Here is a 115,343-nt window from a genome sequence, read left to right on the forward strand (position 1 = left end):
CTGATCGGCATTAGCGCCTTGGTGGGCGCTCTTTTCGTTGGTTTATAGGGCTCTTAACCTAATTGGTATCTAGTTGCCTAATTAGTCGCTAGTAACTGGCCGTATCGCTCAAGGTTATTCAGTCGAATCTCTGAGTTGGCAATAAAGGTTGCTTTTGCTTTACCGGTTAACGACTTAGATTGCGGTAATTTCACGGTTCGCGCATTTTTATGTACGCCATTGACCAAGAATTCATAGTGTAAGTGCGGGCCAGTCACACGGCCTGTACCGCCCAAAGTACCAATGGTTTGGCCTTGTTTTACGCGCTGACCTGTTTTCACCATACGTCGCTTCATATGCAAGTATTTAGTGATATAGGTGTTGCTGTGGCGAATGAACACGTAGTTACCATTGAATTGGTTGTAACCCGATTTCTGAACAATACCGTCACCGGCTGCCCAGATAGGTGTGCCAACAGGGGCTGCGTAGTCGGTGCCTCGGTGAGCTCGAACCTTACCGGTTACTGGGTGTTTTCTACGAGGGTTAAAGTTCGATGTTACACGGCGAAAATCAATCGGTGAGCGCAAGAAGGCTTTCTTCATGGCACGACCATTTTCATCGAAGTAGTTGCCGCTTCTATCATCTAATACCGCGGTAAATGAATCACCTTGGTTTTTGAATACTGCCGCCATGATCTTGCCGCGACCAATCACTTCGCCTTCAACGACTTTCTCTTGGTACAAAATCTTAAAGCTGTCGTTGTTGCGAATATCCAACGCAAAGTCGATATCCCAACCGAAGATGCCCGCCAGTTCCATAATTTGGTTTGCAGTTAGGCCTGCATTGACGCCGGCGTTCCAGAAGTTAGACGTGATGTTGGCTTCGGCATAGTTGTATTGGTAGGCCACTTCCTTTTTGTCGAAGCTAGAGGAGAATGAATCGCCAGACTTAGTGATCTTGAAGCTTTCAAACGCACTAAGTTGTCGCTTCAACTGAATAAGGTCGTTGTTTTCATCAAAGCCGAATTGTAATACGTCGCCAGGTCTTAGATTGGACAGCTGCTTCTTAATATCATTATTGGTATTGAGTAGAGTGATCAGTAAACGGTATGAAAGGCCAATACGTTCAAATAAAACAGAGGTGCTTTCGCCAGAGCGAACGGTGTATTTCTCCCATTTGAGTACTGTCGTCGGTGGTGCGTCACTTGAGCTAACAAGTGCTGATGCACTGATCGTCAGTGGGTAGTGTTTTCCAACGACTAAAGCTCCCGTATCGTCACGTAAGCTGTTGACGTCGGGGAGTAAGAAAATAGCGATAAAAATTACGGCACTAAAAAATGCGATAAATGCCCGGTGCAAAATGGGAAGGCGTGCAAAAATAGACAACATGTTCCGGTTCGTTCTGTAAATATTATGAAAATAGACGACGGAATAGTGTAACTGGTTTCAAAATACATCGCTATTCAAGTAAGATGTCTAATTATTATATTTTTGCCAAATCTGTGGGAGTGAACAAGAATGGCGAGTATTGAAGCTGCACTAGCCGAGATCAAACGTGGCGTAGAAGAACTGATTCCAGAAGACGAACTGATTGCGAAACTAAAAGAAGGTCGTCCTTTACGCATTAAACTGGGTGCCGATCCAACCGCTCCAGATATCCACCTAGGCCATACGGTTATCTTTAACAAGCTTCGTGCTTTCCAAGAGCTTGGTCATGAAGTGACGTTCCTTATCGGTGATTTCACAGCAATGGTTGGTGATCCATCAGGTAAGAACTCAACACGTCCACCGCTAAGCCGTGAAGACGTATTGAAGAATGCTGAAACTTACAAAGAGCAAGTATTCAAGATTCTAGATCCTGCGAAAACGCAAATTCGTTTCAACTCTGAGTGGTTATCTGAGCTTGGTGCAGAAGGCATGATTCGTCTTGCTTCTAACCAAACTGTTGCTCGTATGCTTGAGCGTGATGACTTTAAAAAGCGTTACGCTGGTGGTCAACCGATCGCAATCCACGAATTCATGTACCCACTTCTTCAAGGTCACGACTCTGTTGCACTAGAGAGCGATGTTGAGCTTGGCGGTACTGACCAGAAGTTTAACCTTCTTATGGGTCGTGAGCTGCAAAAAGCAGCAGGTCAAAAACCACAAGCGGTACTGATGATGCCACTACTTGTTGGTCTAGACGGCGTTAAGAAGATGTCTAAGTCTGCGCACAACTACATCGGTATCAGCGAAGCACCAAGCGAGATGTTTGGTAAGATCATGTCTATCTCTGACGATCTAATGTGGAGCTACTACGAGCTACTGTCTTTCCGTCCTCTTGAAGAAGTTGCGGAACTGAAAGCTGGCGTTGAGGCGGGCAAAAACCCTCGTGACGTGAAAGTACTTCTTGCTAAAGAGATCATTGCTCGTTTCCACAGCGAAGCAGATGCTGAAGCGGCTGAGCAAGAGTTCGTTAACCGTTTTGCTAAGAACCAAGTTCCTGATGAAATGCCTGAATTTGAATTCGAAGCCGGCCTACCGATTGCGAACGTTCTAAAAGAAGCGGGTCTTGTAAACTCGACTTCTGATGCGATGCGTATGATCAAGCAAGGCGCTGCTAAGCTTGAAGGCGAGAAGATTGAAGACAGCAAGTTTGTACCTGAAGCAGGTACTGCAGTTTACCAAGTAGGTAAGCGTAAGTTTGCTCGTATTACTATTAAGTAATAACACACATCAATAATTGAACAAAAGGCATCCACGGATGCCTTTTTTATTGACACAAAGTTGACGAAGTTTTTGAACGTGCATTGCTACACTATGCGCGCTGTCATATTGACAGTAATTCTGGAGATTTTTATGAACAATACCGACCATCCTCCTAGTTTGAATGGAGAAGAATAACCCGTCTCGGTATTGATCTATTGTCCTGCCGTTCGGGTAGGGTATCTTTGTTTTTCCCCCTCATTCTTTTCCACACACTAGATTCTAACAAGTAGACACATCAGTGCTTTAAGCTCTTGGTGCGCTTAGTTGTATATTCTTGATGTATATAGCTATACGCTCCTGGTGTACACCGCTTTATACTCTCGCGGTACTCTCTATAGGCTACTTGTTTTGATGGTCGTTACCTTTGCCAATCGGGAGATTCGCCATGACGGTAATGAACAACACTTTTTTATCTATTGAAGCTCTGTACTCAGAGCAAGACATCCAAGCTGTATCGAATGCCTTTCAACAGTATGGGCGTGAGCAACAAATTAACCTTTTAAACCGAATGCCACTTGAAGATGCGGTGTTAGTGCTTGGGCAATGCTCTCTTAGTACGATTCAGACTTTACTTAGTGAGCTAGAAGAGCAGGGCTTTGAGAAGCGCTCTCGACATCTAGCTCACCAACTAGGGCTGATCTACTCAGAGGTTGAACCTCAACAAGGTTACCTTTCAACTGGAGTGCTTAGCCATGTTAGGCAGCGTATCGGTTGGATTATTGCCTTAGCACTGCTAGGCATTGTCTCTGGGCTTATCATTGCTCAGTATGAAGACATTCTTAGCCAGCTAGTACTTCTAGCGATCTATATGCCGGTAATCGCTGCCGCGGGTGGCAACACAGGAACACAAGCTGCGACTTTGGTCATTAGAGCCTTAGCCACAGGGGAATTAAAGAAACGCCAGTGGGCCAACGTTCTATGGAAAGAGCTTAGAGTCGCAATTTGCTTAGCTCTTGCGATCGCCTTAGTGATGATTGGCCGAATCTTATTATTCAGTGACAACCAGTCAACGGGTGGTTACGACATTAATATGATTGCTTACGCGATTGCTGTTGCTCTGTTTATTCAAGTGACCATATCAACTGTACTCGGCGGCGGGTTACCGATAGTCGCTCGATTCTTCAAACTTGATCCTGCTGTGTTAGTGAGCTCTGTACTGGCTTCGATAGTGGATATCTCTGGAATGTGGATCTACTTCACTGTGGTTAATTCATTCTTAGGGATCGCTTAGCATTTATAAAAATAGCTAAAAGCACCTTATGAGACAAAAATGGCGCTGAAGATTCAAGATCTTCAGCGCCATTTTTATTGCTTAAGTAGAAGCTTAAACAGAGTTGAACATTACTTAGGTTTGCTCTGTGTTTGACTGAATTCAACTACATCTGTGTAGAAAGCTCGTTCAAACTGGGTGATGGGTGCTTCTACTGGTTTTTCTGGATCTGGTGTGTCAGGAAAGTAATCACGGACAAACTGTACAAATAGAGAGTTTGGTTTTCCCGCTTTATCTAAACCAAAGCCTGCCATGTTGTAGCTCCCATACAAAGAACCACTTTTGGCAATAATGTTGCCTTGGATTGGTGCTTTTCGCATGCTTTGACGGTATTTGAGCGTGCCATCAGTGCCAGATGTAGGCATAGCCTCAATCAGGTTGAGCTGTTTATCGTTCTCCCAGATATAACGAAGCACCTGAGCCATGGTTTGCGAGGTCATGCGATTATTTCTGGATAGCCCTGAACCATCGACCAACTGTGTTTTGCTTAGGTCAATATTGGCTTTGGTCAGTAATATCTGCTTTATCGCTTCAGTGCCGTTATTAAAACTGCCCGGTTGAACATAAAATGTCGCACCCAGCGTTTTAGTTAGATTGTCAGCGATCAGGTTGTCTGATTTCTTGAGCATGATATTGAGCAGTTCGGGAAGTTTCTCTGAGCTGTGACTTGCGATTAACGTGCTTTTGCCTGATTTATCTTTTTTACCAACGACCACATTGCCTTTTACTTCAATTCTCAGTTCTTTAAGAATCGATGTAACGACTTGATAGGTGTAAAGCTCTGGATTTTGAATCGCGAACTTGAGCGGCAGTGGTTTCTTACGCTCAACTAAGCAACCAGAGAGCTTGTAAGTGTTGTCTGGTGTCGTTATGAGCTCCAAGTCGCATTGTGTTGCCTTCTGCCCAGAGCGCGTTACCGTGGCGGCAGTAGTTGTCACGTCTATTGGGTAATGAGCTGGGATATATACGCGTGTTGTACCGTTATCTTTTGTATAAATAGAGGCTTGTGCGCAGTTACTGTCTAAGGTCATTGCACTAGAGGGAGCGCTGTAACAAACGCCTAAAATGTCCCAAGGCCAACCAACCGCTCGTTGATAGCCAGTAAAACCTGAGTTATCGAGGTATAAGTTGCCCTTGATTGTTTTAGATTGCGACTTAGCATATTGATATAAAAGGTTTTTTAGATGCTCTCTTTGTAGTGTTGGGTCACCACTGAATGCGATCACGACATCTTTATTAGAACGCGCAATGCTGGTCGTGTAGTTAAAATTATCTCCTAACTCCAATTTGGCTGCCAAAGCGGTGACTAGCTTTAACGTACTGGCGGGTGGGTAAAAGCCATCGCTATTGGTGTTCAACTCACTCGAATCATCACTCAATGACTTCAGTATCAAGCTTGTGCTACTGCCATCGGGCAGTTTATCTAGAGGGAGGTATTCGAAAGCACTAATTGAATAACTACACAGTGACAAACCACATAGGAGTAAACTGGATAGAAGGCGCATAGAAGATTTTCTTGGATGACTGATGTTTTCAGTATACAGATATAAAAAACGCCCGCTATAGAGCGGGCGTTTTGATTCTCAATTAACTAATTAATCAATTAGATAATCAGAATTAGAAGTCGTAACGTAGACCTAGAGCTAGCTCGTCTTCAGCTTGTGCTGAAGTTGCAGGTAGGTTAGTACCTTCTGTACCGAACTGGTCACCCGCTGAGATTAGGTTGAAGTTGTACGATACGTAGCCACGGAAGTTAGGCTTGAAGTAGTACGTCGCGTCGATTGCGATATTGTCTGCAGACGTTTCGCCATTAGTTTCAGCGTTGTTGTATGTAGATGAGAATACTGTTTGACCTAGAGTGTAAGCCGCTGCTACTTCGTAACCAGTGTAATCACCGTCGTTCTTAGCAACTTGACCATCTGTGAATACACCAGCGAAGTATAGGTCGCCCATAGTGTAAGAACCCGAAAGCATGTATTCGTCTTGAGCTTCATCACCAGAGTATTGGCTTGCGTAACCAGCACCTAGTTTAACGCCTGTTTCACCGATTGCGTAGATACCAGATAGAGAGTAACCATCAGCGCTGTTGTCACTGTATGATGCTACTTTAGCATTCGCGTTACCATTAGCTTCACTAATAACTTTACCTGATGCATCTAGTTCAGTACGGTCAGCAAAACGGTAGCTTGCTTTAACGCTTAGGTCTTGGAATTGACCTTTGTAAGAAAGCATGTTGTCAGCACGGTCAGCAGCATTGATTTTCATTGCTGCAGAGTTACCGTGGTAAGCCATGATATCGGTAAAGTCAGTGATTACGCCTAGAGCGCCGTCGTTTTTACCGTAAGTTACTTCACCGAATGTACCGCCAAGTCCAGCGTAAGCGTAACGGTTAGTTAGGCTGTCGCTGTTTTTGTCAGTGCCTTCGCCGTTTTCAGCAGTTGTGAATTCGCCTTCGTAGAAACCAACACCGTATAGGCCATCTTGGATTTCAACTTGACCTAGAAAGTTAAGACGGATTCGAGAATTGTCTTGAGCGTTACCATCTTTCATAGATAGACGAGCTTCCGCACGGCCACCCATTTCTAGAGAAGTACCGTCTTGGTTGTATAGTTCTGAAGCGTTAGCACCAGTAGCAAGAGCTGCAGCAGATACAGCAAGCGCGATCATAGTCTTGTTCATGTTATTAATTCCTAATTACTGTCCATAAAGGTATTTATCAAGGATTTGAATCCTTTTTGTGTATTGCTCGTATTAATCAAGCTTCATAATCATGCTTAGAACAAAAGCGTGAAACTTGCCAGAACAATCCGTGGGGTACTTTTTAACCCTAAAGTTCCACCATCAGGTAGTAAAATGATATCAATAAAAATTATGCACACTGTTTTATTGAGTTTATTGCTATCTAAGTCGTTGATTTTGTGTGGTTTTTATAAAAGTGTGATCTGTGTTTATTTGGTTTATTTTTGTTTTTTTTAGATATTTCATCGCCAACTTATTGATGGTGAGGTTATTATTCATTTTTGTGATGTCTGTAATTTAGACCTAGATAAAGCTTTTATAACGCAAAGTGGAATAAAGGTGATTTAGCCATAAAGTTTGTTTACACTAAGCCAAATCGTTTTGTTTCTATCACCCAATAAGTATGTTGGGTGGATTTATGTTGGCCAAAGAAAGCTTTGGCATAGAGGTAAAAAATGGAAAAGGTTCCAATGACAGTACGTGGCGCTCAGCAGCTACGTGACGAATTAGATCGCCTACTTAAGCTACGTCCTATTATTTCAGCAGCTATTGGTGAAGCTCGTGAACTCGGTGACTTGAAAGAGAACGCTGAATACCACGCAGCTCGTGAGGAGCAGGGTATCTGTGAAGCTCAAATTCGAGATATTGAATATAAGCTATCACTGGCTCAGATCATCGATGTAACGCAGATGGATAACACAGGTAAGATTATCTTTGGCACGACAGTGACTTTGATTGACGTAGATACGGATGAAGAATTCCGCTACCAAATCGTTTCTGAAGATGAAGCCGATATCAAAACGGGTCGCATTTCTGTGAAATCCCCAATTGCACGTGGTCTTATCGGTAAGATGGAAGGCGATGAAGTACTGATCTCTACCCCAGGTGGTGATAAAGACTTCGAAATCGACAAAGTAGAATACATCTAATTGAATTTTCTTTGTTTTTGATAAGTAAAAAGGTCGCTAATGCGACCTTTTTCGTTTCTCACGCTACACTAAAAGCTAAGCGCAGTGGCTTCCTTTTAATGAAGTTAGCTTATATTAAGCTCGCTTACTTGCGTGGAATCTCGATTTTACGTGCTTCTGACTGACGGAACAGTACTAGAACTTTACCGATAGTCTGTACTTTCTCAGCTTTAGATTCACGTACAATTGCATCGATAATCAGTTGCTTAGTCTCACGGTCTTCTGATGCAACTTTAATCTTGATCAGTTCGTGGTGGTCTAGAGCTAATTCGATTTCCGCTAGAACAGCTTCAGTAAGTCCATTTGCGCCCATTAGCACAACAGGTTTTAAACTGTGAGCTAGGCCCTTTAGATGCTGCTTTTGTTTGGTACTTAGGTTCATTACGCGGCCAATTTTATTTAGTATTAGGGTTGAAAAAACCTATTTTAACGCCATCTAAAGCTGAAGACTATAATTTATTCAGCAATTAGTACTTTCCTCCAATTTAGGTATCCAATGAGCAAACAGAAACACTCGGCCAGTTCAGGCCGTTGGTTGAAGGAACACTTCGACGACAAGTACGCAAATGAAGCCAGGAAAAAAGGCTATCGTTCGCGTGCTTATTTCAAAATGGAAGAGATTCAAACGAAAGATAAATTGCTGACTCCAGGGATGACCATTGTGGATTTGGGTGCAGCGCCTGGCGGTTGGTCTCAATATGCTGCTAAGATTATCGGAGACAACGGTCAAATCATTGCGTGTGACTTGTTACCAATGGATCCGATTGCTGGAGTGAGCTTTTTACAAGGCGATTTCCGCGAAGAAGCTGTGCTAGATGCGTTGCTGGAACGTATACAACCAAACATGGTTGATGTCGTGATGTCTGATATGGCACCTAATATAGCAGGCAACAATTCTGTGGATCAGCCAAGAGCTATGTATTTAGTTGAATTAGCTTTGGATATGTGTCGACAAGTTCTAGCTACCAATGGTAGTTTTGTTGTAAAAGTATTCCAAGGCGAAGGGTTTGACCAATATGTTAAGGACGTCCGTGAGATGTTTAAAACAGTCAAAGTTAGAAAACCCGACTCTTCTCGAGCTCGCTCTCGTGAAGTGTTTATCGTAGCAACTGGTTACAAAGGTTAACGATTCTCTTCCAAGAGTGAGAGTTAACAACATGGCTACAGGTTACAAACTGTAGTACCCTACCTTTAATTACAATTAGTTATCGAGAGGCTTACACCTTGAGTGACATGGCAAAAAATTTAATTCTGTGGCTTGTTATCGCGGTAGTGTTGATGTCGGTATTCCAGAGCTTCGGCCCTGGGGAAAGTAACGGCAGAGCAGTAGATTACACCACGTTTGTACAGGAAGTTGGCCAAGGCCAGATTCAAGACGCACAGTTCAATAACAGCGAAATCACTTTCACACGTCGTGGTGGTGGCTCTAAGTATGTAACTTACATGCCTGTTTATGATCAAAAGCTACTTGATGACTTAATTAATCAAAACGTAAAAGTTCAGGGTACACCACCTGAAGAGCAGAGCCTGCTTGGCACTATCTTCATTTCATGGTTCCCAATGATCTTACTGATTGGTGTGTGGATTTTCTTCATGCGTCAAATGCAAGGCGGCGGCGGCGGTAAAGGCGCAATGTCTTTTGGTAAGAGCAAAGCTCGAATGATGAGTGAAGAACAAATCAAAACGATGTTTGCTGATGTTGCTGGTTGTGACGAAGCAAAAGAAGACGTGAAAGAGCTTGTGGATTACCTTCGTGACCCAAGCCGCTTCCAAAAGCTTGGTGGTAAGATCCCGACAGGTATCCTGTTGGTCGGTCCTCCTGGTACGGGTAAGACATTGCTTGCAAAAGCGATTGCTGGTGAAGCTAAAGTACCGTTCTTTACTATCTCTGGTTCTGACTTCGTTGAAATGTTTGTTGGTGTTGGTGCATCTCGTGTGCGTGACATGTTCGAACAAGCGAAGAAAGCAGCGCCTTGTATCATCTTTATCGATGAAATCGATGCGGTAGGTCGTCAACGTGGCGCTGGTGTTGGTGGTGGTCACGATGAACGTGAGCAAACACTTAACCAAATGCTGGTTGAGATGGATGGTTTCGAAGGTAACGAAGGTATTATTGTTATCGCTGCGACTAACCGTCCAGACGTACTAGACCCTGCATTACTTCGTCCTGGTCGTTTTGACCGTCAAGTTGTGGTTGGTCTACCTGATGTACGTGGTCGTGAACAGATTCTTAAAGTACACATGCGTAAAGTGCCACTATCAGGTGATGTTGAACCATCTCTGATTGCTCGTGGTACTCCAGGTTTCTCTGGTGCAGACCTTGCGAACCTTGTTAACGAAGCGGCTCTATTTGCTGCTCGTGGTAACAAACGCAATGTATCTATGGTTGAGTTTGAACTTGCGAAAGACAAAATCATGATGGGTGCAGAGCGCCGTTCAATGGTGATGTCTGAGGAAGTGAAAGAGTCAACGGCTTACCACGAAGCAGGTCACGCAATCGTTGGTCGTTTGGTACCTGAACACGATCCAGTGTACAAAGTATCAATCATCCCACGTGGTCGTGCGCTTGGTGTAACTATGTACTTACCTGAGCAAGACCGCGTAAGCATGTCTCGCCAGCATCTAGAATCAATGATCTCTAGCTTGTACGGTGGTCGTCTTGCTGAAGAGCTTATCTACGGTAAAGACAAAGTTTCGACTGGTGCGTCTAACGATATCGAGCGTGCAACTGATATTGCTCGTAAGATGGTTACGCAGTGGGGCTTCTCTGAAAAACTAGGTCCTCTTCTTTATGCTGAAGAAGAAGGCGAAGTTTTCCTAGGTCGCGGCATGAGCCAAGCGAAACATGTTTCTGACGATACAACTAGATTAATCGATGAAGAAATTCGTATTCTTATCGACCGTAACTATGCTCGTGCGAAACAGATTCTTGAAGAGAACATGGATATCATGCACTCGATGAAAGATGCGCTAATGAAGTTTGAAACGATTGATGCAGGTCAGATTGATGACTTGATGGAACGCAAAGACGACATTCGTGAGCCTGCTGGTTGGGGTGACCAGGCGAAAGCAGAACCTGCAAAGGAAGAAGCTAAACCTGAAGCTAAATCAGAAGAGAAAGCCGAAGCCGAGCCAAAAGCTGAAGAGTCGACAGTTGAAGAAGCTAAATCTGAATCAGATGACGCTCAAAACAAAGATTCTTAATCGCTAAGCTATTAATTAAAACCCTGAGTACGCTCAGGGTTTTTCTGTTTCTAGGCCAAGATATTTTTTACCTTTAAGACCCACCTTCCATGATATTAAAAGCACACAATAAAACGCTCGTTTTAGACCGCCCACATGTGATGGGTATCCTCAATGTTACGCCTGACTCTTTCTCTGATGGCGGAAAATTCAATTCATTAGATAATGCTTTACTGCAAGCAGAGCGAATGATTCAGGCTGGCGTTAGCATTATTGATATTGGTGGTGAGTCGACTCGTCCGGGTGCTCCAGAGGTGTCCTTAAAGGAGGAGTTAGCTCGAGTTATCCCGGCGATTAAAGCGATTCGCGCCAAGTTTGATGTTTGGATCTCGATTGATACCAGCAAAGCTGAGGTGATGCGCCAAGCTGTTGAAGCAGGGGCGGATTTGATCAATGATGTACGCGCACTGCAAGAGCCCGGAGCTCTAGAAGTGGCCGCAGAGGCTAATGTACCTATTTGCTTGATGCACATGAAAGGTCAGCCAAGAACCATGCAAGCCAATCCAAGCTACGAAGATGTTCTAACAGATGTCGAAGACTTTTTACAAGAAAGGGTCGAAGCTTGTGAGGCGGTCGGTATATCAAAAGAGCAGCTGATTCTTGACCCTGGTTTTGGTTTTGGTAAAACCATCGAACACAATTACCATTTATTAGCGCACCTTGAAAAGTTTCATACGCTTGGTTTGCCTGTCTTAGCGGGGATGTCGAGAAAATCGATGATCTTTAAGCTACTAGACAAAGTCCCAGCTGACTGCATGGTCGCTAGCGTTACTTGCGCAACAATCGCAGCAATGAAAGGTGCACAAATTATTCGCGTTCACGATGTTGAAGATACATTGGAAGCGATGAAGATAATCGAAGTGATGAATAACAATCACTAATCATAATTAAGGAAAATCAATATGTCTGATAAAAGACGTTACTTCGGCACAGATGGTGTACGTGGAAAAGTGGGCCAGTACCCAATCACACCTGATTTTGTTTTGAAGCTTGGCTGGGCTGCTGGTCGTGTTCTTGCAAAGCAGGGCACAAAGAAAGTGATCATTGGTAAAGATACTCGTATTTCTGGCTACATGCTTGAGTCTGCTTTAGAAGCTGGCTTAGCTGCTGCTGGTCTTCAAGCCACGTTTACGGGGCCAATGCCGACACCGGCTGTTGCCTACCTAACACAAACTTTCCGTGCTGAAGCGGGAATTGTTATCTCTGCATCGCACAACCCCTTCTATGACAACGGCATCAAGTTCTTCTCGTCTGAAGGTACTAAATTGTCGGATGAGATTGAACTCGCCATCGAAGCTGAGCTAGACAAAGATATCGAGTGCGTGGAATCTTCCGAATTAGGTAAAGCGGTACGCCTAAATGATGCAGCAGGCCGTTATATTGAATTTTGTAAAAGTACATTCCCACACAAAATGACGCTAGCGGGTATGAAAATTGTGGTGGATTGCGCGCATGGTGCGACTTACCACATTGCGCCTGCTGTATTTAAAGAGCTGGGTGCTGAGGTTGTTGCGATTGGTGTGGAGCCAAATGGAACTAACATCAACCACGAAGTCGGTGCGACTGATGTGCGCGCTCTGCAAGCTAAAGTGCTTGAAGAAAAAGCGGCGTTAGGTCTTGGCTTTGATGGTGATGGTGACCGCATCATCATGGTTGACGAGCTAGGCAATAAAGTTGATGGTGACCAAATTGCTTACATTATTGCTCGCGATGCACTGCGTCGTGGTGAGTTGAAAGGCGGCGTTGTTGGTACGCTAATGACCAACCTTGGGATGGAAAACGGCCTTAAGCAGTTAGGTATTCCGTTTGTACGTGCTGCTGTCGGCGACCGTTACGTTATGGAACAACTTCTAGCTAAAGGCTGGAAGATCGGTGCTGAGAATTCGGGGCACGTTATCCTATTAGATAAAGTGACGACAGGTGATGCTATCGTTGCTGCTCTGCAAGTATTGGCCTCAGTTGTCGATAGTGAAATGACACTGAATGAGCTTTCTCAAGGTATGACGTTATACCCTCAAGTTCTAGAAAATGTTCGTTTCAGTGGTGATTCAAATCCACTAGAAGCAGAGGCTGTGAAAGCGGCTGTTATTGAAGTCGAGACGGAACTCGGTGAGAAAGGTCGTGTGCTATTACGCAAATCGGGTACTGAGCCACTACTTCGCGTAATGGTCGAAGGTGAAGATGCTGAACTTGTTCAGAGTTCTGCACTGAAAATTGCTGATGCAGTAAAAGCGAATTGCTAATAAAACGTTTGCCGTAACAGGCGAAGTCGGTCTCACTTGTGGGGGCCGGGTTTTAGTTATGTGATGATTAAAAAGGGACGCAAATGAGTTTTGTGTCCCTTTTGCCCTTTTTTTGACCACTTGCTTGGTAAAGGCTTATTTTTTAGTAAATTCCCCTTGTCAGTCATCGTCGCATTCGCTAGTATTGCTCGGCCTTCAGTTAGGAGGTCGCTAGCCTTGTTCTTGAAAATAGTTTTTTGAACGGCGCTGGCTCAACAATTAGGAACATAGGTGGAAAAATGTTTACAGTTCTACTTGTGATTTACCTGTTGGCAGCGCTTGGTGTAATTGGCCTAGTGTTGATTCAACAAGGTAAAGGCGCAGATATGGGAGCCTCTTTCGGTGCTGGCGCTTCAAACACTGTGTTTGGTGCTGGTGGCTCAGGAAATTTCCTTACCCGAATGACTGCAATTTTTGCAACTACATTTTTTATCCTTAGCTTAGTGCTTGGTAATATGTCTACACATAAAACTGAGTCACAGTGGATTGACCCGACTCAAGGTCAGGTGATTCAACAAGCTGAAGATGCAGTGAGTGAAGTTCCGGCGCAAGGCGACGAAATTCCACAATAATCTGTAAAGATTTGATGCCGAGATGGTGAAATTGGTAGACACGCTAGCATGAGGTGCTAGTGCCTTAGGGTGTGAGGGTTCGAGTCCCTCTCTCGGCACCATGTTTACAAACTTGTAAAACATCTTGTTGGGCGTATAATGCTCACAAGTCGGACGCGGGATGGAGCAGTTTGGTAGCTCGTCGGGCTCATAACCCGAAGGTCGTCGGTTCAAATCCGGCTCCCGCAACCACATTTCAATGCTATTATATAGCTTGTATTGGTAGCAAGTTTGCACAGTGTGAACCTCACTGTGAGTTAAGTGTGATATCAAATATGATGACACTTAACATATAAGGGTCCAGCAACAAAAACCCCGGCTTATACGGGGTTTTTTGTTATCTAAGCATTTACAAATGCATTTAGATGATAATGTTTGCTTGGAATTTAAATTGGGCTTTGAGCCCTTTTTTTGTTTCTGGAGTGGTTAAATGACTGGTTTAGAAAGACAACTTACTGAAATGCTTGACGCTCCAGTAGCAGCATCAGGTTATGAGTTAGTTGGATTAGAATTTATTCGTGCTGGTGAGCACTCAACGCTACGCATTTACATCGATTCACCAAATGGTATCAATGTAGATGATTGCTCTGAAGTTAGTCACCAAGTAAGTGCCGTAATGGACGTTGAAGATCCAATTTCAGTGGCTTATAACCTTGAAGTGTCTTCACCAGGTTTAGAGAGACCACTGTTCAAAGCTGAGCATTACCAACAATTTATTGGTCACGAGGTAAGCATCGTTTTGAAAATGGCTGTCGGCAACCGTCGTAAATGGAAAGGTGATATCCAATCTATCGAAGGCGAGACAGTGAAAGTATTGGTTGAAGGACAAGAAGAAGAATTCGTCCTGAGCAATATTGCGAAAGCTAACCTGATCCCTAAATTTTAGTTCTCCTAGAGAGAAGAGCTTAAGAGGCTAGATTAATGAACAAAGAAATTTTGGCGGTAGTAGAAGCTGTTTCTAATGAGAAAGCAGTTCCTCGTGAGCGTATTTTTGAAGCGCTTGAAATCGCGCTTGCAACGGCAACAAAAAAGAAAAGCGAACTAGAAATCGAAGTTCGTGTTGAGATTGACCGTAAAACGGGTAATTTCGAAACTTTCCGCCGTTGGGAAGCTGTTGAGGAAGTTGAATTCCCAACAAAAGAAATCTCTATTGAAGCTGCAAAGTACGATGATCCAGAGATCGAACTTGGCGGTTTCATCGAAGATGATATCGAATCAGTAACGTTTGACCGTATTACGACTCAAACAGCTAAGCAAGTTATCGTACAGAAAGTACGTGAAGCTGAACGCGCTCAAATCGTTGAACAGTTTATTGATAACGAAGGCGAGCTAGTCACTGGCGCAGTTAAGAAAGTTAACCGTGACACAGTGATTCTAGATCTAGGTAACAATGCTGAAGCGGTAATCCTTCGTGATGACCAACTTCCTCGTGAAAACTTCCGTCCAGGTGACCGTGTTCGTGGTCTTCTATACGCAGTTAAGCCAGAAGCTCGTGGTTTCCAGCTTTTTGTTACTCGTTCTAAGCCAGAAATGCTAGCTGAACTATTCCGTGTTGAAGTACCTGAGATTGGTGAAGAGCTAATTGAACTTAAAGGTGCTGCACGTGACGCTGGTTCTCGTGCTAAAATCGCCGTTAAAACAAACGACAAACGTATTGACCCTGTTGGTGCGTGTGTTGGTATGCGTGGCGCACGTGTACAAGCTGTATCTAACGACCTTGGCGGTGAGCGTATCGATATCGTGCTTTGGGATGATAACCCGGCGCAATTCGTTATCAATGCAATGGCTCCTGCTGATGTTGCTTCTATCATCGTTGATGAAGATACGCACTCAATGGACATCGCGGTTGAAGCTGACAACCTAGCGCAAGCTATCGGTCGTAGCGGTCAAAATGTACGTCTAGCGTCTCAACTTACTGGTTGGGAACTGAACGTAATGACTGTTGCTGATCTAGAGAAGAAGCACCAAGAAGAAGCAGTTGCTTCTATTGAAAACTTCATGAAGCACCTAGATATCGAAGAAGACTTTGCTCAAATGCTTGTTGAAGAAGGCTTCTCTACGCTTGAAGAAGTAGCCTACGTTCCTGTGAACGAGCTTCTTGAAGTAGATGGTCTAGATGAAGGTATCGTTGAAGAATTGCGTAACCGCGCGAAAGACGCACTGACAACTCTAGCGCTAGCGAAAGAAGAAACTTTCGATGGTGTTGAGCCAGCTGAAGACCTACTTGCACTTGAAGGTCTTGAGCGTGAAATGGCTTACAAGCTAGCAGCAAAAGGCGTTGCGACCTTGGAAGACCTAGCTGACCAAGGCGTTGATGAACTAGAAGGCATCGAAGACCTAACTGCAGAGCGTGCAGGCGAGCTAATTATGGCTGCGCGTAACATCTGTTGGTTCGGCGACGAAGAATAATTCAGCAAGGAGAGAGAGCGGTATGACACAATTAACAGTTAAAGCACTGAGTGAAGAGATTGGTACGCCAGTTGACCGCTTAATTGAACAACTTGCTGATGCAGGCATGAAGAAAGCAGGGTCGGACCAAGTGACTGATTCAGAGAAGCAAACATTGCTAACGCACCTTAAAAAGGAGCACGGCGATACTTCTGGTGAAACAGAACCGACTCGTTTAACTCTTCAACGCAAGACCCGCAGCACGCTAAGTGTTGCCGCTGGAGGCGGTAAGAGTAAGGATGTTCAAGTTGAGGTACGTAAAAAGCGTACTTACGTGAAGCGCAGCACTATTGAAGATGAAGCGAAACGTGAAGCTGAGGAAGTAGCTAATCGTGAAGCGGAAGAGAAAGCACAACGCGATGCTGAAGAGCAAGCGAAACGTGATGCTGCAGAGAAAGCACAGCGCGAAGCCGAAGCAAAAGTAACACGTGAAGCGGATGCAAAACGTGAAGCTGAAGAGAAGGCTCAACGCGCACAAGCTGAAAAGGCTAAAAAAGACATGAATTCAAAAAATGCAGACGCTAACGCACAAGCGAAAAAAGAAGCGGATGAACTTAAAGCTCGTCAAGAGCAAGAAGCAACTCGTAAAGCCGAAGCTGAAGCAGCTAAGCTTGTTGAAGAAGCTCGTAAGTTAGCAGAAGAGAACCAAGAACGTTGGTCTGAAGAAGAGAAGAAGAAGAAAGAGCAAGAGAAATCTGCGGATTACCATGTGACGACTTCTACTTACGCTCGTGAAGCTGAAGATGCGGCAGACAAAAAAGATGAGAAAGCACCTCGTCGTCGCAAGAAGAAACCAGCTCCAGCAACTCAACCTGGCAATAACCGTGGTGGTCGTAACCAACGTGGTCGTGGCGGTAAAGGTAAGCTTGCTAAACCAACTTCAATGCAGCAAGGCTTCGATAAGTCAGCGACTGTTGCAAAATCTGACGTTGCTATCGGCGAAACTATCGTTGTTTCTGAACTGGCTAGCAAAATGTCAGTTAAAGCAACTGAAGTTATCAAAGTAATGATGAAGATGGGCGCTATGGCGACTATCAACCAAGTGATCGACCAAGAAACAGCACAACTTGTTGCTGAAGAAATGGGTCACAAGGTAATCCTACGTAAAGAAAACGAACTTGAAGAAGCAGTACTAGCTGACCGTGATAGCGATGCTATCGCTGAAGGTCGTGCTCCTGTTGTTACTATCATGGGTCACGTTGACCACGGTAAAACTTCAACACTTGACTACATTCGTAAAGCACACGTTGCTTCTGGCGAAGCTGGCGGTATCACGCAGCACATTGGTGCTTACCACGTAGATACTGACAACGGCATGATCACGTTCCTTGATACTCCTGGACACGCGGCCTTTACTGCTATGCGTGCTCGTGGTGCTCAAGCGACAGATATCGTTGTACTTGTTGTTGCTGCAGACGATGGCGTAATGCCACAAACAATCGAAGCAATCCAGCACGCGAAAGCGGCAGGCGTTCCTCTGATTGTTGCTGTGAACAAGATCGACAAAGAGGGTGCAAACCCAGACAACGTTAAGAATGAGCTAGCTCAATACGACGTTATTCCTGAAGAATGGGGCGGTGAGAACATCTTCGTTCACATCTCTGCAAAACAGGGTACAAACATTGATGGTCTTCTAGAGTCTATCCTTCTTCAGTCTGAAGTTCTTGAACTTACAGCGGTTAAAGAAGGCATGGCATCTGGTGTTGTTGTTGAATCTCGCCTTGATAAAGGTCGTGGTCCAGTTGCAACAGTACTAGTTCAGTCTGGTACTCTAAACAAAGGCGATATCGTTCTTTGTGGTCAAGAGTACGGCCGTGTTCGTGCAATGCGTGATGAAAACGGTAAAGACATCGAAACTGCAGGTCCATCTATCCCTGTAGAAATTCTAGGTCTTTCTGGCGTTCCTGCTTCAGGTGATGAAGCGACTGTTGTACGTGATGAGCGTAAAGCGCGTGAAGTTGCAAACTACCGTCAAGGTAAATTCCGTGATGTTAAACTAGCTCGCCAACAAAAAGCGAAACTAGAGAACATGTTCGCGAACATGACGGCAGGCGAAGTTGCTGAACTTAACGTTGTACTTAAAGCTGACGTTCAAGGTTCTGTAGAAGCGATTGCTGACTCTCTACTGAAACTGTCAACTGACGAAGTTAAAGTGAACATCGTAGGTTCTGGTGTTGGTGGTATTACTGAAACTGACGCAACGCTTGCTGCAGCTTCTAACGCTATCATCCTTGGTTTCAACGTTCGTGCTGACGCAACTGCGCGTAATACAGTTCAGAACGAAAACCTAGATCTACGTTACTACTCAATCATCTACCAACTGATTGACGAAGTTAAACAGGCAATGGGCGGTATGCTTGCTCCTGAATTCCGTCAAGAAATCATTGGTCTTGCACAAGTTCGTGACGTATTTAAGTCGCCTAAACTTGGTGCAATCGCTGGTTGTATCGTTACTGAAGGTACGATTAAGCGTAGCAACCCAATCCGTGTACTTCGTGAAAACGTTGTTATCTACGAAGGTGAACTAGAGTCACTTCGTCGCTTTAAAGATGACGTTCAAGAAGTTAAGAATGGTTACGAGTGTGGTGTTGGCGTTAAGAACTACAACGACGTTCGCGTTGGGGACCAGATCGAAGTATTCGAAATCGTTGAGGTTAAACGTACTCTAGACTAATCAGTCTGTACGACTCGACATATTGACTAAGGTTACTAACATTACTAATAAAGGTAATAAGGTAATCGGTTGTTGAATACACCATGGGGGGCTGGTAATTACCAAGCCCCCCATCTTTCTAAGTGAGAAAAGAAAATGTCAAAAGAATTTAGCCGCACACAACGTGTGTCTCAGCAGCTTCAAAAAGAGCTTGCGCTTATCCTACAACGTGAAGTTCGTGACTCACGTATCGGTATGGTAACTATCTCAGACGTAGAAGTGTCTCGTGACCTTGCTTACGCAAAAGTGTTCGTTACTTTCCTATGTATCGGTGAGCAAACACCTGAATCATGTCTTGCTGCTCTTAAAGAGCATGAAGTGCCAGTTCGTATGGCTCTTGGTAAGCGTATTCGTCACCGTCTAACGCCTGAAGTGCGTTTTACTTACGACAACACACTAGTAGAAGGCATGCGTATGTCTAACTTAGTAAGTGAAGTTTTAAACGACGATAAGCGTAAGCAAGAAGAGTCTGGCCGTACTGACGAAACTCAGTCTAAGGGCGAAGAGTAATGGCTCGCCGTCGTAAAGGTCGCCCTATCAACGGGGTAATTCTGTTAGATAAGCCAACGGGCATTTCGTCTAATGATGCACTGCAAAAAGTAAAACGTATTTACTTTGCAGAGAAGGCAGGGCACACCGGTGCTCTTGATCCTCTTGCGACTGGCATGCTGCCAATTTGTCTTGGTGAAGCAACGAAGTTTTCTCAGTTTCTATTGGATTCTGACAAGCGCTACGTAGTAATCGCTAAGCTTGGTGAGCGTACCAATACCTCTGACTCTGATGGTGAAGTGGTAGAGACACGAGATGTTAACGTGACTCAAGAGCAACTTGAACGCTGCATTGCAAGCTTCAAAGGGGAAACCGACCAGATTCCATCAATGTTCTCAGCATTGAAGTATCAAGGTAAGCCTTTGTATGAATACGCACGTGCAGGTATCGAGGTGCCTCGCGAATCTCGTAAGATCACTGTTTACTCTATTGAACTACTTCGCTTTGAAGGTGATGAAGTTGAGATGGAAGTGCATTGTTCAAAAGGCACTTACATCCGCACAATTACCGACGATCTTGGTGAAATGCTAGGTTGTGGTGCCCACGTGACCATGCTTCGTCGTACTGGTGTTGCTAAGTATCCGTACGATCGTATGGTGACTTTGGAGCAGTTGAACGAGATCCTAGAGCAAGCGCAGGCGCAAGAAATTGCACCCAAAGAGCTGCTTGACCCACTATTAATGCCAATGGACACAGCCGTTGAAGACTTACCAGAAGTTAACTTAAACGCGGAACTGACTGACCTAGTTCAGCACGGTATGCCCGTTCAGGTTTCTGGTGCGCCAACTGAAGGTACGGTTCGCATGACAAGTGGTGAAGAGAAACTGTTTGTTGGTGTTGCTCAGATTGCTGAAGATGGCCGAGTTGCACCGAAGCGTTTGGTTGTTTTTAGAGATGAAGAGCCACAAGCATAACGCTGAAACCTAGTTAGGTATTGGCGCTTAGCCAGGAAAAGCGAATCAATAATATAGAAAGCGAGCCCTTAATTTTAATGGTTCGCTTTTTTCGTTTTTCATCAGTTCGATTGTTATTGCACCAACTCGTAAACTTCCCTATAATCCTCGGCTCGCGTAGCGGCTGAATCAGAGATTGGCTGCTACAAATATAAACTTACTCTTATCAGGAGAGATTTATGTCTCTGAATGCAGAAACTAAAGCAGCAATCGTTGCAGAATACGCACAATCTGAAGGCGACACAGGTTCACCAGAAGTACAAGTAGCACTACTTACTGCTTCTATCAACCACCTACAAGGTCACTTCAAAGCGCACAAACACGATCACCACAGCCGTCGTGGTCTATTACGTATGGTTTCTAGCCGTCGTAAGCTTCTTGATTACTTGAAAGGCAAAAACCTTACTCGTTACCAAGACCTAATCAAGCGTCTAGGCCTACGTCGCTAATAGCGATGTCTGCAAAGACAGTTTGAAGAAAAGGAGCATTTATGCTCCTTTTTTTGTGCCTGTTATATTTTTAATGTTAAAAATGAAGGTTCTCTGTGCGGTTAACCTGATTTTTAATCGTGAAAATGTCTCTTGCCAAGAAAATAGTTTATACTCTCGCACGCGAATAATTGTTTGATTATTTCGCACCCTAATTAGCTCAACAATAACAGTCACAGATGTCGGCCAATAGGTCGCGACTATTAAAAGCAGATGTTTAGTCTGATTGAACTTCTCGTCTTTTTTTACTAGTCGCGATTAGTTATTGCTGAGCATTCATTCACTTATTCTGAAAAGAGATTTTCAGATGAAGGATATACAATGTTTGAAAAACCAGTTGTAAAGTCATTCCAGTACGGTAACCACACCGTTACTCTAGAAACGGGCGTAATGGCACGTCAAGCTACTGCTGCTGTAATGGCGACTATGGACGATACATCAGTATTCGTTTCTGTTGTTGCTAAAAAAGAAGCTGTTGCGGGTCAAGATTTCTTCCCTCTAACAGTTAACTACCAAGAGCGTACATACGCTGCGGGTAAAATCCCTGGTGGTTTCTTCAAGCGCGAAGGTCGTCCATCTGAAGGCGAAACACTAACAGCTCGTCTAATTGACCGTCCAATTCGTCCACTTTTCCCAAGTGCGTTTAAAAACGAAGTTCAAGTTATCGCTACGGTTGTTTCTATCAACCCTGACGTAAATCCAGACATGATCACTATGATCGCAACGTCTGCTGCACTTGCTATCTCTGGAGCTCCATTCAATGGTCCTATCGGTGCTGCACGTGTTGGTCACATCGACGGCGAACTTGTTCTTAACCCATCAAATACTGAGCTTGAAAACTCTAAACTAGACCTAGTTGTGTCTGGTACAGAAGGCGCAGTACTTATGGTTGAATCTGAAGCAGATAACCTATCTGAAGAAGAAATGCTTTCAGCTGTTGTTTACGGTCACGACCAACAACAAGTTGTAATCAAAGCAATCAACGAGTTTGCTGCTGAAGTTGCAACTCCATCTTGGAACTGGGAAGCGCCAGCAGTTAACACTGAGCTTAAAGCTAAAGTTGCTGAGCAAGCTGAAACACGTCTATCTGACGCGTACCAGATCACTGAGAAAATGGCTCGTTACGAGCAAGTTGGCGCAATCAAGAACGACACTGTTGAAGCTCTAATTGCACAAGACGAAAACCTAGATGAGCGCGAAATCCGCGGCATGCTTGGTTCTCTAGAGAAAAACGTAGTACGTAGCCGCATTATTGCTGGCAACCCACGTATCGATGGCCGTGAAAAAGACATGGTTCGTGCGCTAGACGTACGTACTGGTGTTCTTCCACGTACACACGGTTCTTCTCTATTCACTCGTGGTGAAACTCAAGCACTTGTTACTGCAACGCTTGGTACACAACGTGATGCACAAATCATCGACAGCCTAATGGGTGAGAAGAAAGACAACTTCCTTCTACACTACAACTTCCCTCCATACTGTGTAGGTGAGACTGGTTTCGTTGGTTCTCCTAAGCGTCGTGAAATTGGTCACGGTAAGCTTGCTAAACGTGGTATCCAAGCAGTAATGCCTTCTGTTGACGAATTCCCATACACAGTTCGTGTTGTATCGGAAATCACAGAATCTAACGGTTCTTCTTCAATGGCTTCTGTATGTGGTACATCTCTAGCACTTATGGATGCTGGTGTTCCAATCAAAGCTTCTGTTGCGGGTATCGCAATGGGTCTTGTTAAAGAAGGCGACGATTTCGTTGTTCTTTCTGACATCCTTGGCGACGAAGATCACCTAGGTGATATGGACTTTAAAGTAGCAGGTACTAACGCTGGTATCACTGCACTTCAAATGGACATCAAGATCGAAGGTATCACTAAAGAGATCATGCAAATTGCTCTTAACCAAGCGCAAGGTGCACGTAAGCACATCCTTTCTGTAATGGATGAAGCTATCTCTGGTGCTCGTGAAGATATCTCTGAATTCGCTCCACGTATCCACACAATGAAAATCAGCTCTGATAAGATCAAAGATGTTATCGGTAAAGGCGGCGCAGTTATCCGTGCTCTTTGTGAAGAAACGGGTACTACAATCGAAATCGAAGACGATGGCACAATCAAGATTGCTGCTACTGAAGGCGCAGCTGCTAAAGAAGCTATCCGTCGTATCGAAGAGATCACTGCTGAAGTTGAAGTTGGCCGCATTTACCAAGGTAAAGTTGCTCGTCTAGCTGACTTCGGTGCATTCGTTACTATCCTTCCAGGTAAAGATGGTCTAGTACACATCTCTCAAATCGCTGATAAGCGCGTTGAGAAAGTGTCTGACTACCTAACTGAAGGTCAAGAAGTACCAGTTAAGGTTCTTGAAATTGACCGTCAAGGCCGTGTACGTCTAAGCATGAAAGAAGCAGTTGAAACGCCTGCTGAAGGCGAAGCACCTGCTGCTGAGTAATTCTTAGCCTATTAATGGGACTATCGCTTTTTAGTGATTTCTAACCCATTGGTAAAAAAGCATGTTATAAAGGGGAGCATATCGCTCCCCTTTTTTATTGCGGTCATAACAGGAGTAATTATTTGTGAAATGGTTTCAAACCGCGAGTATGTGTTTACTGCTTGTACTGACAGGTTGTGCGACAACATCAGATAACACCTCACGTTGGGTTTATCCACCAATGGCTGTGCCGCTGCAACCAAGCGTTCAGCAAGAGGTTCAAATTGCACGTCTTAGTCAATTATTACAGCGCCCGGACTTGAATGATGAAGTTCGATCTAAGATGCTGTTTGAACGTGGTAACTACTACGATAGTGTTGGCCTGCGTGATCTAGCACGTCTCGACTTCAACCAATCTCTTTCATTGAACCCCGCTCAACCTGATATCTTCAACCTTTTGGGTGTTTACTTTACGCAAGTAGGGGAGTTTGATGCCGCTTATGAATCTTTTGATTCTACGTTAGAGCTTGATCCTGCAAACTCTTACGCAGAAAGAAATCGCTCTATCGCACTTTACTACGGCGAACGTTATGATTTAGCCAATGAAGAGATGACGAAGCATTATACCGATGATCCAAGTGATCCATTCCGTGCGCTTTGGTTGTTTATCATTCAGCACGAACTCACACCAGAGCAAGCCAAGCTTGATTTGCAAAAACGTTACGAGAGCCGTGATGAGCAGTGGGGTTGGGTATTAGTCGCGATTATGCTTGATGACATTACTGAAGAGCAGGCTTTTAAGGCGATATTGACCGGTACTCGTGACAACACGCTACTTGCGCAGCGTCTAACTGAGACATATTTCTACCTTGCTAAGCGCTACCATATGAATGGGGACTACGCGAATGCGATCTCTCTGTACAAGTTGTCAGTGTCTTTCAATGTGTATGAATATGTAGAGCACCGTTACTCATTCTTAGAGCTAAGCCGTATATTTACTACTCTTAAAGCCGAGCACTTAGCAAAAGTTAAGTTGGCTGAGGCCGAAGAAAAAGCCGACACAAAGTAAACGATATATTTTGATTCCGAAGAACCGCTGCCTGTCAGCGGTTTTTTTATGTTCCTTTTTTATGCTCCGTTTTTATAAACAAAAAAAGGGGGGGCTCGCTTTTGATTGCTTTTTATTTAAACAACACTAAAATAGTTAGTCTTGCTAACTAAATGCCATTCTTGATTAGGTGAGTATGCTGAACCAGAATTTAGAAAAGATTGAGCGCTTCGCCTCTAAGATATGGCGAACTCAGGTAAATGAAGATCCTATTTGCCAATTGAGCTTCAATGAGTATGACTATTTGAAGGTCATTCAATCTTCTCCTGAACCGATTCGATTGACTGATCTTGCGATTGAGATGCAGGTGACCAAGCCTTCAGCAACCACTATGGTTCAGAGACTAGAGAGAAAGGGGCTTGTTGAGCGTAAAGCTTCGCTCGAAGATGCGAGGTCTAAGTTGGTCGTATTGACCAGCAAAGCTGAAGTCGGCTTAGAAGAAGAGAGTAAGATCTATCAGGTCATGGCTCAGATATTGGAAAGTCGTTTGTCTGAGCAAGAGTCTCAGCAGCTAAACCTGTTATTAAATAAAGCTTTGAAGTAAATAATTTAGATATTTAGTTAGCCTTGTTAACTAATTTTTCGAGTCATATCTTGTTGATATGCGACTCACAGATGAAAGTAGAGTAAGAAATGAGTAACTCAATTAGTCGTCAGTTTTGGCGATACACAATCCCGACTGTGGCTGCCATGTTGGTTAATGGCCTTTACCAAGTGGTGGATGGCATCTTCATTGGCCGCTATGTGGGGGCTGATGGACTTGCTGGTATCAATGTTGCGTGGCCTGTGATTGGTTCGATTCTCGGTATTGGTATGTTGGTGGGTGTAGGTACAGGTGCGCTTGTCTCGATTCGCCAAGGTGAAAAAGATACTCAAGGCGCTAAGGAGATCTTAGCAACAGGTTTAACCTTGTTGTTGGCGATAACACCTATTGTTTCTGCATTGCTGTTTTTGTTTGCTGATAACTTCTTGCTTTGGCAGGGCGCAGAAGGGAGAGTGTATGAACTTGGCCTGCAATACTTACACATTCTGATTGGCGCGAGTGTCTTCACGCTAGGTTCGATCGCGATGCCGTTTTTACTGCGTAACGATGACAGCCCTAACTTAGCCACCATACTGATGATTGTCGGTGCGGTGATCAATATAGCTCTGGATTATCTGTTTATTGCTCAGTTTGGTTGGGAGTTGAAAGGTGCAGCACTGGCAACCGCGATTGCTCAGTTTGTAGTAACCGGTCTGGGTCTGGCTTACTTCTTCTCACGTCGAGCAAACCTGCGCTTGCGTTGGAATGAACTGAGACTGAAGTTATCGGTAATTCCTGAAATCTTCGCTATCGGTACATCAAGCTTCTTTATGTATGCGTATGGTTCGATGATGGTTGCGCTGCACAATGCGTTGTTCTCTCAATATGGCGACCAGTTGATGATTGGTGCTTACGCGATTTTGGGCTACATAGTGACGGTTTATTATCTCACAGCTGAAGGCATCGCCAACGGCATGCAACCATTGGTGAGTTATAACCATGGTGCGCGTAACCAAGCGAATATCCGTAAGCTACTTAAGATTGCGATGATGAGTTCGGTATTGATTGGTGTGGCGTTCGTGCTGCTTCTGAACGCGTTCCCACGTGAGTTTGTGTCAGTCTTTAACTCAGATGAACCTCAGCTAGTCGAGTACACCGTGTTGGGTATTCGATTACACATGTTTGCACTGGCGCTTGATGGTTTCTTAGTGGTAGCGGGTGCTTACTATCAGGCGGTCAACAAAGGCAGTAAAGCGATGTTTGTCATGCTAGGTAATATGCTTATCCAGTTACCTTTCTTGTACATTATGCCTAAGTTGTACGGTGTGCCGGGGATCTGGGTTGCGTACCCACTGTCTAATATTGCGCTAAGCGTGGTGGTGATGGTGATGCTCTACAAAGATGTAAAGAAGCTCGATGTCTCACCGACGAATACAGCGGCGGCATAGGTCGTATTTCTTAAGTAGAATTAAAAAGGTCTAGCGAATGCTAGACCTTTTTGTCTCTGTGGCTGATGGGTTTAACTCTAGAAACTAGATGTTTTTAACGTCTAAACCCGCAAGCTGATGCCAGTAGCCATTGCACTGGCGGCTTTCAATCTTCATTGGTTTTTGACCTTGCTCATTGGCTCTGAAGTTATTGATTTCAGAGAAAGTGTCGATACCCAATGGACTCAGGCGAACGACATCGACCAAGTCATGCATGCTCGGTAGATCATTGACTAGGTTGTAGCAGTAACCTGATTGCGTCTGGATACCATTAAGGTTAAATACCGATTGGCCTTCTTGGCTTTCGACCTGTAGACCTGTTGGGTATTTGATGCAGCAGGTTTCGCAATCGTCTTTGGCTTTGTTCTCTGCTCGGGCTGTAAAGCAACGTGCAGAGTAAGCAAGAGGTAAGTAGCCATGACTAAACACTTCTACTTCGAACTTATTACGAATATTAAGCTCTTCGCACTGTGTCATTACGTTGCTAAGCCATTCACGAGAAAGCTCAACGGGCATACACCAACGCGTCATACCTTGTTTCAAGAACAGGTTCAGAGTGCGTGCATTGTAGGTGTTCACCGCAGGGCCAACAACAAAAGGCACCTTACTTTCACTTGCCAGTTGAATCGCAGATACATCATTGGCTTCAATGGCGAAGTCACCGTTATCAATGTACTTCTTCATGATGTTGACTTCGCTTGGGGCTTCTAGCAATGCCATGGTTGAAAGTACCACTTGCTTACCTGAATCAGACAGATCTTTTGCTATGTCCATCCAGTGTTTTGCTTTCATCTCTCGGCGCTTTGAGCACACCGCTTCACCGAGGTAGATGATGTCGGCAGAGCTTGATTTTGCTTGCTCATAGAAGCTTTCGACGTCTTGTTTTGGCCAAAAATAAAGCAGAGGGCCTAATGCGTATTTCATTGAGTTCTCCATTTGGCTCTATTGCCATTTACGGTGATAAGCGCCAAGCGTGGTTTGTGTACCTTCAGATACATTCGCCAGTGTCGCATTCCAAGCTTGTTCCACTTGGTATTGTTCAGGGTTCGCTAAGTAGCGATCGATGGCTGCGCGCCAAGTGCGAGTGACTTGCTCGACATAAGCAGGGCTACGTTGGCGACCTTCAATCTTCACAGAAGCAACATTCGCGGCGAAAAGCTCAGGCAACATAGATAGTGTGTTAAGGCTAGTTGGCTCTTCAAGTGCGTGATAACGCTTTCGCTCACCATCTACTTCTGCTTCAAATCGGCCTTTACATAGCGTTGGGTAACCTGCGTTCTCACCTGCTTCATACTTGTCGATAAGGATTTCGTTCAAGCGAGATTCAAGTCCGCCATCCGTTTCTTGCCAGCGAACGTATTTTGCTGGAGAGCATGCCCCAACCGTATTTGGCGATTCACCCGTCATGTATGAAGATAGGTAGCAACGGCCTTCTGCCATGATACATAAGCTACCAAAAGCGAATACTTCGAGGTCAACGTCAGAAGTGATGTTACGAGAAAGCTGTTTGACCTGATGGATCGACAATACGCGTGGCAATACCACACGCTTAACGTTGAAATTTTTATGATAGAAGTCGATAGCGGCTGCATTGGTCGCAGATGCTTGTACTGATAAGTGCAGCTCTAGTTCTGGATATTTATTTGCAGCGTACTCGAGCACCGCGATGTCAGCGATGATAAGCGCATCAACGCCTAGTGCGGCGGCGTTATCTACAGCATTAGTCCAGCGTTCGAAGCCGTTTGGGTGAGCAAAAGTATTTAAGGCAACGTGAATTTTCTTGTTGCGGTCATGTACATACTGCACAGCACGATCGAGCTTTTTACCCGCAAAATTAAGGCCTGCGAAGTGTCGGGCATTCGTATCGTCTTTGAATCCGATATAGACAGCATCCGCACCGCAATCAATAGCGGTTTTCAAAGCAGGTAAGTTACCCGCTGGGCATAAGAGTTCCATTTGCTCACTACCAATAGAATAAAATTGAAGCGAGTATTTTATGAAGAATTATGAATGACGGAATTGATGTAAGGCAGGTTTAGATGGATAAATCTGCTTTTACCCCATTTGAGGTACTGACGAATGGCGAATTTACGCTTTAGCTTGGTGCTGGAGGGCGTGTTTAATTAATTCTTGTGACGACGGTTTTGGGCGAACAGTTCTTCAACCTCTTGTTTTGGTTGAGGGCGATAGAAGTGGAAACCTTGAATTGAACCACAGTTGAGGTTTGACAGTAGGGTTGCTTGTTCACTGGTTTCGACACCCTCTGCAACCACGGTTAAATCGAGAGATTTCCCAAGGTTGATGATGTTTTCAATTACGGTAATTTGCTTTGGTAAGGTATCGATATCTGAGATAAAAGCCCGGTCAATTTTAAGCTCATCAATCGGAAAGCGAGCAAGGTAAGATAGAGAAGAGTAACCCGTACCAAAGTCATCAATGGATAACGCAAAGCCAAGTCTCTTAATCGCGTTCAGCATTTGAAGCGTGTGCTCACTATCACTCATTACGGCACTTTCTGTAAGCTCAAAGGTAATCGCACTAGGATCTAGCTCAGTAGAACGCAGCAACTTCTCCATGAAATCAATCAATTTTGGATTACCAAACTGCTCTGGTGAAAGGTTGATCGCGACGCGACCAGGTAAAATACCTTGCATCTTCCAACGTTTCACCGTGGCAAATACTTCGCGCATTACCACACGACCAAGTTGTTCAATAAGGCCAGCACGTTCCGCTACTGGAATAAATGCGGCAGGGCTAATATAACCTTCTACAGGGTGCTTCCAACGTACCAGAGCTTCTGCTCCGTTAATGGTGAAGTCACGCGCATTTACTTTTGGTTGGTACCAAACCTCAAGCCCGTTCTGTTGCAGTGCTTTTTGCAGTTCTATCTCAAGCCACAGTCGCATTCGCGCTTCTTTGTTCATCTGTTCGTTGAACTTGATCAGGCGGTTGCGTCCACGATCCTTAGCTTCATACATTGCGGTGTCAGCATTCTGTAGCAAGATACGTGCGTCACTGCCATCGTGAGGAAAGCTCACACTACCAATCGAGCAGGCTAAACGCTTACTAAAATGGTGGAGATCGAAGGGTTGGTTGATCAGAGATATGATCTTTTCAGAGAGTATTTCAGGTGTTCGTGGGTGTTCAGGCTCAGGTAGAATAATACCAAATTCATCACCGCCTAAATGGCCAATAATAGCTTGACGAGGCAGTTGTCGTTTTAAGCGAGATGCGACCTCTTTAATCACTTTATCACCGATGTGGTGGCCAAGTGAGTCATTGATATTTTTGAAGTTATCGATGTCTAAGTAGAGCATCACAACAGGGGTCTTGTTGTGAATGAACTGCTCAAGGCTTTTGGTAAACCCAAGTCGGTTGTAGAGCTTAGTCAGTGTATCGATGTAGGCATCTTCACTGTTAGCGGGTGTGTATTGTTTTGTTGTTTCTTGAGCGTCTTGAATAAGTACGAGTTGGGTACTGCTCCCAAGAATGACCGTCGAGTCGATATTTAACTGAACTTTACGTTCAAAGCCACATCGAGCACCCGTTAAACAAACCAAGCCAGACTCAGAAATAATGGAGCTGAGGTCATTATTAAAGACTGTTTTGGTTTGTTCATCGATAAATAATCGGCCTAACTCTTCGCCAATCAATTCTGTGGTGGAGTTAAAACCAAGTAAGCGCGCAGCTGCAGGGTTCGAAGACAGAATGTAGTCGTTTTCAACTAATAGCAATCCGTCTGGGAGCAGGTGAGATAGCTTGTGGAATTTCGCTTCAGACTCTTCTAAAGAACGGACAAGTACTTGGTTTTCAGATGTATCGAAGGCGTGAAAGATGATGTATTCAGTCTTTTTACCATTGGTAAGCGGAGATAGGCTGAAATGAAGGCTAGTGTCTAAAGCCGTTTCGTTTAGGGTGATTTCGGCCTCAATCGTTTCGCCATTGAATGCACGCTCATAATAAGGCTTTAGGTGTTGATAGAATTGCTCGCCCAAGGTTTGGCGGTCATTCATGCCTACAAGCTCTGTTTTACTTAAACCAGCAATATCACAGTAACGCTCATTCACCATAAAATAGTTATGTTGAGCATCAAGTACCGCAAAAAAGAACGGGCTGTTTGCAGTAAGCTGTGTAAACCAATGTTGTAGTTGCTGGGGAGGCATCAAAGTACTACCAATTCTCCAAGAGCTTGAATATTCACTATCGATAAACATTGATTGCTTTTTGTTCAGCTATCGATGTTTACTTGTGAGTGCAGCGATTCGCTGTGATTTTCATGACCAGAGTTACTATAACTGTGATTATCAATATATTAAAGGTCGAGCATCAAACTGAATTAATTTGATACATAACAGTAACTGAGATCTCAACATCATCTATGATGCTTTCTATATTATTGACAAAGTTACGGATAAGTCACGTGATAAACAAGATACGCACTCAACTAGTTCAAAATGCCGCATCAATTTTGCGATCTCCAGTCCAGTTATTACCAAAATCAGTACAAAAAAAAGCCTTATTAGAAGCATTGAAAAATGTATTCAAGGAGGCTTTAGAGGATGGTGATTTTGAGTTCTTAGAAGACAAGTGGCTTAAAGTTTCAATAAAAGATATGGGGTTAAGTTGGTGTATTAGCTACAAAAATGAGCAACTAGTTGTCGCTGATAAAGAGGTCAATGAAGATGTGAGTTTTAGTGGCAATCTAAATGATCTCGTGTTGATTGCTGGGCGAAAAGAAGACCCAGATACGCTTTTCTTCCAACGTCGACTGTCTATTGAGGGCGATACCGAGCTAGGCTTGGAAGTGAAAAATTTGATGGATAGCGTCGATTTAGACTTATTGCCGACTCCTATGAAAACTTTGTTAAATCAATTAGCTGATTTTGTGCAGAAGGGAGTACAATCCCCAGATACACAAAGTGAGGTAATGAATGCTTATTCGAACTGAAGCACCGGCAGATATACTTGTCATCGATCGTTTATTGAAATCTGTTTTTGAAACGGATGCAGAAGCTAATTTGGTTATGAGCTTGCGTGAGAATAGCCATTTAACGCTATCGCTGGTGGCTTGTTCTGATGAAGGGGAGGTGGTTGGTCACCTGATGTTTAGCCCTCTTACTCTTGATGGTGACGATCATAACTGGCAGGGGCTCGCACCTCTCGCCGTGAAAGAAGAGTTCCGCAATCAAGGCATTGCCAAATCACTGGTTGAAGACGCATTTTCTACTTTGGTAGATTTTGGTTACCCAGCCTGTGTTGTACTCGGTGATCCTGCTTACTACGGTCGTTTTGGTTTCAAGGCGGCGAGCGAATTTGGCCTGAGTTGTGTTTGGGATGTGCCTGAAGGCGCTTTTCAAGCGATTGAGTTGGTAGAAGGGGCGTTTGCTGGGCATTCTGGTGAAATTGCTTACAGCCCAGAGTTCAACGACTTATAAGCTGATTTACCACTCAATAAGATACAAACTGATTTAGTCTAAATAAAGGAGCTTGATGCTCCTTTATTTTTTGTTAGTATCAGCCCCAATGAGCACCGTTTAAGTTCACTCGAAGAATATTAATACCAACAAACCAAAGGTTACGACCGCTAGATATGTCACAAACACACGCGCAATATCTACAAGAGATGGGCATTAGCCAATGGGAGTTAAGTCACCCAGAGCGTTTGGCTGGTTATGAATCTGAATTGACTCTGTTATCGAATGATTGCAAGTTACTGTTGGTTTCACCAGAAAAACCTCAGGATGATCTCGCCGTGATGTTTGAGCGAGTACTCAAAAGTATCAAGCTCGACTTATCTCAAGCTTTACACCTTCAACCGCAACACTTGTCTGCTGTGGATTTAAGTTCGGTTGAATGGGTATGGTTTGCTGGTTGCGAATCTGCCCATGAACTGAAGGCAAAAACACTTCAATCTCCATTACTGTCTGACATTAACGGTAATAACCAACATCGCCGCGACTTATGGCAACAAATTTGTGCTTATGACTAATCAACTTTTACCCACTTCAGAACAACACCTAGACGCAATTTGGCAAATTGAGCAGACCGCGCATTCTCATCCTTGGTCTGAAAATATGATCCGTGATCTTAATAGTCGTGGAGGCAGCCACCGTGTTTTAGAAGTCGATGGAAAGGTTGTCGGCTATTTCTATGCTCAGAACATTGTCGGTGAGGTTACTTTGCTGACGATAGCGGTTGACCCTAAGCAGCAAGGCAAAGGTTACGGTAAGGCTTTGGTTGAGCACTTTCTCGATATGTGTGAACAAGCTGACGCGGAAAGTGCTTGGCTGGAAGTTCGCGAAAGTAATGTGAATGCTTTTAATCTTTACGAGAAGGCTGGCTTTAATGAAGTCGACCGCCGTCGTAACTATTATCCAACCAAGCAAGGCAACGAAGACGCCATCATTATGAGCTATCTTTTTATGTCTTTTAGCTAGTCATGTTACGTCTTTTCGCGAACTAGACCGCTAGCTCCGGAATGAGCCACAAAATAGGGTGTAAACTGACCCTTTAGAAAGTGACACGCTTTCTGTATAATCCGCACACAGAATTCAAGGGCAAGTATTATCTACTTGCCCTTTTTACGCTTTAGATCAGCAAAGGGCGACTATGTCTTTCCAACAAGAAGTGAGCAAACGTAGAACGTTTGCGATTATCTCTCACCCGGATGCGGGTAAAACCACGATTACTGAAAAAGTTCTTTTATTCGGAAACGCGATTCAAAAAGCGGGTACCGTAAAAGGCCGTGGCTCTAACCAGCACGCTAAATCTGACTGGATGGAGATGGAAAAAGAACGTGGTATCTCGGTAACTACGTCTGTAATGCAATTCCCATACAACGATTGTCTAGTCAACCTACTCGATACTCCTGGACACGAAGATTTCTCGGAAGATACGTACCGTACATTAACCGCGGTTGACTCTTGTTTGATGGTTATCGATGCTGCGAAAGGTGTCGAGGATCGTACTCGTAAACTGATGGAAGTAACGCGTCTACGTGATACACCAATCGTAACGTTTATGAACAAACTTGACCGTGATGTTCGTGACCCAATGGAAGTGCTAGATGAAGTGGAAAGCGAGCTAGGTATGGCTTGTGCTCCAATCTCTTGGCCTATCGGTTGTGGTAAAGAGTTTAAAGGCGTTTACCACATTCACCGTGATGAAACGATCTTGTATGAATCTGGCCACGGCCATGAGATCCAAGAAGTTCGCATTATCAAAGGTCTAGATAACCCTGAACTAGACGAAGCTGTTGGCGAAGATCTGGCGAGCAGCGTTCGTGAAGAGCTTGAATTGGTTATTGGCGCATGTCCTGAGTTTGATCACGAACTATTCCTTGCTGGCGAGTTGACTCCAGTTTACTTCGGTACTGCATTGGGTAACTTCGGTGTTGACCATATGCTTGATGGCCTAACTCGATGGGCTCCTGCGCCTCAAACACGTCAAGCAAATGAGCGTGATGTTGAAGCGACTGAAGAGAAGTTCTCTGGTTTCGTATTTAAGATCCAAGCAAACATGGATCCAAAACACCGTGACCGTATCGCATTCATGCGTATCGTATCGGGTACTTACGACCAAGGTATGAAGATGAACCATGTTCGTACTGGTAAGAACGTCAGTATCTCTGATGCAGTAACCTTCATGGCGGGTGACCGTGCTCGTGCTGAAAAAGCATACGCGGGTGACATAATTGGTCTGCATAACCACGGCACAATTCAGATTGGCGATACCTTTACTCAAGGCGAAAGCTTGAAGTTCGCAGGTATTCCTAACTTTGCGCCTGAGCTATTCCGTCGTATTCGTCTGCGCGATCCATTGAAGCAGAAGCAACTTCTAAAAGGCTTGGTTCAGCTTTCTGAAGAGGGCGCGGTTCAAGTATTCCGTCCTTTGCAAAATAACGATCTGATCGTTGGTGCAGTTGGTGTACTTCAGTTTGATGTGGTTGTAGCGCGCTTGAAAGCGGAATACAACGTTGAAGCGATTTACGAAGGTGTGAACGTTGCAACTGCACGTTGGGTTGAGTGTGATGACGCTAAGAAACTAGAAGAGTTCAAACGTAAGAGCCAAGCTAACCTAGCGTTAGATGGTGGTGATAACCTATCTTACATCGCACCGACTATGGTGAATTTGAACCTAGCTTCTGAACGTTTCCCAGAAGTTCAGTTCCGAGCGACGCGCGAGCACTAATCACTCTGCGCTCTATTCGAGTTAAACAAAAACGTCTATTGTTCTGCAATAGGCGTTTTTTTATTCGTGTCATTTGAGGTTAGAGGCTTAAGGTAAGTATGTTCAGTTGGATAAAAGCTTGGATTAATAAATACGATAAGTGGTGCGAAGAGCTTGGCTTAACGCCTGAAAATAAGCGCAGCTGCGTGGCTTATCGCCGTGATCCTCAAGGACAACAAACAGAGAGTAGGGAAGATGACACCAGAATTAAGTGAATTTCCGCTGTTTGACACCCATTGCCATGCGGACTTTGACATCTTTGAGCAAGGTTTTTCACTTGATAAAGGTATTGAAGGTTACGTTAAAGAGGCGAAACAGGCGCAAGTCGAGAAGTTAATCATCCCTTCTATTGGCCAAAGTAACTGGAGGAAGCTTGATGAAATCGCTCAATCTTACCCTAATGTTTACTACGCTTTAGGTTTCCATCCTTATTTTTTAGAGCAAGCCAATGACGAGCAATTCTCAGAGCTTCGCCGATTACTCTCATCAAAAAACAGACAATGCGTTGCGATAGGAGAGTGTGGACTCGACTTTTTTGTCGATGTTGCTCGGGAGAAACAAGAGCGTTTTTTCATCCAACAAATAGAGCTAGCTAAGGTGTTTAAGCTACCTTTAATCATCCATGAAAGGAAGTCTTTTAACCGACTTATTGAGTTAATAAAGCAGTATAAATTTACTTTGGGTGGCGTGATTCATGGATTTTCAGGGAGCGAACAGCAGGCTTTGGCGTGGATCAAGCTCGGTTTCTATATTGGTGTCGGTGGAACGATTACTTACCCAAGAGCACAAAAAACACGCACCACTATATCAAAACTGCCTCTTGACTGCCTGGTGTTAGAAACGGATGCCCCGGATATGCCCATGCATGGAAAACAAGGAAATGTTAATCATTCCAAGTATTTAGTTACGATCTTAAATGAACTATTTTTGCTTAGAAAAGAACCGAAGCAATCGGTTGCAGCGCAAATTTGGCAAAATAGCCATCGTGCATTCGGTATATGTGAATAAAATCGAAGGTTTTTGTTTATCGTTTGCGTAAATTGCACTTGGCTTGTGATTCGGCTCACATTTACGTGTGAATGGTACATGAATCTTCTACGAAAGTGTGAGGACGGCATTACTTTATTAGTGGTCGCATGAGTATAATTGCCTCCGCTTTATAGCCCCATTTTGTAACACGCCAATAAATAACTAATAAGGAAGTCATAAACTATGAGCCTGTTTATGAGCCTCGTCGGAATGGTTGCACTGATTGCAATCGCAGTACTACTATCCGACAACCGCAAAGCAATTAATCTAAGAACAGTGGGTGGCGCTTTCGCTATCCAATTCGCACTTGGTGCATTCGTACTTTACATCCCTTGGGGGCGTGATCTACTTGCAGGTTTCTCTGCCGGTGTAGCAAACGTGATCGACTACGGTAAAGATGGTACTGGCTTCCTATTTGGTAGCCTTGTTAACTTCTCAGTTGACGGTATCGGATTCATCTTTGCATTCCAAGTTCTACCAACACTAATCTTCTTCTCTGCTCTTATCTCTGTACTTTACTACATTGGTGCGATGCAAGTTGTAATCAAGGTTCTTGGTGGTGGTCTTCAGAAAGCTCTAGGTACTTCTCGCGCCGAGTCTATGTCTGCAGCTGCAAACATCTTCGTTGGTCAAACGGAAGCGCCTCTAGTTGTTCGTCCATTTGTTCCTAAAATGACTAACTCTGAACTATTCGCAGTAATGTGTGGTGGTTTAGCGTCTGTTGCTGGTGGTGTACTAGCGGGTTACGCATCTATGGGTGTACCTCTAGAGTACCTAGTAGCAGCGTCATTCATGGCAGCACCTGGTGGTCTACTATTCGCTAAAATCATCAAGCCTGAAACTGATGAAGTTGACGAGAACCTAGGTTCAGACATCGACGGTGGCGACGACAAGCCTGCTAACGTTATCGATGCAGCTGCTGGCGGTGCGTCAGTTGGTCTACAACTAGCACTTAACGTTGGTGCAATGCTACTAGCATTCATCGGTCTAATCGCTCTTATCAACGGTATCCTAGGTGGCATCGGTGGTTGGTTCGGTATGGAAAACCTAACTCTAGAACTTCTTCTAGGTTGGATCTTCGCACCGTTAGCATTCATCATTGGTGTTCCATGGGAAGAAGCAACTATTGCTGGTTCTTTCATTGGTCAGAAGACAGTTGTTAACGAATTCGTTGCATACCTAAACTTCGTACCATACATCGGTGAAAACGCTCAAATCGTTGAAGCGACTGGTCAAGTAATGTCTGTTAAGACTCAAGCAATTATCTCGTTCGCTCTATGTGGTTTCGCAAACCTTTCTTCAATTGCGATTCTTCTAGGTGGTCTAGGTGGTATTGCTCCAAACCGTCGTCACGACATCGCACGTATGGGTGTTAAAGCGGTTGTAGCTGGTACTCTATCTAACCTGATGGCAGCAACAATTGCTGGCTTCTTCTTATCTTTCTAATCAGTTAGAAATCGATATATAGACGCCATAATAATATCGCCCCGTAGCAAGAAATTGCTGCGGGGCTTTTTTGTTTTTGGGCCTAGTGATTTTGAGCATTAGCATGAGTGAATGCTTGGAGTCGAAAATGGGTCTAGAATGTTTTTTTGAGATACAAACCGTTTGCGTTCTAAGGAGCACTACAATTTATTGATGGATACCTATAATGTATTAGCTAAAGGGATAGGATGTCTCTGCTGGCAAGAAAGTAACATTGAGATTAGCTCGAACGTTATTCTTCTGGGATTAAGCCAAACTTAGCAATACGCTATATTAGCAATACACTATAGATGTTAGACACAACATGACTGATTTGTTGTGCCATAGACCAAACTGGTACTGTGCGGTGACAAGGATTGCAATTGGTAGCGAAAGTTATCAAGTCTTCAGGGAACCAAGTCCGTTCATTTGTGACTACTGAGCATTACTAAAATATCCATCTATACTGGATGGATGGTGAAGTAGTTAACTATTTGAATATATTGATCGGAGATAGAAATGAGCGATTTAAAAGCAGCAGCTCTACGTGCACTTAAACTTATGGACCTAACTACGCTAAATGACGACGATACTACTGAAAAAGTAGTGGAACTTTGTCATGACGCGAAGACTGCAGTTGGCAACACCGCTGCAATCTGTATTTACCCTCGCTTTATCCCAGCCGCTAAGAAAGCGTTGCGTGAGCAAGGTACTCCAGAAGTACGCATTGCGACTGTAACTAACTTCCCTCATGGTAATGACGACATCGAAATTGCTGTTGCAGAAACAAAAGCAGCGGTAGCGTACGGCGCAGACGAAGTTGACGTAGTATTCCCATACCGTGCTCTTATTGCTGGCAACGAAGAAGTTGGCTTTGAGCTAGTTAAGCAATGTAAAGCCGCTTGTGGTGACATCACGCTTAAAGTGATCATCGAAACTGGTGAGCTAAAAGAAGAAGCACTGATTAAGAAAGCTTCTCAGATCTGTATCGAAGAAGGTGCAGACTTCATCAAAACTTCAACAGGTAAAGTGCCAGTAAACGCGACTCCAGAGTACGCGCGCATGATGCTTGAAGTTATTCGTGACATGGGCGTAGCTAAAACAGTGGGTTTCAAACCAGCTGGTGGCGTACGTACAGCTGAAGATGCTCAAGCTTACCTAGCGATGGCTGATGAGCTACTAGGCGCTGAGTGGGCAGACAACATGCACTACCGTTTTGGTGCTTCAAGCCTACTAACTAACCTTCTTAATACATTAGAAGTGACAGACGAAACTGCAGATCCAGCAGCATACTAATTTCCCTATCGGGTATAACAATAAAGTCTGTTTGATGGAGTGGCGTTAAGTCACTCCATATTACCTCTTTCCCTACACACCATACTCACTAGAGTTTGGGAGGCACTAATGTATCTACCTCAAGAAATTATTCGCAGAAAACGTGATAACGAAGTACTGACCACAGAAGAAATTAACTTTTTCATCCAAGGTGTCGCTAAAAACACGGTTTCTGAAGGCCAAATTGCCGCATTCGCAATGGCTATCTTTTTTAATGAAATGACGATGCCAGAACGTATCGCACTAACATGTGCAATGCGTGATTCAGGCATGGTGATTGACTGGAGCCACATGAACTTTGATGGCCCAATCGTTGATAAACACTCCACTGGTGGTGTTGGCGACGTAACTTCTCTGATGCTTGGCCCTATGGTGGCAGCATGTGGCGGTTTCGTTCCAATGATCTCTGGTCGTGGTTTAGGCCACACTGGCGGTACGCTAGACAAGCTAGAATCTATCCCTGGTTACAACATTACACCAACCAACGATGTGTTTGGTGCCGTAACCAAAGAAGCTGGCGTGGCGATCATCGGCCAAACGGGCGACCTAGCACCGGCTGACAAGCGTGTTTACGCGACTCGTGATATCACAGCAACAGTAGATAACATCTCGCTAATCACCGCTTCAATCCTATCTAAGAAACTGGCTGCTGGCCTTGATTCTCTAGTGATGGACGTAAAAGTCGGTTCAGGCGCATTCATGCCAACGTATGAAGCTTCTGAAGAACTAGCAAAATCTATCGTTGCAGTAGCAAACGGTGCAGGCACTAAAACAACAGCAATCCTAACGGACATGAACCAAGTTCTGGCTTCTTCAGCGGGTAACGCAGTAGAAGTACGTGAAGCGGTTCAATTTCTAACCGGCGAATATCGTAACCCTCGTTTGCTAGAAATTACGATGGCATCGTGTGCTGAAATGCTGGTTCTGGGTAACCTTGCAAAAGATTCAGACGAAGCGCGTGAAAAACTGATGGCAGTACTGGATAACGGTAAAGCAGCAGAGTGCTTCGGTAAAATGGTAGCGGGCCTTGGTGGTCCAACTGATTTCGTAACGAACTACGATAACTACCTAGAAAAAGCAGAAATTGTTAAACCAGTGTACGCACTCGAAAGTGGTGTAGTATCAGCGATGGATACGCGTGCAATTGGTATGGCTGTCGTTGGTATGGGCGGTGGTCGCCGCGTAGCAACAGACAGCATTGATTACGCAGTCGGTTTTGATAGCTTCATTCGCCTTGGCGAAGTTGCAAGCGACGATAAACCATTAGCAATGATTCATGCTCGCAATGAACAACAGTGGCAAGAAGCTGCAAAAGCATTACAAAATGCAATCACTGTGGGCGGAGAATATACAGCAACGCCAGACGTTTACCGTCAGATTCGATCTGAAGACGTGTAAATAACAGGTATCGGCATACCTTGTGTATGCCGATAAACAGAGTTCTGGTGCAAAGAGCAATAAGTTGGTGAAGAAAATGAAAAGAGCATTTATTTTAGTTTTAGATTCATTCGGTATCGGCGAAACAGCAGATGCGGACACATTCGGTGATGTAGGTTCAGACACTATGGGTCACATTGCTGACCATTGTGATCAAGGCCTTGCAGACAACGCGGATCGTAAAGGTCCACTAACGCTGCCAAACTTGTCTAAGCTAGGCCTTGCGGTGGCTCACAAAGAGTCTACAGGCCGTTTTGCTCCTGGTATGGATGCAGACGCTGAGATCATTGGCGCGTACGGTCACGCTGCGGAGCTGTCTTCTGGTAAAGACACGCCATCAGGTCACTGGGAAATCGCAGGTGTACCGGTATTGTTTGACTGGGGCTACTTCACCGACAAAGAAAACAGCTTTCCAAAAGAACTGACTGATCGCATCCTTGAGCGTGCAGGTCTATCTGGCTTCTTAGGTAACTGTCACTCATCGGGTACAGAAATCCTAGATAACCTGGGTGAAGAACACATGAAGAGTGGCTTGCCAATCTTCTATACTTCAGCAGACTCTGTTTTCCAAATCGCATGTCATGAAGAGACATTCGGTCTACAGAACTTATTAGACCTTTGTCAGATTGCTCGTGAAGAGCTAGAAGACTACAACATCGGCCGTGTTATTGCGCGCCCGTTCATTGGCCCAGGTAAAGGTCAGTTCGAACGTACTGGTAACCGTCGTGACCTTTCTGTTGAGCCGCCAGCGGCGACAGTTCTTCAGAAGTTGGTTGATGAGAAGGGCGGTAATGTTCACTCAATCGGTAAGATCTCTGATATCTACGCGGGTTGTGGTATTACTCAGAAAACGAAAGCAACAGGTATTCCTGCGCTATTTGAAGCAACTAAAGAAGCGATCACTGAAGCGGGCGACAACACTATCGTGTTCACTAACTTCGTTGATTTCGACTCAGCTTACGGTCACCGCCGTGATGTTGCAGGTTACGCAGCGGCACTTGAGTACTTCGATGGCCGTATCAATGAAATCATCGATATGATGAAAGAAGATGATGTACTTATCCTAACTGCTGACCACGGTTGTGATCCGACATGGCCAGGTACTGACCATACTCGTGAACACATCCCTGTGATTGTTTACGGAAACAAGGTTCCTGCTGGCTCTCTAGGCCGTCGCGATACCTTCGCTGATATCGGTCAAAGCTTAGCGTCTTACTTTGGCACATCGCCAATGGGACACGGTACAAGCTTTCTATAATAGTTAACGAAGAGAGAGGGAAACCTCTCTCTTTTTTTTGTTTTGAGATTAAGGATATTTTCAATGGCTACTCCACATATTAATGCTGAAATGGGTGATTTCGCTGACGTAGTTCTAATGCCCGGCGATCCGCTACGTGCAAAATACATCGCTGAAACCTTCCTAGAAGAAGTGGTTCAAGTGTGCGATGTTCGTAACATGTTTGGTTACACGGGGACTTACAAAGGCCGTAAGGTTTCGGTAATGGGGCATGGTATGGGCATTCCATCTTGTTCTATTTACGCGACTGAGCTGATCAAAGACTTTGGTGTGAAAAAGATCATTCGTGTCGGCAGTTGTGGTGCAGTGAGCGAAGATATCAAAGTACGCGATGTGGTTATCGGCATGGGTGCGTGTACCGACTCAAAAGTGAATCGTATTCGCTTTAAAGGTCATGACTTCGCGGCTATTGCGGATTACAAAATGGTGCGTGCGGCAGAAGATGCGGCAAAAGCGCGTGGTGTAGACGTAAAGGTTGGCAACCTATTCTCTGCTGAGTTGTTCTACACGCCAGATCCTGAAATGTTCGAAGTCATGGACAAGTACGGCATTGTCGGCGTAGAGATGGAAGCGGCGGGTATCTATGGTGTATGTGCTGAATACGGCGCAAAAGCTCTGACTATTTGTACTGTTTCTGATCACATCAAAACTGGTGAGCAAACCACATCAGATGAACGTCAAACGACTTTCAACGACATGATGGTTATCGCACTCGACTCTGTGCTGCTTGGTGACCAAGACTAATCAGCTAATAGATTTCAAAAAGCTTAATAGATACCGCAAAGTTTAATAGATAACAAAAGCCCCGTTGCTGCCTGAGCTTCGGGGCTTTTTATTGGATTTGTTAAACTAATACCAATCGTAGTAAATAACTGGTCAGCCTAGCTAGTTAAAACACTCGATAACTGCGTTGTGATTTTTGATTGTAGAATAACTACTTATCAGAAAATCACGCCTTGTTCTCAAGCCTTTTTCCTGCGCTATTTCTGATCACTTACTTACTGTGATTGGTATAAGCTGTTAAGAGCTGACATTTTTAAGCAGCCAGTTTTCCCCAGACTTAGCCTTTCTTTTACGAATAAGCATGATGAACAACACGCCACTGACAAACCCCATTAAGACCATACCGATCATGTAGCGATCGCTCTTACGGTAGTGATGGTCAGAAATAGCTGTCATTTTTCCTGTCTCAAAAGTCACGCGGATAAAGCCAATGATCGTACTCTCTGGAGAGTAAATAGGTTCAACGAGTTGCTGCCTGCCGATACTTGCCGTTGAAAGAGGTGTGTCTAAGCCAAGAACCTCGCGTACCGAGAGCGCTTTTTCACTCGAAGCCAGTCGAATCCCTTCTGCATCGTAGATGGTGGTATCAAATACCAATCGATCCTGAGAGAGTTGGTTAGTGAGCTCTAGTAGGCGCTCTTGGTCTTGCTGAGTGATCATCTTACTGGCTGAAAGTGATGCCTGTGAGATCAGTAGTTTGGTCAGCGTTTCCAACTGTTTTGCTTGGATCTTCTCATTACCTTTACTGATCACTACTGTGTTTTTAATGGTTACCACGAACATAGCAGCCAACAGAATTAGGGCTAGTACTCGTAAAGCGTTACGTATTGAGAACAATGATTCATTCATGTTTCACGAAGCCTGAAATAAACAAATGTTATGATTAAGACATATTGAGACTTGCGTTTTCAAATTGCAATAGGTTAACGTTTAGCATAGTTAATTAGGAATCATACACATGGACGCTCAGAAATATCTGCCGATTAAAAGGCATACGACATTATTAACCCGACTCCCCGAGACACGTTTCGCTTCTCAACTCGCAAAATCTAAAGCCAATTGGATTGTGTTCGGTGAGTACTTATCTCCACAATCATTTGATGACATCGACTTTTTCACTGGTACCTACAACACCATCCTCAATACGTGGAAGGTGGGACATTACGAAGTGGCACTGATGTCAGGGAACTTAACCCCGGCACACGAAGAAATTTTACAAGCACTGAAGCTTGATTATGCTTGCCTTAGCGAGGTCCCAGACTTATCTAAGCCAGGTTTGATCGTGATGGATATGGACTCCACAGCAATTCAAATTGAATGCATCGATGAGATAGCAAAGCTCGCAGGAGTCGGAGAGTTAGTTTCTGAAATCACAGAGCGTGCGATGCAAGGCGAGCTCGACTTTGAACAGAGCCTACGCCAACGCGTTGGGGCACTGAAAGGTGCGGATGAGTCGATACTGGAGCAAGTGCGCCAGTCATTACCATTCATGCCAGACTTGGTTGAGCTAGTGAATACTCTGAATAAACTTGGCTGGAAGACGGCGATTGCATCGGGTGGTTTTACTTATTTCTCAGACTACCTGAAAGATACGCTTGATCTTGACCACGCTCAGTCAAACACGCTAGAGATCGTCAATGGTAAATTGACGGGTGAAGTATTAGGCGATGTTGTTTCCGCACAGACCAAAGCGGATATCTTGGTAGAACTTGCTGAAGAGTATGAACTGGAACTGCATAACACCGTTGCCGTGGGGGATGGTGCCAATGACTTGGTTATGATGGGTTCTGCCGGTTTAGGGATTGCTTACCATGCAAAACCGAAAGTTGAACAACAAGCTCAAACTGCTGTGCGTTATGCTGGCTTAGGTGGGGTGCTTTGTATCTTGTCAGGTGTATTAGCTAAGCAGCAAAAAATCAGCTGGCAAGCGAAGCCTTAGTCATATTTAGGGCGGTATAACGGATACAAAAAAGCAGGTGATGAGCCTGCTTTTTCTACTTTTAAATCCGATAAGTCGACAACCGGTAAGTTGATCTGGCTATTTAGTGCGAGAGTTCCAATCGAATCAATACTTCATCGGTAATGTCCTCTATCTCACCATAACCAATAAAAGCGGTGACCTCACTCTCTAACTTCTTCGCTTGGTGCATACTGATGCGCGAAAGCTCGGCTAAGTCTGATTGGAACAAGCTGGTTAATGGATTAAAGATAGGGGCGGTAGTGACTCGCAGTACATACACATCACCCAGATCTTGTGCCTTCTTGATGAAAGAAATACGTTCTTTCGTAGATGCAAAGTCTTTCACCAACTTCGTATGTACAGATTGAATCTTGTTACCAAACTTTATCGCAGCAATGTATACGTCATGATGTTTTGGCTCTGCACCTTCAATTCTTTTCAGTGGCTCAGCTAATAGTGAATTAGAGTGACCTTTGAAAATCGGTTCCAGTGAAAACTTTTGGTTGTGCCCAAGTTTAGCGAGTAACGCTAGATGCTTGTTCAGCGGGAAGTTCACACCAATGAGCTTACAACGCAACGTTGAGCCCGGCTTATCAATGAAAATTGGATTACTGACCATTTTGTTAAGCAAAACAGTGTGCAGTGATTTAAGCAGTGAATCGGTGGGCAGTATTTCTTGCTTTTTATTTAGCTTACTTTGGTTCTGATCGATAAGCCCATTGAGGAAGGCGATGGTACGCATTGTTTTTGCATTCTCAGTGATAACCAATTGAACGTTGCAACCGTTCGGGCTTACACGAATTACGTGGTAAGGCACTGTGCTTAATGGCAAGTTTTTATCATAGAGTTGCAGTTCATTAAAATTCACCACAACAGGATCATCAATCTTGAGTACCATTGGGTGTTCAAGGGTAATGCTTAGGCCACGTTTTGATATGTCTACAGTGTGTCCATTTATTGTTGGGCTATCTTGTGATGTGAGTTGAATTGGCGATTTAAAGCTATATCTCGGTTCTTTACGACGACTTTGGGAATCAAAGTAGATACTTTGAATGTTTCCCACCACCGTTCGCGGATGACGAAAGCGATTAAGGTCACTGCTTGGAATGCGTGGTTTTTCACTTAATAGATAATCGGCAGCACTTTCATGATCACCGATCTCTTGCAAGATACCGCAATGAGTCAGTTGCGCTGAGCTTTGAGCAAGCGTATCTGAATGCTCAGCTAAGGCTTGTCGCTCAGAGTCGGATAATTCGAAAACCGAGAATTTGAACGCCTTCCAACTTTTACGTTTACCGCCGATGTGCCAGAACAGTTGCCTCTCTTCACGAGAAGCTTCAGGCAGCATCATCGAGTAGAACAAGGTCTTATTTTTATGTTCATGGGTAAAAGAGTAGATAACGTTACTGGTTCCCTTCACGCCAGGCTTAGCGAGTAAGTTCATACGTTGTTCGTTGAACAAAGTACCCAGAGCCTGTTGGTTACGCTCATCATGCCAGTATTGCCATTGGGGATGATTGTTATCCGTGAGCAGCGCGAGCTTCAACTCACTACCACTGAAGAATAGAGGGAGATTACAGGTGTACTTTAGATAGGTGTGTTCAATACCGCGAGTTCGCGTTCGAATGAGCCTATCTTGATTCTCATGGCTGGTTTTCTTGCTGACACTATTTAGAGATTCATCGAGTAAACGAGCCACACTCGTTGTATCGCTGATTCTCATGCATCTTAAAAATTTGACTGCATTGTTCTCGTAGGATTCATCAATACCCAGAATACGAAATTCAACCGCCTCATTAACATCGGCTTCTAGTGACTTCTCAACAAGCTCAGTGAATTTAACACTGATGATTTCCCCTAGGTTGTATTTAAACGCCCTTGGTACCTTGAACTTTGCACCCGACGGAGAAATATCAACTGTCACACCATGTAGGCTTTGTCCTTTAGGCGTGGTGATTTCAACCTGTGAGCTAATCTTGAGTCTGTTTTCTTTGCGTTTTAAATCGTAACCGAGGTTAATGGCTTCTGCTTCATAGGGGCTATCAGCGTTAGTGATATCGTGGTCATCTTTAGAGGATGTTTTAACAATATTACGAAGAGGTTGAATGCGAGGTGTCATCACTAACTCCCACACGCCCTCGGTATAACCTTTAAATTTTTTAGTACCACGTTGATACGCGTTCAAAGCTATGTCATCAAGCCAATGTTTACGCTCGTCTAGCGTGAATTGATGACATTCATTATCAATACGCCCGCGTAAATCAATGCTCTTTGTGCACGGAGCCATGATACGATTCAGTTCCATTTTAACGAGCAGTTTTAGAGACGGTGATTCGCCTTCTGTCATTTGAGAAAGAAGGAATTCGAAATCTTCGGCATGGTAGGCCGGAATAAGTCGTTCTGCTACAGATAGAATTTCAGATTGCTGCATACTTTTCTTGTTAGAATGGATGGTGCGTTATTGTTATCGACGAGTTGTATTTGATCTTTAGGTATTCGTGGCCCTACTGCAACTTTTATTTTCACCTGTACGGTCAACGGGGTAACAAAATAGCAACATTTACCCGTTACTAAGCAAATTATTGAGGTTTTATGGCTAAGGCAAAGCGAGCTTATGTGTGTAATGACTGTGGTGCTGACTTTCCACGTTGGCAAGGGCAGTGCAATGCATGTGGTGCTTGGAACACGATTACAGAAGTTAGGTTAGCCGCTTCACCTCAGGTCGCGCGCAATGAACGACTAAGTGGTTACGCTGGTGGTGCAACTGAATCTTCGGTTCAAACGCTATCGGAAATCGACTTGCAAGAGGTCCCGCGCTTTAGTAGTGGCTTCAAAGAGCTTGATCGTGTACTTGGTGGTGGTGTTGTACCTGGCGCTGCGATTCTTATTGGTGGTAACCCTGGTGCCGGTAAATCAACGCTGTTATTGCAGACTATGTGTCAGCTTTCTTCCCAGTTACCGACACTTTATGTCACTGGCGAAGAATCTCTTCAACAAGTTGCGATGCGAGCATCTCGATTAGGGTTACCAAAAGAGCATCTCAAAATGCTCTCTGAAACCAATGTTGATAAAATCTGTCAGGTTGCAGAAAGAGAGCAGCCTAAGATCATGGTTATCGATTCAATCCAAGTTATGCATGTCGCTGATGTTCAATCGTCTCCAGGTAGTGTTGCTCAGGTGCGCGAATCGGCAACCGCATTAACGCGCTATGCGAAACAGAACAACGTTGCCGTATTCCTAGTGGGACACGTAACTAAAGACGGTACCTTAGCTGGACCAAAAGTACTTGAACACATTATTGACTGCTCGGTGCTGTTAGATGGCGGAACGGACAGTCGTTTTAGAACCTTGCGCAGCCACAAGAACCGTTTTGGTGCAGTGAATGAGCTAGGTGTGTTTGCTATGACAGGGCAAGGGCTAAAAGAAGTTAGCAATCCATCGGCTATTTTTCTGTCTCGTGGTGAAGAAGAAACCTCAGGCAGTTCAGTGATGGTAGTTTGGGAAGGAACGCGTCCACTCCTTGTTGAAATCCAAGCGCTGGTGGATTATTCGCAGCTGGCTAACCCGCGTCGTGTCGCTGTTGGTCTCGAGCAAAATCGACTGTCATTGTTACTAGCCGTGCTGCATAAACACGGCGGCTTACAAATGGCTGACCAAGATGTGTTTGTGAATGTCGTTGGTGGTGTTAAAGTAACCGAAACCAGTGCTGATCTTGCATTGGTAATGGCTTTACTTTCGAGTTTCAGAGACCGCGCATTGCCAAAAGATGTGGTGGTTTTTGGCGAAGTAGGCCTTGCTGGTGAGATTCGACCTGTACCGAGCGGTCAAGAGCGCTTAAATGAGGCGTTTAAACACGGCTTCAAGAGAGCCATTGTACCAGCGGCTAACATGCCTAAAGGTGGCATTCCAGGAATGCAGATCCACGGTGTGAAAAAATTATCGGAAGCAATTAATGCTTTTGATGAGTTGTAATTGAGCTCACTTCAGCTACTCTATACAGCAGAAATTCAGTCTAACTTAAACGCTATTTTCGCTTTAAGTTAGCACTAAACTTAACAATCATTTAGATTGTTTCTTCAGATTGCCTTTTTCTATATGTTAGAAAAAGGCAAAGTTTTTTAGTCCCAAATGCATGCAAAGCTATCAGTCCTCACAGATTGTGATATACTCTGCGCGCATTTTATATCCTATTAACAGAGTAAGACAATGGCAGATTTATCGAAATACAGAAACATTGGTATTTTCGCGCACGTTGATGCGGGTAAAACAACTACCACTGAGCGTATCCTTAAGCTAACTGGTCAGATCCACAAGACTGGTGAAGTACATGATGGCGAATCAACTACTGACTTCATGGAACAGGAAGCTGAGCGCGGAATTACTATCCAATCAGCAGCTGTAAGCTGTTTCTGGAACGGTCACCGTCTAAACGTTATCGATACTCCTGGACACGTTGACTTCACAGTTGAAGTATACCGTTCTCTTAAAGTACTTGATGGCGGTATCGGTGTATTCTGTGGTTCTGGTGGTGTTGAACCACAATCAGAAACTAACTGGCGCTACGCTAACGAATCAGAAGTATCTCGTCTGATCTTCGTTAACAAACTAGACCGTATGGGTGCAGATTTCTACAACGTTGTTGACCAAGTTAAAAACGTTCTAGGTGCAACTCCTCTAGTTATGGTTCTACCAATCGGCCGCGAAGATGAATTCGTGGGTGTTGTAGACCTTCTAAGCCGTAAAGCATACGTTTGGGATGACACTGGTCTTCCTGAAAACTACGAAATCACTGATGTTCCTGCGGACATGGTTGATGACGTTGAGCAATACCGTGAAGAGCTAATCGAAACTGCTGTAGAGCAAGACGATGACCTAATGGAAGCTTACATGGAAGGTGAAGAGCCTTCTATCGAAGATATCAAACGTTGTATCCGTAAAGGTACTCGTGATATCGCATTCTTCCCTACGTTCTGTGGTTCTGCGTTCAAGAACAAAGGCATGCAAGTTATCCTTGATGCTGTAGTAGATTACCTACCTTCTCCAACTGAAGTTGATCCTCAACCTCTAATGGATGAGAACGGCGAAGAAACAGGCAACCACGCTATCGTTTCTACTGAAGAAACTTTCAAAGCGCTTGCGTTCAAAATCATGGATGACCGTTTCGGTGCTCTAACTTTCGTTCGTATTTACTCTGGTAAATTGAACAAAGGTGACACGATCCTTAACTCATTCACAGGTAAAACTGAGCGTGTTGGCCGTATGGTTGAGATGCAAGCTGATGACCGTAACGAACTAACTAGCGCACAAGCTGGTGACATCATTGCGATCGTTGGTATGAAGAACGTTCAAACTGGTCACACTCTATGTGATCCAAAAGACCAAGTAACGCTTGAGCCAATGGTTTTCCCAACTCCAGTAATCTCTATCGCTGTATCTCCAAAAGATAAAGGCGGTTCTGAGAAAATGGGTATCGCGATCGGTAAAATGGTTGCAGAAGATCCATCTTTCCAAGTTGAGACTGACGAAGAAACTGGCGAAACTATCCTTAAAGGTATGGGTGAGCTTCACCTAGACATCAAGGTAGATATCCTTAAGCGTACTTACGGCGTTGACCTAACAGTTGGTGCTCCTCAAGTTGCTTACCGTGAAACTATCACTCAAGCAATTGAAGATAGCTACACGCATAAGAAACAGTCTGGTGGTTCTGGTCAATTCGGTAAGATCGATTACCGTATCAAACCAGGTGAAGCAGGTTCTGGCTTCAAGTTCAACTCAGTAGTTGTGGGCGGTAACGTTCCTAAAGAATTCTGGCCTGCAGTTGAGAAAGGCTTTGCTGGCATGATGGATAACGGCGTACTAGCTGGCTTCCCTACGCTAGACGTTGAAGTTGAACTTTTCGATGGTGGCTTCCACGCAGTCGATTCATCTGCTATCGCATTTGAAATCGCAGCGAAAGGCGCATTCCGTCAATCTATGCCTAAAGCTGGCGCGCAACTTCTTGAGCCTATCATGAACGTTGACGTGTTCACTCCAGACGATCACGTTGGTGATGTTATCGGTGACCTTAACCGTCGTCGTGGCATGATCAAAGATCAACAAGCTGGCGTTACTGGTGTTCGTATTAAAGCTGACGTACCTCTTTCTGAGATGTTCGGCTACATCGGTCACCTACGTACTATCACTTCTGGTCGTGGCCAATTCTCTATGGAATTCGCGCAATACGCACCATGTCCAACTAACGTTGCTGACGAAGTGATTGCAAAAGTTAAAGCAGAAAAAGAAGCTGGTAAGTAATTAGCCCTTTTCTAAATTAGCTAAAAAAGCCCCGCAAGTGAAAGCTTGCGGGGCTTTTTATTGTTTGTAATATACTGCGAGGTGCGAGGTGCGAGGTGCGAGGTGCGAGGTGCGAGGTGCGAGGTGCGAGGTGCGAGGTGCGAGGTGCTGATGTAGCCCCTAAAAAGTATACTCAGGGGTTGTCCCGTATTTATTCAACACGGGACTGATAAAGCAGGGAGAGACTAACGCTTTAAGTCGATGTAAATCTGCTCTACTTTGGTGCGTGCCCAATCTGTTTTACGCAAAAATTTTAAGCTCGATTTAATGCTCGGGTCTTTTTTAAAGCAGTTGATGTTTACCATGTAACTCAACTCTTCCCAACCGTAATGTTCAACCAATTCAGTCAGTAGCTTCTGTAGAGTGATACCGTGAAGTGGATTATTGTCTTGTGTCATGAGATGTTCTCGCCATTTATTTGAGCTAAGTATACCAGTTTCGCTTTATGAATTATCAGACCATTTAAGCTGGTAATCTGTCTCGATAATAGTTAGTTCTTCTCGACCTCTATTCCCAAACAACCGAACCTGATTTTGCATCCAAGCCTCAAAACGCTTTATCTTTTCTCGATGAAAGTAGCCAGCAGGGGCACATAAGAAGTAATTGTATTTAGGCTTGAGTGCTAAGTTACCGATTCGAACGAGTTTCTTTTCCTGCAAATACCGATAGACCAAACTGTGCTTCACAAGAGCAACGCCTTGTACGGATAACGCACCTTCTAAAACAAAATGCGAGCCATCAAATTGCAGTGATGAGCGTCCTGCCTTCGCTCCTACAATGTCTAGCCATAGATTCCAATCCATATCTGGCCATCGGTCTTCAATTAGCTCTGCTTTGTGTAGATCGTCGATGTCATAAATACCATGCTTCTCTTGGTAGATAGGGTGGCAGACAGGGTAAACCACTTCGTCCATTAACCAACGTGATTCAATGTTTGGATAATTACCATGACCATATCGAACGCAGACATCGACATTAGAATCTTCAAACGTCACCAGCTTGTTGGTCGGTTCAATCAACATGGATAGATCAGGGTGACGATCGCGAAAGTCTCCAATTCTAGGCACCAACCAGTGTTGAGCAAATGATGGTACGGTTGAAATAGACAGTTGAGTAGGATTGGGGTCTTGGTTTATTCGTCTTACCCCATCTTGAATATGAGCAAAGCCTTTCTTAGCTTGCAGGTAAAGCACATCACCTTCGTGAGTGAGTACTATTTTTCGGTGCTGACGAATAAACAAGTCTGCACCTAGCCACTCTTCAAGTTGACGAATTTGTTGGCTGACGGCAGCTGCCGTGACGAACAGCTTTTCAGCCGCGAGTTTAAAACTGCCTGTTTCAGCCGCAGTATAAAAATAGTAGATCCCTTGGAAAGGTGGGGTTCGTTCTCTCACATTAGTTTTCCTTAACTGAATGTCAGTATCTATCGTTTGTCGATATTTATCTATTGGTTGATTATTAACCATGATAAAGCGAAAAATCAACAGGAGATAGGCTATGAACACGATAACAGCGACATCAAGGGCTAACCAATCATTCTTATCATCGTTATCAATTAAGAAATTCTATTCTAACTTTGAGCGTTATCTTCAGAATCGTAGAACCAGAAAGCAGCTGTCTGAGTTACCAGAATATTTGTTGAGAGATGTCGGGATTACACAGGAACAAGTTGATAAGGAACTGAAGAAATCGTTTTGGGAGTGAGTGGAGTGTGTTAGGTGAGTCAGTGACTGATCTCAGGTTGAGCGCTTTGGTGCTAAAAAAGGAGCCGTAATGGCTCCCTCTCGGTTTTGATTACTCTTCCCAAACCACCAATTTATCTTTCGGCCAGTTATGACCGATTTCATGGTATTTCTGCTCAAGGATATGTCGCTTTATCTTGAGAGTAGGGGTAAGTACACCGTTGTCGATGCTCCACGGTTCCTTAATCATCAGTACCCCTTTGATCTTCTCATGCGAGGCTAACTGTTCGTTCATTTTTTCAATGACACGTTTACTTGTTCTTTCATAACGAGCCCGATCAAAATTAGGGAAGTCATGCGGTACCACGAGTAGGATAGGACCAGGTAAGCCTAAGCCGATCAAACACATCATTTCTACGCGGCTGTATTCAAACAGTTTGTTTTCGATTGGCACTGGAGCCACAAACTTACCTTTCGCAGTTTTAAAGGTGTCTTTTTTACGTCCCCGGATCGTTAGGTAGCCCTCGCTGTCGATATCACCAATATCGCCAGTATGAAGCCATCCCTCAGAGTTAAAAGACTCTTGGGTGGCTATGTCATTTTTGTAATAGCCAGAGAACATACCTTTGCTTCGAACCAAAATTTCTTCATCTTCTGCAATTTTGAGTTCGATGCCCGGACCAGCATTACCCACAGTACCAATTTTGTCGGCTCTAAACGGGTGATTAATCGTGCTGTAGGCGAAAGACTCTGTCATCCCCCAAGCCTCGGTAATGTGTAGACCAACACTCTCATACCATGCGAGTAGAGCCGGTGATACCGGAGCTGAACCACATCCCAAAACGCGGGCTTGATCTAACCCTAGGCCATCAGCCAGTTTCTTCTTAATGATGTTGTTGATAAACGGAATCTTAAGTAAGAAATTCAGTTTCTTCTGCGGAAGCTTATCTTGGATTCGTTGCTGGAACAGAGTCCATAAACGAGGAACTGAAATAAATAGAGTAGGGCGATGCATTTTCACATCATCAATAAAGGTATCTAAAGACTCCGGGAAAGCAGTGACTATACCGCCCATTACCGATGAGCCAAAGATGTAAACGCGTTCTGTAATATGGGCAAGCGGTAGATAAGAGAACAAGCGATCGCCGGGTTGGATACCAATATGATCGATCAACCGTTGAACTGACCACGTAAAGGCGCCGTATGTGAGCATCGCGCCTTTTGGTAGCCCTGATGTACCCGAAGTATAAACAAGCGACATTACTTTATCATCGTGATGCTGAGGACGCTTGGTTGAGGGTTCATGGGTATCGATGAGTTGTTCGAAAGTATGTTGGCACTTCGCTGCGCTATCGTAGGGAAGTGAGATACTCACCAAGTTTGGATTATCATCCAGTACTTTTTGAGTGGCCTTAGGATCGTCGAGTTTACCCGCAATCACAATTTTACTTTCACTGTGTTCAATACAGTACTGTATGGTATCGGCACCCGCTGTTGGAAAGATTGGGACGCTGACAAAATCTCCTAACATCATGGCAAGATCGCAGATAAACCATTCTGCACAGTTTTTCGATACGAGAGCGACTCGATCACCGGGTTGGGCTCCGAGTCCTTCTAATGCTGACGCCAGTTTCAGTGCTTTGTCGGCCACTTCTTTATAAGTAAACTCAACAAATTGGCGGTTAATAATTTGCTTTAAGTAGACTTCATCTGGGCGTTCTTCTGCCCATTTTAAAATCATGTCATTGGGTGTAGGGAGAGCTGTTGCTTGTTCTTGGCTAAACTCGTTAGGCTGAATCATTGTCTAACTCCATGTTTTTCGCTAAGTTATTTTTGTTAAAATCATGTTAAATGTACCATGATTTTTTCTTTTAGGGAGTAAAATTAGCGTTTATGTTCTTTGTTTTCCGTTATCTGTGCAGGCTCGCCTGTAACTTGCAGGCGTTACTCCAGTCCGTTTCTTAAAAATTCTCGAGAAATATGACACATCCTTGTATCCACATTGATAGGCAATGACAGCAATTTTTGATTCGGTATCTGCCTCGATTAACTTTTTGGCAAGTAGAATGCGTTTATCGCACACGAAGTCTCTAAAGCTTACTCCAAAGTGTAGATGAAACTTCTTAGAAAAATAGGTGGTTGAACAGTGACATTTCTCGGCGATCTCTGTTTCTCTGATTTCTTTGTTGATGTTGTCCATCACAAAGTTAACGACTTCGGATGTGAAGGCTTTTACAGGCAGCTGGTTGTTGTTGTTTGTGTCTCTGTCGATATCGAAGTGGGACTCGAACATATGCCGTGTCTTAGCCTTAAGCTCTTCGAATTGACTGGTCAGATGATTACTGTTTGTTTCTATGATGAAAAATATATTCTTATGATTTCGAACGATATTAGGTAACGGGTCAGAGCAAATAATAACAATTATTTTGTTCAAATTTTCGCAAATAGATAAAGCCATGGTAAGTAGTTGGATTTTATCAGGGGTATTCAAAATGAAAAATACCAGTCTGACGTCTAAGTTACTGATTATAGATATGTCTTGTTTGAAATTTGCAATAGAGAAATAGTGACTTATTTTATTGATAATAACGGAGTTGAAATCACTCTCTTTATTCGATAATAACGGGGTTACTATTTTCATACAGATACCCAATGCATTTCATATTCTCTTTTAGTCTAAAAGTGGCTAATTAATGAAGCTTTATATTTAGATTAGAAGTACCACAAAAAAGTGCAAGTAAATGGCAAAAAAATCCTAACCAAATATATCTCTCACCTCTAGATTTACTTTACAGGCAAACAAAGCCTGATACGTAAATCAAGGAGAGGTTCTCATGGATAAGTTTTTGAATAATTGTAAAGAATTCATGAAAGATGAAGAAGGGTTGACTGTTATCGAGTATGTAATTGGTGCAGCGTTATTGGTATTAGGCTTGACCACTATATTTACTGGTTTTGGGGCAGCCCTATCCGCTAAGCTTAATAACATCATTAACAGTATTTAATGATTACTGCCATGGTTGCTCGGAGAGTGAGACAGCAAAAGGGGTTAACGACTATTGAGTATGTCATTGGTGCTGCCTCGCTCATAATTTTTGTCGGGCTAATTTTCTCTGGAATGGCTACGACATTAGTGAGTAAATTTCAAAGTATTATATCGAGCGTATGAATTGAAATTATGATTAATGAGCCTTCTGTTTTTTGGGCATTGCTAATTGCTGTATCGGTATACGATGTTGAGAAACATCGTATACCAAACAAAATATTGATTCTTTTTTTGTTTTTCTATTTTTTATCAATGTTCAACAGCAGTTACACCTTTGATAGTTTCTTAATGTCTTTATTTGGGTCGGTCGTATTCTTTTGTTTTGGATTGCTATTCTATTTTTTAAGAGCAATGTCTGCAGGGGATGTGAAGTTATTAGGTGTTGTAGGAATGTATTTGGGGTGGGGACAATTACTCGATGCATCGTACTTTATCTTGGTTTCTTCTGGAGTTGTTGGGGTTTTCTACCTGCTATACAACCTGTCCAACTCGAGCTGTTTTAGTATTAAAAGCTATTTTGAAAATAAGATAATTGTGCTTGGTGGAGCTGCACCAGTCATTGATAAAACAGCTAATTTACATACTCGGTATTCAAATAAAGTAACGATGCCTTTTGCTCCTTCTGTTGTTATAGGGTTAGCGATGTATAGCTACTTTACTTAAATCTGTTGTTGGTTAGCTTTGTGGGGAGACATAATATATGGATATTATAGGGCGTACTGCTCCAACAACCTTGAAGCCACAAATTTCAGCCCCAATCGTCCCTACATCTCTTGATATGTTGGGTGTTCCTGAAGTCGTTATTGAAAACCTTGTACTTAAGCATTTGTCGGCTTACCCAAAATCGGATGTTTTAGAGCTTTCTAATTATTTATGTGTTGTTACTCATATTGTAGAAAGCGCTTTGGCCGTTTTAAGAAAGAAGTCACTAATCGAAGTATTTCAGCCTACTTCTGATATTTCCCTCTCATCTGTGTCGCATAGTCATGTTCGTTATTCACTATCAGAAAAAGGGCTTGAAGAAGCGGATCTTGCTTTCAAGCGTGATGCTTATTTAGGCCCCGCACCGGTTTCGCTTACCCAATATAGTGAGGTGGTAAAACAACAAGACTTGAGAGCTGAGTTAGTAACTCGGCCACATGTCGAGGCGGCACTGAATGATGTATATGGTGTCGACAAAATGATTTCAGTACTTGGGCCTGCAATCAATTCGGGACGTGCTTTGTTGCTGTATGGACATGCAGGAACGGGGAAAACATTTGTTGCGAGCCGTATTGTGAATGCTTTACATACTTCTGTGTTTATCCCTTATGCCGTCTATGCTCTGGGTAACATTATCAAGGTGTTCTCGGCGCAACATCATAAACCGTTGGATAGTAACGGCAGCGATCAAAGTATTTCCCTCAAAGATCAGTACGACAAGCGTTGGCTTAATTGTGAAAGACCCAATATCCAAGTTGGGGGAGAACTGACGATGGATATGCTTGAAGTCAATCACTCAGAAAATAGTCGAGTCTGGTTAGCACCAGTTCAAATGATGGCAAACAATGGGATTTTTATCATTGATGACCTTGGTCGTCAGCCCATGCCTGTGGATGCGCTTCTTAACCGTTGGATAGTACCGATGGAGTACTCATTCGATTATTTGTCGCTGCCTAATGGTCAGCAGATAACGATGCCATTTGTATTAACGCTGGCCTTCTCTACCAATCTAAATCCCAAGAAAATAAGCGACCCTGCCTTTTTGCGTCGTTTAGGTTACAAGATTGAATTCAAGCCACTTAACCAACGAGACTATGAAGCTTTATGGATGAGCGTCGTTGCTGATAAAGAAGTAGAGCTTCAAGATGGATTCTTTGAGCGTTTGTCTCAAATGCACACGCTTCTTAAGGTGCCACTTTTCCCATGTTTACCGAAAGATCTCGTTGGTATAAGCAAAGATATTCTTTCGTTTGAACAACTCCCGCCTGTTATTACCTTCGATATTCTTTCCATGGCATGGGAAGTCTATTTTACCTCTGATGGACACGAGGAAGAAAATAATGAATAAGAGTCAAGTTTTCCTACTGTTTTTACTGTCCGTAGTATTTGGCTTAGCGGCTGTATTTTTTGCTAAGCAGTGGATGGAAGATCAAGTTCAACCAACCGTTGAAGTTGAAGCTGTGGAGCGTCATCCAGTCGTGGTGGCATCACAAGAAATTGAAGCTGGAACCATTATTGAGGAACAGTTCTTAGCGACAAAGTTGATGGAAGTGGATTGGATTAATGAAAATAATTTTTCCGATGCTTCTGAATTGGTTGGCAAAGTGGTGGCCAATACTATTTATGCTGGAGAAGTGCTTCATAAAATGCGTTTTACTATTCCAGGAGAAGGCTCAACGCTTGCTGCATTAATACCTGAGAATAAACGTGCGGTAACAATACGAGTGGATGACGTTATTGGTGTGGCTGGTTTTCTATTACCAGGTAATAAAGTTGACATACTTAGCACCGTTTCTTACAGCAAAAACTCAGCAGCAACTCGTACCGTGTTGAAAGATATCAAGGTATTGGCAGTAGACCAAACGGCAAAAACGAATGAAAACAGTCCTATTATCGTACGAGCTGTGACATTAGAGGTTTCACCTAAAGATGCTGAAAAACTTTTAACAGCGAAGAGTAAAGGCAGTATTCAACTGACACTGAGAAACCCTCATGAAGTTGAGAAAAAGGTTGTTCGTCGATACGTACCTAAGCCGAGTGTGACGATCATTAAAGGTACTCAAGCATCTAGTGTTCGCGTCAAGGATTGAGGTGAGTTATGAAAATAATAATAACGTGTATTTTGAGCTTCGTTTGTTTCTCTACACTGAGCTTTGCTGCTCTACAAACGGGTAAAACGGTAACGGTTCCTCATCACAAATCAACACATGTGGTGTTGTCAGGGAAAGCGAGCAAAGTGTCGCTTGGTGATCCTGATGTACTTGATATTGTGATGTTGAAATCGAGCGAGCTGTTTTTAATCGGAAAAAAATTAGGTGCTACTAACCTAATGGCGTGGGACTCCCGTGGCCAGCTGATTGAATCGATCAACATCGAAGTCACTCATGATCTTAATAGCTTAAAAGCGAAGTTATATGAGTTTCTTCCTGATGAAACTATTGAGGTGCACAGTGCTCAGAATCGCTTGCTGCTGAGTGGGCAGGTGAGTAATCAGCAACAAATGAATGTAGCGATGCGAATAGCAGAAACCTACTCTTCGGGTGAAACAGCTGATGAATCGAAGGAAAGTGGTAGCGAGCAAGCTGCAGCGACAGGTGTTATCAACTTGATGTCTATTGGCGGTGCTCAACAAGTTATGTTGGAAGTGACGGTCGCCGAGGTTCAGCGAAGCTTAGTGAGAAAATTTGATGCAAACTTTCACTTCTTCCAAACGAGCGGATCGAATATTTCTTGGGGGGCGTCGTCAGTTCCTGCTGGTGTTCTAGGGGCTACGCCAATCTTTGATATTCCAACCTCTACTGATTACGGCATTTTAGGCTCGTTTATTGATAGTAATACCCTGTTTACATTCGCCCTGGATGTAGCCAAACAGAATGGTGTGGCGAAAGTATTAGCTGAGCCTAACTTAACGGCATTAAGTGGCTCCAAAGCTGAGTTTTTAGCGGGTGGTGAATTCCCTATCCCTGTGCCAGATGAAGATGGCATTACGATTGAATATAAAGAGTATGGAGTTGGATTAAAATTTATCCCAACGGTTCTGAGTGATAAAAAGATCAATCTAAACTTGGCTGTTGATGTGAGTGAAATTGCCAATAGCAGCTCGTTAACGATTGACCCAGGAACAACCAATGCGACCTACTTTATCCCACCAATTACTCGTCGAAGCGCGTCATCGACGCTTGAGCTAGCCGACGGACAAACTATTGGTATTGCTGGATTGCTCAGCGAGAATGTTAGGGATGTGAGTAACAAAATGCCGGGTATTGGTGATGTCCCCATCTTAGGGCAACTCTTTAATAGTCAAGAGTATGTATCTGGTGAAACAGAACTTGTCATTCTTGTTACCCCTCGACTTGCGAGTCCTATTGACCGAAGTAAAGTAACGTTACCAACAGACGCCTTTGTTGACCCGAATGATTTGGAATATTACTTATTAGGTCGAAGCGCTTATATCGCTGAACCGTCTGAATCGGATTCAGAGCAATCTCAAGCTTCACAGGGAATATCACCAACAGATGGTGGTAGCGAAGGCTCATTTGGACATGATTTATAAGGAGATAGATATGATTAGAATAATGATGGTCTTTCTCGTAATGGTGTTAGTTGGCTGTGCTAATGATGCTCGTTTAGGGCATTCGGTAGCACTCGTAAAAACGGAACAAACGTATAACCCTAATGCGACCCAAGAGAATTTACTCGTGGTACCGGATGGTACGGGGGAGCGGATGCAGACTGGTTACGATAGATATGTAGGCAGAGGTGAAAACGAACTGTCTGGAAGTAGTAGCCAGATCTTAGAAGAATTTAACTAAATCTGGAGGTACTCATATGTTGTATCGAGTATCAAAAAGTCCCAGAAAACAGCAAGGCTTAGTTGTCGTATTAGTTACCGCTGCTTTGCTTGTTTTCTTAGGGGTGTCAGCGTTGGCTGTAGACGTTAACCATATGCTGGTTAATAAAACACGCTTACAAAATGCTGTAGATTCAGCGGCGTTAGCTGCGGCAACCATACTGGACAATAGTAAAGACAAAGATGCGGTGGATGCTGAAATAGTCACTGCGCTAAATGCAATGGCAGGGTCAACAGGGAATCATGAGATTGATTTTACCACCGCTTCCATAAACATTGATTACTCTAACGATCCTCAGGATTTTACTGGCACAGCCACCTTCGGTGAAAACGATGATGTATATGTGCGCGTTCGAGTTGATTCGTTGGATATGGATGAATTCTTTATTCAAATGTTTGGATTAGTAAAAGAGGTTTCAGCAAGTGCCGTCGCTGGGCCAAGCTCTGGGCAAGAGGTTGTTAATAACGTTGTGCCAATTGGTGTTTGTATTGGTGACGGAACTTCGGATAACGACGTCGATCCTGAAGATGGATATCATGACGTTACAGGCGATGCAATAACGAGCGTGTTTGGTTATGAAGTCGGGACTGTCCATGCATTGAAGGTGGGTGACAGTAGCTTATCTGAAATGGGTAACGGTAATTATCATCTATTAGACTTTGGGTCTGGTGGTAAGGCTATAAAAGAGGGGTTAGGTGGTAGTTATGACCAACCCGTTAAAATTGGTGAAGATATCACGACCAAACCTGGCGGCACGGTTGGCCCAACAGGCGATGGCTTGAATACTCGTTTTGGTGATTACGGTGGTGGCTTATCAGCATCAGATTACCCTTCTGACTATGTAACTACAGAGCCTAGCGATGAGATTACGATTGACGCTAGTACTGGAGATATCGATTTTGATGGTACTTACAACTATGCGCAATATGAAGCTGATACCAACGCATGTATAGCAAATAACGGTTCAGGGTGTGCCGCTAATGGTGTTGCTTGGCGTCGTATTTTACCGATACCTATGGTGGATTGCTCAGGTAAAAGTGGCGGTGCCACTGACTTTACTGTGAATAAAATTGGTTGTTTTTTCTTGTTGCAAAAAGCACCAACTAATAACTCAGGTACGCCTGCCGTCTTTGGTGAATTTATTCACTCCTGTAGTGTTGTTGGTGGTTCAGGCAGTACAGAATCAACAACGGAAGGAACTTATAAGATTGTTTTGTATAAGGATCCTGATAGTGGGGAGTCTTGATTATGAAACCTTTAATTAAATCTAATCGTGGCTTTGCTGCTATCGAGATGGTAATCGCGACTCCTGTATTGCTATTTTTCCTTATATTAGTGCTTGAACTGGGCAATATGATGATTCACTACAATGTGATATCTAAATCCGTTCAAAATGGCGCCCGCTATGCGGTTAGTGAAGTCTATGGAACCAAAGGTGGAACGCTTGCTCCGTCGTCAGAAATACAGAATGTGGTGGTTTATGGTCAAAATACAGCTGGAACGGCGATATTGTCGAATTTAGTTGTTTCTGACGTGACAATTAGCCCACCGAATACAGATAGCTATGTACGTGTGAGTGTGACCTACAATTATATTCCTCACTTTGTGTCGATCCCGTTTTCTTCGGCGAGCTTTTCTATTCCGATTAGTGTCTCTTCGATAATGAGGGTGTTGTGATGAAACGGTACAAAGGGCGTATTAAAGGCATCGCTATTATCGAATTTACCATAGTGTCTTGGCTAGTCTTTCTCTTGGTCTTCCTTATTTTAGCGCTGGGTGCTTACATATTTTCGCTTCAAATGGTCAGTGAAGCGACCAGAAAGGCAGCAAGGTTAGCCACGGTTTGCTACGTTGCTGATAGGGACAATATCGCGGGAATGGTTGTTGCTGATCTCCCTCTTGTTGGTTTTACCGCGGCGAATTTGGAAGTTGCATATTTAGATGTGAGTGGGAATGAAATTACATCTGGTTATGATACGGATCCTGTCTTTAGTAGCATTAAATTTGTAAGGGCTCGAGCGACAGGGTACGGAATTCAATTAATTGATAATTTGAGTTTTTTAGGTACGAGTGGTTACTTGGCTGCTCCCTCATTTGAAACCATCTTACCTGCAGAAAGTTTAGGTGTGGTAAGGGCGGACTCCGAAACTCGGAATCGGTGTCCATAAGTTATTTTATACAGGAGTAGCGGTATGGGGGAAGCGATCAAAATCACGCCTAATGAGAACGATATTACGCGTTTGAGAACAAACCTAAAAGTCTGGTTGATCTACAGTACTGAGGGTTTTCTCTCACACATGAGCCAAGAGCTGAAGAAATGTCGAAATGTGCATGTGACATCATTTTCTCTCGGAGCAATGAGTGAGGAGTACTTAAAAAGTGCGGATGTTCCAGAACTTATTTTTGTTGAAGCACATGGCAACTGGGCTCAAAAAATGGTTGAGCTACAGGGTTATGATCTATCGCTAGAAGAACAAGATTTATCTTTAGTTGTACTCGGTGATGAAAGTGACAATGGCTCATTAAAAATCGCGCTGCGTCTAGGGGCTTCTGATTTCTTATCTCACAACGTGACGCTTTCTGATTTGCTCCCACTGCTCAAGAAAACGGCGGCCGAAAAGCTTGAGAACTCAAGCTACGGTGAGTTTATTCTGTTTTTAAACACCAAGGGGGGAATGGGGGCGACCACCTTGGCGTTGAATACCGCTATTGAGATGGCCAGTCAGCATCCCGGCGAGGTTTTGCTACTTGATATCGACCTTCAATTTGGTGTGATTCCTGATTATTTAAATATTGTTCCTACTTATAGTGTTTCGGATGCGATCAATAGTTCGAATGACCTAGATGAAATATCGTTGGGAACTTTGGTAAATAAGCACGAATCTGGCTTACATGTCCTAAGCTTTAAGCATGAGAACAATGCTGATGACTTTGAACAGGCACAGAAAATAGGCCGATTGCTTCCTATATTACGCCGTTTTTACCCTTATGTGATCATTGACCTCTCTAGAGGATTAGACCATGTGTTTGCATCCGCAATATCACCAGCAACAAAGGTGCTTCTTGTTTTGCAACAGAGCCTAGTGTCAGTCAAAAACACCAGTCGACTCATTAAGTCTCTGAAATTTGAGTACGGCTTACAAAGTGATTCTATTGAGGTCATTCTGAACCGTTATGAAAAGCGACACTCAATTAAATTAAAAGATATTGAACAGGCGGTAGGTAAGCATGACATACACCTTATGCCTAATGATTTCAAAGTTGCATTAGAGAGTGCCAACTTGGGGCAACCGCTAGTTCAGTCGAGAAAGAAAAGTTCTATTACTCGCTCTATTATCGATTTGTCACACATTCTTTCACCACCAGAGCAGGAAGAGAAAGGGTGGCTGAAAAAGCTGTTTTCATAATGGGTTGATAAAAAGTAAACGCGAGGGATTGTGATGTTCTTTAAACGAAAAAATGTAAATCCAGAGTTTGAAAAAAGAGTAGAACAGATTTCGCATGATTCAGAAGATGCAAATCCTGTTGAACGTTTATCAAGCGTTGAGGTGTCTAGCCACTCTCGCAGTGCAGAAGCTCATGTAGAAAAAGAAAAGGCGATTGATGAGGCTCGGAAAGTTCTCGAGCAAGAGCTATCAATTAAACACTTTTTCCATAAGCAGCTTCTTGAAACGTTAGACTTAGGGTTGCTTTCAAGCTTGGAAAAAGAGCGAGCTAAGCTAGACCTACATGAAGCCATTGTACAATTGATGGCTGACGATGGGAGCCATGCACTCAGTGCCGAAGGGCGTAAGCGGGTTATCAAGCAGATAGAAGATGAGGTTTTTGGCCTTGGGCCGCTTGAGCCTCTATTAGCCGATCAAACGGTCTCCGATATATTAGTCAACGGCCCTAAAAGTGTTTACGTTGAGCGAAGGGGTAAACTCGAAAAAACGCCCTATACTTTTCTTGATGATCGCCATTTAAGAAACATTATTGACCGTATCGTCAGTCAGGTTGGTCGTCGTATCGATGAAGCGTCACCTATGGTAGATGCCCGTTTAGTTGATGGTTCACGTGTTAATGCGATTATCCCACCTCTCGCACTTGATGGTCCTTCCGTTTCTATCCGTCGCTTTGCTGTCGATCGTTTGACTATGGATAACTTGATTGACTATAACTCAGTGTCTCCTCAGATGGCTAAGTTTGTCGAAGCTGCGGTTAAAGGTGAATTAAATATCTTAATCTCCGGAGGGACTGGCTCTGGTAAAACGACAACACTTAACATCTTTTCTGGCTTTATTCCTCGAGATCAACGAATTATTACCATAGAAGACTCGGCGGAATTACAACTTCAACAACCTCATGTCATTCGCTTAGAAACCCGCCCTGCTAACCTAGAAGGGAAGGGAGAAATTAGCCAGCGAGAGCTCGTAAAAAATACCCTGCGTATGCGCCCCGACCGAATCGTGGTTGGTGAGGTTCGTGGTAGCGAAGCCGTTGATATGCTAGCTGCGATGAACACGGGCCATGACGGCTCACTTGCTACCATTCATGCGAATACCCCTCGTGATGCCTTGAGTCGTGTCGAAAACATGTTCTCGATGGCTGGGTGGAACATATCAACCAAAAACTTACGAGCTCAAATAGCTTCGGCTATCCACCTTGTTGTTCAAATGGAACGCCAAGAAGATGGTAAGCGCCGTATGGTGAGTATTCAAGAGATCAACGGCATGGAGGGGGAGGTGATTACCATGTCGGAAATTTTCCGTTTTCAACGTAAAGGTATTGATGAAGATGGCAATATTATCGGCTATTTCACTGCGACGGGGATCGTACCTCAATATCATGACCAGTTAGTTAAACGTGGACTCGATCTGCCTTTCGAGCTCTTCACTGAGACTCATGGTTAAGGAGAGATTATGGATAATGTAAGTGTTTCACTCGGCCTATTATTCATCGCGGTGCTTTTTATCTCCCAAGCTTTGTTACTGCCTGCTGCGGGGAAAAAAGCTAAGCATAAAGAGCTTTCTCGACGTTTGAAAGAGACCCAACGTAATATCGATGAAGAGAGCTTATCGCTACTCAAAGAGCATTATAATAAAGACTTATCCCCATTAGATCGCAAGCTCATCGTTATCCCTTATTTTGCTGGCTTAAAACGGATGTTGGAGTTAGCCGGTATTAGAGTTTCGCTAAGTCGCTTTTTACTTATTGTTGCTCTATGCGGTGTGTCGCTCACTCTGATATCAATAATGACTCAACAAGAGTGGTTCATTAGCCTAACGGCATTCATTGCTGTCTGGGTTGTTGCTTACCTGTATGTGCAAAATCGAGTGAGTTATCGAATGGCTCGATTTGAAGAGCAGCTCCCTGAAGCGTTGGATATTATCCGACGGGCATTACAAGCTGGGCAGCCGCTAATTCAATCATTCAATGAGGTTGGTGAAGAACTCCCTGACCCTATCGGTGCCGAGTTTAAAAATACCTATAACCTACTTAACTATGGTTACGATTTACGTTTGGCTATCTTACAAATGGCTGAGCGTGTCCCCACCGTATCAATGTTAGCTTTTTCTAGTGCGGTAATGTTGCAGAAAGAAACAGGGGGTAACCTCTCCGAAAATCTTCAAAAAGTATCCGAAGTTCTCAGATCTCGCTTTAAGCTAGAAAGGAAAATAAAAACGCTTTCTGCTGAAAGTCGGCTATCAGCATGGATATTAACCTTATCCCCATTTGGTTTGTTTTTTGCTTTGAAAGTGGCGAATCCAGATTATATTGAGCCGCTTTATAATGACCCTCGCGGCGTTTCAATGGTCAGTGTTGGTATCGTACTTTTAGCGATTGGAGCCCTATGGATTAAGCGAATCATCAGCATAGAGATTTAACCTATGGAATTATTAAACATTGAAGTTTGGAAGCAAATGTTAGCGGACTTTGGAGTCAGCTCTCAGATGGTTATCTATGCAATGATTTTGCTTACCACCATCTTGTTAACATTGACCCTAGGGTTTCTTATTTTGGGTGCACGCTCCCCTTTAGATAAAAAGCTCAAACAGATATCAGAAACGGGTTCACCCAATAATAGAAAGCCTTATGATTTCTCTAATACGTTGGAATCACTAAGTCCTTTTATTAGTAAAGGTAATAAAAAGGATAATGAAACCTACTCACAAAAGTTGATGCATGCAGGCTTTCATGAAAAAAATGCGTTATCGGTTTTTTATGCATTGAAAGTGTTATCGAGTTTGGTCGGTATCATCGCGGGCTTTATGGTTTATTACATCTCATTCGGTGGTAGCTACAATAATTTATTGATCATGACCTGCGTCTTTCTTGGGACTTTCACTCCCAATATTATCTTGAGCAAGTTGCAAAAAGAGCGTCAGAAGAAAATTAGAAATGGTGTACCAGATGCTCTTGATCTTCTTGTAGTTTGTACGGAATCTGGTCTAGGCTTTAATGCAGCACTTGGACGAGTTGCTTCTGAGCTTTATGTTTCTCAGCCAGAGTTAGCCGATGAATTGGAGACTGTTTTTGCCAAGATACAAGCAGGTGTCACCATGCCAGATGCGCTGAGGCAGTTCATTGACCGGACGGGGCTAGTCGAATTAGAGGGGTTGGTTTCTTTGCTTTCTCATGCGTCTAGAATGGGGGGGAGCTTAGCGCAGACTCTTCGTGATTATACGGTAGATTTTCGAGATAAGCGTCAGCAAGCTGCTGAAGAAATCGCGGCCAAGATACCGACTAAAATGTTGTTCCCTATGCTGTTGTTTATTTGGCCTTGCTTTTTTATTGTCGCGTTAGGGCCTGGGATCATTATTGTTATTGATGCACTTGGTGCACCAGGAGTAAGTTTATGATACGAGTGAGTAGATATTTTCTAGCTTTATTAGTGTTCGCTATTCTTGGTTGTGCATCCTCGGATGAGCCGACAAACCAGTTTGATGCAGAGTTGTATTCAGGTAAACCAATCGATACCTTAAGCAGTGATGACCCTCCACTGAGTGAGAAAGAAGCCATTATGCGTGGTGATGTAGCATTGAGGGATAACAATATTGATTTGGCCCTTTATGAATATATTCGCTCTCTATCCTTTCCTGAGAAAGAGTTTTACGATAAAACGCTTTTTACGATAGGCCAAATTCATTCATCTCGTGGTAACTATGCACTATCCGAGAAAGCTTATTTAGCAGCATTAGATTTTAACCCTGCACATACCGAAGTCCTAGAGCAATTAGGTGTTTTGTATACAAAGCAGCGTCGCAAAGAGGAAGGGCGGAGTTATTTCTTTAAAGCGATTAATGCAGATCAAGTGCGTTTAAAAAGTAGTGAAACGATTACAAATTACCAAGCCTTAAGTCAAAGTGAAGTGGCTGGTTTGAAGGTTGATAGCATGTCTCCCGAATTAGCTTTCATGGGGATAGGTGTGCTGGAAGATGTCGATGGAAAACACCAGATAGCGCAAGAGTACTTTAAAAAATCACTGACAATAGACAAAAGTTCAGTTAAAGCTTTGTTGAATATGGGGTACTCCCACTACATGTATGGCAATTACAAGGAAGCGTATCAATACACTCGTTCGGCTTTAGAGATAGAACCTAATAATGAAAAGGCTCAAAACAACCTTGCGCTTATTTACTTGGCTGCCGGGGATATCAAAAAGGCAACCAACGTTTTTATGAGACACATGGAAGCTCCTGAAGCTTTGAATAATGTCGGTTATTTTTTAATTTTGCAGGGTAAGCCTGACGAAGCTATTCCCTATCTACAACAAGCTATCGATAAAAAAGCATCTTATTATAAAGTGGCGAATGACAACTTAAATAGAGCGTTATCTGAGGTAAGAGAGATGGAGCAGTAACGACTTAAATTATTATCTTTGGGTTAATGAAAAGGATATTCATCTTGCCTAAGAGTGAAAGTTTTAATAAAGATATCATCATTATTTCTGTTGTTTGGTTGCTGTGTGCGACTGCGATATTTTTCTATAAATGGGAGAGTATCTCAACACTAGTTTTAAATGATAATGACGATTACATGCGCTTTGTTCAATTCCAAGAGTGGATGAATAATGGGCGCTGGTATCTAAAACCAATGGATAACTTCAATGCAGCTGATGGTATTGTTATCCATTGGTCCCGATTCCCCGATCTGATACTTTCTGCTATTGCGTACCCTTTATTGTTTGTTGTGGATGAAAGTACCGCTTATTCACTGTCTATTTCTATTGTACCTTTGCTTTATCTACTCCTCTATTCACTGTCATGCTTCTATTTATGTAACCATTACTTCGGAGAGCGCTATCGGTTTTTGAGCATGATGTTTGCTCTGTTTTCTCCATCGGTTATGCATTTTATTCCTGGCTCCATAGATCACCATAATATTCAGCTTATTTTTGCTATCTTATTCCTATCTCTAACACCTATAACTGTAAGTCAAATTAATCAATTATGGCGAGTGTATGCTCAATCTATTCTATTGGCATTGTCGTTATGGACTGGGTTAGACAATATCCTTTTGTTTGCGAGTTTTTTTATCGTTTACACTGTGTATTGTTTCTTTATTAGCAAAAGTTGGTTTGTTTATGTATCAAGGCTATATCTGTTCTGCTGTGTTTCAGTTGTTATCTCCGTTTTATTAAACAGACCTTATAATGAGTTCTTTGATTTTAAGTACGATGAAGTGTCATTTGTTATTGTGGTTTTGTTTTTTGTTGGTTGGGCTTTTGTTAATAATTACAATTGGTTTAAATTTGATAGTTGGCCTTTTGGGTTGCGTTCGTTTGTGTTTGTTATATTGGGTGTTGGATATGTGACTCCAGTGGTTTTGTTATATCCAAATATTACCAGTGCTTTGTTTGTCGATTATCCACCTATACTTCAGACTTATTGGCTTGACCATGTTTCTGAAGCTAAATCAATTTTTCAGTATATAAGTGAGAATGGATTATTATCTATTGATAATTATGTGTTACTGGTCATTCCTGCATTATTGTATCCTTTTTTTAGAGTTAATAATCATCATTGTACAATCTTGTATATTATTTTCTTATTGAATTTGTTCCTTGCAATATTCTGGCAGATTAGGGTGATAAGAGTATGTTTTATTTTATCAAGCCCTTTTCAGGCTTACGTAGTTATAAGATTGTCTGAGTTTGTAAAATATTCAATATTTAAAGTGTTGATTATATTATTAGGAGCTCCATTAGTAATGGCATTTCTAGTGATAGCGGTTGGTAATGATGATTTTGAACGAAATACAATTGAAAATGACAAGAAAGCTCTATTTAGAGTATTGGAAGAAAAGGGCATCGAATCAAAGGTTATTCTAACAGGGATTGAGACGGGAGCACCTGTGTTGGCACACACTAATAACCGCATAATTGCAGCCCCTTATCATAGAAATATCGTTGGTAATCAATTTCTTATAGAGGTTATGTTAGAGGGGGATATGAGTTTAGCCAAGGACGAAATCCAAGCTAAGAACATTGATTATATTGTTATAGGAAATGACGCCCACTTAATGGTTTTGAAAAAATCAGCAAGTGAAGAGGCTCTTATAAACAAATTATACAGCTCAAATGTTCCCAACTGGTTGGAGACCATATATGACGATGTTCCTGATGGTTACCGAATCTTTAGGGTTAGGGAGAGTTTATGAATAGTATAAAAGTTGCAGTATTACTCCCATGTTTTAATGAAGCGGGTGCTATCGGAAAGACAGTTATGTCTTTTAAGCAGGCTTTACCTGATGCGTCTATTTATGTGTATGACAACAACTCAACCGACAACACGGTAAACGAGGCCTTGCAAGCTGGGGCTATTGTTCGACATGAGCCTCGCCAAGGTAAAGGGGAGGTAGTCAGGAGAATGTTCTCTGATATTGATGCTGATATCTATGTGATGGCTGATGGTGATGACACTTACGATGCGTCAATATGCCCTGCGCTGATCGAACAATTGGATAATGAAAAACTCGATATGATTATTGGAAGTCGAGAGCGAGCTTCAATGGCTTATCCCAAAGGGCATATCCTAGGAAATAAGCTGTTTTCATCGCTGATTAATTTAGCATTCAATGCTCAATTGAGTGATGTGTTTTCTGGTTATCGAATTATGAGCCATCGATTTGTCAAAACCGTACCTATTTTCAGTGATGGCTTCCAAATAGAAACAGAGCTTACCGTTCATGCGCTACATCATAATATGCCAATCAAAGAAGTTTCGACGCAATATCAATCAAGGCCTGAAGGCACAGCCAGCAAATTGAATACCTTTAGTGATGGGCTCAAAATTCTCAATTTCATTTTGTTCTTATTGAGAGATGTAAAGCCAATGTTTTTCTTTGGCGTGTTGTCTATGTTGCTTTGCTTCATTTCATTGGTTTTAGGAATCCCCGTTATCATCGACTTCATCGATACTGGGCTCGTCGAAAGGGTGCCTACTGCGATTTTGTCTAGCTCAATTGCGTTGATAGCGGTGATGTCTTTTTTCTGTGGGTTGATACTCGACAACGTATCACGAGGTAGGCGAGAGATGAGGATTCTTTCTATATTAAGAACGAGTGATAAAACGCTATCTGAATAGGAATCAAGCATGAGAACAAGCAAGGATGAAGACAAAGAGTGGATCGATTATTTGTCCCGTTTCAGTGACGAATATGATGAGCGAGTTTATAACGGCAATACAACGGGTTATGTGATGAGAGCTGGCCACATAGCATGTGAAAAGCCATTTGGTGAAAGTGAACACTTTTCGAGAGTGTTAGAAGTGGGTTCCGGTACAGGTGAACACTTGCTGCACGTCAAACACACCTTTGACGAGTATATCGTGAGTGATGGCGATGCTGCGGCTCTTAAGGTGGCAAAAGAGCAACTCAGTCGTATCAATTCTTATGACAAACTCACTTTTAACGTAACTAATGCTTGTGAGTTAGATTTTGAAAGCAATAGTTTTGACCGCGTGATCGCAACTCATATATTGGAGCACTTATACGAGCCTCACTTGGTGATCAAAGAGTGGTTGCGAGTGTTAAAACCTGGAGGCACTCTGTCTATTTTGATTCCTACCGATCCTGGGATCGCTTGGAAAATCGGCCGTTATATGACGACAAGAAAACACGCCTTACAGAAGGGGTGGCATTACGATTACATTATGGCGAGAGAGCATGTCAATCCATGTAATAACTTAATCGCTTTCTTAAGGTATTACCTTCCTGAACACCAAAAATCATTTTGGCCGCTGAGCTTTGTACCGCTTATTGATTGCAATTTGTTCTTTAACTTCCACGGGGTTAAACCACTATAGGAAGTAAAAGATGCTTTTAGTTTTTGAAAGAAGAGCGGGAAAACAAGAAGTAAGCGATCAAACCTCTCACTTCTTATTTGTCTGTCTATTAATGGATAGCTCAGATCGCCAATCCTGTCACTGCGCCAAACAACATGAATACACCTACTAACCCAACAATCGGCATCTTCACGGTTTTCAATAACCACACACCAACAATGATAAGAGCGAAATCCAAGCTACTGCTCACTGCACTGGTGAAGATCGGTTGATATAGCGCGGCCAACAATAAACCGACCACCGCCGCATTCACACCAGTAAGCGCACCTGCCACCAAAGGCTTGCTTGCAATCGCCTGCCAATTCTTCAGTACAGCCAGTAGTAATAAGAAACCCGGTAAGAACACCGCAACTGTTGCGAGCAGTGCACCTGTAATCGGTGCCGCTGGCATCAACACATAACCTAGATAAGTGGCTAATGTAAACATTGGGCCAGGTACAGCTTGCGCAGCGGCATAGCCTGTTAGGAAGGTATCTTGGGACAGTTGATCACCAATACCATTTTGTAGCAGAGGAAGAACCACGTGCCCGCCACCGAATACCAAACTACCTGCTTGGTAGAATAAACCAAATACTTCAATGCCTTGAGAGTATGCACTGAACAGAGGTAAACCAATCAGTAGTGCTACAAAAATCACTAGCGGTGTTATGGATATCTTATGTGTCGAAGGCGTTGTTTTTAAGTCTTGCGAGGTTAAGAACTTACTGCCAACCATCGCTGCAAATAGGAGCACTAAGACTTGAGGCCAGATCCCAGGAATCAAAAGTAGAACAATCGCGGTGATCACACACAGTGCTGTTGCTATCTTTGATTGGCAAAAGTTTTTGTACATGCCGAAAGTGGCGTCAGCTACAACCACGACCGCGAGTAGCTTAAGTCCGTGGATGATTGAAATGAAAAGCGGTGCTTCCAACAACTGGTTGCTCACTAAGGCCAATATCAACATTAGGATGACAGAAGGGGAGGTGAAACCGACAAATGCGGCAATCGCACCGGTTAAACCACCTTTTTTGTAACCAACCGCGAAGCCAACCTGACTTGAGCCTGGACCAGGCAGAAATTGACTGAGGGAGACAATTTGCCCGTACTCTTCGTCGGATAACCAATTCAGTTTCTCAACAAAGGTTTTACGGAAGTAGCCAATATGTGCCGCTGGTCCGCCGAAGCTAATCCAGCCAAGCCAGAAAAAGGTTTTAAAAATTGAAAGCATGATCGATTCCAGGTAAATGTTTAGCGTAATTTAGGTGGAGTTGAACTATGATTCAAATTAATTGTTTTAATTATAACTATGAATGATATGGGATTGATTTGTGGCTGATTTTAACTGGAAAGGAATTGACCTTAACCTATTGATTGCACTACAGGCACTGTATAAAACGAACAGTGTGAGCAAAGCGGCTGAACGTTGTTATGTCAGCCAGTCTGCGATGAGTCATAGTTTACAAAGGCTACGAAAGTTGTTTGATGACCCTCTGTTTGAGCGTGTCGGTAGCAAGATGGAGGCGACCGATCGAGCCATTGAACTGTCCAGTACGGTAGAAGCTCTGCTCAATACCATCCAGTCAGAGGTGTTACTGTCTAAATCGTTTGATGCCGCGACTTATAAAGGGACTTGGAAGATTGGTCTTTCCGATTATGCTGAGCAGATGTTCGCGCCAGCATTGTTTGACCTCATCAAGCAATCCTCTCCTAATTCGCAAGTCGTGCTGTTCAATGTAAACCGGAGTAACTATCAGCAAGTATTTGAAGACGCCAAGCTTGATATGGCGATAGGCAGTTTTGGTGAGGTCTCAAAGCAATATCGAACCACGCATTTGTACACAGAGCAACATGTCTGTTTATTCGACAAGTCGGTTGTATCTATTGAGGGGCCGATATCGTTAGAACAGTTTGTTGCTGTCGAGCATGCTCTTGTGTCTCCCGCTGGGTCTTTAAAGACTGGCGTCGATAAACGTTTGGCTGAATTAGGCTTCAGCCGAAAAGTGGCTATATCTTCAAGCAATTTTTTAACAGTAAAACGTTTGATAAGAGGTAGGGAGTTATTGTGTATCGTCCCCAAACTGGTGGCACGCAATGATACTCAAGACCAAGATACCGTGGTAGCAGTGGAGCCACCTATCGATGTGCCTGATTTTGATATACAGCTCATCTATCGCAAGGCTAAGCATTTAGATGATAAAAATAAGCTACTTAGAAAGCTTTTTACACAAGCCGTTTCATCTGTGGTTGCTGCATAGTTGCAGCAGTTGTTCGGTCATCAATTTTATGCGAATTATTTTTAGAAAAATCCGGCTTATTATAAGAACCCGACTATACTTAATTTACGACTAAAAGCAGTCGTAAAGAATAGGCTTTTTGATTTACCTAAGTAAAAAAATGGGTTATATCCTAATGATATAGCTTAAAAAACTACCAGGCTAAACGGACTTAGTTGGTCTTGAAAGCGCTAGCTCCCTCTAGCGCTTTTTCTTTTGTTCGAAGTTAGCTCTAACCCCTTAGGTGTTTACAGGTTTGAGTTGTTTAATCCCGATTTAGAACAGTTAACGGTCGAGCTCACTGACTAAGAGCAACGAGCTATGTAGACCGACAAATTATGAGTATCAACTAGCTACGAACGGTCAGTATCAAGCCATCAATCACACTGTGGTGGTGATCAGAAACCCCAGCAAGGTTGCCGTATTTCGGCTGGTGGCGATCATTTTCTAATGGATGGTGCCAACCTTGTGTATGTTCTACAAAGTGCGCTGCAAAGCTTTCAGACACCTCTAAACATCCTGCCATGACGGTATCAACATAGGTTTGAACGATAGGGCTGTTTTCACAAGGCGCTTCGATTTTGTCTTTGATGTATACCCAGATCGATTGATCCGCTTTAAACTCGGTTTGGCTCTCTATCTGATCGTTTCTTAACTCAATTCGATGATAACCACGCTCACGACGATCAAATTCAGCCAACGCAACATCATCGACCTCCAGCAAAACACCATTCACTTGTCCCTCACCAAGATTGACGATCAACGGTGACAAAACATAGCTGTCGTCGATTTTACTCCAGTGACGCACTAGGCCGTGCACTATCGCAGGAATCGCTTGTCCTGTTTGACCTGTGAGTTGACGAGAAGAGGAGTTGATCAAGCTACCATAACCAAAAATATACATCGCGTTCCCTGTCTGTTCTTTTGTATTTGAGACTAGTCTTACTATATGTTTGGCTTCATCAAATGTCAGTAGTTTTTTATTTTACACACCTTCGAGTCTAAATGACTCTCTGGTGGTGTGTTTAATTGACACTTTTTTGACCTCTAAATACACCTTGTTGCTTGTTTTTATTGGTTTTATATCTTTGGCGCGTTTCATGCATTGTGTTAGGCAATATTGCGGTGATGATTACTGCACCTTGAATTTGGCTATTGGTAGCAATTCAATATAAGCCACACTTGGCTTGTTATCTGAAATGAGGAATGAGTTTGTTAAATATCACAGATAAAAGCGTAGAAGATGCGATTCCAGCTTATCTTCGTTTAGGTTTTAGACCTTTCTTCTTTCTTGGCAGCCTCTATGCCGTGATTGCTATCGTCGCTTGGGTTGTCATGTTCCAAAATGGTCAGCCTGAAGTGTTAAAAGTACCCGCACTTTGGTGGCACGTACATGAAATGCTGTTTGGTTTTTCTATGGCGATTGTGGTTGGTTTTGTTCTGACTGCGGTGCAAACATGGACGGGAGTCAACGGAACTAAACATTATCGATTAGCTGCGCTCGTTGGTTTGTGGCTAGCACCTCGTATTCTATTTTGGACACCAGCGCCATTGTGGTTAATCTCATCGGTTGAAGCGTTGTTCTTGATCTTTGCCGCTTACGAGATTGGTTTCCGTGTCGTGAAATCGAAAGGCTGGAAGAACCTGTTTTTTGTGCCGCTGTTTATATTGGCTATCGTCGCCAACTTTGCTAGTTACGCGACGATTAAAGGCATGCCTCCATTCCCTTCATCCGCGGTATGGCAAGCGATGTTGTGGTGGTTTACGTTGCTATTATCCGTGATGGGTGGACGAGTGATTCCATTCTTCACCGCTCGTCGTTTCGACTTTGAAAAAGCTCAACCACTGGTTTGGTTGGAATGGCTAGCGAACCTGCCTTTGGTTGGATTGTTTGTGCTGAGTTTCTTCCCGTTGACCTTTGCTCAAGTGGGTAATGAGTTGATGGTGTTTGCAGGTGTGACTCAGTTGGTTCGCTTTGTTCGTTGGAAGCCTTGGACAACGTTGTCTGAGCCTTTGGTGTGGTCACTGCATGCGGCTTATTTGTGTATTCCTTTGAGCTTGTTGCTAAGAGGCTTGTTAGATAATCCATTTGCAAGCCATAACATGCTACACCTGTTTGCGATTGGCGGTTTGAGTGGGCTCATTCTTGCGATGATCACACGTGTCACCATGGGACACACTGGCCGTGCTATCTATAAAGGGCCAAGTATGGCGCTGGCGTTCTCGGCTATCTTTATCGCGGCATTAGTTCGTAGCTTAGGTGTCACTTTCTTCCCTGCTTACTTATTTGAGATGGTCAACATCAGCGCGGGTTTATGGACGTTGGCGTTTGGTCTGTTTATCTGGAAGTTTGGCATGATGCTGTTAACACCAAGAGTGGATGGTCATCCGGGGTAAGCGTATTGATTTTCTAACACATTTTTAAAGGGAAGCACTGAGCTTCTCTTTTTGATCGCAGCTAGTTATCGCTTTAATTTGTCTCTGTTTGAGAACAGTTCATTTCATTGTTGTCGATAAAATAGCATAGAAGTTGATGGTGAATCGGAGAGTTACGAACCCATTGAAATCCGGCACACACGATTTACAGCACTGGAGTGTGATCCGCTGCAAATATTTGCAGCAATATTCATTGATTTGTGCTCTAATACCGCGCTTACCAAGGGATGGTGTTAAAAGATGCTCACTTAGATGGAGTTATCAAAGTTGACCGATCCCTTAATGATCTCCCTTAGGAAAAAATAGAACATGTCTAAGAACAAAAAATTTGATATCCGCCTTACAGAAAAACGCAACGGTTGGTGTGCCGAGATTACTCGTCAAGTAACGTCTCGCAGCACAACAGTATCTAAGCGTGAGTCTGGTTTTGAAACTGAAGCTCTAGCACAAGAGTGGGCAGAGAAAGAGCTAGCATCTTTCATCGCAAACCAAGCTGAACGTAACGAGCGTAAATCAGAGCAGCGTAAAGAGCGTGACGAACTACGTCATACTAAAGAACTTAAAGCTGAGCAAGCACGTGAAGCACGCGCAAAAGCTCGTGAAGAAGAGCAAGAAGACGCTGAGTAATTTAGCGCTTAATTAATTTACAGGTTCCTTAATTTTAAGATAAGGGACAAGTAAAAAAAGCCCCAATATAACTTTTTTCTTTCTAGTCAAAAGTGTATTGGGGCTTTTTAGTTTGTGGAGTTTATTTTCGAAAATGTAGCCACTTCTTGCTAGTGACTACATGTCATTCATTGATTAGTTGTTAAGCGCCGTTAGCCAATCATCTTCCGCTACTTCTTCAATATAGCTCTCAACTGATTGTCCCACTTCATCGTCATCTTGTTTGAAGTAAGCAATGTGGAATACTGCGTCACCTTCGTTTACCAACGGTAGAGTTTGTTGGCCAATCACGATACCGCCTTTGGTTGTGATCACTTGGCCTTCTTGGTGACCTAACGGAGAGCTTATGTAAGCGAGAGTTTGTCCTGCTTCAACTTGTTCGCCAAGTCTCACCATGTTACGCAAAATACCGTCTGACTCAGCGCGGATCCAGCTGGTGGATTTGCTCAACACTGGTTCTGGCAACTTTTTACGGTTTGGGCGCAGCATGCCGATTTCTTTCATCACTTGATGTACGCCAAGGTAACCCGCACGAATCGCTAGGTGATCAAAACGCAACGCTTCACCACCTTCGTAAGTTAATACAGGGATACCCAATTTTTCCGCTTCGCTACGAAGTGATCCGTCACGCAGTGGTGAGTCAATGATCACTGGTGTTGCGAACGCTTTTGCGATGCGCAATGTTTCTGGGTTCGACAGGTTTGCACGGATCTGTGGCAAGTTAGTACGGTGAATCGCACCTGTGTGTAGATCCAAAATAAAATCACAGTGCTTCGCCACATTCTCAAAGAAAGTGTAAGCGATGCGTGATGTTAGCGATCCTTTCTCACTGCCAGGGAAGCAACGGTTTAGGTCACGACGGTCTGGTAGGTAACGAGATTTATGGATAAAGCCAAACACGTTAACGATAGGCACAACAATCAAGGTACCTTTCAGTTTCTTTGGATCAATCGCATTGGTCAGTTGTCGTGCAATCTCAACACCGTTTAGCTCATCGCCGTGGATAGCCGCATTTACCATCAGTGTTGGGCCTGCTTGGCGACCGTGAATAATTTCAATCGGGATCGAAAGTGGAGAGTGCGTGTAAAGCTGAGCCGCTTGCAGTTCAATCTCCATTCGCTGTCCTGGCTGAACAGTATAACCAAGTAATTCGAATGGTTGATTAGGTTTTAGTCTTGCCATTTAGGTTGTTCTCAACATGGTGATAATTCGTTAACACGGAATGTACCAATCGTTGATTTTTAGTACGAATCAATCGGTTTACGGTGACGACAAAAGTTTTCTATGGAGTTGTCTATAAATAAGCTTCCAGTTTTAATTTGACTCATTATAGGGTGTTTCAAATTGTGGTTCTTCTGACAGTACACTGATATTTGTCATTTGGTTGGTTGCTATTATCCACCGCCATTTTTTGGCGGCCAAATTCAAATATCGAGATGAAAATGAAAAAAACAATTTCAAAACTTGTAGCACTAGCGGTGGTATCTGTTGCTTTATCTGGCTGTGTTGGTAGCAATGCAGTAACGGGTTACCTAATGAAGTTCAACCTTAAAGCCGTTGATAACCGTTACGCTCGTGGTGGTTTGAACATATTGCTTGCACCGGCTTACGGTCTAACAGTTGCAGCTGATTACTTGGTATTCAACTCACTAGAGTTCTGGACGGGCAGCAACCCACTAACAGGTGCACCGCATATATTTGATACTAAGATTGATACTTACCTTGATATCAACCATCAGCTTGATAAGTCACTGACTGAAGCACCAGTGGGTCCTATTACGAGTGCTGATATGATTGAGAAAGGTCAAATGCAGCAGATCGACGAAAACACGATCCAAATGGACATCACTTACCAGTCTGGTGAGCGTGCGACATTGATCGGAGTTCGTGATGGTGAGATGGTGACATACTTCATCGACGGCGAAGTAGTGGCACAAACTTCAATTGATGAGTTAGAAAGCTACGCGGCTTCACGCGCTTAATTGTTTATTTAGTCACAAGTACATAGCTACAAAGATTGGATACAAAAACAGGTACTCATTGAGTACCTGTTTTATTTTGTGTCTATAAACGGTGTTTACTGAAAGTGCTATTTAGTGAAGAGCCCTATTTATTGGAAACACCATTTATTGAACATACATAGTTTATCGAATTATGCTTTTTCTGGGATAGCTGCAAGCAGTGCAACCATTTGATTCCAGAATAGCTCAACCGTATCGATCTTCACTTTCTCATCAGGAGAGTGAGGGAACTTGATGGTTGGGCCGAAAGAAACCATATCCATGTTCGGGTAAGGTTCTTTGAATAGACCACACTCAAGACCAGCGTGGATAACCATGATGTTTGGTTTGTGACCGTAGATACCTTCGTACATGTCGCGGAAGATGTGCATGATTTCTGAATCTGCATCTGGCTTCCAACCTGGGTAAGCACCAGAGAACGCGATGTTAGCGCCTGCTAGTTCAGCAACAGAGTGAAGCATGCTTTCTACTTGGCTACGACCTGAATCGATAAGAGAACGGATCAGGCAAAGCACTGTGATTGAGTTCTCTTCTGTTGTGATAACACCTACGTTTAGAGATGTTTCAACAACACCTTCAATCTCGTCACTCATACGAATCACGCCGTTTGGACATGCGTTAAGTGCCGCGATAAAGCGAGCTTGGTCTGCTGACGCAAGTGCGCCCATTTCTACAGAAGCTTCTTCGTTGAAAGTCACGATGCTGTCTTCTACTTTACCTAGCTCTGTTGAAAGCAGCTCTGTGTAGTAGTTGTATAGCGAAGCCAGTTTCTCTTGGTTTTCAGCAGGAACAGCAACCGTTACGAAACCTTCACGAGGAATAGCGTTACGAAGGCTACCACCTTTGAATTCGACGATGCGAAGGTCTAGCTCTTTTGCGTGACCCGCTAGGAAACGAGCAAGCAGTTTGTTTGCGTTTGCACGACCTGTGTGGATGTCGCAACCAGAGTGACCGCCTTTTAGGCCTTTTAGCGTTAGCTTACGTGTTACGAAGTCAGCTGGAATCGCGTTACGTGCAATTTCAAATGTCATTGCGCCGTCGATACCGCCAGCACAACCCATGTACACTTCGCCTTCTTGCTCTGAATCGGTGTTAAGAAGGATATCGCCTTCTAACCAACCCGCTTCAAGACCGAAAGCACCAGTCATGCCTGCTTCTTCATCTACGGTAAGTAGAACTTCGATAGGGCCGTGTTGGATTTCGTTCGAAGCCAGAACCGCTAGGCAAGAAGCCATGCCCATGCCGTTATCAGCGCCAAGCGTTGTGCCTTTCGCTGTAACCCACTCACCATCAATGTATGGTTGGATTGGATCTTTAGCGAAGTCATGAACTGTGTCTTCGTTCTTTTGTGGAACCATATCGATGTGAGCTTGCAGCACGACACCTTTTTTGTTTTCCATACCCGCCGTTGCAGGCTTTTTGATGAATACGTTACCCGTTGGGTCACGACGTACATCTAGGCCTTGCTCTGTTGCCCAAGCAATAATGTATTGAGCAAGTTCTTCTTCATGTTTCGAAGGGTGCGGGATTGAACAAATTTTATCGAAAAACTGCCAAATAGGGGCAGGGGACAATTTACTGATCTCAGAATGGAATTCAGACACGGATGACTCCTTTTTTATTTGATAACCATATATTTAGGTTTTGTAATGGCAAAAAACTAGAACAAAAATCTAAAATATGGGTCTGTTTTGATGGCAACAGCATACCACTTGAGCGTTTTGACGAGTAGCGGTTCTAAACCTCAAATAGCTCAAATTTTGAAAGCGATCTTGTCTATCTGATCATAAATAAGCGCGTTGATGCTTATAAACGGCACAGGCAAACGTTTGTTTAATTCTATTTTGTAATTTAATTACAAAAATGAGTTTGTAAAATAACCGAAAATAGCCAAAAGTGTGACGCATAGCAAAAAATGTTTGTAATCTTTTTTCTTTAGGGTATATTAATAACCAACTTCTGAAGTGAAGAGTAAATGCTCAAAGGATGAGTCCGTTTTATCGCCTCCAAGGAACCGAGAAATCAAATTCGTTTTTTATTGATTTATTAAGGTGATAGTTATGAAAGGTTTACCATCTGCAATGTTCTGGATTAACAGCTCTGTTTACACTAGCAACTTTGCATACCCTACAAGCTTTGGTTACTAATACCACAAGCATGTAACTCGAACAGTTTTGTTCACCCCTATATATTGGAATTATTTTACAGCCCTTTTGGTTGACAGATTCTACCGCCACTCAGTTTTGAGTGGCGTTTTTTTTGCCTGCTACTTTTCCAAACCGCTTTCGCTTATCACTTTTCCTGCTGTTCTGCGTGGTTGTTTTTTAAACGCCGAAATATCAATTTGCGCCTTATTACTGATCCTGTTGAAAAATACATAACTATTGTGGGTTTGAATTCGGAATTTATTAGCTAGATTCTCAATGAAAATAACTGATGGTTTAAAAAATGGCCAAGTACTTTCATCGTATTTATCTTACTTATCTTATTGTTTTTAATCGTTACTTTATCTTTCAATCTTCATTTTTAATCGCTCTGTTTCATACTGCATTCTGATAAAGATCGATTAGAGCCTTAATTCTATCTGGAATTTGTTATTTGATAACTTTATAATCCACAGCCAATCGATTACGCAACCGTTTACTTTTTACCCTTATAGGATTCGATAATGTTCGAAAAGCTATTCAAACTCAGTGAAAATGGCACCAATGTGCGCACTGAAATCATCGCAGGTCTAACAACCTTCCTAACAATGGCTTACATCATTTTTGTAAACCCAATGATTCTAGCTGATGCTGGTATGGACCATGGCGCTGTATTTGTAGCAACCTGTTTAGCAGCTGCTATTGGCTGTTTCATCATGGGCTTTGTTGCTAACTACCCAATTGCTCAAGCTCCAGGCATGGGTTTGAATGCATTCTTTACCTACGCTGTTGTAATGGGGATGGGTTATACGTGGCAAGTTGCTCTGGCAGCGGTTTTCGTATCGGGCGTGATCTTCATCTTCTTAAGCATCTTTAAGATCCGTGAATGGATTATCAACTCGATCCCAATGTCTCTGCGTGTTGGTATCTCTGCAGGTATCGGTCTTTTCCTAGCGTTTATTGCTCTTAGCAATGCAGGCATCGTTGTTTCTAACCCAGCAACGAAAGTTTCACTGGGCGACATTACCGCGATTGCTCCTATCCTAGGTGCGCTTGGTTTCTTCCTTACGATTGCTCTTGTTCACCGTGGTGTAAAAGGTGCAGTGATGATTGCTATTCTAGCTATCACAGCTGTTGGTATTGCTATTGGTGACGTTCAATACGGCGGCATCATGTCGACACCACCAAGTCTTGCACCGACATTCATGCAGCTTGATTTCTCTGCTGTATTTGAAATAGGTATGATTTCAGTAGTATTCGCTTTCTTGTTCGTCGATTTATTCGATACAGCGGGCACTCTGGTTGGTGTTGCAACGAAAGCAAACCTAATCAAAGAAGACGGCAAATTGCCGCGCTTAAACAAAGCACTGCTTGCTGACTCTACAGCAACATCTATTGGTGCATTGTTAGGTACATCAAACACAACCTCTTACGTTGAGAGTGTTGCGGGTGTAGCAGAGGGCGGTCGTACTGGTCTAACAGCGGTTGTTGTTGGTATCTTGTTCCTACTGGCTCTTTTCTTCTCACCGCTTGCCGGTATGATTCCAGCCTACGCAACATCTGGTGCGTTGTTCTATGTAGCAATTTTGATGATGTCTGGCCTAGTTGGTATTGATTGGCGTGATCTTACGGAAGCAGCCCCAGTCGTGGTAACATGTCTGCTTATGCCGTTGACATACTCTATCGCTGAGGGTATCTCACTAGGCTTCATCGCTTACGCTGCAATTAAGCTGCTAAGTGGTAAAGGTCGCGACGTTTCACCTGCTGTGTGGGTAATGTCGGCTATCTTTATTCTTAAATATACTTTCGCTTAATCGTCTAGATTTCTGCTTAATCGCTGAAGAGGCTATGTTTGAAGTAGCCTCTAATAACATGACAAAATTATTAGGTTTTATACTATGAGCAACAAATTCGTTATCACTTGGGACAACATGCAGACTTACTGTCGTCAACTTGCTGAAAAGCAAATGCCAGCAGAGCAGTGGAAAGGCATCTGGGCAGTGAGCCGTGGTGGTTTGGTTCCTGGTGCAATCTTGGCTCGTGAGCTAGGTATTCGTCACGTAGATACGATTTGTATTTCTAGCTACGACCACGATCACCAACGTGATATGACAGTCGTTAAAGCACCTGAAGGTGACGGCGAAGGCTTCCTAATCGTTGAAGATCTTGTTGATAGTGGTGACACTGCACGCAAGCTTCGTGAAATGTACCCGAAAGCGAAACTGATCGCTGTGTGTGCAAAGCCATCTGGTGCTGACTTGCTAGATGAGTACATCGTTGATATCGCTCAAGACACATGGATTGAGCAACCTTGGGATACTAGCCTAAGCTACGTTGAGCCGGTAAATCGCAAGTCAAAATAAGCGTAAACTTAGTTTTTTGAGAAATGACCCTTTATAGGGTCATTTTTTTTATATGATTAGTAACAACCATTTCTTATTAAGTATCCCAATGTCTGAATCAGAAGAAACGAGCTCGAACCTTTCGGAAACCTTGTTTGTAAAGCACAAGCAGGCTAAAGAGACCTCAATGCTGACACAATACATGCCAAGCTCTGAAGCGCTATTGGATGAGAAGCGTGAACAGCAAAACTCATCATGGTACCGAAACCTAAGACGTCTTCAGTGGGTATGGCAAGGCGTTAACCCCATTGAGCAAGAAGCGGTATTGGCTCGCATCGCGTCATCAGATAACTCTCGTACAACCGATGAGTGGCTTGATACGGTCATGGGTTACCGAAGTGGTAACTGGGCATACGAATGGACCAAACTGGGTATGCAGCATCAAAATCGCTCGAACGAGAAGAAGGGTGAAGAAATGGCTGAAGAGCTGTTTTCAGCATCGTTGTGCTTCAGCATTGCTGGCTACCCACATCTCAAGAACGACAATTTGGCGGCTCAGGCTCAAGTGTTGGCCAACGCAGCTTATTCTGAAGCAATTAAGCATACGAAGTTGATCGTCAAACAGATTGATATTCCATACCAAAACAAGAAGATCAAAGCGAACTTGCATCTAACCAAAACAGACAAACCACAACCGGTTGTGATTGTCAGCGCTGGTCTAGATAGCTTGCAAACCGATATGTGGCGTTTGTTTAGGGATTACTTAGCACCAAAGAACATTGCAATGCTAACGGTAGACATGCCATCGATAGGGCACAGTGCACATTGGCCGTTAACAGAAGACTCATCTTGTCTTCACCAAGCTGTCTTGAATGAACTGCCTAATATCCCGTGGGTCGATCACCACAAGGTTGGCTTGTTTGGCTTCCGCTTTGGTGGCAATGCGATGGTGAGATTATCTTTCCTTGAGCAGCATAAGCTTAAAGCGTGTATCTCTTTAGGCGCGCCAATTCACGATATCTTTGTTCATGCCGACAAACTGAAACAGATGCCTAAAATGCATTTAGATGTTTTGGCTTCACGTCTTGGTAAAGGGGCCGTTGATATCAATAGTCTTTCTGGGCAATTGATGGCGTGGTCACTCAAGGTACAAGGTTTGCTGTCAAACAGTAAAACCAGTGTGCCTATCTTGGCATTAGCGTTAGAGGGCGACCCAGTATCACCTCCAATGGATAACCAACTTGTTGCTATTTACAGTGATTACGGTAAAGCGAAGAAAATCAAAGCTAAATCAATTACACAAGGTTATGAGCAATCCCTCGAATTGGCGATAAAGTGGCTTGAGGATGAATTATTTAGATGACATTTCTCCTAAATTAGTTAAGCATGAAAAGTGTACAAAGTAAGTACCTGATACTCAGAAATAATTTATAAAATCCAATTGCGTAGTTTCTACGTATAACATTCTGAGTAACGTCATTCTTAACATTGAAATGGAGATTCAATATGTCAGAAGTGACACAACAACCTACGCATTATCGCTTGTTAAATGTTTTAAAGGCTATAGGCCCTTACTTAAGGGAGCCGCAATCAGAAGAAGGCCACTATATTTTTGATTGCTTGTCTGTGTGTGTGAACGATAAAAAATCGCCAGAAGAACGTGAGTTTTGGGGTTGGTGGTTGGAGTTGGATAAGTCGGAAGAAGGATTTTCGGCGAAGTACAACACGGGTAAATACAACATCGATGGTAACTGGGATCCTTTGCCATTACCTAAAAAGGCGATCGCTGAGGTCTCTCGAACTCAAGAAGCCTTTCACCAAAAGCTGGTTGATGAACTTCAAAAGAAATTTGAAATCGGCGTTCAGTTAGACGAAGAGTCTGTCGAATTCGTCTGATTTTAAAGGTTACTCTTCTATATAAAGCAAAAAGGTGCGATTTCGCACCTTTTCTGCTTGTGAATTCCCCTTTTGATTGCTAAAACATCACCTCTTATTTGTTTTATCCATAAAAGACTTCATGACAACAAATCATCAAAGCGGGACAACAACACAGCGTAAAACTGTCGTTGTTAAACTGGGTACCAGTGTCTTAACTGGTGGAACATTGGCATTAGACCGCGCTCATATGGTTGAGCTGGTTCGTCAATGTGCTGAATTAAAAAAACAAGGCCACTCTGTGGTTATGGTTTCGTCTGGCGCAATTGCAGCCGGACGTGAGCACCTTGGTTACCCCGCACTTCCCAACTCGATGGCAAGCAAACAATTGCTTGCGGCAGTTGGGCAAAGTCAGTTGATTCAAGTTTGGGAGTCTTTGTTTGCTATCTATGGCCTTAAAATTGGCCAGATGCTACTGACTCGTGCTGATCTCGATGATCGCGAGCGTTTTCTTAATGCACGTGACACGATCAATGCGCTTGTTGAGCACGACATTATTCCGGTAGTAAACGAAAACGACGCAGTAGCCACCAACGAAATTAAAGTGGGCGACAATGATAACTTGTCGGCCTTAGTGGGTATTTTGTGTGGTGCTGATAAGCTTTTGCTATTAACGGACCAAAAAGGCCTGTTTACGGCTGACCCTCGTAAAGACCCAAATGCTGAGCTCATCAAAGAAGTGAAAACTATTGATGACACACTGCGCAAGATCGCAGGCGGCAGTGGTACTACGTTAGGTACTGGCGGCATGGCGACAAAACTGCAGGCGGCTGATATTGCTCGCCGCGCTGGCATCGAAGTAATTATTGCTGCGGGCAGTGCTGAAAATGTGGTGTTTGACTCACTGAGTGACAACCCACAAGGCACACGTTTCTTACCTTTAGCGGAAGCGCTTGAAAACCGTAAACGCTGGATTCTAGCGGGCCCTGCTTCAGCTGGTGACATTGTGGTCGACGACGGCGCAGTAAACGCAGTCAACACTAAAGGCAGCAGCTTGTTGGCGAAAGGAGTTATTCGAGTTAAAGGCGAATTTTCTCGTGGTGAAGTTACCCAAGTCACAGACAGTAAAGGCAAAGTAATTGCGCGTGGTATCGCCAGTTATTCAAGCCAAGACCTAGCAAAAATTGCAGGCAAGCACAGTAAAGATATTGGCGACATCCTTGGCTACGATTACGGGTCAGAAGTCATTCACCGTGACGACCTTGTTGTAATCCAAGAATAGCTCGTGATGAGAAGGCGAATCACCTTTTTGCATCCAAAGACAGACAGAATTTAGGGAGAGTTAAACGTGGATTTAACTAACATGGGTATCGCAGCAAAAGACGCTGCTTTCCACCTAGCGACCGCATCTACGGCGCAAAAGAATAAAGCATTGGCGATTATCGCTGATGAGCTAGAAGCAAACGCAACAACGATTTTAGAAGCGAACGCGAAAGACATCGAATTAGGTCGCGAAGCGGGTTTAACTGACGCACTGCTTGATCGTCTACTTCTTAACGAAGAGCGCTTAACCGGTATCGCTAACGATGTTCGTAACGTGATTAGCCTGAATGACCCAGTTGGCAGCGAAATTGACAGCAAAGTACTAGAAAACGGTATGTCACTGTCTCGCCGCCGCGTGCCACTTGGTGTGGTGGGTGTTATCTATGAAGCGCGTCCGAACGTAACCATCGATATTGCAGCTCTGTGTCTGAAGACAGGTAACGCAAGCATTCTACGTGGTGGTAAAGAGACGTTCTTCTCGAACATGGAACTGGTTAAGGTTATCCAGTCTGCATTAGAGAAAGCGGAGCTTCCAGCCGCTTCTGTTCAGTACATCGAGAAGCCTGATCGTGAACTCGTTTCTCAACTGCTTAAACTGGACGACTACGTGGATATGATCATTCCTCGTGGCGGCGCTGGTCTGCACAAGATGTGTAAAGAGAACAGCACCATCCCAGTAATCATCGGCGGCTTTGGTATCAGCCATATCTTCGTTGATGAAAGCGCTGATCTTGAGAAATCTGTCGATGTGGTTGAAAACTCGAAAGTTCAACGTCCATCGGCGTGTAACTCGTTAGATACACTGCTAGTGCATGAAGCGGTTGCTGAAGCTTTCCTAACTAAGCTGAAACAGCGTTTAGCCGGCAAGGTAACCTTAGTTGCTGATACCAGTGCAAAATCGCTGCTAGCGGGTTTTGAAGACCAACGTGATGCGGTTGAAGGCGACTTTGACACTGAATGGCTAAGCTACACGCTCGGCGTGAAAGTGGTAGCGGATGTGGCAGAAGCGATTGACCACATGCGTGTACACAACGCGAGTCATTCAGATGCGATCATGACTAACAGTCTAGAGAGCTCAGAACGCTTTATTAATTCAGTCGGTTCAGCTGCAGTCTATGTGAATGCATCAACACGTTTTACTGATGGCGCACAGTTTGGTTTGGGTGCAGAAGTTGCTGTGTCTACTCAAAAGCTGCATGCTCGCGGCCCAATGGGTTTAGAAGAGCTGACAAGCTACAAGTGGGTAGGTAAAGCGAACTATTTAGTTCGCGGTTAACGCTGGTCGTTAATTTTACTCCTCAGCTCATTTTTGAAATGGCGATCGAGTAGCAATAATCAATGAATTACCACACAAAAGGGCCTTAATTGGCCCTTTTTCTTTCCTAACGTTTGGCAATTCCGTTACACTGATATTCAATTATTTGGAGGTGATATGCATTGTCCTTTTTGTTCAGAGAACGACACTAAAGTAATCGATTCAAGACTGGTAGCCGATGGCCATCAGGTTCGTCGTCGCCGTCAATGCCTTGCATGTAGTGAACGTTTTACGACTTTCGAATCGGCAGAACTTGTGATGCCTAAAGTCATAAAGTCGAATGGAAACCGCGAACCATTTAATGAAGATAAAATGGTCGGTGGTGTGCAGCGCGCCCTAGAAAAACGCCCAGTGAGTGCTGATGCGATTGAACTTGCGATCAGCACGATTAAGTCACAACTCCGTGCGACTGGTGAGCGTGAAGTACCAAGCGAGATGATTGGTAACCTTGTGATGGGCCAATTGAAAGAATTGGACAAAGTGGCGTACATTCGTTTTGCCTCTGTTTACCGCAGCTTTGAAGACATCCGAGAGTTTGGCGAAGAAATCGCTAAATTAGAGGACTAACCCCTCAATCATGTCTAATTTTACTCCCCTAGATTTTCAAATGATGTCGCGTGCTATTAAGTTAGCCAAACGCGGCATTTACACTACTGCGCCAAACCCTAATGTGGGTTGTGTCATCGTGCAAACCGATGGCCAGATCGTTGGCGAAGGTTTCCATGCCAAAGCTGGCGAAGCTCATGCCGAAGTACACGCTATGAGAATGGCGGGTGATAAGGCAAAAGGTGCGATCGCTTATGTCACACTTGAACCTTGTTCTCATTACGGTAGAACGCCGCCTTGTGCTGAAGGTTTGATTAAGGCTCAAGTTTCAAAAGTGATTTGTGCCATGCAGGACCCAAACCCTAAAGTCGCAGGCCGTGGTATCAAGATGCTACGCGACGCAGGTATTGAGGTTGAAATCGGCTTGTTAGAGCAAGATGCTCTCGATTTAAATCCTGCATTTATTAAGCGTATGCAAACGGGCATGCCATTTGTTCAGTTAAAGATGGCCGCTAGCCTTGATGGACAAACGGCATTGGAAAATGGTCAAAGCCAATGGATCACATCGCCAGAAGCGCTTCGTGATGTTCAGAACTTTCGAGCAAAATCAGGCGCGGTGCTATCAACCAGCCAAACGGTGATTGAAGACAACGCGTCGCTGAATGTTCGTTGGGCAGAGTTGCCAAGCAGTACCAAAACAAATTACGTTGAAGACGAGTTGCGTCAGCCAATTCGCGTAATTCTTGATCGCCAAAATCAACTGTATCCTGAGCTCAAGTTATTCCAAACTCCAACATCGGTATTGAGAGTCGCTGAAACCTCTGCTGATATTGAAGTCGAAACCACAGATGCAGGTCAGCTCGATTTACACGATCTAATGCGTCAATTGCCAGCGAACCATATTGATCATATTTGGGTCGAAGCGGGCGCTACCTTGGCAAAAAGCTTGATTGAAGCGCAGCTAGTGGATGAGCTAATCCTTTATTTAGCACCTAAACTAATGGGCAGTGACGGACGAGGTTTGATGGGCGCATTAGGACTCACTTCAATGTCTGATGTGATTGACCTAGAAATTAAAGATGTTCGACAGGTTGGTGTGGATATTCGCATCGTCGCGAAACCTATTATCGCGAAACAAATAATAACGAAACCATAGTGGAAATAGTTCTGCTAACCAAATACATGTCGTTGACAACAAAAAGAGTTTTAAAATGTTTACAGGAATTGTAGAAGCCGTAGGTACATTGAGTGCAATCACTCCCCGCGGAGAAGACATCACCGTAACGGTTAATGTTGGTAATCTTGATATGGCTGACGTTAAGTTAGGCGACAGTATCGCGACCAATGGTGTTTGTTTGACGGTTGTTGAGTATAACGATCACAGCTACAGTGCAGACCTTTCGCTTGAGACCCTGAAAAAAACGGGTTTTGTCGATTACCAAGCTGGCGACAAGGTAAACCTAGAAAAAGCAATGTTACCGACCACGCGTTTCGGTGGTCATATCGTATCGGGTCACGTTGATGGCGTGGGTGAGATTGTTGAGCGTAACCAAGTCGGTCGTGCGATTGAGTTCTGGGTTGAAATGCCAGCAGAGATCTCAAAGTACGTAGCTCAAAAAGGTTCAGTCACCGTTGATGGTATTAGCTTGACGGTGAATGATTTACGCAAGAATGCCTTTAAGCTGACTATCGTTCCTCATACCTCTTCAGAAACGACCATAGATCAATTCAATGTTGGTCGCAAAGTGAATCTAGAAGTCGATGTATTAGCGCGCTATATGGAGCGTTTACTGCAAGGCCAGCAGCAAGAGTCTGAGCCTGAATCTCGATTAACAATGGAATTCTTACAGCAGAATGGTTTTGCTTAACCGTTTGTACAAAGCTTGCTAAAGAGTACTTTGTAAAAGCGCAGCAATATCATCAGGTTTAAATAGTGTCGGTTCTAGGAAGCAGAACCATTTCAAAGGATATAGAACAATGCCAATTAGTACTCCTCAAGAAATTATTGAAGACATTCGCCTAGGGAAAATGGTTATCCTGATGGATGATGAAGATCGCGAAAATGAAGGCGATCTGATCATGGCAGCTGAACATGTTACGCCAGAAGCGATTAACTTCATGGCGATGTATGGCCGTGGCTTAATCTGTTTAACACTGACCAAAGAGCGTTCAAACCGCATGGGTTTAGCGCCTATGGTCCAAGACAACAACGCTCAATACACTACTAACTTTACGGTTTCGATTGAAGCGGCAGAGGGCGTAACAACTGGTATTTCTGCATCAGACCGCGCTGTTACCGTTCAAGCTGCTGTGGCAAAAGACGCAAAAGCGGCTGACTTAGTTCAACCTGGCCATATATTCCCTCTGACTGCTCAAGAAGGTGGTGTTCTAACGCGCGCAGGCCATAGTGAAGCAGGTTGTGACTTAGCTCGGTTAGCAGGCTGTGAGCCAGCGTCTGTTATCGTTGAGATCCTAAATGACGATGGCACCATGGCACGTCGCCCTGATCTTGAAGTGTTCGCAGAAAAGCATGACATCAAGCTAGGCACCATTGCTGACTTGATCGAATACCGTAACAACACAGAAACAACGATTGAGCGCGTTGCACAATGTCATTTGCCAACAGAGTTTGGTGATTTCGAGCTTGTGACTTACCGTGACACGATTGATAACCAGATCCACTATGCAATGCAAAAAGGCAGCTTAACCGAAGGTGCTCCTTTGGTGCGTGTTCACCTGCATGACACGTTTACCGATCTGCTTCATTCAGACCGTGGTACCGAGCGCAGCTGGTCGCTAGATAAAGCGATGAAGCGCATTGGCGATGAAGGCGGTGTGCTGGTTATTCTGGGCAACGAAGAGTCTTCTGATTCTTTGATTCACAAAGTGAAGACATTCGAAGCGCAAGATAAGAACGAGCAGCCAACCATGGCTAAGAAGCAGGGTACTTCTCGTCGTGTTGGTGTGGGTTCTCAGATTCTACAAGACCTAGGTGTTCATGATATGCGTTTGTTGTCTTCAAGCACTAAGCGTTACCACGCATTGGGTGGTTTTGGCCTTAACGTTGTTGAATACGTTTGCGAGTAAGATGACGTCTGTCCGTTTATAGCGACATAATTTACCGATGATTTCAGTGGCTCTTTTAGAGGTTAATTTCGATAAAAGAGCAAAGTAGCCAAGCCCGATTCAAAACGTGTCGAATACACAAGTTTGGCTACTTGCTGCTCCAATATGGTTGGCAGCAGCGCTGCGTTATCATCTTTACATCTCCGGTGTCTGTTCTTCTAAATTAGCATTAGATATTGCTCACAGTTTTGTGCTAGAATCCGGCGATTCTCACTTGATGAAAATAGTTAAAGGAAGGCTTATGAAAGTGATCGAGGGTGGCTTCCCAGCGCCAAATGCAAAAATTGCTATCGTTATTGCTCGTTTCAACAGTTTTATTAACGAAAGTTTACTTTCTGGTGCAATCGATACTTTAAAGCGTCATGGACAAGTAAGCGAAGACAACATCACTGTTGTTCGTTGCCCTGGTGCAGTAGAACTTCCACTTGTAGCGCAACGCGTTGCAAAAACAGGTAAGTTCGATGCGATTGTATCTCTTGGTACAGTAATCCGTGGCGGTACACCTCACTTTGACTATGTTTGTAGTGAATGTAATAAAGGTTTGGCACAAGTGTCTCTGGAATTTTCTCTTCCAGTAGCGTTTGGTGTTCTTACTGTTGATACGATCGATCAAGCTATTGAACGCGCAGGAACCAAGGCTGGTAATAAGGGTGCAGAAGCCGCACTTAGCGCACTTGAGATGATCAACGTTCTTTCTGAAATCGATTCCTAATGGGGGCCAGTGTGAAACCAGCCGCACGTCGTAACGCACGTCAATTTGCTCTACAAGCAATTTATTCTTGGCAAATTACTAAAGAAAATATTGCTACCGTTGAAGAACAGTTCTTATCTGGTGGTAAGTATGATGAAGAAGAGCATCATGCCGCAGAACCTGCTCTAGCTATGCCAGAAACAGACGTTGCATACTTCCGCGACCTACTAACTGGTGTTGCTCTTAGCCACATGGAACTTGATAGCAAGCTTCGTCCATTCGTATCTCGCCCTATGCAAGATCTGGATTTGATGGAACTAGCGCTTCTACGTTTAGCTATGTACGAGATGACTCGTCGCGAAGATGTACCATACAAAGTGGTTATCAACGAAGCTATCGAGCTTGCGAAAGTATTCGCAGCAGAAGACAGCCATAAGTTTGTTAACGGTGTGCTTGATAAAGCTGCACCGCACGTTCGTAAGAAATAAGACGTTCGTATATTGAATCTAAAGGTCAGCTTTCATGCTGGCCTTTTTTGTAACTAAATTATCGTAATACCAATAATTACGGTGATTTGTATGAAGACTAAAGATAGGGCATGTGATGTCTGGCGAATTTAACCTGATTGAAAAATATTTCGTAAATCGACAACCACAACGTAAAGACGTACATCTGGCTGCTGGCGATGACTGTGCTTTGGTCAAAGCGCCAAGTAATGTTCAGATAGCGATTAGTACGGATACTTTAGTTGCGGGCACTCACTTCTTAACAGAGGCGAATCCGGCATGGGTAGCACACAAGGCGTTGGCTTCGAACATTAGCGACCTTGCGGCGATGGGTGCGACGCCTGCCTGGGTTTCATTTGCGTTAACCATGCCAGAAATCGATGAAGAATGGCTTGCTCCCTTCTGTGATTCCTTCTTCAAACTTGCAGACTATTTTGGTATTCAACTTATTGGTGGTGACACGACCAAAGGGCCGCTGAGTTTAACGCTGACTGTACAGGGCTTTGTGCCAGAAGGCCGAGCACTACGCAGAGATGGCGCGAAAGTGGGGGACTGGATTTACGTAACGGGTAACTTAGGTGACAGCAAAGCTGGGCTAGAGGTGATATTAGACCCAGAACAGAACAAAGCTAAGCCTTATGCACTTGAGCTAGAAGAGAGGCACTACATCAGCTCTCCACGAGTATTGGCGGGGCAGGCGCTCGTGAACCTAGCTTCATCGGCTATTGATATCTCTGATGGCGTTATTGCCGATTTAAAACACATCCTTAAGCGTTCTCAGGTCGGTGCAAGCATTGATGTGAGTGCGTTACCAATCTCTGCTGAATTACTTCAATTCTCTTCTGATACCGCTTCTGCACAGCAGTATGCGTTGACCAGTGGTGAAGAGTACGAACTCTGCTTTACCGTGCCGGAAGAGAATAAAGGTTCATTGGAAAGTGCTTTGTCGCACACAGGTACAAAAGTCACCTGCATTGGCCAGATAAGACCTGTAGAATATTTTGAATTACACAATAATGGTGAACCACTAAGCTGGAACTTAACTGGTTACGATCACTTTAAGGTTAATTGATGACAAATCCACTTTCTCTTATTTCTCTTAAAAATCCTTGGCACTTATTGGCTACGGGTTTTGGCAGTGGCTTATCGCCGATTATTCCAGGCACAATGGGCACGCTTGCGTCGATTCCATTTTATCTATTGCTGGTTCAGTTACCGTTTCCTGCTTATGTCGCAGTAGTGGTTGTTAGTTGTATTATCGGTATCAAGATCTGCCAGGTGACATCTGATGATATGGGTGTACACGACCATGGCTCTATCGTATGGGATGAGTTTGCGGGCTTTTGGATCACCATGGGTCTAGTGCCTTTATTGAATATCCCTACGGATGACTGGAAATGGTTATTCACTGGTTTTGTCCTATTTCGCTTTTTCGATATGGTGAAGCCTTGGCCTATTGGCTGGCTAGATAAACGAGTACACGGCGGCTTAGGTATCATGATTGATGATATTGTGGCAGGTATTATGGCGGCTGTTGCCTTGTACGCAGTGGCACATTTCGCGGGCTGGTTAGTTTAAGTTAGCTAAAGGATTAAGACTTAGTTGCAAGCATATTAAGCTAAGTCTCGGATACTAAAAAGGTTGACCCTAGGGCCAACCTTTTTTGATTTGTTGCTTATACCGTTTGCTTGTGAAAGCTATTTAACAAGGTAATCAGAGATAGAGTTCTCTATGCCTTTAGCATCTAAGCCAAGCTCTTCATGCAGTTCGCCTTGAGTACCTTGAGCAATAAACTTGTCTGGGAGGCCAAGATTCAATACTGGCATCAGTAGTTTCTCTTGCATCAAGAATTCAATCACACCCGCGCCCGCACCACCTGCTATTGCGTTTTCTTCGATAGTAACAAGTACATCGTAGTCTGCAGCAAGTTGTTTGATCAAAGCTTCATCGAGTGGCTTCACAAAGCGCATATCAGCCACTGTCGCATCGATAGCGTCTGCGGTTTGAAGTGCACTCTCAAGGAAAGTACCGAAGCTTAGGATAGCGACTTTCGAGCCATCTTTTGCTTTTTTGCTTTCGCGAACGATACGACCTTTACCAATCTCTAGCGCAGTAAACTCACTTTGAATCTCGGTGCCCATACCATTACCACGAGGATAACGAACGGCACTTGGACCTGTGTGCTGGTGACCAGTGTAAAGCATTTGGCGACATTCGTTTTCGTCGCTTGGTGCCATGATCACCATGTTTGGAATACAACGCATAAAGCTTAAGTCGAACGCACCTTGGTGTGTTTGACCATCGGCGCCAACAAGACCTGCACGGTCAATAGCGAACATAACCGGTAGATCCATGATAGCGACATCGTGGATCAGTTGATCGTAGCCACGTTGTAAGAACGTCGAGTAGATAGCCACAATCGGCTTATCACCCGCAATCGCCATACCAGTTGCTAGTGTCACTGCGTGCTGCTCAGCAATCGCTACATCGAAGTATTGCTCTGGGTACTCTTTCGAGAAACGTACCATGCCAGAACCTTCACGCATTGCTGGCGTAATTGCCATCAGCTTAGGATCTTGCGCGGCCATATCACACAGGAAGTCGCCAAAAATCTTAGAGAAAGTTGGTTTAGAGCTGGTGCTCTTAGGCAGACTTGAGTGTGCGGGATCGAATTTCGGTACGCCGTGGTAACCGATTGGATCTTTCTCTGCAGGCTCGTAGCCTTTGCCTTTCTTGGTCATGATATGCAGGAACTGAGGGCCTTTTAGGTCTCTCATATTTTTAAGCGTTTTAATCAGCTCATTCACATCGTGACCGTCAATCGGACCAATGTAGTTAAAGCCTAACTCTTCAAACATGGTGCCAGGGACAACCATGCCTTTTAGATGTTCTTCTGTACGACGAACGAGCTCTTTAATCGGCGGAACGCCCGATAGCACTTTCTTGCCGCCCTCACGAATTGACGTGTAAAGACTGCCAGAAAGAACTTGAGCTAGATGGTTGTTCAGAGCACCGACGTTTTCAGAGATCGACATCTCGTTATCGTTAAGGATAACCAGCATGTCATTATGAATATCGCCCGCGTGGTTCATCGCTTCGAAGGCCATACCCGCAGTAATCGCGCCATCACCAATCACACTGACGACTTTACGATTCTTGCCTTCTTTCTTCGCACTGATCGCCATACCAAGCCCGGCGCTGATCGATGTTGAAGAGTGACCAACAGAAAGCGTGTCGTATTCGCTCTCTTGACGCCATGGGAATGGATGCAGTCCATCTTTTTGACGGATAGTCGATAAGCGGTCACGACGACCTGTAAGGATCTTGTGCGGGTAGGCTTGGTGACCAACATCCCAAACCAACTGGTCAAAAGGCGTGTTGTACACGTAGTGCAGAGCAACGGTTAGCTCTACCGTACCTAAGCCCGATGCTAAGTGGCCACTTGACTGGCTCACTGAGTTTAGAAGATAGGTGCGTAATTCATCACAAAGCTGTGTAAGCGTCTCTTTTGGAAGTAGACGCAAATCCTCTGGCTTATCAGCCAAAGCAAGAGTTGGGTACTTGGATATATCAAGAGTCATAGGTAATGCGCGCTTATTGTCTTAGTTCTTGCGCTCGATGACGTATCGGGCGAACTCTTCGAGTAACTGGGTATTGTATGGGATTGCAGCCAAAGCTTGAAGCGCTTCCTGTAGCAGAGTTTGCGCTTTTTCTTGAGCGCCCTCTAAACCTAACAAAGAAGGGTAGGTGCTTTTGTTCAATTCTTGGTCAGAACCCTGTGGCTTACCCAAAGTTTCAGTATCACTAGTGATATCTAAAATATCATCCTGAACCTGGAATGCTAATCCAATGGCATCGGCGTACTTGTCTAATTGAGGCATCACTTCAAACGCTTTTTCGCCAGCAGACAGAGCACCTAAACGAATCGCACTCTTCATTAGAGCGCCAGTCTTGTTACGGTGAACTTCTTCTAACTCCTCTAGCGTGACAGAGCGGTTTTCAGCTTCAATATCAAGTGCTTGTCCAATACACATACCTTGTGCACCAGACGCTTCTGCTAGGCGTTGAATCATTCGAACGCGATTGCTTTCCCCGTCAGCACTTAATGTGCCTTCCGCAAGTATAGTAAACGCGAGAGTTTGTAGTGCATCGCCAGTTAAAATTGCCGTTGCTTCATCGTATTTGATGTGACAAGTCTGATGGCCACGACGCAATTCGTCGTCGTCCATTGCTGGAAGGTCGTCGTGAATCAGAGAATAGGCATGAATACATTCGATTGCTGAAGCTGGAGTGTCGAGTTCTTCCGCGGTGCAACCGAGCATTTCCCCTGTAATGTAGACAAGAAACGGACGTGCGCGTTTGCCGCCTAAAAGTAACCCATAACGCATCGCGTTAATGAGATTCTGATTTTGGTGTGGCAGGCGATCAAGCCAAAGGTTAAGTTGCTCGTTATTACGTGCTTGATAAGACAATAACGTCTCGATCATAGGGGATCTCATACAATTTGTTATTCAGGTTGTGGGTTAAAGTCACTCAGTTCTGCATTTTCATCATTTTGCAGCAGGATGCTAACACGCTGTTCAGCGTCGTTTAGTTTACTTTGACCAGCACGAGCGAGGGAGATACCTCGTTCGAACTTTTTCAGCGCATCATCTAAAGCTAGATCACCATTTTCTAGTTGATCAACCAAGCCATCAAGCTCTTCGATAGCCGCTTCAAAGCTCATATTTTCAGGTTTCTTAGTAGCCATAATAAATCTGCGTTTGGAAAGATGAACGAACGTTACCCTAGGCCGCTGAGATGGTCAAATGTAACCAAGAATTTTTGCTAGAAAGTTCGTTTTTAAGGCGCTTGAATTTACTTTGATTGATTAACCGTGGCTTTATCGAGTTTATACGCTTTGGATAAGGCCAAAGTAAGCCAATAGTTGTGATTCAAAAACGAAAAGTGTGATACTTAGACGAAGAATTAACTAAAAGATCTTATAGTCTTGCCGATAAGAATATTATCGTCGACGTAGAACTGTAAAAAAGCATGAGGAGTGCTCAGTGGATTTAGCAACCCTAATAGGTTTGATTGGTGGATTTGCCTTCGTAATTATGGCAATGATCCTAGGTGGAAGCCTCGGGATGTTCTATGACACGACATCCGTTTTGATCGTGATTGGTGGTTCAACGTTTGTTGTTCTAATGAAATTCACCATGGGACAGTTCTTTGGTGCGGCAAAAATTGCCGGTAAAGCATTTATGTTTAAAGCCGATGAGCCAGAAGATCTTATTGCTAAAGTCGTAGAGATGGCAGATGCCGCGCGTAAAGGCGGTTTCTTAGCACTTGAAGAGATGGAAATCAGCAACAGTTTCATGCAAAAGGGTATCGACCTATTGGTTGATGGCCATGATGGTGATGTAGTGCGTGCAGCACTGCAAAAAGACATCGCGTTAACCACAGAACGTCACGAACAGGGCGCTAAAGTATTTACAGCTTTTGGTGATGTTGCACCCGCAATGGGTATGATTGGTACCTTGGTTGGTTTGGTTGCCATGCTTTCGAACATGGATGATCCAAAAGCGATCGGGCCGGCGATGGCGGTTGCACTTTTAACCACTCTATATGGTGCAATTCTTTCGAACATGGTGTTCTTCCCTATCGCGGACAAACTTGCTCTACGTCGTGACCAAGAGACACTGAATCGTCGTTTAGTGATGGATGGCGTACTCGCGATTCAAGATGGTCAAAACCCACGAGTTATTGACGGTTACCTGAAGAGTTACCTTAACGAAGGTAAACGTACGATTGATGGTGAAATGGCTTAAGGGGAATAAAAATGGATGAAGAAAATCCATGTAAATGTCCCCCTCCGGGTTTGCCCCAATGGATGGGAACATTTGCTGACTTGATGTCATTGTTGATGTGTTTCTTTGTACTGCTCCTTTCATTCTCTGAGATGGACGTACTGAAATTTAAACAGATCGCAGGCTCAATGAAATTCGCGTTTGGTGTACAAAACCGCTTGGAAGTAAAAGACATTCCTAAAGGTACCAGCATTATTGCGCAGGAGTTTCGTCCTGGTCGTCCAGAGCCAACGCCTATTGATGTAATCATGCAGCAAACCATTGATATTACGCAGCAAACTCTAGAGTTTCATGAAGGGGAATCTGAGCGTGCTGGCGGTACAATGCGTGATCAGGGCAAGATGACGGGTGGTAAATCAGCAGAGGTTTCTGCGCACAACAACCAAAACTCAGAATCAGATCAGCAGCAACAGCAAGCTCAAGAACAGTCTCAAGAGATGGAAACCTTGATGGAAAGCATCAAGAAGGCATTGGAGCGAGAGATCGACCAAGGCGCGATTGAGGTGGAAAACCTTGGCCAACAGATTGTGATTCGAATTCGTGAAAAAGGCGCATTCCCATCAGGATCCGCTTTCCTACAGCCTAAGTTCCGACCTTTGGTTAGACAGGTTGCCGAGTTAGTGAAAGATGTTCCAGGCATTGTCCGAATCTCTGGGCATACTGATAATCAACGTCTTGATTCTGAGCTTTATCGCTCTAATTGGGACTTATCATCGCAGCGTGCGGTGTCTGTGGCTCAAGAGATGGAAAAGGTCCGTGGTTTCTCTCATCAACGCTTAAGAGTGCGTGGTATGGCTGATACTGAGCCAGTAGAGCCGAACGATACTGAATGGCAACGTAGCTTAAACCGTCGTGTTGAAATCAGTATTATGCAGGGCGAACCGCTTTACAGTGAAGAAGTCCCAGTAATCACTGAATAGTATTTACCAAGAATATGCACCCCAAAGCTCAATCTGTCGTAGATTGGGCTTTTTCTTTGTGTGATACACAAAAGGGTTTGTACCAAGCTAGTAAGAGAAGATATGGATAAATGAGCTTGGATGAAATCGAGACGATAGTTTGTCACTAAGGTGAGTTTATTAATGGCACCAAAGCACGCACTCTTTTCCTTGTTTGATTTTCTCATGTATAATTCGCGCCCTTAGATTTAATATTGATCTATTATTGCTTCAATAACTATGTGAAATGACCTTTTACGTGGTGATGAACCTATTAAAATTGTGAACCTTATTGGCGTGAAAGTACTATGAAATTTATTGTTAAGCCCCACCCGGAAATTTTTGTAAAAAGTGAATCGGTGCGTAAGCGCTTCACAAAGATTCTAGAACGTAATATTCGTACTATTCTTCAGCGTCGTACTGAGTCTGTGGCTGTCTTCAACCGCCGTGACCATATCGAAGTGACGTCTGAGAGCGACAAATACTTTAAAGAAACACTTGAAGTATTGACGCAAACTCCGGGTATTCATCACTCCCTTGAAGTTCAGCAATCAGAATTTAAAGACCTGCACAATATTTACGAGCAAGTTCTTGAGCGTAGCGGTGCTCTTATTGAAGGTAAGACTTTCTCTGTACGTGCTAAGCGTCGTGGTAAGCATGACTTTACTTCTATCGAGCTAGAACGCTACGTAGGCGGCGGTCTAAACCAAGCGGTTGAATCAGCAAAAGTAAAACTGAAAAATCCAGATATTACCGTTAAAGTTGAAGTCGAGAACGATAAGCTAAACCAAGTTATTGAACGTCATAAAGGCCTAGGTGGTTTCCCTCTTGGTACTCAAGAAGATCTGCTTAGCTTGATCTCTGGTGGCTTTGATTCTGGTGTTTCAAGCTACTTACACATCAAACGTGGTTCTAAAGTGCATTACTGCTTCTTCAATCTTGGTGGCCCTGCTCACGAGATTGGTGTTAAGCAAGTTTCTCACTATCTATGGGATAAATACGGTTCATCTGCAAAGGTGAAGTTCATCTCTATTGATTTTGAACCTGTAGTTGCAGAGATCCTTGAGAACGTTGAAGACGGCCAAATGGGCGTTGTTCTTAAGCGTATGTTCATGCGTGCTGGTGGTATGGTTGCAGAGCGTTTCGGTATCGAAGCACTAGTAACGGGTGAAGCTCTTGGTCAGGTTTCTAGCCAAACGCTAACTAACCTGCGTCATATCGACAACGTGACGGACACTTTGATCCTTCGTCCACTGATCAACTGGGACAAAGAAGATATCATCGACCTGTCTCGCAAGATTGGTACTGAAGACTTCGCTAAAGTAATGCCTGAGTATTGTGGTGTTATCTCTAAGAAGCCAACCGTGAAAGCGAAGAAAGGCAAACTAGAAGCGGAAGAAGCTAAGTTTAACTTCGAAGTGCTAGAGCAAGTGATCGAGAATGCTCGTATTATGGATATCCGTGATATCGAGAAAGAGAGCCAAGAACAGGCACCAGAAGTGGAGCAAGTTCAAGCCGTTGCTGAGCACGCTGTCGTTCTTGATATCCGTAGCCCAGACGAAGAAGATGAAAGCCCGCTAGAGATCGATGGTGTTGAAATCAAACACATCCCGTTCTTCAAGCTTTCCACTCAGTTTGGTGACCTAGACCAATCGAAAGAGTACTTGTTGTACTGTGACCGTGGTGTCATGAGTCGTCTGCAAGCGCTTTACTTGCAAGAGCAAGGCTTCCACAACGTTAAGGTTTACCGCCCATAGTGGTGTGTTGACCAACCGTTAATAATTTTGCAAAGCCGCATACTGAAAAGTAAGCGGCTTTTTTATTGTCTATGATGAAGGATTGACAGTAGAAAGAGGCATGCGTTTGGACGTGCTATCGTCATGCTCAGCTTTGAAATTTTTGATTGATAGAACTGGTGAGCTCTAAACGGGTCTATAAGTACTGAAGAAGTGTGAGTATCTTGAAGTATTCTGTTACTTTTTAGTGCAACTCAATGGTGCTATTTGTATGTGTTCAGTTGTTTATTTGAGTGGGTGTCTGATTCTGTGATTAGCGATGAAAAATAATAAAGATTAATTAGCACAGCTATTGATAAACTTATTGTTACTTTTCTTTGCACATAAAAAAACACCGCCCATAAGGCGGTGTAAACAAATTTGACAGACAGGTCAAAATAAATACAGGAAGTACATGCCTCGTTTCAGTATAGAACTGCAACAAAACATTTGGTAGAACTCTACCCAACTCGAAAAGAACGAGTTTGCAAACACAACATCGCAGGAGCTAAACCAATTGATTCTAGAGAGAATCAAGCCGTTCAGGCTAGCTGCTGCGGGATGAAATATAGAATTTCTCTGGCCGCTAGGCAATGGACAAATTATAATGTTTCAGATAAAAAAAACTAATGCTTATTTAGAGAGTAACTATGTCTCGTCGATTACCCCCATTAAACTCGCTAAGAGTGTTTGAAGCCGCGGCTCGACACTTGAGTTTTACGCGTGCCGCAGAAGAGTTGTTTGTTACTCAAGCCGCGGTCAGTCATCAGATCAAAGCGCTTGAAGAATTCTTATCTTTGAAGCTGTTTCGTCGAAGAAACCGCTCTTTGCTGCTGACTGAAGAAGGTCAAAGCTACTTCTTGGATATCAAAGATATTTTCACATCACTGGCAGAAGCGACAGACAAAGTGCTTGAGCGAAGTGAGAAGGGCGCATTGACCATCAGTTTGCCGCCGAGTTTTGCTATTCAATGGTTGGTACCAAGGCTCGCTGACTTTAATCAGCAAGAACCTGATATTGATGTAAGAATCAAAGCCGTTGATATGGATGAAGGCTCGTTGACCGATGATGTAGACGTGGCTATTTACTATGGCCGAGGGAATTGGTCGGGGCTCAGAGCCGATAAACTTTACCAAGAATACTTAATTCCTCTTTGCTCACCTTCCGTGCTGCTAGGAGCTAAACCTTTAGAATCTCTCAGTGATTTGGCATGTCATACGCTACTGCATGATACATCTCGAAAGGATTGGAAACAGTTTGCTAAGCAAAATGGTATTGATGGGGTAAACGTTAATCATGGCCCTATCTTCAGTCACTCAACCATGGTGCTGCAGGCAGCGGCTCACGGCCAAGGCATTGCTCTAGGTAACAACGTGTTGGCGCAGCCTGAAATCGAAGCGGGTCGTTTGATTGCCCCTTTTGATGAAGTGTTGGTGAGTAAGAACGCCTTCTATGTGGTGTGTCATGAGAAACAAGCCGACATGGGTCGTATCGCCACCTTCCGTGATTGGATGCTAGCGAAAGCGCAAAGTGAACAAGAGGACTTACTTGATGAATAACCTCATCATTGATGGTGAAGACAATCCGATCACCTTTATCTTTGCCCATGGTGCTGGCGCAGGCATGGATCATGAGTTCATGCAGTCGGTAGCCAAAGGGTTAGCCTTTAAAGGGATACGAGTGATTCGTTTTAATTTCCCTTACATGATCAAACGTGCTGAAGATGGTAAGCGTCGACCACCTGATCGAGCCCCTAAACTGCTCGAAGCTTACCAAGATATTATCGGACAGGTAGATGCCGATAAGCTTGTGATTGGCGGTAAGTCGATGGGAGGACGTATGGCGAGCCATTTGTCTGAAGTTGATAAGGTGGCTGCAATGGCCTGTTTAGGCTTTCCTTTCCATCCGCCAGGCAAACCAGAGAAATACAAAGGTGAGCACTTGGCTGAGTTAGCAAAGCCGTGTCTTATTCTGCAGGGTGAACGTGATACCTTTGGTAAGCGAGAAGAGTTTGCTGATTTCGACCTGTCGGATTCGATTCGTGTTGAGTTTATTCCTGATGGCGATCACAGCTTTAAGCCTCGTAAGAGCTCTGGCTACACCGAACAGCAGAACATAGCGTTAACCGTTGAGAAACTATCGGCGTTTATCAAAGAGGTGCTTAATGAGAAGTAAGTATTTACTCACTTTTGCAGGTATCTCTGGCGCAATAGCCGTAATGCTAGGTGCCTTCGCCGCTCACGGGTTAAAAGCTGTCTTGCCAGAGTATCTGCTAGGCGTGTTTGAGACAGGTGTTCAGTACCAGTTTATCCATACACTAGCAATATTGGCGTGTGGTGCACTGCTGCAGATGAAACTTGGCGCTAAATCACAAAAATATTTTTTCATTGCGGCAATTTGCTTTATCATCGGCATCCTTTGTTTTAGTGGCAGCCTTTATGGCTTAGCACTGACAGGAATAAAATGGTTTGGCCCTATAACACCGTTTGGTGGTCTACTATTTATCATTGGTTGGGGAGTCTTCTCCTTCGCTGCTTTGAATATAAAAGAGGTAACTCAGTGAAACACGTACTACTTTATTGTCGCTCTGGTTTTGAAAAAGAATGTGCTGGCGAAATTCAAGACAAGGCAACACAACTGGAAGTGTTTGGTTTTCCTCGCTTAAAGAACAATACAGGCTTTGTATTGTTTGAATGTTATCAAGCAGGCGAAGCCGATAAACTGGTAAAAGAGATCGACTTCCAATCGTTGATCTTTGCTCGTCAAATGATCGCGGTAGCGGTTGAAATCAAAGATCTGCCGACTGATGATCGTATTTCTCCAATTCTTGAGGCGCTTTCTGAGAAAGAAGGTTTCCCACGTTGTGGCGATATCCGTATTGAAACACCAGACACTAATGAAGCGAAAGAGCTTTTGAAGTTCTGCCGTAAGTTTACTGTGCCAATGCGTCAGGCAATGCGCGGTAAAGGGCTGATGACAGCGAAAGACAACGCTAAGAAGCCAGTGCTTCATTTATGCTTCATCGCGCCGGGTCACTGTTTTGTTGGTTACTCTTACCCAACTAACAACTCACAGTTCTTCATGGGTATTCCTCGTTTGAAATTCCCATCAGATGCGCCAAGCCGTTCTACATTGAAGCTAGAAGAAGCATTCCACGTATTCATCCCTCGTGATGAGTGGGACGAACGTCTGGCTCCGGGTATGTGGGGCGTAGATTTAGGCGCGTGTCCAGGTGGTTGGACTTACCAATTGGTTAAGCGCTCTATGTTTGTTCACTGTGTTGATAACGGCATGATGGCAGACAGCCTAATGGAAACGGGTCAAATTAAGCACCACATGGTGGATGGTTTTAAATTCGAACCTGACCGTAAGAACGTCACTTGGATTATCTGTGATATGGTTGAGAAGCCGGCTCGTGTTGCTCATTTAATGGGGGAGTGGATCATCAAAGGCTGGGCGAAAGAAGCACTGTTCAACCTTAAATTGCCAATGAAAGGCCGTTACGATGAAGTTCTGCAGGATATAGAAAACCTAAAACAGTTCCTGATTGATAACAAAGTGAAGTTCAAGATGCAGGCGAAGCACCTTTACCACGATCGCGAAGAGATCACGGTTCATATTCAGTCGCTTTCGAATATCTCACCGTACTAATATTTTACGTTAGTGTGTCAGTGATAAAGAAAATGCTCCTTTAAGGGGCATTTTTTATATCTGAAGTTTGTTTATGAGCTTGATTATCGCTCCCTACGGATAGTTTAGAAAGGTTAGTCTATTTGCGATTTTTAGTCATATTTAAGTGTAAATATGACTAATTCAACTTAGTTGATAGTCGTCGAATTGTCGACTATTGTGTCGATATGAGACAAAAAAGCCGTAAGCTATTGATACTTACGGCTACCTAGTTCAGCGATGAAACGAAGAAGGGTTTATTTAAAATTCAGCAGTAAATTACAGCAAGAACATCCTAATCAAATTGTATTTTATTATAAGTAAGTAAATGTAAGTAAAGAATGTAAATGATAACTATTACTATTAACATTGTTATTAGTGTCGTGTACCATTCGTGCACTTTTACTTAATTCTATAAAATATAAGTCGCATTATGAAACTTAAAGCACTATCAGTGGCCGTTACGGTTGCCTTAACCTCATTTACAGCATTTGCTGCCGACGAACCAGAAACCGTAGTCGTTATCGGTTCTGCCCTTGACCAATTGATTCAGACTGAAATCAACTCTGACACACTGGAAAAGAAGCAAGCATCAGACATCAAAGATGTTTTGAATACAATGCCTAGCGTTACGGTTGACGGGAACGCACGTTACTCTCGCAAAGTATTTGTACGTGGTATGGAAGACAAATTTGCCGTAGTGACTATTGATGGTGCGCGACAAGAAGGTCAGCTTTTCCACCACTCTGGTGACCAAGCGATTGATCCTGCAATGCTAAAAAGAGCTGAAATTGAATTAGGTGGTAACTCTGCACTGTCAGGTTCTGGTGCTATCAATGGTTCATTTAGCTACGAAACGAAAGACCCAAGCGATCTTCTTAAGCCGGGTGAAAGCGTTGGTGCTCGAGTAAAAACAAGCTATCAAACAGCTTATGAGCGTTTTGCAACCAACGTTGCTGTGTATGCAAAAGTGAACGACAAGCTACAGTTCATGGGTATTGCGAACTATTCAGAAGATGGCGATCTGCACATTCCAGATCAAGAAGCGGTAACCTCTAAGCAGGGTGAGCTTAAGTCGGGTTTGGCTAAAGTTGTTTTCATTCCTAATGATGCCAATGAATTTAAACTGACTTTCAACCGATACAGTGATGGTGGTACGCGTCAGCTTTCTGGCGAAAAGGCGGGTGCTCTGTATGCCGACGATAAACACGACTATCATTCGCTTAATCGCGATACAGTGACGCTACAGCACGAATACGATGCAGGTAGTGATCTAGTTCATCTGAAAAGTAATGTTTACTACAACCGTCAATACATGGATCGTGATGCTCTTGAAGGTACCGCTTGGGGCAAAACACCGGCAGGTAAATGGTTCAAAGATGGCAAAATGTCTTACCCTAAGCGTGAATACAATGTAACAACCATTGGTGGTGACATTCGTAACGTTTCTTGGGTTGGTGAGCATGAGCTTACTTATGGCCTTGAGGGCTACAAAGCCAAGCAATGGATTGATGCTGGTGAAGGCGTATATCTAAGCGGTACTAAGCAAGGCCAAACTGAGAAGTACAGCATGGATGGTGGTACGGTGACGGCTTACGGTCTGTATCTACAAGATATGTACGAATTCAGCGATTTCCGTCTGACAACAGGTCTTCGTTACGACGTTCATAAACTGGGTGGCGTGTATAAGGGCGAGTTTGATCAGCTATCTCCAAAGTTCAAAGGTGAATACCAAACAACGGAAAATCTAAAACTTCGTGTGGGTTACGGTCGTCTGTTTAAAGGCGCGTCACTACCAGAAACGCTAACGATGAAAGCACCAAGTAAAGTTAAGCAGTCTGATACTAAGGCGATGACGGGTAATAACTACGAAGCGGGCTTTGATTACGAGCTAACACGTTTGCTTGCGGCTGATTACGCGATTCTAGGTTTCACGGCTTATACCTACGACCTTGATAACCAAATGCACCCAACTAAGAACAACGCAACATTATCGAATAAGTATGATGTTGAAGTTTGGGGTGTAGAGACAGTATTGAGCTATCAGTTAGATGCATTAAGTGTTTACGCTAACCACTCTTACTCTGATGGTGAGCAAAAGAGCCTGAAAAACGGCAAGACAAGTCACATGAATAAAACCGGCATTCATAACTTCAAAGCGGGCTTTAACTACAGCCTAAACAGTGAGTTTGTGTTTGGTTGGGATTCACGCTTTGTTCCGGGGAACGATTACGAGAACGAAAAAGGCAAAGAGATCAAACGCTCTGGCTTCGCAACGCACAACATTTGGGCGGCTTACACACCGACGTTTGCTAAAGACCTAGAGATGAACCTTGGTATCGATAACCTGCTTGATAAGAAGTACGCTGAGCATACTGGTTTTGGTATCTCTTGGGGTTCAGAAAAGTACACCAGCTATGAAGCGGGTCGTAACTTTAAAGCTTCTATCGCTTATAGCTTCTAATCTGCTCTTAGCTGAAAGTTACTCTAGAAATAGAGAGTTATCAGTATAAGTGCAATGTTTCGTCTTAAAATGAAACAACAAAAAAGCCTTAGTTCAGACTAAGGCTTTTCTGTTTTCTAATGATTGAACTTCTAATTTGTTGATTTATAAGTTATTAATTTATAACACTTAGCTTCTAATGACAAAGTTCGTAACGTCGGATTAAGATACAGCTTCGTAGCGAATATCTTGCAGATTAAAACCTAAATCAATGTCTGTTTTGAGTGCAGAAACGAGCTTACATACGCGAGCCGACTCGATATGCTCATCGAATTTCTTACGATACTTTTTCGGTAGGTCTTCAGCTAGGAATGCAGTTTCGATATCAGGGTATGTCGTTAATATCTCTTTGGCAGCTTTTGGTCCTATACCTGGAATTCCGGGGACGTGGCTTGAGCTGACGCCCGTTAATCCCCAGTAATCTGCCAGTTGCTCTGGTTTTACGCCAAATTCCGCTTCGATAAAGGGCTTATCTAACCAACGGTGCTGGAAATAATCACGGATCTGAAGCGTTGGTGACAACAGTTGGCAGTAGCCCTTATCCGTGGAAATGATAGTGACGGTTTCTCCGTGGTCAGCGACTTTCTTTGCCAATGTTGCGACGAGATCATCCGCTTCATCGCCATCAGACAGCAGTGAATCAATCCCTAATTCCCACCAAGCTTGTTGAATCGCATCGAGACCTTTCATCAATGGTTCTGGCATCGGCTTACGGTTTTGCTTATAAGCGGGAAGGACTTCCGCGCGCCAACCTCGATCTTGTAAATGATGATCAAATACCGCAATGATATGAGTGGGTTTTGATTCGTTTAGGATGCGATTAAGAGTACGAGCAGTCGTGGTGATGGTTCTTGCAATATCGGTTGGGTCCGGCTGAACAGAGTGCACGCGTCGGATGAGGTTCAAGGCATCGATAATAACAAGATGGATAGACATAAGTTTCCACTAAATAGGCAATAAATAAGGGGCTGCTAGCCCCTTATAGTAACGTATCACTTGGTGAGTTGAAACTTTGGTGACGTAAACGTCATGACTTGTTTAACTTTATACTTGTGGCTTGTTATCAGTTACTTGCCGTTATTCGCTGCTAGGCATAATTTTATAGCAAGGAACATAGTCAGTGCCGCCCGGCAGTTTCATTCGATGCTGTTCAACAAAGTCATTCAGCAGCTGGTCCATTTTTGTCATCAGCTCTTTGTCGCCATCAATCAGGAAGGGGCCATGTTTCTCTATCTCCAAAATACCTTCAGCTTTGACGTTACCTGCCACAATTCCAGAGAAGGCTTTACGTAGATTCGCCGCAAGGCTTTCTGTTTTCTGATCCATATGCAGATCAAGCGCCGCCATAGATTCATGTGTAGGGTCGAATGGCAGTTGGAACTCAGGTTTAATATGCAGTGACCAGTTGTAGCTGTAGGCATCGCCAGTCTCTTTACGGTGAGAGCGTACATCTGGCATTGCCTGTTTCATGATTTTCGCAGCGCGTGCTGGGTCATCAATCACGATCTCATAGTGTTTTTGCGCATCAGGCCCTAAGGTTTCGCCGATGAACTTGTCGATAGAACGGAAGTAAGCTTCACTCTCTTTTGAACCTGTTAAAACAATCGGCATGGGTTGGTCGACGTTATTTGGGTGCATCATGATCCCTAAGATATACAGCAGCTCCTCAGCCGTACCTGGACCACCGGGGAAAATAATGATGCCATGCGCCATACGAACGAATGCCTCAAGACGCTTCTCGATATCTGGCATGATCACCAGTTCGTTCACTATCGGGTTTGGTGGCTCAGCCGCAATGATTGATGGTTCAGTTAGCCCTAAGTAACGGTGGTCTGTATAGCGCTGTTTCGCGTGACCAATTGCAGCTCCTTTCATTGGCCCTTCCATTGCCCCCGGTCCACAACCGGTACAGATGTTTAGTTCACGTAGGCCAAGTTCATTACCCACTTCACGAGTGTATTGGTATTCAGTGGCATTAATTGAATGACCACCCCAGCACACGATCAGGTTAGGTTCGATACCTGGCGTAAGTGCACCTGCATTTCTCAAGATACCAAACACAAGGTTGGTAATATGAGTGGCATTAGTCAGGTTGAGTCTTTGGTTGTCTGCAAGATGCATGTTGACGTAGACAATGTCACGCAGCACCGAGAATAGGTGTTCTTGGATACCCTTGATGATTTCACCATCCACAAAGGCATGTTCTGGAGGGTTGCTCAGTTCGAGTTTGATCCCGCGCTCACGACGGACGACCTCAACATCAAACGATTGATATTTATCGAGCAGCTCTTTGGAGTTGTCGGTGTGGCTACCCGAGTTGAGTACCGCTAACGTACAGTTACGATAAAGCTGGTACAGATCACTAGATGCGGTTTTCTTAAGACGCTCAACTTCAAGTTGAGAGAGTAAATCCATGCTACCGGCAGGGCTGATATGAGTGATCATAGTGCCTCCTTGTTGAAAAGAACTAGGGGAGGTTGGAAGTGGCCCTTTAGTTCGAGATGAGAAGCTAACGTTGAAAGTGTTTGGTTAAAGGCGAGAGAATTAACCAGACGAAACGATTACTACAGCGTTGCTCTTTTAAATACAGCATTGCTTGCCAAGAATGCTTGTTAAGCGAATGTTAATCATTAGCTTAGCAAACATTGAGGGATATGGTATGTGATAAGTATTTGAAAAAATGAAATAAATTAAATCTAGGGCTGTCTTAGTCCCAAACAAGTTGGTTGTTACCGCGCTGTTTGGCTTTGTTTAGTGTTTTATTGAGTCGCTCTAATACTTCTTCAGGTGTGTCTGACTCTTTAAACGGAGTACTTGCCGCGCACAAGGTAATTGTGATTTGTTGGTCACGGAATTTGAAAGGTAAGCGGCTGACTTGATTCTGGATGCTTTGAGTCACTTGATGGCAATATTCATCGCTTTGCTCGGGAAGTAGTAAGATGAACTCTTCACCAGAAAAGCGAGCGACAGTATCGGTAGTACCAATTTCTTTGGTGATCGCTCTTGCGATGATCTTGAGTGCTTTGTCACCAGCGGTATAGCCAAAGCTATCGTTAATTGCTTTGAAGTTATCGATATCTAGCAGCACGACTCTTAGTGAGTGTTGTGCGCGAATCCAGCGACGATATTCTAACTCTAAACGATCGGTGAAGGCGGTACGGTTGTAGATCTTAGTCAGAGGGTCAAGCAGCATACGCTGAGCCTGATCTTCTAGACGCTTGCGGTAATCTTGGGTGACTTCATAGAGCGAATCTAATTGGTTTTTTCCGTAGCTCATTCTTTCTATTAGAGCTTGTTCTTTCTGTTCTGCGTGATTCAGTCTTTCTGAAAGAGAGGCAATTTCACTGAGCAGCGGGTTTATCGAAAGTTTTAAGTTATCAATATCCGTTGCTTTATCAACAGAGCTTTGGCTCTTAGTAACAAGTTCATTCAACTCAGAATTAAGACCTTGGCGATGTTCAAAATAGCTTTGGCTCTGGTCGGCGTTTTGATCTGCTGTTTTGATACTAGAAGCGAGCGAGGAATTGAGTTGTTCGATAAATTGTTCAGACTGCTTACGCTCTAGGCTCGTGCCATCAATCACCAGTTTGAGGATTTGAAGTGCTAGCTCAAGTAGGTTTTGTGTTGAAACACCAAGTAGTAGCTTCGCTCTAATATCGGTCAGTAGATCCCCCGATTCACCCTCGAAGTCGAGTTCAGTGATCAGGTGTTGTAATTCGTTTGATAGTTCGGAAAGGAGTTCTTGTTCAGTTGATTGATCTACGTCGGCAAAATGAGTGCGTGAGTTGTTTGCCATAATCTTAATGGCACGCTCATAAATGCTGAGAAGCTTCATCGCATGGTCGACTTTTTGACTGCCATGACACTCGGAGAAGCTAAGTAAGTTTCTTAGATCGCGCTTTAGCTGAGCCGGAAGGCCAGTTATACGCTGCAGCGTTTCCCCACTGTGCTTAATACTATCATCCAGATATCCGTTCTGTTTATCCATAGCCAACGTTTTTTGCTTGAGCATCCTTTCTAATACTGCCAACTTGGGGATCATTGAGCTAATGTCTTTTTGCTTTTCGAGCTCTTCCCTAAGGGCAATGAGATTTTCATCTAAATGAGTGTTGCTGCCAACACATGCATCACTTAAAGACGCAACGATACGCTTGAGAACTTTTTGTTCTCGAATAAATTTGAACGAGGTATCTCTTTGCGTCAAGCGGACTTGATCCAACTGATATTTCAGCTGGTGGAGTTGCGCCTGAATGTCTTTTTCAAGAATGCCCATAGATGTATTAATTAGCGCCGCGTAGATCGTACTCGATCGTATAGATGAAATTCCGTGACCTTGATAATAACAAAACTAAAAATAAGGTCACGACCTACGACGTTTAACCGCTCGCAAATCAGTCATCTTTTAGCATTTTTTTGATATTGTCCTCATTCTGGTGTGAGGATTGTATCTTTATTAACCCTTGATTAATCGCATGTTTACAAGCCTCTCTTATGTTACCCGTTGCAAGGCTTGCTGCGGGGGCATTGTCGATGGCTTTAAGGTAAACCCATTGGCTACTGCGTTCTTTGAGGCTGATTTCACGTGCCAGGTTGGTCGACATTAATAGTACATCGAGCAGCTCTTGGTCGTTAATCGCGGTATAAGCGCGTGGCAAGAACGGGTAGTCAGCGATGCCCATGCGGACGGTTCGATTAATGTTTCGCTCTGGTTCGAAGTGATTAATCCAAGATTGAATCTTTCTAAACATAGCCTCAGGCGATGTATCACGGTCAGCATTTGGTTCGATATAAAGCAAGTTTGCATCCGAGAAGTGGTAGACGCGCGCAGGACCTTCAAGCTTAGATTTAAGGAACTCGCCGAAAGCATCTTCGAGCTCTAAACCTGCTTTATAACCGTTCTGAGTGTACATATTGCGTAGGAACGGTAAATCTATCATCACAAAGCGTAAACGGTCGTTGAGTGGTTCATGAATCAACTCACCAAGTTGCCATTGTTCGAAGTTTTGGCTGGTTTGTTCTAGAGAATTTGATAGCTTCGCGTTCAGCATTCTTAGATTTGGAAGCTTTGAGCGTGAGTGTGTAAATAGGTCGGTACGCAGTGAATCCATTTCCGTGACTAAGGTTTGAATGATGTAGCCTCGGCGTAGCACAAAGAAGAACAAGACAATGCTGAACAAAAATAAGGCGAACGATATTTTCTGGAACTTATGGTGCTCAAGTTTGTATTTCTCTAATTCTTGTTCTTGACCTGCATAGTGGAGCGTTTGCTCGGCAAACTCTTTTTGTTGGCGGAATGCGTCTTCACCAACACGGTTGAGTTTTTGTTGTTCCAAAGAGACAAGGATATTGTATTGTTTGAGATTTGCTAGCGCTTGTTGTGGACGCCCTGCTTGCTCATAACCTAAAGAGAGCAAGTGGTAGGAGTGTTGCGACAGGCGCATGTTTTCTACCTGACGCGAAATCTTGAGCGCACGTGTCGCATGCTTAATTACATCTTCGCTTTCTTGTAGGTGGTATGCCAAACCTGCGGATAAGAGTGCAGCGCGGCCTTCCAATTTAGGAATGTCGGAATACTCCAGCAGTTCAAGAGCTCGTGCTAGGTATTGCTCGGCTAGAGGGTAGTTATAAAGTCGTAAGTAAGTCGCAGATAAACTTAGACGAATGTCAATGACTTGGTAGATGTCTCGGTCTGTACTCTCATGATCAAGGACATTGAAAAAGTGCACGAGGGCAAGGTTATATTTGCCTTGATTGAAGTACACATCCCCCATCTTTTTTAGTACTTGCGCTAATATGGGAGAGCTTTCAAAATTATCGTAAAAGTCAGCAGCTTGAGACAGGTGCTCTAGAGCTTTATCTAATACTTGGCGTTCAAAGAAAAGCTGTGCAAGTAGGCGGTTTACTTTGGCCAAGCGCGAACTCAGGTTACCTTCTACTGATTTCCAGTAGCCGTACAATAACTCAGATAGTGCATGGTTGTACTCTTTATGGGTAAGATAAAACTCGCCGACGGTGATGTGATAATCAATGACGACTTTTTCCGAGTGACGCTGTTCTAGGTAAGTTTTTGCTTCTTGATAGAGTTTTTCTGCTTCCCCTACGTTGTTGTTATAAGAGGAAATGTCGGCTTTCAACATGATTAAGCGATAGGTAATTCCTTCCGTCAGACGTAAGGTTTTATTAACCGACTCTAAGCTTGTTTCTATTTTTTTTAGCTCTGATTCTGCTTGGGCAGATTTTCTGTCCGTAAGCCAAAGTAACCTAACTTTGAGTATTTCCAGATCCAACTTTAGATACTCAAGTTTATAGGTTTTTGCTAGTTCAGAGGCTTTGTCGATGTGCTGAATCGCAATACGAATGTTGCCCTGATTAAACTCTGCTTTCGCTAAGATCTTATACGCATCGATACTGCTGTTTGGGGTTCTAATTGAAGAATCGGCCTCTTCACGAGAAATAGCTGACGGGCTCTTCTCGCGTTGATCTGAAAGGATACGTAGCGTTAGGTAGCTGTTGGCTATTCGTTTTGCTTGACTCGGTTCTATCTCAACCAAGTTATTGGCTTCATTGAGGAGCGCCGACGAATAGACCGACGCATTAACCGATGTGCTTAAGCTTAAAATGAATAGACTAACAACGTATAACCAACGCATTTCAATGTCCCTTTAAAGATTTTGTAGGTTCAAATAAGTTTGGGCGGTTCACGCCGATTATTGGCGAGCCATACGCTTATTGTGGCTTGGTCTATCTTGCTCAGTTGAACGGTATGGATTGATATCCAGACCGCCACGACGCGTGTAACGTGCAAATACGGTTAGCTTCGATGGTGCACAGTATTTCATGATGTCAGTGAAGATACGCTCAACACATTGTTCGTGGAATTCGTTATGCTCGCGGAAAGAAACTAAATAGCGTAGCAGAGCTTCACGGTCAATTTGCTTTCCGGAATATGCGATCTCTACGCTGCCCCAATCCGGTTGATTGGTAATTAAGCAGTTTGACTTCAATAAGTGACTATGTAGAGTTTCTTCTACTTCTTGCTCGCCAGCAGCCCCTTCAAGCAGTGACGCTTCAAAATCATAGCTCGTGATTTGGATGTCTTGATTGTCGATACAGTCACCTTCCATCGTCACGATAGGTTGGTTGGTGTAATCGGTTACTGAATTTACATTCACAATCACAGATTCGCCTGCACATGCTGACAAATCTTGAGTTAGACGCTCAGTGAATTGATCCCAGTTTTCAAACTGAGTTTGGTTGTAGCTGTTTAGGTACAGCTTGAAAGATTTTGACTCAATCAAATTTTGGCTAGTTGCCGGAATGAACACTTCACCAACAGCCACTTGTGGTAAGCCATTGGTGTTTAGCCACGAAAGCTCGTACATCGTCCAAATATCATGACCGACAAAAGGTAACTCTCCGTTTAGCGCAAGATCATTACGATTGAGGCTACGAGGTACTGGTTGCAATAAACTTGCATCGTATTGGTTAGAGTACTCAGTTTTTTGGCCTAGGGTTAAACCCGCTAGCTCTTTTGCGTCAGAATATTTGCTCATACTTTCGTTTCAAATTCGATTAGAATGGGGTCGATTTTACTGAATCCCCATTACCCTGTCATTAAGTCATCGCTTAATCGGCACGGAAAGGGCTCGGATTCTATTTATTATTTTGTGTTTAGGAGATTTTCATGACTCAACGCGCTCAAGACGCACTACTTTCTTTCAGTCAGCGATACGTTGACGCGTGGCAGCAGCAACACCAAAGCTTACCTCGTAATGAGGAGTTGGTGGACATTGTATCGCCATGCGTAGAAGAAAAGAGTGGTGATGCCGTGTTGTGGAAACACTATCCACGTGAGCAATTCGCAGATTTCACCAATGTTGAAACGGGTATTGAACTGACTCTGCATGAAGACGTTAAGACTTTCTACGGCGCACAATTTAGTGCGGATATGAACGCGACTTTTGATGGTAACGAACTGACTTTGTTACAGATTTGGAGTGATGAAGATTTCGAATGCCTACAAGAAAACATCTTAGGTCACCTAGTGACTCAGCGTCGTTTGAAGCTAAAACCAACGGTTTTCATTGCTGCGACTGATGCTGAACTGGATGTTATCTCTATCTGTAACCTAACGGGGAACGTGATCCTAGAGCGCTTAGGCACCAAAAATCGTGATGTACTAGCCGAGACATTGGCAGAATTTTTAGAAAAGCTACAACCAGCGGTATAAATAGATGTACGTACTAGAACTTCAATTTGAGTGTTTTGATAACACAACGGTAAGCGCTGTCGATAAGGCGGTTAATGGCTTAATGGATGCTCTTCGTTATAACGGACAAGTGTTAGGTCGTGAGTT

At 43.7% G+C, this 115,343-nt stretch carries 104 protein-coding genes and 2 tRNA genes (1 of these 106 running past the window's edge); 81 read left to right on the forward strand and 25 right to left on the reverse strand.

What is annotated here, in order from left to right:
* Positions 1-77: 77 nt before the first annotated feature.
* Entirely contained in the window at positions 78-1,367 is a 1,290-nt protein-coding gene (locus AB4589_RS13845; RefSeq protein ID WP_017097310.1) for a peptidoglycan DD-metalloendopeptidase family protein, read from the reverse strand.
* A 129-nt stretch (positions 1,368-1,496) separates the two neighbouring features.
* Here AB4589_RS13845 and tyrS point away from each other — a divergent pair, with 129 nt between their 5' ends.
* Together tyrS and AB4589_RS13855 are read left to right on the forward strand one after the other, a co-directional pair.
* Complete coding sequence (tyrS, locus tag AB4589_RS13850; protein WP_004734518.1) at positions 1,497-2,684, forward strand: tyrosine--tRNA ligase; 1,188 nt, start codon at positions 1,497-1,499, stop codon at positions 2,682-2,684.
* 427 nt (positions 2,685-3,111) lie between these two features.
* The gene (locus tag AB4589_RS13855; protein ID WP_372100829.1) at positions 3,112-3,957 is read left to right on the forward strand and encodes a magnesium transporter; all 846 of its coding nucleotides are present in this window, start codon (positions 3,112-3,114) and stop codon (positions 3,955-3,957) included.
* Positions 3,958-4,067: 110 nt separating this feature from the next.
* Here AB4589_RS13855 and dacB read toward each other — a convergent pair whose 3' ends face one another.
* Positions 4,068-5,501 (reverse strand): serine-type D-Ala-D-Ala carboxypeptidase, encoded by a 1,434-nt coding sequence (dacB, locus tag AB4589_RS13860; protein ID WP_371709521.1) that lies wholly within the window; start codon positions 5,499-5,501, stop codon positions 4,068-4,070.
* A gap of 112 nt (positions 5,502-5,613) precedes the next feature.
* Positions 5,614-6,675, reverse strand: a complete 1,062-nt coding sequence (locus tag AB4589_RS13865; RefSeq protein WP_017097307.1) for a porin — start codon at positions 6,673-6,675, stop codon at positions 5,614-5,616.
* A gap of 515 nt (positions 6,676-7,190) precedes the next feature.
* On the opposite strand from AB4589_RS13865, the gene greA reads away from it, so the two are divergent.
* Positions 7,191-7,664, forward strand: coding sequence for a transcription elongation factor GreA (gene greA / locus AB4589_RS13870; RefSeq protein ID WP_009847549.1), 474 nt, complete (start codon positions 7,191-7,193; stop codon positions 7,662-7,664).
* Between the two features lie 124 nt (positions 7,665-7,788).
* Here greA and yhbY read toward each other — a convergent pair whose 3' ends face one another.
* On the reverse strand, positions 7,789-8,085 hold the full coding sequence (yhbY, locus tag AB4589_RS13875) for a ribosome assembly RNA-binding protein YhbY (protein ID WP_004734509.1): 297 nt from the start codon (positions 8,083-8,085) through the stop codon (positions 7,789-7,791).
* Positions 8,086-8,199: 114 nt separating this feature from the next.
* Here yhbY and rlmE point away from each other — a divergent pair, with 114 nt between their 5' ends.
* From rlmE to AB4589_RS13960, 17 genes are all read left to right on the forward strand, one after another.
* Positions 8,200-8,829 (forward strand): 23S rRNA (uridine(2552)-2'-O)-methyltransferase RlmE, encoded by a 630-nt coding sequence (gene rlmE, locus AB4589_RS13880; protein ID WP_009847548.1) that lies wholly within the window; start codon positions 8,200-8,202, stop codon positions 8,827-8,829.
* A gap of 107 nt (positions 8,830-8,936) precedes the next feature.
* Positions 8,937-10,907: an ATP-dependent zinc metalloprotease FtsH gene (gene ftsH / locus AB4589_RS13885; protein WP_029223088.1), complete on the forward strand. Its 1,971-nt coding sequence runs from the start codon at positions 8,937-8,939 to the stop codon at positions 10,905-10,907.
* An 89-nt stretch (positions 10,908-10,996) separates the two neighbouring features.
* Positions 10,997-11,827: a dihydropteroate synthase gene (gene folP / locus AB4589_RS13890; protein ID WP_017101804.1), complete on the forward strand. Its 831-nt coding sequence runs from the start codon at positions 10,997-10,999 to the stop codon at positions 11,825-11,827.
* A gap of 21 nt (positions 11,828-11,848) precedes the next feature.
* Positions 11,849-13,189: a phosphoglucosamine mutase gene (gene glmM / locus AB4589_RS13895; RefSeq protein ID WP_017101803.1), complete on the forward strand. Its 1,341-nt coding sequence runs from the start codon at positions 11,849-11,851 to the stop codon at positions 13,187-13,189.
* Between the two features lie 278 nt (positions 13,190-13,467).
* Positions 13,468-13,800 carry a preprotein translocase subunit SecG gene (secG, locus tag AB4589_RS13900; protein WP_009847546.1) on the forward strand — a complete coding sequence of 111 codons (333 nt, stop codon included), beginning with the start codon at positions 13,468-13,470 and terminating at the stop codon, positions 13,798-13,800.
* A 16-nt stretch (positions 13,801-13,816) separates the two neighbouring features.
* Positions 13,817-13,901: transfer RNA gene (locus tag AB4589_RS13905), tRNA-Leu, on the forward strand.
* Between the two features lie 53 nt (positions 13,902-13,954).
* Positions 13,955-14,031: transfer RNA gene (locus AB4589_RS13910), tRNA-Met, on the forward strand.
* 238 nt (positions 14,032-14,269) lie between these two features.
* Positions 14,270-14,725, forward strand: coding sequence for a ribosome maturation factor RimP (gene rimP, locus AB4589_RS13915; protein WP_004734501.1), 456 nt, complete (start codon positions 14,270-14,272; stop codon positions 14,723-14,725).
* Positions 14,726-14,760: 35 nt separating this feature from the next.
* Positions 14,761-16,248: a transcription termination factor NusA gene (gene nusA / locus AB4589_RS13920; RefSeq protein WP_009847542.1), complete on the forward strand. Its 1,488-nt coding sequence runs from the start codon at positions 14,761-14,763 to the stop codon at positions 16,246-16,248.
* A 22-nt stretch (positions 16,249-16,270) separates the two neighbouring features.
* A complete protein-coding gene (gene infB / locus AB4589_RS13925; protein ID WP_009847541.1) occupies positions 16,271-18,961 on the forward strand; it encodes a translation initiation factor IF-2 in 2,691 nt (896 codons plus the stop codon).
* A 135-nt stretch (positions 18,962-19,096) separates the two neighbouring features.
* The gene (gene rbfA / locus AB4589_RS13930) at positions 19,097-19,510 is read left to right on the forward strand and encodes a 30S ribosome-binding factor RbfA (protein ID WP_009847540.1); all 414 of its coding nucleotides are present in this window, start codon (positions 19,097-19,099) and stop codon (positions 19,508-19,510) included.
* Entirely contained in the window at positions 19,510-20,463 is a 954-nt protein-coding gene (truB, locus tag AB4589_RS13935) for a tRNA pseudouridine(55) synthase TruB (RefSeq protein ID WP_012604702.1), read from the forward strand. Before rbfA ends, truB begins: the two co-directional genes overlap by 1 nt.
* 218 nt (positions 20,464-20,681) lie before the next feature.
* Complete coding sequence (gene rpsO / locus AB4589_RS13940; RefSeq protein WP_004734493.1) at positions 20,682-20,951, forward strand: 30S ribosomal protein S15; 270 nt, start codon at positions 20,682-20,684, stop codon at positions 20,949-20,951.
* Positions 20,952-21,311: 360 nt separating this feature from the next.
* On the forward strand, positions 21,312-23,432 hold the full coding sequence (pnp, locus tag AB4589_RS13945; RefSeq protein ID WP_009847538.1) for a polyribonucleotide nucleotidyltransferase: 2,121 nt from the start codon (positions 21,312-21,314) through the stop codon (positions 23,430-23,432).
* A gap of 124 nt (positions 23,433-23,556) precedes the next feature.
* On the forward strand, positions 23,557-24,480 hold the full coding sequence (gene nlpI / locus AB4589_RS13950; RefSeq protein ID WP_372100832.1) for a lipoprotein NlpI: 924 nt from the start codon (positions 23,557-23,559) through the stop codon (positions 24,478-24,480).
* Positions 24,481-24,655: 175 nt separating this feature from the next.
* Positions 24,656-25,063, forward strand: coding sequence for a MarR family winged helix-turn-helix transcriptional regulator (locus AB4589_RS13955; protein ID WP_009847536.1), 408 nt, complete (start codon positions 24,656-24,658; stop codon positions 25,061-25,063).
* 89 nt (positions 25,064-25,152) lie between these two features.
* Positions 25,153-26,490: an MATE family efflux transporter gene (locus tag AB4589_RS13960; protein ID WP_372100834.1), complete on the forward strand. Its 1,338-nt coding sequence runs from the start codon at positions 25,153-25,155 to the stop codon at positions 26,488-26,490.
* A gap of 84 nt (positions 26,491-26,574) precedes the next feature.
* On the opposite strand, the gene AB4589_RS13965 is transcribed toward AB4589_RS13960, so the two are convergent.
* From AB4589_RS13965 to AB4589_RS13975, 3 genes are all read right to left on the reverse strand, one after another.
* Positions 26,575-27,453, reverse strand: a complete 879-nt coding sequence (locus AB4589_RS13965) for a U32 family peptidase (protein WP_372100836.1) — start codon at positions 27,451-27,453, stop codon at positions 26,575-26,577.
* Between the two features lie 18 nt (positions 27,454-27,471).
* Positions 27,472-28,485, reverse strand: a complete 1,014-nt coding sequence (locus AB4589_RS13970; protein WP_009847533.1) for a peptidase U32 family protein — start codon at positions 28,483-28,485, stop codon at positions 27,472-27,474.
* 167 nt (positions 28,486-28,652) lie between these two features.
* Positions 28,653-30,692, reverse strand: coding sequence for a bifunctional diguanylate cyclase/phosphodiesterase (locus AB4589_RS13975; protein WP_009847532.1), 2,040 nt, complete (start codon positions 30,690-30,692; stop codon positions 28,653-28,655).
* Positions 30,693-30,949: 257 nt separating this feature from the next.
* On the opposite strand from AB4589_RS13975, the gene AB4589_RS13980 reads away from it, so the two are divergent.
* The 12 genes from AB4589_RS13980 (at position 30,950) to deoD (ending at position 42,064) form a co-directional block, all read left to right on the forward strand.
* Entirely contained in the window at positions 30,950-31,477 is a 528-nt protein-coding gene (locus AB4589_RS13980; protein ID WP_009847531.1) for an SCP2 domain-containing protein, read from the forward strand.
* Complete coding sequence (locus AB4589_RS13985) at positions 31,461-31,964, forward strand: GNAT family N-acetyltransferase (RefSeq protein ID WP_009847530.1); 504 nt, start codon at positions 31,461-31,463, stop codon at positions 31,962-31,964. The genes AB4589_RS13980 and AB4589_RS13985 overlap by 17 nt, the downstream gene beginning before the upstream one ends.
* 155 nt (positions 31,965-32,119) lie before the next feature.
* A complete protein-coding gene (locus AB4589_RS13990; protein WP_009847529.1) occupies positions 32,120-32,518 on the forward strand; it encodes a DNA polymerase III subunit psi in 399 nt (132 codons plus the stop codon).
* The gene (gene rimI, locus AB4589_RS13995) at positions 32,511-32,966 is read left to right on the forward strand and encodes a ribosomal protein S18-alanine N-acetyltransferase (protein WP_029222735.1); all 456 of its coding nucleotides are present in this window, start codon (positions 32,511-32,513) and stop codon (positions 32,964-32,966) included. The genes AB4589_RS13990 and rimI overlap by 8 nt, the downstream gene beginning before the upstream one ends.
* Positions 32,967-33,138: 172 nt before the next feature.
* Positions 33,139-34,719, forward strand: a complete 1,581-nt coding sequence (prfC, locus tag AB4589_RS14000) for a peptide chain release factor 3 (protein ID WP_012604694.1) — start codon at positions 33,139-33,141, stop codon at positions 34,717-34,719.
* 98 nt (positions 34,720-34,817) lie between these two features.
* Positions 34,818-34,973, forward strand: a complete 156-nt coding sequence (locus AB4589_RS14005) for a DUF5363 family protein (protein WP_012604693.1) — start codon at positions 34,818-34,820, stop codon at positions 34,971-34,973.
* Positions 34,954-35,766 (forward strand): TatD family hydrolase, encoded by an 813-nt coding sequence (locus AB4589_RS14010; protein ID WP_372100838.1) that lies wholly within the window; start codon positions 34,954-34,956, stop codon positions 35,764-35,766. The genes AB4589_RS14005 and AB4589_RS14010 overlap by 20 nt, the downstream gene beginning before the upstream one ends.
* 204 nt (positions 35,767-35,970) lie before the next feature.
* Positions 35,971-37,233, forward strand: coding sequence for a NupC/NupG family nucleoside CNT transporter (locus tag AB4589_RS14015; protein WP_009847523.1), 1,263 nt, complete (start codon positions 35,971-35,973; stop codon positions 37,231-37,233).
* 537 nt (positions 37,234-37,770) lie between these two features.
* Entirely contained in the window at positions 37,771-38,547 is a 777-nt protein-coding gene (deoC, locus tag AB4589_RS14020) for a deoxyribose-phosphate aldolase (RefSeq protein WP_372100840.1), read from the forward strand.
* A gap of 108 nt (positions 38,548-38,655) precedes the next feature.
* Entirely contained in the window at positions 38,656-39,984 is a 1,329-nt protein-coding gene (gene deoA, locus AB4589_RS14025; protein WP_372100842.1) for a thymidine phosphorylase, read from the forward strand.
* Positions 39,985-40,060: 76 nt separating this feature from the next.
* Positions 40,061-41,281 (forward strand): phosphopentomutase, encoded by a 1,221-nt coding sequence (locus tag AB4589_RS14030; protein WP_372100844.1) that lies wholly within the window; start codon positions 40,061-40,063, stop codon positions 41,279-41,281.
* A gap of 63 nt (positions 41,282-41,344) precedes the next feature.
* Positions 41,345-42,064 carry a purine-nucleoside phosphorylase gene (gene deoD / locus AB4589_RS14035; protein WP_009847519.1) on the forward strand — a complete coding sequence of 240 codons (720 nt, stop codon included), beginning with the start codon at positions 41,345-41,347 and terminating at the stop codon, positions 42,062-42,064.
* Between the two features lie 276 nt (positions 42,065-42,340).
* Here deoD and AB4589_RS14040 read toward each other — a convergent pair whose 3' ends face one another.
* Complete coding sequence (locus AB4589_RS14040; protein ID WP_009847518.1) at positions 42,341-42,952, reverse strand: YtjB family periplasmic protein; 612 nt, start codon at positions 42,950-42,952, stop codon at positions 42,341-42,343.
* A gap of 109 nt (positions 42,953-43,061) precedes the next feature.
* On the opposite strand from AB4589_RS14040, the gene serB reads away from it, so the two are divergent.
* Positions 43,062-44,042, forward strand: a complete 981-nt coding sequence (gene serB, locus AB4589_RS14045; protein WP_009847517.1) for a phosphoserine phosphatase — start codon at positions 43,062-43,064, stop codon at positions 44,040-44,042.
* Between the two features lie 103 nt (positions 44,043-44,145).
* Here the strand turns inward: serB and AB4589_RS14050 are convergent, their stop codons facing one another.
* Positions 44,146-46,494 carry a PilZ domain-containing protein gene (locus AB4589_RS14050; protein ID WP_372100846.1) on the reverse strand — a complete coding sequence of 783 codons (2,349 nt, stop codon included), beginning with the start codon at positions 46,492-46,494 and terminating at the stop codon, positions 44,146-44,148.
* Between the two features lie 161 nt (positions 46,495-46,655).
* Between AB4589_RS14050 and radA the strand changes: the two genes are divergently transcribed.
* Positions 46,656-48,035, forward strand: a complete 1,380-nt coding sequence (gene radA, locus AB4589_RS14055) for a DNA repair protein RadA (RefSeq protein WP_009847515.1) — start codon at positions 46,656-46,658, stop codon at positions 48,033-48,035.
* 234 nt (positions 48,036-48,269) lie between these two features.
* Entirely contained in the window at positions 48,270-50,357 is a 2,088-nt protein-coding gene (gene fusA / locus AB4589_RS14060; protein WP_009847514.1) for an elongation factor G, read from the forward strand.
* Between the two features lie 224 nt (positions 50,358-50,581).
* Here the strand turns inward: fusA and AB4589_RS14065 are convergent, their stop codons facing one another.
* Positions 50,582-50,794: a VF530 family DNA-binding protein gene (locus AB4589_RS14065; protein WP_012604684.1), complete on the reverse strand. Its 213-nt coding sequence runs from the start codon at positions 50,792-50,794 to the stop codon at positions 50,582-50,584.
* 45 nt (positions 50,795-50,839) lie between these two features.
* Positions 50,840-51,790, reverse strand: a complete 951-nt coding sequence (locus AB4589_RS14070; protein WP_012604683.1) for a LysR substrate-binding domain-containing protein — start codon at positions 51,788-51,790, stop codon at positions 50,840-50,842.
* A gap of 103 nt (positions 51,791-51,893) precedes the next feature.
* Here AB4589_RS14070 and AB4589_RS14075 point away from each other — a divergent pair, with 103 nt between their 5' ends.
* Positions 51,894-52,100 (forward strand): DUF1127 domain-containing protein, encoded by a 207-nt coding sequence (locus AB4589_RS14075; RefSeq protein WP_012604682.1) that lies wholly within the window; start codon positions 51,894-51,896, stop codon positions 52,098-52,100.
* Between the two features lie 90 nt (positions 52,101-52,190).
* Here AB4589_RS14075 and AB4589_RS14080 read toward each other — a convergent pair whose 3' ends face one another.
* Together AB4589_RS14080 and AB4589_RS14085 are read right to left on the reverse strand one after the other, a co-directional pair.
* Complete coding sequence (locus AB4589_RS14080; RefSeq protein WP_135382490.1) at positions 52,191-53,879, reverse strand: AMP-binding protein; 1,689 nt, start codon at positions 53,877-53,879, stop codon at positions 52,191-52,193.
* Positions 53,880-53,969: 90 nt separating this feature from the next.
* Positions 53,970-54,719: a helix-turn-helix domain-containing protein gene (locus AB4589_RS14085; RefSeq protein WP_372100849.1), complete on the reverse strand. Its 750-nt coding sequence runs from the start codon at positions 54,717-54,719 to the stop codon at positions 53,970-53,972.
* Positions 54,720-54,912: 193 nt separating this feature from the next.
* Here AB4589_RS14085 and AB4589_RS14090 point away from each other — a divergent pair, with 193 nt between their 5' ends.
* The 17 genes from AB4589_RS14090 to AB4589_RS14170 all read left to right on the forward strand — a co-directional run bounded on the left by AB4589_RS14090 (position 54,913) and on the right by AB4589_RS14170 (position 70,965).
* Entirely contained in the window at positions 54,913-55,083 is a 171-nt protein-coding gene (locus AB4589_RS14090; RefSeq protein ID WP_012604678.1) for a Flp family type IVb pilin, read from the forward strand.
* A gap of 173 nt (positions 55,084-55,256) precedes the next feature.
* On the forward strand, positions 55,257-55,787 hold the full coding sequence (locus AB4589_RS14095; RefSeq protein WP_102249121.1) for a prepilin peptidase: 531 nt from the start codon (positions 55,257-55,259) through the stop codon (positions 55,785-55,787).
* Between the two features lie 37 nt (positions 55,788-55,824).
* Positions 55,825-57,174, forward strand: coding sequence for an ATPase AAA (locus tag AB4589_RS14100; protein WP_012604676.1), 1,350 nt, complete (start codon positions 55,825-55,827; stop codon positions 57,172-57,174).
* The gene (gene cpaB / locus AB4589_RS14105; protein WP_041472893.1) at positions 57,167-57,916 is read left to right on the forward strand and encodes a Flp pilus assembly protein CpaB; all 750 of its coding nucleotides are present in this window, start codon (positions 57,167-57,169) and stop codon (positions 57,914-57,916) included. The genes AB4589_RS14100 and cpaB overlap by 8 nt, the downstream gene beginning before the upstream one ends.
* An 8-nt stretch (positions 57,917-57,924) precedes the next feature.
* Positions 57,925-59,379, forward strand: coding sequence for a type II and III secretion system protein family protein (locus AB4589_RS14110; protein WP_012604674.1), 1,455 nt, complete (start codon positions 57,925-57,927; stop codon positions 59,377-59,379).
* A complete protein-coding gene (locus AB4589_RS14115; protein ID WP_029223092.1) occupies positions 59,369-59,638 on the forward strand; it encodes a hypothetical protein in 270 nt (89 codons plus the stop codon). Before AB4589_RS14110 ends, AB4589_RS14115 begins: the two co-directional genes overlap by 11 nt.
* Before the next feature lie 16 nt (positions 59,639-59,654).
* Positions 59,655-60,923 carry a TadE/TadG family type IV pilus assembly protein gene (locus AB4589_RS14120; RefSeq protein ID WP_372100852.1) on the forward strand — a complete coding sequence of 423 codons (1,269 nt, stop codon included), beginning with the start codon at positions 59,655-59,657 and terminating at the stop codon, positions 60,921-60,923.
* 2 nt (positions 60,924-60,925) lie between these two features.
* Complete coding sequence (locus AB4589_RS14125; protein WP_029223093.1) at positions 60,926-61,354, forward strand: TadE/TadG family type IV pilus assembly protein; 429 nt, start codon at positions 60,926-60,928, stop codon at positions 61,352-61,354.
* Positions 61,354-61,845: a TadE/TadG family type IV pilus assembly protein gene (locus AB4589_RS14130; RefSeq protein WP_029223094.1), complete on the forward strand. Its 492-nt coding sequence runs from the start codon at positions 61,354-61,356 to the stop codon at positions 61,843-61,845. Before AB4589_RS14125 ends, AB4589_RS14130 begins: the two co-directional genes overlap by 1 nt.
* A 24-nt stretch (positions 61,846-61,869) precedes the next feature.
* Positions 61,870-63,084, forward strand: coding sequence for an AAA family ATPase (locus AB4589_RS14135; protein ID WP_012604669.1), 1,215 nt, complete (start codon positions 61,870-61,872; stop codon positions 63,082-63,084).
* Between the two features lie 33 nt (positions 63,085-63,117).
* Complete coding sequence (locus AB4589_RS14140) at positions 63,118-64,569, forward strand: CpaF family protein (protein WP_372100854.1); 1,452 nt, start codon at positions 63,118-63,120, stop codon at positions 64,567-64,569.
* Between the two features lie 9 nt (positions 64,570-64,578).
* Positions 64,579-65,544 carry a type II secretion system F family protein gene (locus AB4589_RS14145; RefSeq protein ID WP_012604667.1) on the forward strand — a complete coding sequence of 322 codons (966 nt, stop codon included), beginning with the start codon at positions 64,579-64,581 and terminating at the stop codon, positions 65,542-65,544.
* 3 nt (positions 65,545-65,547) lie between these two features.
* Positions 65,548-66,519 carry a type II secretion system F family protein gene (locus AB4589_RS14150; RefSeq protein ID WP_017103881.1) on the forward strand — a complete coding sequence of 324 codons (972 nt, stop codon included), beginning with the start codon at positions 65,548-65,550 and terminating at the stop codon, positions 66,517-66,519.
* Complete coding sequence (locus tag AB4589_RS14155; protein WP_372100856.1) at positions 66,516-67,520, forward strand: tetratricopeptide repeat protein; 1,005 nt, start codon at positions 66,516-66,518, stop codon at positions 67,518-67,520. The genes AB4589_RS14150 and AB4589_RS14155 overlap by 4 nt, the downstream gene beginning before the upstream one ends.
* Positions 67,521-67,546: 26 nt before the next feature.
* Positions 67,547-69,319 carry a hypothetical protein gene (locus tag AB4589_RS14160; RefSeq protein WP_372100858.1) on the forward strand — a complete coding sequence of 591 codons (1,773 nt, stop codon included), beginning with the start codon at positions 67,547-67,549 and terminating at the stop codon, positions 69,317-69,319.
* On the forward strand, positions 69,316-70,245 hold the full coding sequence (locus AB4589_RS14165) for a glycosyltransferase family 2 protein (protein ID WP_017096776.1): 930 nt from the start codon (positions 69,316-69,318) through the stop codon (positions 70,243-70,245). Before AB4589_RS14160 ends, AB4589_RS14165 begins: the two co-directional genes overlap by 4 nt.
* Before the next feature lie 9 nt (positions 70,246-70,254).
* On the forward strand, positions 70,255-70,965 hold the full coding sequence (locus tag AB4589_RS14170) for a class I SAM-dependent methyltransferase (protein WP_012604662.1): 711 nt from the start codon (positions 70,255-70,257) through the stop codon (positions 70,963-70,965).
* Between the two features lie 100 nt (positions 70,966-71,065).
* On the opposite strand, the gene chrA is transcribed toward AB4589_RS14170, so the two are convergent.
* Positions 71,066-72,214 (reverse strand): chromate efflux transporter, encoded by a 1,149-nt coding sequence (gene chrA, locus AB4589_RS14175; protein WP_372100860.1) that lies wholly within the window; start codon positions 72,212-72,214, stop codon positions 71,066-71,068.
* 100 nt (positions 72,215-72,314) lie between these two features.
* Here chrA and AB4589_RS14180 point away from each other — a divergent pair, with 100 nt between their 5' ends.
* Positions 72,315-73,241 (forward strand): LysR family transcriptional regulator, encoded by a 927-nt coding sequence (locus AB4589_RS14180; RefSeq protein ID WP_372100862.1) that lies wholly within the window; start codon positions 72,315-72,317, stop codon positions 73,239-73,241.
* 367 nt (positions 73,242-73,608) lie between these two features.
* Here the strand turns inward: AB4589_RS14180 and AB4589_RS14185 are convergent, their stop codons facing one another.
* A complete protein-coding gene (locus tag AB4589_RS14185; protein WP_102582453.1) occupies positions 73,609-74,163 on the reverse strand; it encodes a gamma-glutamylcyclotransferase family protein in 555 nt (184 codons plus the stop codon).
* Positions 74,164-74,471: 308 nt separating this feature from the next.
* Between AB4589_RS14185 and AB4589_RS14190 the strand changes: the two genes are divergently transcribed.
* Both AB4589_RS14190 and AB4589_RS14195 read left to right on the forward strand, forming a co-directional pair.
* Entirely contained in the window at positions 74,472-75,656 is a 1,185-nt protein-coding gene (locus AB4589_RS14190; RefSeq protein WP_102582469.1) for an NnrS family protein, read from the forward strand.
* A gap of 348 nt (positions 75,657-76,004) precedes the next feature.
* Positions 76,005-76,322 carry a DUF3622 domain-containing protein gene (locus AB4589_RS14195; RefSeq protein ID WP_009847480.1) on the forward strand — a complete coding sequence of 106 codons (318 nt, stop codon included), beginning with the start codon at positions 76,005-76,007 and terminating at the stop codon, positions 76,320-76,322.
* A gap of 174 nt (positions 76,323-76,496) precedes the next feature.
* Here AB4589_RS14195 and AB4589_RS14200 read toward each other — a convergent pair whose 3' ends face one another.
* A complete protein-coding gene (locus tag AB4589_RS14200; protein WP_012604657.1) occupies positions 76,497-77,543 on the reverse strand; it encodes a succinylglutamate desuccinylase/aspartoacylase family protein in 1,047 nt (348 codons plus the stop codon).
* 260 nt (positions 77,544-77,803) lie between these two features.
* Between AB4589_RS14200 and AB4589_RS14205 the strand changes: the two genes are divergently transcribed.
* Positions 77,804-78,343, forward strand: coding sequence for a DUF3332 domain-containing protein (locus AB4589_RS14205; RefSeq protein ID WP_102582454.1), 540 nt, complete (start codon positions 77,804-77,806; stop codon positions 78,341-78,343).
* Positions 78,344-78,513: 170 nt separating this feature from the next.
* Here the strand turns inward: AB4589_RS14205 and AB4589_RS14210 are convergent, their stop codons facing one another.
* On the reverse strand, positions 78,514-79,986 hold the full coding sequence (locus AB4589_RS14210; RefSeq protein WP_012604655.1) for an aminoacyl-histidine dipeptidase: 1,473 nt from the start codon (positions 79,984-79,986) through the stop codon (positions 78,514-78,516).
* Between the two features lie 1,064 nt (positions 79,987-81,050).
* Between AB4589_RS14210 and AB4589_RS14215 the strand changes: the two genes are divergently transcribed.
* The 14 genes from AB4589_RS14215 (at position 81,051) to pgpA (ending at position 93,828) form a co-directional block, all read left to right on the forward strand.
* On the forward strand, positions 81,051-82,340 hold the full coding sequence (locus AB4589_RS14215) for an NCS2 family permease (RefSeq protein WP_012604654.1): 1,290 nt from the start codon (positions 81,051-81,053) through the stop codon (positions 82,338-82,340).
* Positions 82,341-82,424: 84 nt separating this feature from the next.
* Complete coding sequence (gene tet(34), locus AB4589_RS14220) at positions 82,425-82,889, forward strand: oxytetracycline resistance phosphoribosyltransferase domain-containing protein Tet(34) (protein ID WP_009847475.1); 465 nt, start codon at positions 82,425-82,427, stop codon at positions 82,887-82,889.
* An 88-nt stretch (positions 82,890-82,977) separates the two neighbouring features.
* Entirely contained in the window at positions 82,978-84,231 is a 1,254-nt protein-coding gene (gene frsA / locus AB4589_RS14225) for an esterase FrsA (RefSeq protein ID WP_009847474.1), read from the forward strand.
* A 143-nt stretch (positions 84,232-84,374) separates the two neighbouring features.
* Positions 84,375-84,764, forward strand: coding sequence for a sigma factor-binding protein Crl (gene crl, locus AB4589_RS14230; RefSeq protein ID WP_009847473.1), 390 nt, complete (start codon positions 84,375-84,377; stop codon positions 84,762-84,764).
* Positions 84,765-84,840: 76 nt separating this feature from the next.
* Positions 84,841-86,025, forward strand: a complete 1,185-nt coding sequence (gene proB / locus AB4589_RS14235) for a glutamate 5-kinase (RefSeq protein ID WP_197087050.1) — start codon at positions 84,841-84,843, stop codon at positions 86,023-86,025.
* A 66-nt stretch (positions 86,026-86,091) separates the two neighbouring features.
* Positions 86,092-87,342, forward strand: coding sequence for a glutamate-5-semialdehyde dehydrogenase (locus tag AB4589_RS14240; RefSeq protein WP_017060786.1), 1,251 nt, complete (start codon positions 86,092-86,094; stop codon positions 87,340-87,342).
* 156 nt (positions 87,343-87,498) lie between these two features.
* A complete protein-coding gene (gene nrdR / locus AB4589_RS14245) occupies positions 87,499-87,948 on the forward strand; it encodes a transcriptional regulator NrdR (protein WP_004734394.1) in 450 nt (149 codons plus the stop codon).
* Between the two features lie 10 nt (positions 87,949-87,958).
* A complete protein-coding gene (gene ribD / locus AB4589_RS14250) occupies positions 87,959-89,083 on the forward strand; it encodes a bifunctional diaminohydroxyphosphoribosylaminopyrimidine deaminase/5-amino-6-(5-phosphoribosylamino)uracil reductase RibD (protein WP_372100865.1) in 1,125 nt (374 codons plus the stop codon).
* Between the two features lie 55 nt (positions 89,084-89,138).
* A complete protein-coding gene (locus AB4589_RS14255) occupies positions 89,139-89,795 on the forward strand; it encodes a riboflavin synthase (RefSeq protein WP_004734396.1) in 657 nt (218 codons plus the stop codon).
* 109 nt (positions 89,796-89,904) lie between these two features.
* The gene (ribBA, locus tag AB4589_RS14260) at positions 89,905-91,014 is read left to right on the forward strand and encodes a bifunctional 3,4-dihydroxy-2-butanone-4-phosphate synthase/GTP cyclohydrolase II (protein ID WP_372100867.1); all 1,110 of its coding nucleotides are present in this window, start codon (positions 89,905-89,907) and stop codon (positions 91,012-91,014) included.
* A 280-nt stretch (positions 91,015-91,294) separates the two neighbouring features.
* A complete protein-coding gene (ribE, locus tag AB4589_RS14265) occupies positions 91,295-91,765 on the forward strand; it encodes a 6,7-dimethyl-8-ribityllumazine synthase (protein WP_004734398.1) in 471 nt (156 codons plus the stop codon).
* Positions 91,765-92,232, forward strand: coding sequence for a transcription antitermination factor NusB (gene nusB / locus AB4589_RS14270; protein ID WP_004734399.1), 468 nt, complete (start codon positions 91,765-91,767; stop codon positions 92,230-92,232). The genes ribE and nusB overlap by 1 nt, the downstream gene beginning before the upstream one ends.
* A gap of 115 nt (positions 92,233-92,347) precedes the next feature.
* A complete protein-coding gene (gene thiL, locus AB4589_RS14275; protein WP_372100869.1) occupies positions 92,348-93,322 on the forward strand; it encodes a thiamine-phosphate kinase in 975 nt (324 codons plus the stop codon).
* Complete coding sequence (pgpA, locus tag AB4589_RS14280) at positions 93,322-93,828, forward strand: phosphatidylglycerophosphatase A (protein WP_009847467.1); 507 nt, start codon at positions 93,322-93,324, stop codon at positions 93,826-93,828. The genes thiL and pgpA overlap by 1 nt, the downstream gene beginning before the upstream one ends.
* A gap of 119 nt (positions 93,829-93,947) precedes the next feature.
* Here the strand turns inward: pgpA and dxs are convergent, their stop codons facing one another.
* From dxs to xseB, 3 genes are read right to left on the reverse strand one after another with little or no spacing between them, the layout of a single operon-like run.
* A complete protein-coding gene (gene dxs / locus AB4589_RS14285) occupies positions 93,948-95,831 on the reverse strand; it encodes a 1-deoxy-D-xylulose-5-phosphate synthase (protein ID WP_372100870.1) in 1,884 nt (627 codons plus the stop codon).
* 21 nt (positions 95,832-95,852) lie between these two features.
* Entirely contained in the window at positions 95,853-96,737 is an 885-nt protein-coding gene (gene ispA, locus AB4589_RS14290) for a (2E,6E)-farnesyl diphosphate synthase (RefSeq protein WP_017103890.1), read from the reverse strand.
* 20 nt (positions 96,738-96,757) lie between these two features.
* On the reverse strand, positions 96,758-97,000 hold the full coding sequence (gene xseB, locus AB4589_RS14295; RefSeq protein WP_004734405.1) for an exodeoxyribonuclease VII small subunit: 243 nt from the start codon (positions 96,998-97,000) through the stop codon (positions 96,758-96,760).
* A gap of 298 nt (positions 97,001-97,298) precedes the next feature.
* Between xseB and pomA the strand changes: the two genes are divergently transcribed.
* The 8 genes from pomA (at position 97,299) to AB4589_RS14335 (ending at position 106,948) form a co-directional block, all read left to right on the forward strand.
* Complete coding sequence (gene pomA / locus AB4589_RS14300) at positions 97,299-98,063, forward strand: flagellar motor protein PomA (RefSeq protein ID WP_009847464.1); 765 nt, start codon at positions 97,299-97,301, stop codon at positions 98,061-98,063.
* Between the two features lie 11 nt (positions 98,064-98,074).
* The gene (locus AB4589_RS14305; protein ID WP_009847463.1) at positions 98,075-99,022 is read left to right on the forward strand and encodes a flagellar motor protein MotB; all 948 of its coding nucleotides are present in this window, start codon (positions 98,075-98,077) and stop codon (positions 99,020-99,022) included.
* Positions 99,023-99,348: 326 nt separating this feature from the next.
* Positions 99,349-100,797 carry a tRNA uracil 4-sulfurtransferase ThiI gene (gene thiI, locus AB4589_RS14310; RefSeq protein WP_009847462.1) on the forward strand — a complete coding sequence of 483 codons (1,449 nt, stop codon included), beginning with the start codon at positions 99,349-99,351 and terminating at the stop codon, positions 100,795-100,797.
* A 668-nt stretch (positions 100,798-101,465) separates the two neighbouring features.
* Positions 101,466-102,374: a transcriptional regulator GcvA gene (locus AB4589_RS14315; protein WP_017063339.1), complete on the forward strand. Its 909-nt coding sequence runs from the start codon at positions 101,466-101,468 to the stop codon at positions 102,372-102,374.
* Entirely contained in the window at positions 102,367-102,990 is a 624-nt protein-coding gene (locus tag AB4589_RS14320; RefSeq protein ID WP_017069501.1) for an alpha/beta fold hydrolase, read from the forward strand. Before AB4589_RS14315 ends, AB4589_RS14320 begins: the two co-directional genes overlap by 8 nt.
* Positions 102,980-103,378 carry a DUF423 domain-containing protein gene (locus AB4589_RS14325; RefSeq protein WP_017069500.1) on the forward strand — a complete coding sequence of 133 codons (399 nt, stop codon included), beginning with the start codon at positions 102,980-102,982 and terminating at the stop codon, positions 103,376-103,378. Before AB4589_RS14320 ends, AB4589_RS14325 begins: the two co-directional genes overlap by 11 nt.
* Positions 103,375-104,466, forward strand: a complete 1,092-nt coding sequence (gene rlmM / locus AB4589_RS14330) for a 23S rRNA (cytidine(2498)-2'-O)-methyltransferase RlmM (RefSeq protein ID WP_029223796.1) — start codon at positions 103,375-103,377, stop codon at positions 104,464-104,466. Before AB4589_RS14325 ends, rlmM begins: the two co-directional genes overlap by 4 nt.
* A gap of 451 nt (positions 104,467-104,917) precedes the next feature.
* Positions 104,918-106,948, forward strand: a complete 2,031-nt coding sequence (locus AB4589_RS14335) for a TonB-dependent receptor (protein ID WP_371726979.1) — start codon at positions 104,918-104,920, stop codon at positions 106,946-106,948.
* Between the two features lie 201 nt (positions 106,949-107,149).
* On the opposite strand, the gene xni is transcribed toward AB4589_RS14335, so the two are convergent.
* From xni to queF, 5 genes are all read right to left on the reverse strand, one after another.
* Positions 107,150-107,923 (reverse strand): flap endonuclease Xni, encoded by a 774-nt coding sequence (gene xni, locus AB4589_RS14340; protein ID WP_372100872.1) that lies wholly within the window; start codon positions 107,921-107,923, stop codon positions 107,150-107,152.
* 141 nt (positions 107,924-108,064) lie between these two features.
* Positions 108,065-109,432: a nucleotide 5'-monophosphate nucleosidase PpnN gene (gene ppnN, locus AB4589_RS14345; protein ID WP_372100874.1), complete on the reverse strand. Its 1,368-nt coding sequence runs from the start codon at positions 109,430-109,432 to the stop codon at positions 108,065-108,067.
* Between the two features lie 262 nt (positions 109,433-109,694).
* Complete coding sequence (locus AB4589_RS14350; RefSeq protein WP_009847456.1) at positions 109,695-111,260, reverse strand: GGDEF domain-containing protein; 1,566 nt, start codon at positions 111,258-111,260, stop codon at positions 109,695-109,697.
* Positions 111,261-111,378: 118 nt separating this feature from the next.
* A complete protein-coding gene (locus tag AB4589_RS14355) occupies positions 111,379-113,637 on the reverse strand; it encodes a tetratricopeptide repeat protein (protein ID WP_372100876.1) in 2,259 nt (752 codons plus the stop codon).
* A gap of 57 nt (positions 113,638-113,694) precedes the next feature.
* Positions 113,695-114,540: an NADPH-dependent 7-cyano-7-deazaguanine reductase QueF gene (gene queF, locus AB4589_RS14360; protein ID WP_372100878.1), complete on the reverse strand. Its 846-nt coding sequence runs from the start codon at positions 114,538-114,540 to the stop codon at positions 113,695-113,697.
* 131 nt (positions 114,541-114,671) lie between these two features.
* Between queF and syd the strand changes: the two genes are divergently transcribed.
* Together syd and AB4589_RS14370 are read left to right on the forward strand one after the other, a co-directional pair.
* Complete coding sequence (syd, locus tag AB4589_RS14365) at positions 114,672-115,217, forward strand: SecY-interacting protein (RefSeq protein ID WP_009847453.1); 546 nt, start codon at positions 114,672-114,674, stop codon at positions 115,215-115,217.
* Positions 115,218-115,221: 4 nt separating this feature from the next.
* A protein-coding gene (locus AB4589_RS14370) for a Zn-ribbon-containing protein (RefSeq protein ID WP_012604630.1) crosses the window boundary here: on the forward strand, positions 115,222-115,343 show its start. 655 nt of this gene lie beyond the right edge of the window; only the first 122 of its 777 coding nucleotides appear in the window; its start codon is at positions 115,222-115,224; its stop codon lies beyond the right edge, outside the window.

It is taken from the genome of Vibrio sp. 10N.222.49.A3 (assembly GCF_041475145.1).
Classification (GTDB): Bacteria; Pseudomonadota; Gammaproteobacteria; order Enterobacterales; family Vibrionaceae; genus Vibrio; species Vibrio tasmaniensis_A.

What these genes read in the sequence shown, in the direction of transcription:
- AB4589_RS14165 (WP_017096776.1), top strand. Translation starts at nt 69,316, where the DNA reads ATGAATAGTATAAAAGTTGCAGTATTACTCCCATGTTTTAATGAAGCG.
- AB4589_RS14215 (WP_012604654.1), top strand. Translation starts at nt 81,051, where the DNA reads ATGTTCGAAAAGCTATTCAAACTCAGTGAAAATGGCACCAATGTGCGC.
- AB4589_RS14010 (WP_372100838.1), top strand. Translation starts at nt 34,954, where the DNA reads ATGACACCAGAATTAAGTGAATTTCCGCTGTTTGACACCCATTGCCAT.
- AB4589_RS14110 (WP_012604674.1), top strand. Translation starts at nt 57,925, where the DNA reads ATGAAAATAATAATAACGTGTATTTTGAGCTTCGTTTGTTTCTCTACA.
- AB4589_RS13965 (WP_372100836.1), bottom strand. Translation starts at nt 27,453, where the DNA reads ATGAAATACGCATTAGGCCCTCTGCTTTATTTTTGGCCAAAACAAGAC.
- AB4589_RS14335 (WP_371726979.1), top strand. Translation starts at nt 104,918, where the DNA reads ATGAAACTTAAAGCACTATCAGTGGCCGTTACGGTTGCCTTAACCTCA.
- AB4589_RS14115 (WP_029223092.1), top strand. Translation starts at nt 59,369, where the DNA reads ATGATTTATAAGGAGATAGATATGATTAGAATAATGATGGTCTTTCTC.
- AB4589_RS14100 (WP_012604676.1), top strand. Translation starts at nt 55,825, where the DNA reads ATGGATATTATAGGGCGTACTGCTCCAACAACCTTGAAGCCACAAATT.
- ftsH (WP_029223088.1), top strand. Translation starts at nt 8,937, where the DNA reads ATGGCAAAAAATTTAATTCTGTGGCTTGTTATCGCGGTAGTGTTGATG.
- greA (WP_009847549.1), top strand. Translation starts at nt 7,191, where the DNA reads ATGGAAAAGGTTCCAATGACAGTACGTGGCGCTCAGCAGCTACGTGAC.
- folP (WP_017101804.1), top strand. Translation starts at nt 10,997, where the DNA reads ATGATATTAAAAGCACACAATAAAACGCTCGTTTTAGACCGCCCACAT.
- AB4589_RS13990 (WP_009847529.1), top strand. Translation starts at nt 32,120, where the DNA reads ATGTCACAAACACACGCGCAATATCTACAAGAGATGGGCATTAGCCAA.
- AB4589_RS14050 (WP_372100846.1), bottom strand. Translation starts at nt 46,494, where the DNA reads ATGCAGCAATCTGAAATTCTATCTGTAGCAGAACGACTTATTCCGGCC.
- rimI (WP_029222735.1), top strand. Translation starts at nt 32,511, where the DNA reads ATGACTAATCAACTTTTACCCACTTCAGAACAACACCTAGACGCAATT.
- chrA (WP_372100860.1), bottom strand. Translation starts at nt 72,214, where the DNA reads ATGCTTTCAATTTTTAAAACCTTTTTCTGGCTTGGCTGGATTAGCTTC.
- AB4589_RS14205 (WP_102582454.1), top strand. Translation starts at nt 77,804, where the DNA reads ATGAAAAAAACAATTTCAAAACTTGTAGCACTAGCGGTGGTATCTGTT.
- AB4589_RS13975 (WP_009847532.1), bottom strand. Translation starts at nt 30,692, where the DNA reads ATGCCTCCCCAGCAACTACAACATTGGTTTACACAGCTTACTGCAAAC.
- infB (WP_009847541.1), top strand. Translation starts at nt 16,271, where the DNA reads ATGACACAATTAACAGTTAAAGCACTGAGTGAAGAGATTGGTACGCCA.
- AB4589_RS13970 (WP_009847533.1), bottom strand. Translation starts at nt 28,485, where the DNA reads ATGGAACTCTTATGCCCAGCGGGTAACTTACCTGCTTTGAAAACCGCT.
- AB4589_RS13855 (WP_372100829.1), top strand. Translation starts at nt 3,112, where the DNA reads ATGACGGTAATGAACAACACTTTTTTATCTATTGAAGCTCTGTACTCA.
- AB4589_RS14155 (WP_372100856.1), top strand. Translation starts at nt 66,516, where the DNA reads ATGATACGAGTGAGTAGATATTTTCTAGCTTTATTAGTGTTCGCTATT.
- AB4589_RS14170 (WP_012604662.1), top strand. Translation starts at nt 70,255, where the DNA reads ATGAGAACAAGCAAGGATGAAGACAAAGAGTGGATCGATTATTTGTCC.
- AB4589_RS14350 (WP_009847456.1), bottom strand. Translation starts at nt 111,260, where the DNA reads ATGGGCATTCTTGAAAAAGACATTCAGGCGCAACTCCACCAGCTGAAA.
- serB (WP_009847517.1), top strand. Translation starts at nt 43,062, where the DNA reads ATGGACGCTCAGAAATATCTGCCGATTAAAAGGCATACGACATTATTA.
- AB4589_RS14090 (WP_012604678.1), top strand. Translation starts at nt 54,913, where the DNA reads ATGGATAAGTTTTTGAATAATTGTAAAGAATTCATGAAAGATGAAGAA.
- deoA (WP_372100842.1), top strand. Translation starts at nt 38,656, where the DNA reads ATGTATCTACCTCAAGAAATTATTCGCAGAAAACGTGATAACGAAGTA.
- ppnN (WP_372100874.1), bottom strand. Translation starts at nt 109,432, where the DNA reads ATGATCACTCATATCAGCCCTGCCGGTAGCATGGATTTACTCTCTCAA.
- pnp (WP_009847538.1), top strand. Translation starts at nt 21,312, where the DNA reads ATGTTTGAAAAACCAGTTGTAAAGTCATTCCAGTACGGTAACCACACC.
- AB4589_RS14075 (WP_012604682.1), top strand. Translation starts at nt 51,894, where the DNA reads ATGAACACGATAACAGCGACATCAAGGGCTAACCAATCATTCTTATCA.
- queF (WP_372100878.1), bottom strand. Translation starts at nt 114,540, where the DNA reads ATGAGCAAATATTCTGACGCAAAAGAGCTAGCGGGTTTAACCCTAGGC.
- AB4589_RS14200 (WP_012604657.1), bottom strand. Translation starts at nt 77,543, where the DNA reads ATGGCAAGACTAAAACCTAATCAACCATTCGAATTACTTGGTTATACT.
- syd (WP_009847453.1), top strand. Translation starts at nt 114,672, where the DNA reads ATGACTCAACGCGCTCAAGACGCACTACTTTCTTTCAGTCAGCGATAC.
- cpaB (WP_041472893.1), top strand. Translation starts at nt 57,167, where the DNA reads ATGAATAAGAGTCAAGTTTTCCTACTGTTTTTACTGTCCGTAGTATTT.
- AB4589_RS14255 (WP_004734396.1), top strand. Translation starts at nt 89,139, where the DNA reads ATGTTTACAGGAATTGTAGAAGCCGTAGGTACATTGAGTGCAATCACT.
- nrdR (WP_004734394.1), top strand. Translation starts at nt 87,499, where the DNA reads ATGCATTGTCCTTTTTGTTCAGAGAACGACACTAAAGTAATCGATTCA.
- AB4589_RS14160 (WP_372100858.1), top strand. Translation starts at nt 67,547, where the DNA reads ATGAAAAGGATATTCATCTTGCCTAAGAGTGAAAGTTTTAATAAAGAT.
- xni (WP_372100872.1), bottom strand. Translation starts at nt 107,923, where the DNA reads ATGTCTATCCATCTTGTTATTATCGATGCCTTGAACCTCATCCGACGC.
- prfC (WP_012604694.1), top strand. Translation starts at nt 33,139, where the DNA reads ATGTCTTTCCAACAAGAAGTGAGCAAACGTAGAACGTTTGCGATTATC.
- dxs (WP_372100870.1), bottom strand. Translation starts at nt 95,831, where the DNA reads ATGACTCTTGATATATCCAAGTACCCAACTCTTGCTTTGGCTGATAAG.
- deoC (WP_372100840.1), top strand. Translation starts at nt 37,771, where the DNA reads ATGAGCGATTTAAAAGCAGCAGCTCTACGTGCACTTAAACTTATGGAC.
- AB4589_RS14315 (WP_017063339.1), top strand. Translation starts at nt 101,466, where the DNA reads ATGTCTCGTCGATTACCCCCATTAAACTCGCTAAGAGTGTTTGAAGCC.
- AB4589_RS14095 (WP_102249121.1), top strand. Translation starts at nt 55,257, where the DNA reads ATGATTAATGAGCCTTCTGTTTTTTGGGCATTGCTAATTGCTGTATCG.
- ribE (WP_004734398.1), top strand. Translation starts at nt 91,295, where the DNA reads ATGAAAGTGATCGAGGGTGGCTTCCCAGCGCCAAATGCAAAAATTGCT.
- AB4589_RS14015 (WP_009847523.1), top strand. Translation starts at nt 35,971, where the DNA reads ATGAGCCTGTTTATGAGCCTCGTCGGAATGGTTGCACTGATTGCAATC.
- xseB (WP_004734405.1), bottom strand. Translation starts at nt 97,000, where the DNA reads ATGGCTACTAAGAAACCTGAAAATATGAGCTTTGAAGCGGCTATCGAA.
- thiI (WP_009847462.1), top strand. Translation starts at nt 99,349, where the DNA reads ATGAAATTTATTGTTAAGCCCCACCCGGAAATTTTTGTAAAAAGTGAA.
- AB4589_RS14040 (WP_009847518.1), bottom strand. Translation starts at nt 42,952, where the DNA reads ATGAATGAATCATTGTTCTCAATACGTAACGCTTTACGAGTACTAGCC.
- frsA (WP_009847474.1), top strand. Translation starts at nt 82,978, where the DNA reads ATGTCTGAATCAGAAGAAACGAGCTCGAACCTTTCGGAAACCTTGTTT.
- crl (WP_009847473.1), top strand. Translation starts at nt 84,375, where the DNA reads ATGTCAGAAGTGACACAACAACCTACGCATTATCGCTTGTTAAATGTT.
- AB4589_RS14185 (WP_102582453.1), bottom strand. Translation starts at nt 74,163, where the DNA reads ATGTATATTTTTGGTTATGGTAGCTTGATCAACTCCTCTTCTCGTCAA.
- deoD (WP_009847519.1), top strand. Translation starts at nt 41,345, where the DNA reads ATGGCTACTCCACATATTAATGCTGAAATGGGTGATTTCGCTGACGTA.
- AB4589_RS14305 (WP_009847463.1), top strand. Translation starts at nt 98,075, where the DNA reads ATGGATGAAGAAAATCCATGTAAATGTCCCCCTCCGGGTTTGCCCCAA.
- rbfA (WP_009847540.1), top strand. Translation starts at nt 19,097, where the DNA reads ATGTCAAAAGAATTTAGCCGCACACAACGTGTGTCTCAGCAGCTTCAA.
- AB4589_RS14145 (WP_012604667.1), top strand. Translation starts at nt 64,579, where the DNA reads ATGGATAATGTAAGTGTTTCACTCGGCCTATTATTCATCGCGGTGCTT.
- rlmE (WP_009847548.1), top strand. Translation starts at nt 8,200, where the DNA reads ATGAGCAAACAGAAACACTCGGCCAGTTCAGGCCGTTGGTTGAAGGAA.
- rimP (WP_004734501.1), top strand. Translation starts at nt 14,270, where the DNA reads ATGACTGGTTTAGAAAGACAACTTACTGAAATGCTTGACGCTCCAGTA.
- AB4589_RS14135 (WP_012604669.1), top strand. Translation starts at nt 61,870, where the DNA reads ATGGGGGAAGCGATCAAAATCACGCCTAATGAGAACGATATTACGCGT.
- AB4589_RS14120 (WP_372100852.1), top strand. Translation starts at nt 59,655, where the DNA reads ATGTTGTATCGAGTATCAAAAAGTCCCAGAAAACAGCAAGGCTTAGTT.
- AB4589_RS14140 (WP_372100854.1), top strand. Translation starts at nt 63,118, where the DNA reads ATGTTCTTTAAACGAAAAAATGTAAATCCAGAGTTTGAAAAAAGAGTA.
- AB4589_RS14125 (WP_029223093.1), top strand. Translation starts at nt 60,926, where the DNA reads ATGAAACCTTTAATTAAATCTAATCGTGGCTTTGCTGCTATCGAGATG.
- truB (WP_012604702.1), top strand. Translation starts at nt 19,510, where the DNA reads ATGGCTCGCCGTCGTAAAGGTCGCCCTATCAACGGGGTAATTCTGTTA.
- ribD (WP_372100865.1), top strand. Translation starts at nt 87,959, where the DNA reads ATGTCTAATTTTACTCCCCTAGATTTTCAAATGATGTCGCGTGCTATT.
- radA (WP_009847515.1), top strand. Translation starts at nt 46,656, where the DNA reads ATGGCTAAGGCAAAGCGAGCTTATGTGTGTAATGACTGTGGTGCTGAC.
- AB4589_RS14195 (WP_009847480.1), top strand. Translation starts at nt 76,005, where the DNA reads ATGTCTAAGAACAAAAAATTTGATATCCGCCTTACAGAAAAACGCAAC.
- ispA (WP_017103890.1), bottom strand. Translation starts at nt 96,737, where the DNA reads ATGATCGAGACGTTATTGTCTTATCAAGCACGTAATAACGAGCAACTT.
- AB4589_RS13985 (WP_009847530.1), top strand. Translation starts at nt 31,461, where the DNA reads ATGCTTATTCGAACTGAAGCACCGGCAGATATACTTGTCATCGATCGT.
- AB4589_RS14005 (WP_012604693.1), top strand. Translation starts at nt 34,818, where the DNA reads ATGTTCAGTTGGATAAAAGCTTGGATTAATAAATACGATAAGTGGTGC.
- AB4589_RS13955 (WP_009847536.1), top strand. Translation starts at nt 24,656, where the DNA reads ATGCTGAACCAGAATTTAGAAAAGATTGAGCGCTTCGCCTCTAAGATA.
- AB4589_RS14030 (WP_372100844.1), top strand. Translation starts at nt 40,061, where the DNA reads ATGAAAAGAGCATTTATTTTAGTTTTAGATTCATTCGGTATCGGCGAA.
- nusA (WP_009847542.1), top strand. Translation starts at nt 14,761, where the DNA reads ATGAACAAAGAAATTTTGGCGGTAGTAGAAGCTGTTTCTAATGAGAAA.
- AB4589_RS14355 (WP_372100876.1), bottom strand. Translation starts at nt 113,637, where the DNA reads ATGCGTTGGTTATACGTTGTTAGTCTATTCATTTTAAGCTTAAGCACA.
- yhbY (WP_004734509.1), bottom strand. Translation starts at nt 8,085, where the DNA reads ATGAACCTAAGTACCAAACAAAAGCAGCATCTAAAGGGCCTAGCTCAC.
- AB4589_RS14320 (WP_017069501.1), top strand. Translation starts at nt 102,367, where the DNA reads ATGAATAACCTCATCATTGATGGTGAAGACAATCCGATCACCTTTATC.
- dacB (WP_371709521.1), bottom strand. Translation starts at nt 5,501, where the DNA reads ATGCGCCTTCTATCCAGTTTACTCCTATGTGGTTTGTCACTGTGTAGT.
- AB4589_RS14085 (WP_372100849.1), bottom strand. Translation starts at nt 54,719, where the DNA reads ATGAAAATAGTAACCCCGTTATTATCGAATAAAGAGAGTGATTTCAAC.
- glmM (WP_017101803.1), top strand. Translation starts at nt 11,849, where the DNA reads ATGTCTGATAAAAGACGTTACTTCGGCACAGATGGTGTACGTGGAAAA.
- pgpA (WP_009847467.1), top strand. Translation starts at nt 93,322, where the DNA reads ATGACAAATCCACTTTCTCTTATTTCTCTTAAAAATCCTTGGCACTTA.
- AB4589_RS14065 (WP_012604684.1), bottom strand. Translation starts at nt 50,794, where the DNA reads ATGACACAAGACAATAATCCACTTCACGGTATCACTCTACAGAAGCTA.
- AB4589_RS14130 (WP_029223094.1), top strand. Translation starts at nt 61,354, where the DNA reads ATGAAACGGTACAAAGGGCGTATTAAAGGCATCGCTATTATCGAATTT.
- AB4589_RS14080 (WP_135382490.1), bottom strand. Translation starts at nt 53,879, where the DNA reads ATGATTCAGCCTAACGAGTTTAGCCAAGAACAAGCAACAGCTCTCCCT.
- fusA (WP_009847514.1), top strand. Translation starts at nt 48,270, where the DNA reads ATGGCAGATTTATCGAAATACAGAAACATTGGTATTTTCGCGCACGTT.
- AB4589_RS13865 (WP_017097307.1), bottom strand. Translation starts at nt 6,675, where the DNA reads ATGAACAAGACTATGATCGCGCTTGCTGTATCTGCTGCAGCTCTTGCT.
- AB4589_RS14325 (WP_017069500.1), top strand. Translation starts at nt 102,980, where the DNA reads ATGAGAAGTAAGTATTTACTCACTTTTGCAGGTATCTCTGGCGCAATA.
- tyrS (WP_004734518.1), top strand. Translation starts at nt 1,497, where the DNA reads ATGGCGAGTATTGAAGCTGCACTAGCCGAGATCAAACGTGGCGTAGAA.
- nusB (WP_004734399.1), top strand. Translation starts at nt 91,765, where the DNA reads ATGGGGGCCAGTGTGAAACCAGCCGCACGTCGTAACGCACGTCAATTT.
- secG (WP_009847546.1), top strand. Translation starts at nt 13,468, where the DNA reads ATGTTTACAGTTCTACTTGTGATTTACCTGTTGGCAGCGCTTGGTGTA.
- thiL (WP_372100869.1), top strand. Translation starts at nt 92,348, where the DNA reads ATGTCTGGCGAATTTAACCTGATTGAAAAATATTTCGTAAATCGACAA.
- ribBA (WP_372100867.1), top strand. Translation starts at nt 89,905, where the DNA reads ATGCCAATTAGTACTCCTCAAGAAATTATTGAAGACATTCGCCTAGGG.
- AB4589_RS13960 (WP_372100834.1), top strand. Translation starts at nt 25,153, where the DNA reads ATGAGTAACTCAATTAGTCGTCAGTTTTGGCGATACACAATCCCGACT.
- AB4589_RS13845 (WP_017097310.1), bottom strand. Translation starts at nt 1,367, where the DNA reads ATGTTGTCTATTTTTGCACGCCTTCCCATTTTGCACCGGGCATTTATC.
- AB4589_RS14150 (WP_017103881.1), top strand. Translation starts at nt 65,548, where the DNA reads ATGGAATTATTAAACATTGAAGTTTGGAAGCAAATGTTAGCGGACTTT.
- rpsO (WP_004734493.1), top strand. Translation starts at nt 20,682, where the DNA reads ATGTCTCTGAATGCAGAAACTAAAGCAGCAATCGTTGCAGAATACGCA.